99 protein-coding genes and 3 tRNA genes (1 of these 102 running past the window's edge) are annotated in these 115,343 nt (G+C 60.0%); 80 read left to right on the top strand and 22 right to left on the bottom strand.

Features of this window, described 5'->3' with window-relative positions; genetic code table 11:
• Positions 1 to 613, bottom strand: partial view of a DUF134 domain-containing protein gene (locus tag GPK39_RS01970; RefSeq protein ID WP_215673571.1) — the 5' portion only. Its footprint begins 152 nt before the window's first position; the window shows 613 of its 765 coding nt (coding positions 1–613); it begins with the start codon at positions 611 to 613; the stop codon falls past the left edge of the window.
• Between the two features lie 166 nt (positions 614 to 779).
• Between GPK39_RS01970 and thyA the strand changes: the two genes are divergently transcribed.
• From thyA to GPK39_RS01950, 4 genes are all read left to right on the top strand, one after another.
• On the top strand, positions 780 to 1,628 hold the full coding sequence (gene thyA, locus GPK39_RS01965; protein ID WP_215673570.1) for a thymidylate synthase: 849 nt from the start codon (positions 780 to 782) through the stop codon (positions 1,626 to 1,628).
• Between the two features lie 9 nt (positions 1,629 to 1,637).
• The gene (locus tag GPK39_RS01960) at positions 1,638 to 2,156 is read left to right on the top strand and encodes a dihydrofolate reductase (protein ID WP_215673569.1); all 519 of its coding nucleotides are present in this window, start codon (positions 1,638 to 1,640) and stop codon (positions 2,154 to 2,156) included.
• Positions 2,157 to 2,265: 109 nt separating this feature from the next.
• Complete coding sequence (locus tag GPK39_RS01955) at positions 2,266 to 3,180, top strand: TrmH family RNA methyltransferase (RefSeq protein ID WP_215673568.1); 915 nt, start codon at positions 2,266 to 2,268, stop codon at positions 3,178 to 3,180.
• Positions 3,181 to 3,305: 125 nt separating this feature from the next.
• Positions 3,306 to 4,655 carry an MATE family efflux transporter gene (locus GPK39_RS01950; RefSeq protein ID WP_215673567.1) on the top strand — a complete coding sequence of 450 codons (1,350 nt, stop codon included), beginning with the start codon at positions 3,306 to 3,308 and terminating at the stop codon, positions 4,653 to 4,655.
• A gap of 85 nt (positions 4,656 to 4,740) precedes the next feature.
• Here GPK39_RS01950 and GPK39_RS01945 read toward each other — a convergent pair whose 3' ends face one another.
• Positions 4,741 to 5,226 (bottom strand): cob(I)yrinic acid a,c-diamide adenosyltransferase, encoded by a 486-nt coding sequence (locus tag GPK39_RS01945; protein ID WP_215673566.1) that lies wholly within the window; start codon positions 5,224 to 5,226, stop codon positions 4,741 to 4,743.
• Between the two features lie 92 nt (positions 5,227 to 5,318).
• Here GPK39_RS01945 and ftsH point away from each other — a divergent pair, with 92 nt between their 5' ends.
• Both ftsH and GPK39_RS01935 read left to right on the top strand, forming a co-directional pair.
• On the top strand, positions 5,319 to 7,211 hold the full coding sequence (gene ftsH, locus GPK39_RS01940; RefSeq protein WP_215673565.1) for an ATP-dependent zinc metalloprotease FtsH: 1,893 nt from the start codon (positions 5,319 to 5,321) through the stop codon (positions 7,209 to 7,211).
• 76 nt (positions 7,212 to 7,287) lie between these two features.
• Positions 7,288 to 7,743 carry a 2-thiouracil desulfurase family protein gene (locus GPK39_RS01935; protein WP_215673564.1) on the top strand — a complete coding sequence of 152 codons (456 nt, stop codon included), beginning with the start codon at positions 7,288 to 7,290 and terminating at the stop codon, positions 7,741 to 7,743.
• Between the two features lie 46 nt (positions 7,744 to 7,789).
• On the opposite strand, the gene GPK39_RS01930 is transcribed toward GPK39_RS01935, so the two are convergent.
• Positions 7,790 to 8,878, bottom strand: a complete 1,089-nt coding sequence (locus GPK39_RS01930; RefSeq protein ID WP_215673563.1) for an iron-containing alcohol dehydrogenase family protein — start codon at positions 8,876 to 8,878, stop codon at positions 7,790 to 7,792.
• Positions 8,879 to 9,388: 510 nt separating this feature from the next.
• Here GPK39_RS01930 and ileS point away from each other — a divergent pair.
• The 25 genes from ileS (at position 9,389) to GPK39_RS01805 (ending at position 35,620) form a co-directional block, all read left to right on the top strand.
• Positions 9,389 to 12,166 carry an isoleucine--tRNA ligase gene (gene ileS / locus GPK39_RS01925; RefSeq protein WP_215673601.1) on the top strand — a complete coding sequence of 926 codons (2,778 nt, stop codon included), beginning with the start codon at positions 9,389 to 9,391 and terminating at the stop codon, positions 12,164 to 12,166.
• A 446-nt stretch (positions 12,167 to 12,612) separates the two neighbouring features.
• Positions 12,613 to 13,140, top strand: a complete 528-nt coding sequence (gene lspA / locus GPK39_RS01920; protein WP_338404320.1) for a signal peptidase II — start codon at positions 12,613 to 12,615, stop codon at positions 13,138 to 13,140.
• On the top strand, positions 13,140 to 14,153 hold the full coding sequence (locus GPK39_RS01915; protein ID WP_215673562.1) for an RluA family pseudouridine synthase: 1,014 nt from the start codon (positions 13,140 to 13,142) through the stop codon (positions 14,151 to 14,153). The genes lspA and GPK39_RS01915 overlap by 1 nt, the downstream gene beginning before the upstream one ends.
• Before the next feature lie 82 nt (positions 14,154 to 14,235).
• Positions 14,236 to 15,531, top strand: a complete 1,296-nt coding sequence (locus GPK39_RS01910) for a glycosyltransferase family 2 protein (RefSeq protein WP_215673561.1) — start codon at positions 14,236 to 14,238, stop codon at positions 15,529 to 15,531.
• Positions 15,532 to 15,611: 80 nt separating this feature from the next.
• Positions 15,612 to 16,034: a prepilin peptidase gene (locus GPK39_RS01905; RefSeq protein ID WP_161160181.1), complete on the top strand. Its 423-nt coding sequence runs from the start codon at positions 15,612 to 15,614 to the stop codon at positions 16,032 to 16,034.
• Between the two features lie 31 nt (positions 16,035 to 16,065).
• The gene (locus GPK39_RS01900) at positions 16,066 to 17,313 is read left to right on the top strand and encodes a deoxyguanosinetriphosphate triphosphohydrolase family protein (RefSeq protein WP_215673560.1); all 1,248 of its coding nucleotides are present in this window, start codon (positions 16,066 to 16,068) and stop codon (positions 17,311 to 17,313) included.
• 60 nt (positions 17,314 to 17,373) lie between these two features.
• Positions 17,374 to 18,723, top strand: coding sequence for a replication-associated recombination protein A (locus GPK39_RS01895; RefSeq protein ID WP_215673559.1), 1,350 nt, complete (start codon positions 17,374 to 17,376; stop codon positions 18,721 to 18,723).
• Between the two features lie 100 nt (positions 18,724 to 18,823).
• The gene (locus GPK39_RS01890) at positions 18,824 to 19,411 is read left to right on the top strand and encodes a hypothetical protein (RefSeq protein ID WP_215673558.1); all 588 of its coding nucleotides are present in this window, start codon (positions 18,824 to 18,826) and stop codon (positions 19,409 to 19,411) included.
• Entirely contained in the window at positions 19,404 to 19,781 is a 378-nt protein-coding gene (locus GPK39_RS01885; protein ID WP_006233993.1) for an ATP-binding protein, read from the top strand. The genes GPK39_RS01890 and GPK39_RS01885 overlap by 8 nt, the downstream gene beginning before the upstream one ends.
• 1 nt (position 19,782) lies before the next feature.
• The gene (locus GPK39_RS01880; protein ID WP_022094589.1) at positions 19,783 to 20,574 is read left to right on the top strand and encodes an RNA polymerase sigma factor SigF; all 792 of its coding nucleotides are present in this window, start codon (positions 19,783 to 19,785) and stop codon (positions 20,572 to 20,574) included.
• Complete coding sequence (locus GPK39_RS01875; RefSeq protein ID WP_215673557.1) at positions 20,571 to 21,983, top strand: AI-2E family transporter; 1,413 nt, start codon at positions 20,571 to 20,573, stop codon at positions 21,981 to 21,983. The genes GPK39_RS01880 and GPK39_RS01875 overlap by 4 nt, the downstream gene beginning before the upstream one ends.
• 440 nt (positions 21,984 to 22,423) lie before the next feature.
• Positions 22,424 to 25,081: an alanine--tRNA ligase gene (gene alaS / locus GPK39_RS01870; protein WP_215673556.1), complete on the top strand. Its 2,658-nt coding sequence runs from the start codon at positions 22,424 to 22,426 to the stop codon at positions 25,079 to 25,081.
• Positions 25,082 to 25,098: 17 nt separating this feature from the next.
• Positions 25,099 to 25,527, top strand: coding sequence for a Holliday junction resolvase RuvX (gene ruvX, locus GPK39_RS01865; RefSeq protein ID WP_035138185.1), 429 nt, complete (start codon positions 25,099 to 25,101; stop codon positions 25,525 to 25,527).
• On the top strand, positions 25,520 to 26,953 hold the full coding sequence (mltG, locus tag GPK39_RS01860) for an endolytic transglycosylase MltG (RefSeq protein ID WP_252204511.1): 1,434 nt from the start codon (positions 25,520 to 25,522) through the stop codon (positions 26,951 to 26,953). Before ruvX ends, mltG begins: the two co-directional genes overlap by 8 nt.
• A gap of 1 nt (position 26,954) precedes the next feature.
• Positions 26,955 to 27,452, top strand: coding sequence for a YqeG family HAD IIIA-type phosphatase (locus GPK39_RS01855; RefSeq protein ID WP_215673555.1), 498 nt, complete (start codon positions 26,955 to 26,957; stop codon positions 27,450 to 27,452).
• An 8-nt stretch (positions 27,453 to 27,460) separates the two neighbouring features.
• Complete coding sequence (locus GPK39_RS01850) at positions 27,461 to 27,994, top strand: shikimate kinase (RefSeq protein ID WP_035138190.1); 534 nt, start codon at positions 27,461 to 27,463, stop codon at positions 27,992 to 27,994.
• Entirely contained in the window at positions 27,991 to 29,100 is a 1,110-nt protein-coding gene (locus GPK39_RS01845; protein ID WP_215673554.1) for a hypothetical protein, read from the top strand. Before GPK39_RS01850 ends, GPK39_RS01845 begins: the two co-directional genes overlap by 4 nt.
• A 132-nt stretch (positions 29,101 to 29,232) precedes the next feature.
• A complete protein-coding gene (locus tag GPK39_RS01840; RefSeq protein WP_215673553.1) occupies positions 29,233 to 30,363 on the top strand; it encodes a M24 family metallopeptidase in 1,131 nt (376 codons plus the stop codon).
• 159 nt (positions 30,364 to 30,522) lie between these two features.
• A complete protein-coding gene (efp, locus tag GPK39_RS01835) occupies positions 30,523 to 31,086 on the top strand; it encodes an elongation factor P (protein WP_006233983.1) in 564 nt (187 codons plus the stop codon).
• A 24-nt stretch (positions 31,087 to 31,110) separates the two neighbouring features.
• Positions 31,111 to 31,473: an Asp23/Gls24 family envelope stress response protein gene (locus GPK39_RS01830; RefSeq protein ID WP_006233982.1), complete on the top strand. Its 363-nt coding sequence runs from the start codon at positions 31,111 to 31,113 to the stop codon at positions 31,471 to 31,473.
• 3 nt (positions 31,474 to 31,476) lie between these two features.
• Entirely contained in the window at positions 31,477 to 32,064 is a 588-nt protein-coding gene (gene nusB, locus GPK39_RS01825; protein WP_195503162.1) for a transcription antitermination factor NusB, read from the top strand.
• A gap of 2 nt (positions 32,065 to 32,066) precedes the next feature.
• Positions 32,067 to 32,306 carry an exodeoxyribonuclease VII small subunit gene (locus GPK39_RS01820; protein ID WP_215673552.1) on the top strand — a complete coding sequence of 80 codons (240 nt, stop codon included), beginning with the start codon at positions 32,067 to 32,069 and terminating at the stop codon, positions 32,304 to 32,306.
• A 35-nt stretch (positions 32,307 to 32,341) separates the two neighbouring features.
• A complete protein-coding gene (locus tag GPK39_RS01815; RefSeq protein WP_215673598.1) occupies positions 32,342 to 33,145 on the top strand; it encodes a TlyA family RNA methyltransferase in 804 nt (267 codons plus the stop codon).
• Entirely contained in the window at positions 33,142 to 34,002 is an 861-nt protein-coding gene (locus GPK39_RS01810; RefSeq protein ID WP_035138200.1) for an NAD(+)/NADH kinase, read from the top strand. The genes GPK39_RS01815 and GPK39_RS01810 overlap by 4 nt, the downstream gene beginning before the upstream one ends.
• Entirely contained in the window at positions 33,992 to 35,620 is a 1,629-nt protein-coding gene (locus GPK39_RS01805; protein ID WP_215673551.1) for a DNA repair protein RecN, read from the top strand. The genes GPK39_RS01810 and GPK39_RS01805 overlap by 11 nt, the downstream gene beginning before the upstream one ends.
• Before the next feature lie 59 nt (positions 35,621 to 35,679).
• On the opposite strand, the gene GPK39_RS01800 is transcribed toward GPK39_RS01805, so the two are convergent.
• On the bottom strand, positions 35,680 to 36,537 hold the full coding sequence (locus GPK39_RS01800) for a MurR/RpiR family transcriptional regulator (protein WP_252204507.1): 858 nt from the start codon (positions 36,535 to 36,537) through the stop codon (positions 35,680 to 35,682).
• Positions 36,538 to 36,809: 272 nt separating this feature from the next.
• On the opposite strand from GPK39_RS01800, the gene GPK39_RS01795 reads away from it, so the two are divergent.
• The 10 genes from GPK39_RS01795 to GPK39_RS01750 all read left to right on the top strand — a co-directional run bounded on the left by GPK39_RS01795 (position 36,810) and on the right by GPK39_RS01750 (position 47,649).
• A complete protein-coding gene (locus GPK39_RS01795) occupies positions 36,810 to 38,813 on the top strand; it encodes a fructose-specific PTS transporter subunit EIIC (protein ID WP_215673549.1) in 2,004 nt (667 codons plus the stop codon).
• Positions 38,814 to 39,340: 527 nt separating this feature from the next.
• A complete protein-coding gene (locus GPK39_RS01790) occupies positions 39,341 to 39,604 on the top strand; it encodes an HPr family phosphocarrier protein (protein ID WP_022094575.1) in 264 nt (87 codons plus the stop codon).
• Between the two features lie 133 nt (positions 39,605 to 39,737).
• Positions 39,738 to 41,441, top strand: coding sequence for a phosphoenolpyruvate--protein phosphotransferase (gene ptsP, locus GPK39_RS01785; protein ID WP_117800215.1), 1,704 nt, complete (start codon positions 39,738 to 39,740; stop codon positions 41,439 to 41,441).
• A 74-nt stretch (positions 41,442 to 41,515) separates the two neighbouring features.
• Positions 41,516 to 42,448, top strand: a complete 933-nt coding sequence (locus GPK39_RS01780) for a 1-phosphofructokinase family hexose kinase (RefSeq protein ID WP_006233969.1) — start codon at positions 41,516 to 41,518, stop codon at positions 42,446 to 42,448.
• Positions 42,449 to 42,637: 189 nt separating this feature from the next.
• A complete protein-coding gene (locus GPK39_RS01775) occupies positions 42,638 to 43,570 on the top strand; it encodes a 1-phosphofructokinase family hexose kinase (protein WP_215673548.1) in 933 nt (310 codons plus the stop codon).
• Positions 43,571 to 43,765: 195 nt separating this feature from the next.
• On the top strand, positions 43,766 to 45,160 hold the full coding sequence (locus GPK39_RS01770) for a CCA tRNA nucleotidyltransferase (RefSeq protein ID WP_215673547.1): 1,395 nt from the start codon (positions 43,766 to 43,768) through the stop codon (positions 45,158 to 45,160).
• A 127-nt stretch (positions 45,161 to 45,287) separates the two neighbouring features.
• Positions 45,288 to 45,364: transfer RNA gene (locus tag GPK39_RS01765), tRNA-Glu, on the top strand.
• 22 nt (positions 45,365 to 45,386) lie between these two features.
• A tRNA-Glu gene (locus GPK39_RS01760) sits at positions 45,387 to 45,463 on the top strand.
• A 150-nt stretch (positions 45,464 to 45,613) separates the two neighbouring features.
• Positions 45,614 to 46,921 (top strand): lysylphosphatidylglycerol synthase transmembrane domain-containing protein, encoded by a 1,308-nt coding sequence (locus tag GPK39_RS01755; protein WP_215673546.1) that lies wholly within the window; start codon positions 45,614 to 45,616, stop codon positions 46,919 to 46,921.
• A 116-nt stretch (positions 46,922 to 47,037) separates the two neighbouring features.
• Positions 47,038 to 47,649, top strand: coding sequence for a TetR/AcrR family transcriptional regulator (locus GPK39_RS01750; protein WP_157757975.1), 612 nt, complete (start codon positions 47,038 to 47,040; stop codon positions 47,647 to 47,649).
• Between the two features lie 112 nt (positions 47,650 to 47,761).
• Here GPK39_RS01750 and GPK39_RS01745 read toward each other — a convergent pair whose 3' ends face one another.
• The 5 genes from GPK39_RS01745 to GPK39_RS01725 all read right to left on the bottom strand — a co-directional run bounded on the left by GPK39_RS01745 (position 47,762) and on the right by GPK39_RS01725 (position 53,305).
• Entirely contained in the window at positions 47,762 to 49,078 is a 1,317-nt protein-coding gene (locus tag GPK39_RS01745; RefSeq protein WP_215673545.1) for an ABC transporter ATP-binding protein, read from the bottom strand.
• Entirely contained in the window at positions 49,079 to 50,101 is a 1,023-nt protein-coding gene (locus GPK39_RS01740) for a FecCD family ABC transporter permease (protein WP_215673544.1), read from the bottom strand. It lies immediately after the preceding gene.
• Positions 50,102 to 50,123: 22 nt separating this feature from the next.
• Positions 50,124 to 51,695: an ABC transporter substrate-binding protein gene (locus GPK39_RS01735; protein WP_215673543.1), complete on the bottom strand. Its 1,572-nt coding sequence runs from the start codon at positions 51,693 to 51,695 to the stop codon at positions 50,124 to 50,126.
• Between the two features lie 4 nt (positions 51,696 to 51,699).
• Positions 51,700 to 52,233 carry a hypothetical protein gene (locus tag GPK39_RS01730; protein ID WP_215673542.1) on the bottom strand — a complete coding sequence of 178 codons (534 nt, stop codon included), beginning with the start codon at positions 52,231 to 52,233 and terminating at the stop codon, positions 51,700 to 51,702.
• 145 nt (positions 52,234 to 52,378) lie between these two features.
• Positions 52,379 to 53,305 carry a sirohydrochlorin cobaltochelatase gene (locus GPK39_RS01725; RefSeq protein ID WP_215673541.1) on the bottom strand — a complete coding sequence of 309 codons (927 nt, stop codon included), beginning with the start codon at positions 53,303 to 53,305 and terminating at the stop codon, positions 52,379 to 52,381.
• 458 nt (positions 53,306 to 53,763) lie between these two features.
• Between GPK39_RS01725 and cobM the strand changes: the two genes are divergently transcribed.
• From cobM to cobK, 17 genes are read left to right on the top strand one after another with little or no spacing between them, the layout of a single operon-like run.
• Positions 53,764 to 54,555 carry a precorrin-4 C(11)-methyltransferase gene (gene cobM / locus GPK39_RS01720; RefSeq protein ID WP_215673540.1) on the top strand — a complete coding sequence of 264 codons (792 nt, stop codon included), beginning with the start codon at positions 53,764 to 53,766 and terminating at the stop codon, positions 54,553 to 54,555.
• A gap of 1 nt (position 54,556) precedes the next feature.
• On the top strand, positions 54,557 to 55,741 hold the full coding sequence (gene cbiD / locus GPK39_RS01715; RefSeq protein ID WP_215673539.1) for a cobalt-precorrin-5B (C(1))-methyltransferase CbiD: 1,185 nt from the start codon (positions 54,557 to 54,559) through the stop codon (positions 55,739 to 55,741).
• Complete coding sequence (locus GPK39_RS01710; protein WP_215673538.1) at positions 55,734 to 55,967, top strand: SAM-dependent methyltransferase; 234 nt, start codon at positions 55,734 to 55,736, stop codon at positions 55,965 to 55,967. Before cbiD ends, GPK39_RS01710 begins: the two co-directional genes overlap by 8 nt.
• 42 nt (positions 55,968 to 56,009) lie before the next feature.
• Complete coding sequence (locus tag GPK39_RS01705; RefSeq protein ID WP_252204501.1) at positions 56,010 to 57,101, top strand: cobalt-precorrin 5A hydrolase; 1,092 nt, start codon at positions 56,010 to 56,012, stop codon at positions 57,099 to 57,101.
• Positions 57,101 to 57,844: a precorrin-3B C(17)-methyltransferase gene (cobJ, locus tag GPK39_RS01700; protein WP_215673536.1), complete on the top strand. Its 744-nt coding sequence runs from the start codon at positions 57,101 to 57,103 to the stop codon at positions 57,842 to 57,844. The genes GPK39_RS01705 and cobJ overlap by 1 nt, the downstream gene beginning before the upstream one ends.
• Positions 57,832 to 59,181 (top strand): precorrin-6y C5,15-methyltransferase (decarboxylating) subunit CbiE, encoded by a 1,350-nt coding sequence (cbiE, locus tag GPK39_RS01695; protein WP_215673535.1) that lies wholly within the window; start codon positions 57,832 to 57,834, stop codon positions 59,179 to 59,181. Before cobJ ends, cbiE begins: the two co-directional genes overlap by 13 nt.
• On the top strand, positions 59,178 to 60,560 hold the full coding sequence (locus tag GPK39_RS01690) for a cobyrinic acid a,c-diamide synthase CobB (protein ID WP_338404374.1): 1,383 nt from the start codon (positions 59,178 to 59,180) through the stop codon (positions 60,558 to 60,560). Before cbiE ends, GPK39_RS01690 begins: the two co-directional genes overlap by 4 nt.
• A complete protein-coding gene (locus GPK39_RS01685) occupies positions 60,553 to 61,695 on the top strand; it encodes a nicotinate-nucleotide--dimethylbenzimidazole phosphoribosyltransferase (RefSeq protein ID WP_215673534.1) in 1,143 nt (380 codons plus the stop codon). Before GPK39_RS01690 ends, GPK39_RS01685 begins: the two co-directional genes overlap by 8 nt.
• Positions 61,692 to 62,240 carry a bifunctional adenosylcobinamide kinase/adenosylcobinamide-phosphate guanylyltransferase gene (locus GPK39_RS01680; protein WP_215673533.1) on the top strand — a complete coding sequence of 183 codons (549 nt, stop codon included), beginning with the start codon at positions 61,692 to 61,694 and terminating at the stop codon, positions 62,238 to 62,240. The genes GPK39_RS01685 and GPK39_RS01680 overlap by 4 nt, the downstream gene beginning before the upstream one ends.
• Positions 62,237 to 63,004 (top strand): adenosylcobinamide-GDP ribazoletransferase, encoded by a 768-nt coding sequence (locus GPK39_RS01675; RefSeq protein ID WP_215673532.1) that lies wholly within the window; start codon positions 62,237 to 62,239, stop codon positions 63,002 to 63,004. The genes GPK39_RS01680 and GPK39_RS01675 overlap by 4 nt, the downstream gene beginning before the upstream one ends.
• On the top strand, positions 63,001 to 64,002 hold the full coding sequence (locus GPK39_RS01670; protein WP_215673531.1) for a histidine phosphatase family protein: 1,002 nt from the start codon (positions 63,001 to 63,003) through the stop codon (positions 64,000 to 64,002). Before GPK39_RS01675 ends, GPK39_RS01670 begins: the two co-directional genes overlap by 4 nt.
• Positions 64,002 to 64,976: an adenosylcobinamide-phosphate synthase CbiB gene (gene cbiB / locus GPK39_RS01665; RefSeq protein WP_215673530.1), complete on the top strand. Its 975-nt coding sequence runs from the start codon at positions 64,002 to 64,004 to the stop codon at positions 64,974 to 64,976. Before GPK39_RS01670 ends, cbiB begins: the two co-directional genes overlap by 1 nt.
• Complete coding sequence (locus GPK39_RS01660; RefSeq protein WP_215673529.1) at positions 64,973 to 66,196, top strand: pyridoxal phosphate-dependent aminotransferase; 1,224 nt, start codon at positions 64,973 to 64,975, stop codon at positions 66,194 to 66,196. Before cbiB ends, GPK39_RS01660 begins: the two co-directional genes overlap by 4 nt.
• Positions 66,189 to 67,688 (top strand): cobyric acid synthase, encoded by a 1,500-nt coding sequence (locus GPK39_RS01655; protein WP_338404373.1) that lies wholly within the window; start codon positions 66,189 to 66,191, stop codon positions 67,686 to 67,688. The genes GPK39_RS01660 and GPK39_RS01655 overlap by 8 nt, the downstream gene beginning before the upstream one ends.
• Complete coding sequence (locus GPK39_RS01650; RefSeq protein WP_215673527.1) at positions 67,685 to 68,200, top strand: cob(I)yrinic acid a,c-diamide adenosyltransferase; 516 nt, start codon at positions 67,685 to 67,687, stop codon at positions 68,198 to 68,200. Before GPK39_RS01655 ends, GPK39_RS01650 begins: the two co-directional genes overlap by 4 nt.
• On the top strand, positions 68,201 to 68,842 hold the full coding sequence (locus GPK39_RS01645; RefSeq protein WP_215673526.1) for a precorrin-8X methylmutase: 642 nt from the start codon (positions 68,201 to 68,203) through the stop codon (positions 68,840 to 68,842).
• On the top strand, positions 68,839 to 69,612 hold the full coding sequence (cobK, locus tag GPK39_RS01640; RefSeq protein WP_055286487.1) for a precorrin-6A reductase: 774 nt from the start codon (positions 68,839 to 68,841) through the stop codon (positions 69,610 to 69,612). The genes GPK39_RS01645 and cobK overlap by 4 nt, the downstream gene beginning before the upstream one ends.
• A gap of 211 nt (positions 69,613 to 69,823) precedes the next feature.
• On the opposite strand, the gene GPK39_RS01635 is transcribed toward cobK, so the two are convergent.
• The 6 genes from GPK39_RS01635 to metK all read right to left on the bottom strand — a co-directional run bounded on the left by GPK39_RS01635 (position 69,824) and on the right by metK (position 78,491).
• Complete coding sequence (locus GPK39_RS01635) at positions 69,824 to 71,038, bottom strand: ABC transporter permease (protein WP_215673525.1); 1,215 nt, start codon at positions 71,036 to 71,038, stop codon at positions 69,824 to 69,826.
• The gene (locus GPK39_RS01630; protein ID WP_215673524.1) at positions 71,035 to 71,808 is read right to left on the bottom strand and encodes an ABC transporter ATP-binding protein; all 774 of its coding nucleotides are present in this window, start codon (positions 71,806 to 71,808) and stop codon (positions 71,035 to 71,037) included. The genes GPK39_RS01635 and GPK39_RS01630 overlap by 4 nt, the downstream gene beginning before the upstream one ends.
• The gene (locus tag GPK39_RS01625; RefSeq protein ID WP_215673523.1) at positions 71,808 to 73,244 is read right to left on the bottom strand and encodes an efflux RND transporter periplasmic adaptor subunit; all 1,437 of its coding nucleotides are present in this window, start codon (positions 73,242 to 73,244) and stop codon (positions 71,808 to 71,810) included. The genes GPK39_RS01630 and GPK39_RS01625 overlap by 1 nt, the downstream gene beginning before the upstream one ends.
• Before the next feature lie 132 nt (positions 73,245 to 73,376).
• Positions 73,377 to 75,119 carry a L,D-transpeptidase gene (locus GPK39_RS01620; RefSeq protein ID WP_215673522.1) on the bottom strand — a complete coding sequence of 581 codons (1,743 nt, stop codon included), beginning with the start codon at positions 75,117 to 75,119 and terminating at the stop codon, positions 73,377 to 73,379.
• A 140-nt stretch (positions 75,120 to 75,259) separates the two neighbouring features.
• Positions 75,260 to 76,867 carry an L-serine ammonia-lyase, iron-sulfur-dependent, subunit alpha gene (sdaAA, locus tag GPK39_RS01615; RefSeq protein ID WP_215673521.1) on the bottom strand — a complete coding sequence of 536 codons (1,608 nt, stop codon included), beginning with the start codon at positions 76,865 to 76,867 and terminating at the stop codon, positions 75,260 to 75,262.
• Between the two features lie 343 nt (positions 76,868 to 77,210).
• Positions 77,211 to 78,491, bottom strand: coding sequence for a methionine adenosyltransferase (metK, locus tag GPK39_RS01610; RefSeq protein ID WP_215673520.1), 1,281 nt, complete (start codon positions 78,489 to 78,491; stop codon positions 77,211 to 77,213).
• Positions 78,492 to 78,838: 347 nt separating this feature from the next.
• Between metK and gltX the strand changes: the two genes are divergently transcribed.
• From gltX to GPK39_RS01585, 5 genes are all read left to right on the top strand, one after another.
• Complete coding sequence (gene gltX, locus GPK39_RS01605; RefSeq protein ID WP_215673519.1) at positions 78,839 to 80,314, top strand: glutamate--tRNA ligase; 1,476 nt, start codon at positions 78,839 to 78,841, stop codon at positions 80,312 to 80,314.
• 89 nt (positions 80,315 to 80,403) lie between these two features.
• A complete protein-coding gene (gene priA / locus GPK39_RS01600) occupies positions 80,404 to 82,857 on the top strand; it encodes a replication restart helicase PriA (RefSeq protein WP_252204496.1) in 2,454 nt (817 codons plus the stop codon).
• A gap of 18 nt (positions 82,858 to 82,875) precedes the next feature.
• Complete coding sequence (def, locus tag GPK39_RS01595; protein WP_118384748.1) at positions 82,876 to 83,412, top strand: peptide deformylase; 537 nt, start codon at positions 82,876 to 82,878, stop codon at positions 83,410 to 83,412.
• A gap of 328 nt (positions 83,413 to 83,740) precedes the next feature.
• Positions 83,741 to 84,661 (top strand): methionyl-tRNA formyltransferase, encoded by a 921-nt coding sequence (gene fmt / locus GPK39_RS01590; protein WP_215673518.1) that lies wholly within the window; start codon positions 83,741 to 83,743, stop codon positions 84,659 to 84,661.
• Positions 84,658 to 86,061: an RsmB/NOP family class I SAM-dependent RNA methyltransferase gene (locus tag GPK39_RS01585; protein ID WP_215673517.1), complete on the top strand. Its 1,404-nt coding sequence runs from the start codon at positions 84,658 to 84,660 to the stop codon at positions 86,059 to 86,061. Before fmt ends, GPK39_RS01585 begins: the two co-directional genes overlap by 4 nt.
• A 388-nt stretch (positions 86,062 to 86,449) precedes the next feature.
• Here GPK39_RS01585 and GPK39_RS01580 read toward each other — a convergent pair whose 3' ends face one another.
• The 7 genes from GPK39_RS01580 to glgB form a co-directional block, all read right to left on the bottom strand.
• Complete coding sequence (locus GPK39_RS01580; protein ID WP_055310612.1) at positions 86,450 to 86,686, bottom strand: FmdB family zinc ribbon protein; 237 nt, start codon at positions 86,684 to 86,686, stop codon at positions 86,450 to 86,452.
• Between the two features lie 88 nt (positions 86,687 to 86,774).
• Complete coding sequence (locus tag GPK39_RS01575) at positions 86,775 to 90,071, bottom strand: 4-alpha-glucanotransferase (protein ID WP_215673516.1); 3,297 nt, start codon at positions 90,069 to 90,071, stop codon at positions 86,775 to 86,777.
• Positions 90,072 to 90,289: 218 nt separating this feature from the next.
• The gene (glgA, locus tag GPK39_RS01570) at positions 90,290 to 92,554 is read right to left on the bottom strand and encodes a glycogen synthase GlgA (RefSeq protein ID WP_215673515.1); all 2,265 of its coding nucleotides are present in this window, start codon (positions 92,552 to 92,554) and stop codon (positions 90,290 to 90,292) included.
• A gap of 90 nt (positions 92,555 to 92,644) precedes the next feature.
• Positions 92,645 to 93,772 carry a glucose-1-phosphate adenylyltransferase subunit GlgD gene (gene glgD, locus GPK39_RS01565; RefSeq protein ID WP_215673514.1) on the bottom strand — a complete coding sequence of 376 codons (1,128 nt, stop codon included), beginning with the start codon at positions 93,770 to 93,772 and terminating at the stop codon, positions 92,645 to 92,647.
• A 4-nt stretch (positions 93,773 to 93,776) separates the two neighbouring features.
• A complete protein-coding gene (locus GPK39_RS01560) occupies positions 93,777 to 94,925 on the bottom strand; it encodes a glucose-1-phosphate adenylyltransferase (protein WP_215673513.1) in 1,149 nt (382 codons plus the stop codon).
• 104 nt (positions 94,926 to 95,029) lie between these two features.
• Positions 95,030 to 97,456: a glycogen/starch/alpha-glucan phosphorylase gene (locus tag GPK39_RS01555; protein ID WP_215673512.1), complete on the bottom strand. Its 2,427-nt coding sequence runs from the start codon at positions 97,454 to 97,456 to the stop codon at positions 95,030 to 95,032.
• 94 nt (positions 97,457 to 97,550) lie between these two features.
• Positions 97,551 to 99,812 carry a 1,4-alpha-glucan branching protein GlgB gene (glgB, locus tag GPK39_RS01550; RefSeq protein WP_215673595.1) on the bottom strand — a complete coding sequence of 754 codons (2,262 nt, stop codon included), beginning with the start codon at positions 99,810 to 99,812 and terminating at the stop codon, positions 97,551 to 97,553.
• Positions 99,813 to 100,143: 331 nt separating this feature from the next.
• Here glgB and GPK39_RS01545 point away from each other — a divergent pair, with 331 nt between their 5' ends.
• From GPK39_RS01545 to GPK39_RS01465, 17 genes are all read left to right on the top strand, one after another.
• Positions 100,144 to 100,833: an HAD family hydrolase gene (locus tag GPK39_RS01545; RefSeq protein ID WP_215673511.1), complete on the top strand. Its 690-nt coding sequence runs from the start codon at positions 100,144 to 100,146 to the stop codon at positions 100,831 to 100,833.
• A 9-nt stretch (positions 100,834 to 100,842) separates the two neighbouring features.
• Entirely contained in the window at positions 100,843 to 101,523 is a 681-nt protein-coding gene (locus tag GPK39_RS01540) for a thiamine diphosphokinase (protein WP_215673510.1), read from the top strand.
• Positions 101,524 to 101,629: 106 nt separating this feature from the next.
• Positions 101,630 to 101,705, top strand: a tRNA-Ala gene (locus tag GPK39_RS01535).
• Between the two features lie 765 nt (positions 101,706 to 102,470).
• Complete coding sequence (locus tag GPK39_RS01530) at positions 102,471 to 103,022, top strand: transcription termination/antitermination NusG family protein (protein WP_338404372.1); 552 nt, start codon at positions 102,471 to 102,473, stop codon at positions 103,020 to 103,022.
• Between the two features lie 67 nt (positions 103,023 to 103,089).
• Complete coding sequence (locus GPK39_RS01525) at positions 103,090 to 103,791, top strand: sugar transferase (RefSeq protein WP_215673508.1); 702 nt, start codon at positions 103,090 to 103,092, stop codon at positions 103,789 to 103,791.
• A complete protein-coding gene (locus GPK39_RS01520; protein ID WP_215673507.1) occupies positions 103,788 to 105,008 on the top strand; it encodes a glycosyltransferase family 4 protein in 1,221 nt (406 codons plus the stop codon). Before GPK39_RS01525 ends, GPK39_RS01520 begins: the two co-directional genes overlap by 4 nt.
• 12 nt (positions 105,009 to 105,020) lie before the next feature.
• Entirely contained in the window at positions 105,021 to 106,238 is a 1,218-nt protein-coding gene (locus tag GPK39_RS01515; protein WP_215673506.1) for a nucleotide sugar dehydrogenase, read from the top strand.
• Positions 106,239 to 106,268: 30 nt separating this feature from the next.
• On the top strand, positions 106,269 to 107,363 hold the full coding sequence (wecB, locus tag GPK39_RS01510; RefSeq protein WP_215673505.1) for a non-hydrolyzing UDP-N-acetylglucosamine 2-epimerase: 1,095 nt from the start codon (positions 106,269 to 106,271) through the stop codon (positions 107,361 to 107,363).
• Positions 107,364 to 108,078: 715 nt separating this feature from the next.
• Positions 108,079 to 108,291 carry a hypothetical protein gene (locus tag GPK39_RS01505; protein ID WP_215673504.1) on the top strand — a complete coding sequence of 71 codons (213 nt, stop codon included), beginning with the start codon at positions 108,079 to 108,081 and terminating at the stop codon, positions 108,289 to 108,291.
• Positions 108,288 to 108,722, top strand: a complete 435-nt coding sequence (locus GPK39_RS01500) for a hypothetical protein (protein WP_215673503.1) — start codon at positions 108,288 to 108,290, stop codon at positions 108,720 to 108,722. Before GPK39_RS01505 ends, GPK39_RS01500 begins: the two co-directional genes overlap by 4 nt.
• A gap of 170 nt (positions 108,723 to 108,892) precedes the next feature.
• Positions 108,893 to 109,378 carry a hypothetical protein gene (locus GPK39_RS01495; protein ID WP_215673502.1) on the top strand — a complete coding sequence of 162 codons (486 nt, stop codon included), beginning with the start codon at positions 108,893 to 108,895 and terminating at the stop codon, positions 109,376 to 109,378.
• A 17-nt stretch (positions 109,379 to 109,395) separates the two neighbouring features.
• A complete protein-coding gene (locus tag GPK39_RS01490) occupies positions 109,396 to 109,947 on the top strand; it encodes a hypothetical protein (protein ID WP_215673501.1) in 552 nt (183 codons plus the stop codon).
• Positions 109,948 to 110,198: 251 nt separating this feature from the next.
• On the top strand, positions 110,199 to 110,951 hold the full coding sequence (locus GPK39_RS01485) for a hypothetical protein (protein ID WP_215673500.1): 753 nt from the start codon (positions 110,199 to 110,201) through the stop codon (positions 110,949 to 110,951).
• Positions 110,952 to 111,096: 145 nt separating this feature from the next.
• Positions 111,097 to 112,122 (top strand): bacteriophage abortive infection AbiH family protein, encoded by a 1,026-nt coding sequence (locus tag GPK39_RS01480; protein WP_215673499.1) that lies wholly within the window; start codon positions 111,097 to 111,099, stop codon positions 112,120 to 112,122.
• Positions 112,123 to 112,308: 186 nt separating this feature from the next.
• Positions 112,309 to 112,923: a dsDNA nuclease domain-containing protein gene (locus GPK39_RS01475; RefSeq protein ID WP_215673498.1), complete on the top strand. Its 615-nt coding sequence runs from the start codon at positions 112,309 to 112,311 to the stop codon at positions 112,921 to 112,923.
• On the top strand, positions 112,901 to 113,341 hold the full coding sequence (locus GPK39_RS01470) for a hypothetical protein (RefSeq protein WP_215673497.1): 441 nt from the start codon (positions 112,901 to 112,903) through the stop codon (positions 113,339 to 113,341). The genes GPK39_RS01475 and GPK39_RS01470 overlap by 23 nt, the downstream gene beginning before the upstream one ends.
• A 6-nt stretch (positions 113,342 to 113,347) precedes the next feature.
• On the top strand, positions 113,348 to 115,030 hold the full coding sequence (locus tag GPK39_RS01465; protein ID WP_215673496.1) for a coiled-coil domain-containing protein: 1,683 nt from the start codon (positions 113,348 to 113,350) through the stop codon (positions 115,028 to 115,030).
• Positions 115,031 to 115,343: the final 313 nt, after the last annotated feature.

Below are 115,343 nucleotides of genomic sequence, written 5' to 3'. Positions count from 1 at the left end.
CGACGCACGCATCGCAGCTGCCCTGGGCGCCTGCGTATACCGTGATGCCGGCTTGAGCAAGCGCGTTGATAGCGCCACCGCCGATGCCGCCGCAGATGAGCGTGTCAACGCCACCGTTGGCAAGCAGGCCCGCCAAGGCGCCGTGGCCGGTGCCACCGGTGCCTACGACCTGCTCGTTGAGCACCTTGTCATCCTGGATGTCATAGATCTTGAACTGTTCGCTGCGGCCAAAGTGCATAAAGATGTTGCCGTTGTCGTACGTCGTTGCCACCCTCATGGTGTCAGCCTCCTTTGCTGGCCATGCGGCCGTTGTCGTGGTGATGGGGGAGTACGCGATGTTTCCGCCTTCGATGACGATCGCCCGTCCATTGACCAGCGCGTTTGCCACCTTGCGATGCGCGCGGCTGCAGATTGCCGCCACCGTGGCGCGGGCAATGCCCATGCACTGGGCGACTTCCTCCTGATTGAAGCCTTCCAGGTCGCATAGGCGCAAGACCTCGAGCTCGTCGACTGTCATATCGATAGCGTCTCCGCTCGCCAGGCCATCGGGGGTAAAACCGCGATATTCGGGGATGATCCCGACGCGGCGCAATTTTTCGCGTCTTCCTGCCATGCACTCTCCAAATCTGACATATGTCAACAATAGAATATCGAACGTGCGGATTTGCGCAAGGAATTTCCGTCATATGTCAGAAAATGAGGGCTTATGTTTGGGCTGTGGGGCCGCGTGCGCCTGGGCTACAATGAATCTCGCTTGTAGGCGACTGACAGGAGGGTCAATGAGCAAAGCTGATCAACAGTTTGTAACCATGTGCCGCGATATCTTGGACCATGGCACCACGACCGAGGGCCAAAAGGTCCGCCCGGTGTGGGAGGACGGCACCCCTGCCTATACCATTAAAAACTTTGGCGTCACGGCGCGCTACGACCTGCGCGAAGAGTTCCCTGCGCTTACGCTGCGCCGCACGGCTCTTAAGTCTGCGATGGACGAGATCCTGTGGATCTATCAAAAGAAGTCTAATAACGTCCACGATCTTAATAGCCATATTTGGGACGAGTGGACCGACGAGACTGGCTCCATCGGCAAGGCCTACGGGTACCAAATTGGCCAGAAAAGCCATTATGCCGAGGGCGATTTCGACCAGATGGACCGCGTGCTGTACGACCTCAAGAACACGCCGTATAGCCGTCGCATTATGACGAATACCTATGTGTTCAGCGACTTGTCCGAGATGCACCTGTATCCGTGCGCGTACAGCGTGACGTATAACGTGACGCAGCGTCCGCAGGACGACAAGCCAACGCTCAATATGATTCTCAACCAGCGCAGCCAGGACATTTTGGCCGCGAACAACTGGAATGTGTGCCAGTACGCCATCTTGCTGATGATGGTCGCACAGTCGGTCGATATGATTCCGGGTGAGCTGCTGCATGTGATTGCCGATGCCCACATTTACGACCGCCACGTCGATATCGTCCGTGAGCTTATCGAGCGCCCGCAGTTTGCGGCGCCCAAGGTAACGCTGAACCCCGACGTGCACGATTTCTATGCGTTTACGACCGATGACCTGATCGTGGAGGGCTACGAGCACGGTCCGCAGGTCAAGAACATCCCCATTGCGGTGTAGGTGGCACTCATGACGTGTAAGCTTTCTGCCATTGTCGCCGTGTGTGACGACTGGGGCATTGGGTGCGAGGGCGACATGGTAGTGTCCAATCGCGCCGACATGCGCCATTTTGTTGCGTGCACCAAAGGTTGCCCGGTTATTATGGGGCGTAAGACCCTGCTGAGTTTTCCCGGCGGGCGTCCTCTCAAGAACCGCCGCAATATCGTGCTTACGCGCGACGAGGATTTTGCGCCCGAGGGTGTCGACGTGGTGCACAGCATCGACGAGGCGCTCGCCGCGGTTGCCGATGAGCCCGTTGCCTGGGTGATCGGTGGCGGCGATGTCTATCGGCAGTTTTTGCCGTATTGCGTCGAGGCCGAGGTCACGCATAACCACTGCGTCCATGTTGTGGATACGTACTTTCCCGATTTGGAAGCCGATCCTGCGTGGAAGATTGCGCAGCGTAGCGGGGTCGCGACGATTGCCGCCGGTGAGGGTGACGAGGGCATCGATTATGAGTTCGTGACGTATCGTCGCGTTGAGGCGTAAATCGTCTGGTGTGAACGGTATCATCGGGTTGATTGAATGCATGGGGCGGCGCTTAGCGTCGCCTCGTTTGGTATAGATGTGCTGTAAAGAAAGGTGCGGGCTGGCTGCTATGACTGATGCCGTTGAGGTTCTGCGAATCGATTCGCTCGAGGACGACCGGCTCGATGCCTACGTGCGCCTGACCGAGCGCGAGCTGCGCTGCGTGTTGGAGCCGCAAAAGGGCATCTTTATCGCCGAGAGCGCCAAGGTCATCGAGCGTGCGGTTCGCGCCGGATACGAGCCGGTGAGCTTTCTTTTGGGCGAGCGCTGGCTTGACCAGATGATGCCGCTGTTCGAGCGCCTGGCGGTTCGCGAAGGTGCGGGTCCGGTTCCCGTGTTCGTGGCCTCGATGGAGCTTATGGAGCAGTTGACGGGCTTTAACGTGACGCGCGGCGCGCTGGCGGCGTTCCGTCGCCCGCGCCAGATTCCGGTTGATGAGTTCTTGGGCGGCGTCGTCGAGGCGGCGGGGGATCGTCCGGTGCGCGTGTGCGTGCTTGAGGGTATTGTCGATCACACCAATGTTGGCGCGATTTTCCGCTCTGCTGCCGCATTGAACGTTGATGGTATTTTGGTCAGCCCGACGTGCTGCGACCCGCTGTACCGTCGCTCGGCCCGCGTGAGCATGGGCACCGTGTTTCAGGTGCCGTGGACGCGCATTGGCAGCGAGGCTCGTGTGTGGCCGCATGATGGCCTGAGCGCGCTGCACGATGCTGGCTTTTCGTGTGCCGCTATGGCGTTGACGGACGATTCAGTGTCGCTGGACGATCCTGTGCTGCAGAAGATTGATCGCTTGGCGATTTTTATGGGCACCGAGGGTGCCGGCTTGGGCGCCAAGACCATTGCCGGCTGTGACCACGCGGTGCGTATTCCGATGGCGCACGGGGTCGATTCGCTCAACGTGGCCGCGGCGAGCGCCGTCGCCTTTTGGCAGCTATGCCCGCACGTGAGCAATGAGTATCACTACCAGCCGGGTTTGTATCACTAGGCTGTTATTCCGCACTGTGCTCTAATTCGGGGTGTTTCGGTCGCCGCCAGTCGGTGCTAAGCTGGATTTGGCTTTGGTTTTTAATTGCTGTTTTACTGTTTGACGTATGCGTGTGGGGAGGGCGTGTGGCTAAGAAATCTACGGCTATCGATGTAACGCAAGGTGTCATTTGGCAGCAATTACTGTCGCTGTGCGTTCCCATCTTTTTTAGTTCGTTTTTTCAGCAGGCCTACACGCTTATCGGTACGTATATCGTCGGTCAGTTTGGCGGCAAGCTCGCGCTGGGTGGCATTCAAGCCACGATGGTGCTCACCGAGCTCTGCATTGGCTTTTGCGTTGGCGTCGGCGCCGGCTGCGCGGTCATTACCGGTCAGTATTTTGGCCAGCACGATGATGAGCGACTGAGTCGTTCGGTCCATACGGCCATGACGCTCGCGCTAGTGGGCGGTATCGTTTTCTCGATTCTTGGCATAGTGTTCGTTGAACCCATGCTAGTGCTTATGAACACGCCGCACGAGCTACTTGCCGAGGGCGTTGCCTATGCTCGCTGTTATTTTGCCGCGATGGTTGCGGCGCTGCTGCTTAATATGGGAACCGCACTGCTGCGTGCCGTGGGCGACACGCGCGGGCCTGCTGTGATTATCGCTTCCGGCTGCCTTGTTAATGCGGTGCTGGATGTCATCTTCGTTGCTGTGCTTCATATGGAGGCGCTGGGCTGCGGCATCGCAGTGGCGCTGACCATTTGCTCCAATGCAACGATGATCGTGTTGCGCATGATGCGCGCTCCGGGTGCATGGCGTCTTTCGCTGTCTAAGCTCGGCATCGATCGCGATATTTGCAAGAGTATGATCTCGTGTGGTCTGCCACTCGGTTTTCAATCGGCTGCCTATTCGATCTCGAACGTGCTGATCCAGGTGTCGGTTAATTCGTTTGGCGCCGATGTCACAACTGCTTGGGGTCTATCTGGGCGCCTGGATGGCATTATCTGGATGGTGACCGAGGCGCTCGGCGTATCGATCACCACGTTCTCGGCGCAGAACTTTGGCGCGCGCAATTACGAGCGCATGCGCAAGGGATATCACACGTCGCTCGTGCTGTCGTTTATGCTCATTGGTGGCCTGTCTGCCGTGCTCCTGGTGTTCTCGGGTCCTCTGTCGCGTTTGTTTGTCGACGATGCTTCGATTTCGGCGTACACCACGACGATTCTTCATTTCATCGCGCCGTTCTACGCGATCTTCTCGATTATCGAGAACGCGTCGGGCTCCATTCGCGGTGCCGGCGTGAGCTTGCAGCCCATGCTGCTCACGATTTTTGGCACTGTCGTGCTCAGGGTGATCTGGGTGTTTGCGATTATGCCGTTCGATCCGTCTCTTGAGCACCTGCTGTTGGTTTACCCCGTAACCTGGCTCATCACGGCCACGATGTTCACCATCTACCACCACAGCGGCAACTGGCTCGGCCGCCCTACTGCCTAATGATCCGTATGAGACGGAGGAAAACGGATCATTGCTCTTCGTCATGATGTCGATGATCCGTTATTCTCCGTCCCCTTCGGACCAATTAGTATTCGATGCCTTGGCGGGCTAGGAGGCCTTCATCGAAGTAGTGCTTGACGGGGTGCATTTCGGTTACCAGGTCAGCAAGGTCGGCGAGTGGCAGCAGCCCGCGTCCGGTGAGCACGAGCTCCGTGGTGGCGGGCTTCAGCGCAATCAGCCTCTCCACATCCTCTCGCGCCACAAATCCTCGGCGCATGGCTTCTCCTAGCTCATCCAGGATTAGCACGTCAACTTGCGAAATCTGCTCGTGTGCGAGCTCCATGACCTGTGCGGCGCAGGCCTCGGGCGTGTCGCGGTCGGCTTGTACGATGCGCAGACCCAAACGGGGCGCCGCATCATGCCCGGCGCAGTGCAGCTTCTTGGCAAACTGAAGCATGAGCACGTTAAGTCCATAGCCCGTGGCGCGCAGCGCGAGCCCCAGCGCAGCCGTCGTCTTGCCCTTGCCGTCTCCCGTATAGATTTGAACCTTGCCGACTTCCAGTGATGCCATCTCTGTCCTTTCGTGCCCAGCGTAGGTTTATCGTCGCTCGGGTTGGGTATTCTAGAAACCATTATCAACCCCAGTAGATGGAGTTCAAGCAGATGGAGATGGATGACAACAAGCGTAGACGGAATATGATCCTCTACGTGCTCATCGCCTTCGTCGTCTACCTCGTGCTCTCGACCGTTCTGTTCCCCAACATCGGTCACACGCAGCAGATTACGAAGACCGATTACTCGACGTTTGTCAAAGCGCTCGATAAGAAGAGTGTCGACAAGGTCGAGTACAACACGGACGATTACTCGATTTATTACACCAAGAAGGGCGAGGACGAGAACATCGCCTATAAGACGACCGGTGTGCCGAACGATACGGGCTTTACCGATCGCGTGCTTGAGTCTGGCGCTTCGCTGGAATCGGTCGTTCCCGATAAAAACTCGGGTTTGATGACCTACTACCTGCTTACGCTCATCCTTCCCATGGCGATTTTCTTCCTGATCGGCTGGTGGCTCAACCGCCGCATGAAGAAGGCCATGGGTGATGACGGTCCTTCGATGAACTTTGGCGGCGGTGGCTTTGGCGGCGGCGGACTGGGCAAGTCCGGCGCGCGCGTGATTGCCTCCAAGGACGTGGGCGTGACCTTTAAGGACGTCGCTGGCCAGGAAGAGGCCAAGGAGTCTCTCAAGGAGGTCGTCGACTTTCTGGAGAAGCCGCAGCGCTACGAGGAGATCGGCGCCAAGCTGCCGCGCGGTGCTCTCCTTGTTGGCCCTCCGGGTACCGGTAAGACCCTGCTTGCCAAGGCTGTTGCCGGCGAGGCCGGTGTTCCGTTCTTTAGCATTTCGGGCTCTGAGTTCGTTGAGATGTTTGTTGGTCGCGGCGCTGCAAAGGTTCGTGACCTGTTTAAGCAGGCCAAGGAAAAGGCCCCGTGTATCGTCTTTATCGATGAGATCGATACCATCGGTAAGAAGCGCGATGGCGGCGGCTTTAGCGGCAACGACGAGCGCGAGCAGACGCTCAATCAGTTGCTGACCGAGATGGATGGCTTCGATAACCACAAGGGTATCGTTGTCCTTGCCGCAACCAACCGCCCCGACAGTCTCGATCCCGCTCTACTGCGCCCCGGTCGTTTTGACCGCCGCATCCCCGTCGAGTTGCCCGATCTGACCGGCCGTAAGAACATCCTCGAGCTCCACGCCAAGAGTGTGAAGACCGAGCCGCCGATCGATCTGACCGCGATTGCCCGCGCCACGCCCGGTGCCTCGGGCGCCGACCTGGCCAATATCATCAACGAGGGCGCCCTGCGTGCCGTTCGCGAGGGTCGCAAGCGTGCAACCCAGGACGACTTCGAGGAGTCGGTGGAGGTCGTCATTGCCGGCCAACAGCGTAAGTCCACGGTGCTGTCCGACCACGAGAAGCAGGTCGTTTCTTATCACGAGATCGGCCATGCCATCGTTGCCGCTCGCCAGAAGGGCTCTGCGCCGGTCACGAAGATCACCATCGTGCCGCGCACGAGCGGTGCTCTTGGTTATACCATGCAGGTCGAGGAGGACGAGCGCTTCCTGACGACGCGCCAGGAGGTCTTGGACAAGCTCGCTGTCTATTGCGGTGGCCGCGCAGCCGAGGAGCTCATCTTTGGAGAGATGACGACCGGCGCCGCCAACGACATCGAGCAGGCTACCAAGCTCGCCCGTAATATGGTGACGCGCTTTGGTATGTCCGACGAGTTTGGCATGATGGCGCTCGGTACCGTTCAGAATGCGTACCTCAACCAGGACACGTCGCTCACCTGCGCCCCCGGTACGGCCGAGCGCGTGGACGCGATTGTCGCCAAGCTGATCGAGGATGCGCACGACCGCGCTCTGCAGATCCTGAAGGAGAACAAGTTCAAGCTCCACGAGCTGGCTCGTTATCTGTACAAGAAGGAGACGATCACGGGCGAGGAGTTTATGAATCTCCTCACGCGCGAGAATCCGCTGATGCCGAAGCAGCAGTAATACTAGTTGCGCAGTGTCAATCGCCCCATTTGAGTGTCCATCTCAAATGGGGCGTTTTGCGTGGGGAGTGTTGTATATGAAGATCGTGGTGAGCGCCTGTTTAATGGGCGAGAGCTGCAAGTATAACGGGCTCGACAACTATCATCGAGAGCTGATCGAGGCTTGCGAGCGCACGGGGACCGAGGTCCTCTTGGTGTGCCCTGAGGTCTTTGGCGGCCTGCCCACGCCGCGCAAGCCGTCCGAGATTGTGAACGGAGAAGTTCGTACCTGCGAGGGTATCTCGGTCGATCGCGAATTTCGTCTGGGCGCTCAACGTGCGCTCGATATGTGCGAGCAAGCGGGCGGCCCGTCCGAGATCGTTGCGTGCATTTTGCAGGATCGCAGTCCGTCGTGCGGCGTGGGCCATATCTACGACGGATTCTTCAGCGGCACGCTCACAACAGGTAACGGTGTCTTCGTTGACCTGCTCCTGCGCCACGGCTACCGCGTTATCCCGGCTAGCGAGTTCGACTCGAGCATGTTACGGCAATAAAAAACCGCCACAAAGGTATTGTCCCCTTTGTGGCGGTTTTGGTCGGTTAGGCCAGGATAGAATGGCCGTAGGCGTTGGCGGCCTTGATGGCGGCGGCAAACTTCTCGTCGGTGAAGGGCTCCGGGTTACCCTGCTTCCACTCGTTGGTGGCGTGGGCATACTCATACAGCGCCGGGATGTCGGCCTCGGTAAGGCCGACCTGCTCCAGCGTCACGGGCAGCCCCATCTGCTTGTTAAAGGCGGCGTAGCGCTCAAGGTTCTCGGTATCGCCCGTATAGGCAAACAGCACGAGCACGCCCAGGCTCACGACCTCGCCGTGCAGATAGGTTCCCTCGCGCGCAATGCTGCACGTCGCATTGTAGAACGCGTGCGCCACACTCGAGTTGTAGTAGTAATCGTTTTGGTTGGTCAGGTTCGAGACATAGCCCGTGTTGACCACGATGTCGAGCGCGATCTGCTTTACGGCCTCGGTCGACAGGTCCTGGCGCACGTCCTCAAGACCCTGGACGCCATAGGTAAACAGCGGCTCGGAGCAGGTGTGGGCGAGTGCCAGGCCAAGACCGGCGGTGTGCTCCAAATTACCGGCGCTCGTGGCGTACTCGACCTCGGGCTGCTTAGACAGGGCATCGCCCACGCCGGCCCAGAAGTACTCTGCCGGTGCCTCGGCGATGATCTTGGGGTTGATGAAGATGTGCGCCGGTCGGTTGGGGTACGAATAGCCCTCGAGCGAGCCATCGTCATTGTAGACAACGGCAATGGCGGTCGCGGCCGAGCAGTTGGAGCAAATCGTCGGTACGGTAAAGACGATCTTCTTGAGCTCGATGGCCGCGGTCTTCACGGTGTCGAGTGCCTTGCCGCCGCCACATGCGATGAGCACGTCGGCTTCCTGGCAGGCAGGGGAGTTCACGACCTTGGCGATATTGGCACGCGTACTGTTGGTGCCATAGACGCGCGTCTCCAGGACCTCGACATCGGTACCTTCAAGTGCCGCCTCGATTCCCGGCAGCGCCGCAGCCAGGGCTCGCTTGCCGCCAATGATGGCGACCTTGGTCGCTCCGTACTCGGCCAGTGCGGCGGGCAGCTCGGTAAAGCAATCCTCGCCAACGGTATAATCACTCATTCCAATCGTGCGCATGGCAACCTTCTTTCTTTCGATAAAGTGCTTTCAGGTATTTTGCTCCTAGAGAAGGTCCACAGCCGCGAGAAATTTCGAACGTATAAAACCAGTGTTGAGGGTTTTTCGCCGGCGCGGAACGTGCTAGCATACTCCGCATAAGCGTTGATGGGGACGAGTAGTCGGCCGTCCGCATGTTACAGAGAGCGGGGAGCGCTGAGAACCCGTGCATGCGACCGATGAAAATCACCCCGGAGCTGCGGTCCCAACGGACGCGTCGCACAGGCTCGTCTTAGTAGATATCGCCGAGATGGTCGTCGATACAGGCCAGCCGAGTAACGGATGCGAGCGCGCGAATACGCGGGCGAGGGCATCTAAGCTGGGTGGTTAAACGAAGAGCTTTTGCGGGCGTACAGTCCGTTTTGTGGCGCTTCGTCCCAGCTTGTAGGGACGGGCGCTTTTTTGGTGCCCAACGGGCGTGCGCGCCCACGACATGAAAGGGGTACCGTGGCAAACGAGTACAAGCAGACGATGAATCTGCCCAAGACCGGTTTTCCCATGCGTGCCGGTCTTTCCAAGTCCGAGCCCAAGCGACTCAAGGACTGGCAGGACAACAAGGTCTACGAGCAGGTTCTGAAGAAGAACGAGGGTCACAAGAAGTTCGTGCTGCACGACGGCCCTCCGTACGCCAACGGCCCGATCCACATCGGCCACGCCATGAACAAGATCTCGAAGGACATGATCAACCGTTACTGGATGATGCAGGGCTATGAGGTTCCCTATGTCCCCGGTTGGGACTGCCATGGCCAGCCGATCGAGCATAAGGTCGAGGAGAAGCTCGGCACCGAGAAGTTCAACCAGACCTCCACGGCTAATATCCGCGAGCTTTGCAACAAGTTCGCTGTCGAGAACATCGAGCTGCAGAAGGCCGGCTTCCGTCGCCTGGGCGTGCTCGGCGATTGGGACAACCCCTATCTGACGCTCTATCACCAGCATGACGCCGCCGACATCGAGGTTTTCAAGGCCATGTTCGACAAGGGCATGATCTATCGCGGTCACAAGCCCGTCCACTGGTGCAAGCACTGCCATACCGCACTTGCTGAGGCCGAGATTGAGTACTCCGACGAGACGAGCCTGTCCATCTTCGTGCGCTTTGAGATGACCTCCAAGCCCGCCGGCCTCGAGAACTTCGACGGCCCGGTTGACTTTATCATCTGGACGACCACGCCGTGGACCATCCCCTCCGACCAGGCAGTTTCTCTCAAGCCCGGTGCCGCCTACGTCGCCGTTGAGCACGACGGCCGCGCCGAGGTCATGCTCGAGGACCTGGCTCCCAAGTGCTGCGAGGAGTTTGGCTGGGAGTACACCCCGGTTGTGGTCGACGGCAAGCCCTATGTGGTTCCCGCCGAGACCTTCCATCACATTCACTATAAGCAGCCGATCTTTGACGGTGTCGAGGGCGTTGCGCTGTTGGCCGATTACGTCGGTGTCGATGACGGTACCGGTATCGTTCACAACTCGCCCGGTCACGGCGTCGACGACTACTTCGCCTGCCTCAAGGAGGGCATCACCGACATTTGCATGCCGGTCGATGACGACGGCAAGTTCTACACCGGCGAGGAGTTTGGCACCGGCGGCCCCTTCAGCGGCATGGATACCGACGAGGCCAACCCGCACATCATCGAGTTCCTGCGCGAGCGCGGCACCCTGGTCCTCGAGAAGAAGATCACGCACAGCTATCCGCACTGCTGGCGCTGTAAGCACCCGGTGCTCTTCCGTGCTACCGACCAGTGGTTCGTCTCGATGGACAAGACCGGTCTGCGCGAGCAGGCTGGCAAAGAGGTCCGCGAGAACGTCAAGTGGTATCCGGCTCACGCCGCCAACCGCATCGGCGCCATGGTCGAGCAGCGTCCCGACTGGTGCATCAGCCGTCAGCGCAACTGGGGCGTGCCTATCCCCAGCTACACTTGCGCCGACTGCGGCGAGAAGGTCATGAACGACGCCACGCTCGACGCCGTCATCAAGCTCTTCCACGAGAAGGGCTCCGACGCCTGGTTCACCGACGCTCCCGAGAGTTACCTGGGCGAGGCTTGCGTTTGCCCCAAGTGTGGCGGCCATCACCTCAAGGCCGATAAGGACATCCTCGACGTGTGGTGGGATTCCGGCGTGTCTTGGAAGGCCGTCTGCGAGTACCGTCCCGAGCTTGAGTACCCGGCGGACGTGTATCTCGAGGGCTCCGACCAGCACCGTGGTTGGTTCCAGAGCTCGCTGCTCACCTCGGTGGGTGCCAACGGCCATGCTCCGTACAAGGCGGTCGTCTCGCAGGGCTTCACACTCGATGGCCAGGGCCGCAAGATGTCCAAGTCGCTCGGCAATGTCATCGACCCCAATAAGGTCTGTGACGAGATGGGCGCCGACATCATCCGCCTGTGGGTTGCCTCCGTTGACACCAGCTCCGACGTGTCCATCGACCACGAGATTCTTGCCCGTACGTCCGATGCCTACCGTCGTTTCCGCAACACGCTGCGCTTCCTGCTTTCCGAGCTCGAGGGCCAGTTTGAGCCTGAGACCGACGGTGTCGCCTTTGCCGACCTGCTGCCGCTCGACAAGCTCATGGTTGCCCGTCTGACCCAGGTTCAGGCCGAGGTCGACGACGCTTACTCTTGCTACGAGTTCCCGCGCGCTTACCGTGCGCTTTATGACTTCGTGGTTACCGAGCTTTCCAACGTGTACCTCGACGCCCTGAAGGATCGCCTGTACTGCGACAAGCCCGGCTCGCTCGAGCGCCGCAGTGCCCAGACCGTGCTGGCCGAGCTCTTCTCGATGCTCATGCGCGATCTGCAGCCGATCCTGTCCTACACGGTCGATGAGGCCATGGCATATGCGCCCGCCGGCTGCGTCGACCACCAGAAGTACGCCGCGCTGCTCGATTGGTACAAGTCGCCCATCACGGTCGACGAGGCCAATGAGTTTGAGGGTGTGCTCGAGGCTTCGCTCGAACTCCGTAGCGCCGTGACCAAGTCCCTTGAGGATGCCCGCTCTGCCGGCACCTTCACCAAGAGCCAGCAGGTTCGCGTCAAGGCGGTCGTTCCCGCCGAGATGTACGCGCTGCTGACCGGCGACAAGGCTGTCGACCTGGCCGAGTTCTACATCGTCTCCGATGTTGAGCTGACCCAGGGCGAGGAGCTCTCCGTTGCTATCGAGGCTGCCGAGGGCGAGTGCTGCGACCGTTGCTGGAACTACCGCACCACCGTCGGCAAGTACAACGGCCACGCACATATCTGTAAGCGCTGCGCTGACGCGCTGTAGGTTACGGCGTTCGTAGAACGCCGTAACCTACCGACGCTGCAAACGCCCCTAAGCGGCAATCTGACGTTCAATCGTCGGTCGCGTACCAAAGTACGCTTCCCTCCTCTTTCACGTCACCTTGCTCGCTTAGGGACGTTTTCGCAGTTGGTGACGGCAACGCGGCTTTTCCATTGTTGGAACTAGAGCCTTCTCTTTCGACCTGTGCTCTTAGTCGAAAGCTATTTAGCGACATTCCGTTATTCGGAATGTCGCTTTTGTTTTGTGCTGGTTATTTCGCTTGCGTTGGTGGATATGTCGTGCGCTCTGCGTATGGCAATATAAGATGGTTAATTGCGTTCAACGGAATTCGATTGTTCTGAGGGTAGGGGATTGATTTGGGTCGTACTGGGGATATGACGCCGCCTTTGCGTTGGCGGTTAGGCGTTACTGGTGGGGTGGCGCTCGTTGTGTTGCTCGTTGACCAACTGACCAAGCTTGCGGTTCGTGCCGTGGGCGACGCTTTACATGCGACCGTCATTCCCGGTGTCATCGACTTTATGTTTGTCCGCAATATCGGTGCTGCCTTTAGCATGGGCGAGGGGCATGGCATCGCGTTTGCCGTGCTGGCGTTGGCGGTCATTATCGCTATTGCCGCGTACTTGCTTCGCGCGCCCCAGCTTGCTCGCTTGGAGGTGGTGGGCATGGCTATGGTCGCGGGCGGCGCCATTGGCAACGCTATCGATCGTTTGGCCTTTGGCTTCGTGACCGATTTTATTGCCACCACCTTCATCGACTTTCCCGTCTTCAATGTGGCCGATATCGGCATTACCGTGGGCGTTGTACTCGCCCTCTTCGGCTACATGTTCTTGAGTCCCGCGGCCCGCGAGGTTGATGCGACTGCCGAGCTCAATGCCCGTGATGAGGCACGCGCCAAGCGCAAAGCCAAGCAGCGTGGGGAGCGTGCCCGCAAGATTCGCGAAAGGAATGAGCGCTAATGGCCGACATCCATATCCTTGTTGCTGACGATTGCGCTGGCCAGCGTCTCGATGCCTATCTGGGTGCCAATGACGGCTGCCCTACGCGCTCTGCCTGTGCACATCTGATCGAAGGCGGCGCCGTTGCCGTCAACGGCGAGACCTGCCTGTCAAAAAAGTATGCCGTGCGCGCCGGCGACCGCATCTCGGTTGACTTGCCCGAGCCGCACGATCCGACCGACGTGATTCCTGAGGCCATCCCGCTCGACATTCGCTATGAGGACGACTATTTCATCGTGCTCTCTAAGCAGCGTGGCCTGGTGTGCCATCCTGCGCATGGTCATGAGAGCGGTACGCTTGCGAATGCCCTGGTCTATCACTGCGGTATCGACCATCTGGGCACCGTTCAGGGCGAGGACCGCCCCGGCATCGTGCATCGTCTGGATCGCGATACCACGGGCCTTATGCTCGCGGCTAAAGACGACGATACCCAGCGCGCGCTCCAAAATCTTATCCGTACGCGCACGCTCGACCGCCGCTACATTACGCTTGTTCACGGTCACATTGCCATGGACGAGGGCACTATCAATACCGGTATCGCCCGTTCTACGCGGGACCGCGTGAAGATGGCGGTTTCCGATGATCCCTTTGCACGCCAGGCCATCACGACCTTTAAGGTCCTCGAGCGCTTCGATTCCACGCGTTTTGACGACGGCTATACCCTCGTCGAGTGCCACCTATTTACGGGCCGCACACATCAGATTCGCGTGCATATGCGCCATATCAACCACGCCTGCGTGGGCGATCCGCTTTACGGCAAGTGCGATGCGCGCGCTGACCAGGGCCTGACCAGGCAGTTCCTGCATTCCTGGCGCGTGGCATTCGATCATCCCGTGACGGGGGAGCGCATTGAGTGCCGTGATGAGCTACCGTGGGATCTTGCGGCGGTTCTGGATGATCTGGCCCCGCGTTCGCTCGGCCGTACTGCCGCTGGCGACGAAATCGTCCCGCAGCTCGGTCTGCTCGAAGCCTAGCCAGTATTAGGTGGTTTCTTGAACTCGGTAAGCCTGCGGTAAGATATACGGTTGTTTACGTAACGCGTTGCTGGGAGCCTGCATGCTCGCCTTTTTACAAACCAACACACCCATCGTGATCTTCAACCAGATTGTTGTCACGCTGCTCACGGTCTGCTTTCTGTACCAGGTGGTCTTCTTTGTCATTGGCGCTCTTCGTGGCGAGGTCGCGCCTCCCAAGGCAAAAAAACTCCATCGCTATGCTTTCTTTATTGCGGCACATAACGAGGAGGCCGTGATTGCCAACCTCGTTCGCTCCATCAAGGACCAGGATTATCCGTCCGAGCTTATCGAGGTCTTCGTGGTCGCCGATGCCTGCACCGACAACACCGCGCAGCTCGCGCGCGAGGCCGGTGCCATTGTTTACGAGCGTAATGACCTCGCTCGCAAGGGCAAGAGCTGGGTCATGGACTTTGGTTTCGATCGCATTCTCAACGAGTATCCCGACACGTTTGAGGGCTACTTCATCTTCGATGCCGACAACGTCATCTCCCGCGATTACGTGTCTAAGATGAACGACGCCTTTGACCAGGGATTCCATGTGGTCACGAGCTATCGCAACTCCAAGAACTTCGGCAGCTCGTGGATCTCGGCAGCTAATGCTACCTGGTATCTGCGCGAGGCGCGCTTTCTCAACAACGCGCGCAATATCTGCAGGACTTCCTGCGCTGTCTCGGGATCGGGCTACCTTATCTCCGCCAGCGTTATCGAGGGCATGCACGGCTGGCAGTTCCACACGCTGACCGAGGATATCCAGTTCACTACGTTCTGCGCCATTCACGGCATTCGCATTGGCTATGCGCCGGCGGAGTTTTTTGACGAGCAACCCGTGACGTTCAAGGCATCCTGGAAGCAGCGTATGCGCTGGACCAAGGGCTTTTACCAGGTGTTCTTTACCTACGGCAAGCATCTTGTCAAGTCGATGTTCCGCTATCGCCGCTTTGCCGCCTACGACATGTTCATGACGATCGCCCCGGGCATGCTGCTGTCTTTGATCTCGATGCTCGCCAATGCCACGTTCCTCATTGTGGGCGGCCTTTCGCACGGCTTCTTGGCTACCGAAGTTGAGATGCAGGCGTGTGCCGCTTCGCTCATTATGACCTTTGCGATGATGTACCAGACCTTCTTTATCCTGGCGCTGCTCACGACCATCTTTGAGTACAAGCATATTCACTGCGCACAAAAGTGGCGCCTGGTGACCAACCTGTTTACCTTCCCGATCTTTATGTTCAGCTATATCCCCATCACGGTTGCCGCACTGTTCCTGAAGGTCGACTGGGTTCCTACCCAGCATGCCGTAAACGTCACCCTCGACGAGGTCATGCAAGGCGCCAAATAACCACCACCAAAACCACCACAAAGGGGACAGGCACCTTTGTGGTGGTTTTTGTATTTGATCGCTCAGTTGAGGGAGTTTCGATGTTCTATATCCCGTTTTGGATTTGCATCTTTGCCGGCGCGGCGATTGATGCCCGTCAGCGACGTTTTCCCAATGAGCTTGCCGGTGCGTGTGCGGTGACGGCGTTAGTGGGCGTTTGGCTCGACAAAGGCGTTAACACGGCGCTTGACCACGCAGGTCTTGCCGTCATCGTGTATCTTGCTCTCGTGCTGACTGAGTCCTTCTGGCGTCGTCTTCGCCAAACCCCGGGCATCGGCATGGGAGATGCTAAGGCACTTTTCGCGCTTTGCACGCTCGACCCTATGGGTGGCATCGTGGCATTTGCCGTCGCGCTCCTGGCCCTGGCCCTCTCCTGCCTCATCACGAAATCGCGCTCCCTGCCATTGCTCCCGTTTTTGGTGCCGATTTTTGCCATAATCGAGGTTGTGGGCTGCACTTTGTAACCGATTGCGCATCCTTCTTAAGGAGCATGCCATGGCAACTAATCAAGAAACGGCCGTCATTAAGGCGCGCATGGACCGTATTCCCTCGGCGTTGTCGCCCGAGCTTGTCGAGCGCATTGCCGCCGATCGTGCTTCGGGCTATGTCAACCCGTATCGTTGCAACGACGATCAGGTCATTCGTCGTATTGATCGCGCCGCCGACAAAGGTACGCTTATGCGTCCGGCGTTTATGCGCGATACCGAAAAGATACTTCATCTTCCGGCGTACACCCGTTATGCAGGCAAAACGCAGGTCTTTAGCTTCCGTAGCAATGACGATCTGTCACGCCGCGGTTTGCACGTGCAGCTCGTCTCCCGCATTGCGCGCGATATCGGTCGCGCCCTGGGGCTCAATTGCGATCTGATCGAGGCGATTGGCCTGGGTCACGACTTGGGACACACGCCTTTCGGCCATGCCGGCGAGCGTTTCCTCAACGATATCTATCATGAGCGTACGGGGCGTTATTTTTTCCATAACGTGCAGTCGGTCCGCGTGCTCGACACACTGTACGGCCGCAACGTGTCGCTCCAGACGCTCGACGGCGTGCTATGCCATAACGGCGAGTACGAGCAGCGTGTGTTTGAGCTCTCGGACATGAGCTCCTTTGACCAGTTTGACCAGACGGTTGAGGATTGCATTGCCACGGGCTATAGCGCAATTGGGCATCTGCGTCCCATGACGCTCGAGGGCTGCGTCGTTCGCATCTCGGATATTCTTGCCTACGTCGGTCGTGACCGTCAGGATGCGATCGCGGCGGGCCTGCTGTCACCCGACGCTTTTGATGATGGCCGGGGCGGTGCCTACAACAGTTGGATCCTCACGCATGCCTCCATCGATATCGTTGAGCACAGCTATGGTAAGCCGCGCATCGAGATGAGCGAGGACCTGTTTGAGGAAATCCGCCGAGCCAAGCGCGAGAACTACGAGAAGATCTATAGCAAGGGCGGTATCGAAGGCGATTCCGAGGTGGAGCTGCGCGAGGCGTTCGAAAAGCTCTACGACCGTTGCCTGCGGGATCTAAACAGTGGTGACGAGTCCTCGTACATCTTTAAGCACCATATTTCGCGCATTGAGCAGCAGCTTTCCTACTACGATCGCACCTATGCCTGGCAGGACGACAAGGATCAAGCCGTGGTGGATTATATCGCGAGCATGACGGACGGTTATTTCTGCGAACTGACGAGCAAGCTGTTCCCCGGTCTGGAGTTTCCGCACCGTACCTATATTAACGAACGGTAGTTCGTATATATTCGGTATACTGTTAGTGGAAAACGTTTTTGATTGATACACGGGATGGCTATGGACGACCTTTTTTCTGCTTCGACGCGCGAGCGTTCCTTTCAGAATGCGCCGCTTGCGGTGCGTATGCGCCCCAATTCGCTCGACGAGTATGTGGGCCAGCAAAAGGCCGTCGGTAAGGGCTCATGGTTGCGTGCCGCGATCGAACACGACGTGCTTTCCAGTGTGATTTTGTATGGGCCGGCCGGTACGGGTAAGACGACGCTGGCCCATATTATCGCCAACCATACTAAGAGCGAGTTTGTCGAGGTCAGCGCTGTGACGGGCACCGTGAAGGACTTGCGCCGCGTGATTGATGAGGCCAAGACGCGCCTGAATACCTACGACCGCCGCACCATTCTATTCATCGATGAAATTCACCGCTTCTCTAAGTCGCAGCAGGATGCCCTGCTGCATGCAGTTGAGAACCGTACCGTCATTATGATTGGCGCCACGACGGAGAATCCGTACTTCGAGGTCAACTCGGCACTGTTGTCGCGTGGGCGTGTGGTGGAGCTTGAGCATCTGAAGGATGAGGATATCGCCACGCTTATTGAAAGTGCGCTTGAGGCACCGCAGGGCTTGAACGGTAAGTTCTCGGCCGATGAGTATACGGTCAAGACCATTTGCACGCTGGCAGCGGGTGACGCTCGCTCGGCGCTCACGACGCTCGAGCTTGCGAGCGAGATTGCCGTCACGCGTCCCGATACGGAGGGAACGCCAGCGCCTGCGGCGGGGGAGCGCTATCCCATCACTGTGGATGACGTGAAGATTGCCAACCCGCGTCGCGGCTTTACGTATGACAAAAACGGCGACATGCACTACGACATCATCAGTGCGTTCATCAAGTCCATGCGCGGTAGTGACCCCGATGCCACGATCTATTGGCTCGCGCGCATGATCGATGCTGGGGAGGATCCTAAGTTTATCGCTCGCCGCATTATGATTCACGCTTCTGAGGATGTTGGCAACGCCGACCCGCAGGCGCTTTTGGTGGCGCATGCCGCGTTTAAGTCTGCCGAGGTCATTGGCTATCCCGAGTGCCGCATTAACCTGGCTCAGGCTGCACTCTATGTGTGCTTGGCGCCAAAATCCAACGCGTGTGAGGCTTCGATCGATGCGGCGCTGGCCGATATCCATTCTAGTGGGCTTCGCGAGGTGCCGAGTTATCTGCGCGATCGCCATCGCCCGGGCAGCGATGAATACGGTGTGTATAAGTATCCACATGATTATCCCGAAGGCTGGGTCGATCAGCGCTATTTGCCCGAAGGCTTGGAACGCGGTGCATTTTGGCAGCCTGCCGGGCGCGGCTGGGAAGAGTGGCGCGTAGAGCAAAGCGAACGAGACCGCAGCGGGAATGCACCGAGGTAGCTGCTGATAATTTTGTCCCACGTTGCTGCTCTTGGCATGTTCGGTCCCCTTTGGGGTACCATGAAAAGCGTCTGTATTTCGATTCTTCCGGGAGGCTTGTATGAGTCCCATTCAAATCGCCCTGCTGCTGCTCGCCGTTGCCGGCGTGTGGGCCATCGCTGAGCTCGCGCTTACCCTGCGCAAGACCCGCAATGTTGTCGACTCGCTCGATAAGACCGTGAACGACCTCAACAACACCATCGCCGAGGCTCAGCCTGTGGTGGCAAAGCTCGATGGCGCTGTCGATGAGCTTACGCCGGCGCTTGCCCAGATGGAGCCGCTGCTTAAGTCGAGCAAGACGGCAGTTGATGCCCTTACCTCCAATCTCGTAGAGGTCGAAGCCGTGGTTCGCGACATTTCCGAGGTTACGGGCAGCATGGCCGAGGCCAGCAATGCTGTGTCGAGCGTGACCGACTCTGCCGCCGGTGCTGTGCAGAAGCTCTTCAATAAGGTGAAGGCTCCTGCAGCCGACGCCGATCGCAAGCTCGCCGCTGCCGCTGCGGAGGCCGAGCAGCCTACCGAGCGCATCCTAATTGGCGAGGACGAGGCCGCCGCGGGCGACGATGATGGTCGGAAGTCTGTATCCAAGCCGGCTCAGTATTACACCTATACGCCCGCCGAGACCGCTGAGGAGTCCTGCGATGAGTAGCGAAGCAACCTGCCCTATCACGCTGACCGTTGCCGGTGACCCGCGTCTCGCTCGCCTTGTGCGCATGACGGCAGCCAACGTTGGTGCCCTGTGCTCTATGTCTGTCGATCGCATCGAGGACATCCGCATGGCTGCTGAGGAGGCTTTCATCTTTGGTTGCACCGCGGTCGACTGCGATGACATCACCATCAAATTCGATGTCGATGAGACCCACGTTGGCATGACTATTACCTTTGGCGACCAGGCTACGGTCGATGAAGACGACCAGGCTGCGGTGTATGCCGAGCTCATCCTCGCGAGCGTGTGCGACTCCTACGAAAAGACTACGGCGCCCCTGACGCTTTCCCTCGACCTCAAGGCGGATATCTAATATGACCGAACGTTCCCGGAGCGGCAAGACCGCTTGGGACAAGGAGAAAACCCGCGAGCTGTTTCGTCGTTACAAGGAGACCGGTGATCCGGACGCCCGTGAGCAGCTCGTTATGTCCCATATGAACCTGGTAAGGTTTCTTGCCAACAAATTTAAGAATCGCGGCGAGCCGCTCGATGATCTGATGCAGGTTGGCTATTTGGGCCTGCTCAAGGCTATCGACCGCTTTGACCCCGAGCGCGGACTCGAGTTCACGACGTTTGCGACACCCACTATCCTGGGCGAGATTAAACGCCATTTCCGTGACAAGGGCTGGAGTGTGCGCGTGCCGCGCCGTCTGCAGGAGCTCTCGGCCAAGGTCAACCAGGCTACTGACAAACTTACCAACGAGCTGCAGCGTTCGCCCAAGGTTGAGGAGATCGCTGAGTATCTAGATGTGACTGTCGATGAGGTCCTCGAGGCTATGGAATCGTCTTCGGCCTATACCTCGGTGCCCATCGAGGCTCCTGGTGCGTCCGATTCCGACGATGCCCCTTCGATTCTCGACCGTTACGCCGACGACGACAACGAGCTCGACTTTACCGATGACCGCCTAGTGATCGAGGAAGCCATCCGTGATTTCTCGCCGCGCGAGCGCGAGGTGATCGAGCTGCGCTTTGTGAAGGGCATGACCCAGATCGAGATCGCCAAGAAGCTGGGTATTTCTCAGGTGCAGGTTTCGCGTCTGCTGCGCCGCACGCTTAAGAAGATTCAGGACAAGATCGACCCCGACGGAGTGATGATTCGTTCATGAGTGAACACCCCCAACAAACCGATCGCGTGCTGCGCGACACCCGCATTCTGACGCTTCGCATTTGGGCTGTTGTCGGCTGCATTGTCATCGCCGCTGTCATCTTTAACCTTATGGGCATCCTGGCGCCGGTTATCGAGTTTCTCGCTGTTGGTTCCATCATTGCCTTTGTGATGTCCCCGATCACCAACTGGCTCGAGCACCATGGCGTGAATCGCGGCATCGGTTCGCTTATCGCGCTTATTGTTGTTGTTGCCGTGCTCGTCGGTGTCGTTTGCATCTTGTCGCCGATTCTCTTTGGTCAGATCATGGAAGTCCTGAGCCGCCTGCCCGAGCAGCTTCGTGTTGCGGGTGGCGATCTCAATGAGATGATCTCGCATGCCAAGACGCTCAATAACACGCCGCTCAAGGAGTATTTGGACGATAATCTTTCGTCGCTGGTTACCGTGGCATCGAAGTATGTGTCTCAGATTGCTGCCGAGCTTGGCCGCGGTGTGTTCCCGCTCATCACCAATACGGCCTCGCAGTTGTTCGTGATCTTCCTTGGTCTGGTGCTTGCCTACTGGATGGCCTGCGACTACCCTCGCATGCATCACGAGATTTGCACCATCATCGGTCAGGAGAAGGAGACCTCGTACCGCTTTATGGTCGCCATCCTTTCTCGCTCTGTCGGCGGCTACATGCGCGGTATGGTCGTGACGTCCATCTGCGGTGGTTTCCTCGCCTTTATCGGCTTCCTGATTATCGGCCATCCGTATGCGGCGCTCATGGCTATCTTCACTGGCATCATGCACTTGGTTCCGGTCGTCGGTCCCTGGGTGAGCGCGGCAATCGCCACGGTACTCGGCTTTATGTTCAGCCCCATGTTGGCGTTATGGACGCTCATCGTGACGATGGTCGCGCAAAACGTCACCGACAATGTGATTTCGCCTAAGGTCATGCAGAGCTCAGTGCAGGTGCATCCCATTATGAGCCTTACGGCTCTCGTTATTGGTTCGGCACTCATGGGGCCCATCGGCATGATTATTGCCATCCCGCTTTGTGCGGCCCTCAAGGGCATCTTCGTGTACTACTTCGAGAATGAGACCGGCCGTCAGCTTGTGGCCTATGACGGAGCCGTGTTTAAGGGCACGCCGTACCGCGATGCCGATGGCAACCCGGTCGCCGCCTACGACGCGCTCGGCGACGACACCTTCATCTATGAGTCCGAGCTCATCGGTAACGAGACTGCGCCCGAGGCCAAGGCCATGCCCAAGCCCGAGCTCGATAATCCCTGGATTAAGCTCTCGGGCCTGCAACCCGATGCCACGGGCTTCTTCAAGAACCCCTTCGCCAAAGACGATGATTCCAACTCGGACGACGATACCAATACCGGCATCGACGGCTCCATGGACGATTCGGTTTCTAAATAGGTTCTATTAACGTTTCTTGAAGTTGTAAATGACAAGAAACGCGACCAAAGCGATTGATAAGGGGCCGGCTACATAGAAAAAGAGAACGTCAATTGCGCGTAGAGTGTAATAAGCCTTATCGCCGGACATTACTGTATACAATACGTATCCAAATGATGGTTGCTTTGCGTACCAGCATGAGAAGGCTAAGAGCGCTAAAAGTGCTACAACCAGAAGTGCATTCAGGACAAATCGTTTGCTTTTCATCGATCGCTCCTTCCGGGTGAATCTTATATGCAATTATACAGCAGTCCTTTTTCAAAGGATCGCGCAGTACTAAATAACGTGCACTTTCGCTGGAGGGTCGCTGTTTGGCGACCCTCTTTTTTGCACAGGCGCGGCGGGATGGTAATATCGTTACGTTTGAACTGTTTCGATGTGAAACCGAGGAGATTCCCTCTATGAGTGCTGACTACCCGTCAATGACTACGGCCGAGATCCGCTCCAAGTTCCTCAACTTCTTTGAGGAGCGCGGTCTTAAGCTCTATCCTTCTTCGTCCCTCGTCCCCGACGATCCTTCGCTGCTGCTTGCCAACGCCGGCATGAACCAGTTTAAGGAGTACTACCAGGGCAAGAAGACCATGAAGGAGATCGGCGCTATCTCCTGCCAGAAGTGCGTCCGCACCAACGACATCGATTGCATCGGCGAGGACGGCCGTCACCTGTCCTTCTTCGAGATGCTCGGTGACTTCTCCTTTGGCGGCGTCTCCAAGCAGCAGGCCTGCGCTTGGGCCTTTGAGCTCATTACCAAGGAGTTCAAGCTGCCGCTCGACCGCCTGTACTTCACCGTCTTTACCGAGGACGACGAGACCCACGATGTGTGGCGCTCCCTGGGCGTTGCCGAGGATCACATTTCTCGCCTGGGCGAGGACGACAACTTCTGGGCCGCTGGCCCCACCGGCCCCTGCGGTCCGTGCTCCGAGATTTACTTTGATATGGGCGAGGAGGTCGGCTGCGGCGGCCCCGACTGCAAGCCTGGCTGCGACTGCGACCGCTTCCTGGAGTTCTGGAACCTCGTCTTTACCCAGTACGACCGCCAGGAGGACGGCTCCATGCCGGAGCTGCCGCACCGCAACCTCGATACGGGTATGGGCCTGGAGCGCATGGCCGCCATTATGCAGCACAAGACCGCCAATTACGACGGCGATCTGATGCAGCATCTCATCAAGCTGGGTGAGAAGATCAGCGGCAAGACCTATGACGCCGACGATTACTCCGGCGCCAGCCGCTCCCTGCGTATCATCGCCGACCACTCCCGTGCCGTCGACTTTATGATCTCGGACGGCATCCTTCCCGGTAACGAGGGTCGCGAGTACGTCCTTCGCCGCCTGCTCCGTCGTGCCGTGTTCCACGGTCGCCTGCTGGGCATCGAGGGCGCCTTCCTGACCAAGTTCATTGACGAGGTTAACGCTCAGATGGGCGAGGCCTATCCCGAGCTGCTCAAGAATGTTACGCTCGTCAAGGGTATCGTCGCCTCCGAGGAGGAGCGCTTCTCCACGACGCTCGACAACGGCCGTGTTTACCTGGACGAGGCCCTGGCAGCGCTTGTCGAGGGCACCGTGCTTCCGGGTGACGTTGCCTTTAAGCTGCACGACACCTTTGGTTTCCCCATTGACCTGACTGTCGAGATCGCCGGCGCTGCTGGCCACGACGTCGACATGGACGGCTTCACCGCCTGCATGGAGGACCAGAAGGCCCGCGCTCGTGCCAACGCCAAGGGCGATGCCTGGGGCAGCTTTAACGACGTGTGGGTCGAGCTTTCCGACAAGGTCGCCGCGACTGAGTTCGACGGTTATGACAACGATGTGATCGAGGGCGCCAAGGTTGTCGCCATCGTGCGCAACGGTGAGTCCGTCGAGTCCGCCGCCGCGGGCGAGGACGTCGAGGTCGTGCTCGACCGCACCCCGTTCTATTCCGAGATGGGTGGTCAGCAGGGTGATGCCGGCAAGCTTTCCGCCGAGGGCGTTGTTCTGACCGTTGCCGACACCAAGAACCACAACGGCCTGTATGCCCACGTCGCGCACGTTGCCGATGGCACGCTGACTGTCGGTGCCGCTGTTACCGCCGCGCTCGACGCCGAGCGCCGTGGCTTCCTGCGCCGCAACCACACCGCCACGCACCTGCTCGACGCCGCCCTTAAGCAGGTCCTGGGCGAGCACGTCTCCCAGGCCGGCTCGCTGGTGACGCCCGAGCACCTTCGCTTTGACTTTACGCACTTCGAGGCCCTGTCCTCCGAGCAGCTCAAGGCTGTCGAGGACCTGGTCAACCAGCAGATCTTCGCTTCCAAGCCGGTCGTGACCCGTGTCATGGGCATCGACGAGGCTAAGGCTGCCGGCGCTGTCGCTCTGTTTGGAGAGAAGTACGGCGATGTCGTCCGCGTCGTCTCCGTGGGCGCCGAGGACCAGCCGTTCTCCCGCGAGCTCTGTGGTGGCACCCATGCCGCCAATACCGCAGAGATTGGTCTGTTCAAGATCATTTCCGAGTCCTCCACGGGCTCCAATGTCCGCCGTATCGAGGCCGTGACCTCTAAGGGTGCCCTCGACTACATGGCCGACCGCCTGGCGCTCGTTGACGCCGCCGCCGCTGCGCTCAAGTGCCGCGTCGACGAGGTTCCCGCCCGCGTGGAGAACCTGCAGGCTGAGCTGCGCGAGACGTCCAACAAGCTCAAGAAGGCTCTGACCGGTGGCTCCTCCGACGCCATCTCCAGCGCCATCGAGGGCGCCGTCGAGCTCGACGGCTATAAGCTCGTTGTCGCTGAGCTCCAGGGCCTTGAGGCTGCCGACCTGCGCAACGTATGGGATACCGTGCATCAGAAGGTCGCCGGCCCTGTCGCTTGTGTCGTCGCCAGCGTGACTGAGAAGGGCACTCCGGCCCTGCTCGCTGCCGGCTCCGATGACGCCGTCAAGGCCGGTTTCCACGCCGGTAACGTGATCAAGCAGATCGCGGGTCTGGTCGACGGTCGCGGTGGCGGTCGTCCCAACATGGCCCAGGCTGGTGGCAAGAATGCTGCCGGCATCGCCGATGCCCTCGCGGCCGCTAAGACCGCGCTCGGCGCCTAAGAATCTAAGAAGTCGCTGTGGTTGCGCTCGCGCTGGACATAGGGGAGACCAGGATTGGCATCGCCGTCTCGAGCCGTGATGGCAAGATGGCGATGCCTGTCAAGGTGCTTCCGGCTGCCGAGGTCACCGGTATGGCCAAGACGTTCCGCTACCTGGTCGAGGACTATGAGCCCGACATCCTGGTAAGCGGACGTCCCTTGACCATGGCCGGTGAGCCCGGCCCCCAGGCCGAGCGCGTTGCCGCCGTAGCGCAAAAGATTGCCGACGAGCTCGATCTTCCGCTGGAGTTTGAGGACGAACGTCTGTCCTCGCAAGAGGCCAAGCGTATCCTGCGCGAGCAGGGCCTCAACGAAAAGCAGATGAGGGGCAAGATCGACATGATTGCCGCCAGCCTGTTTTTGCAGACGTGGCTCGATCGTAAAAACGAGGAGGTTTCGCATGCCTAGCGCTTCCGATCCGCGCCAGCAGAATCGTACACGGCAGCCGGCGTCGCGCCCTGCCCAGCCTGGCCAGCGTCCGGCACAGCCGACGCAGCGCGCAGCTCAGCCTGCCGCGCGCCCGGTGCAGTCCTTCTCTCATTCGGCCCAACCTGTTCAACGGACGGGTCAGCAGCCTTCTGCTCGTTCGGTTCAGCATTCGGCTTCTCATGCGGCTCAGCAGCCCACTGCTCGTACGGCCCAGCCTGCAGGCGGTACCCGCTTTAAGCAGCAGGCATCTACCCAGCGAGTGCAGGCCCCCCAGTCGCATTCGCATCACGCTCTCGGTTCCCACGGCGTTGCTCCGGCTACGCGCTCGAGCTATAACACGCACGTCCGCCGTGGTACACAAAAGAAAAGCTCCCCGGTGCCTATGATTATCGGTGGCGTCGTCGCCGTGCTTGCGCTTGTCGCGATCGTTTTCTTTGTCGTGCCAGCCGTCAAGGGCTTCTTTGGCGGTGAGGATGCGAAAGCCGCTGCTGGCCAGCAAGTTACTATCACGATTCCCGACGGTGCCTCGGGCGATACTATCGCCTCGATTCTCTCCGAGAACCATATCGTCGAAAATCCCAAGGATTATTATGCGGCGGTGAAAAAGCTCAACGCCGATATGTCGCTCAAGCCTGGTACTTATTCGTTCACCACACTCATGGATGCGACCAAGGTTGTTCAGCAGCTCATGGAAGGCCCCAACGCGGGCTCCAATGCGCTGACTATCCCTGAGGGCCTAACGGTCGATCAAGTCGCCGACCGTGTGGCCCAGGCTTACGACAGCATCTCTAAGGAAGACTTCCTCAACCAGGCCAAGGCCTCCAACTACGTGGACGACTATAGCTTCCTTAAGGGCGCCGCCAACGACTCGCTCGAGGGCTTCTTGTTCCCCAAGACTTATTCGTTGGGTGATTCGCCGACGGCTGATGACGTGGTTCGCGCTATGCTCGATCAGTTTAAGACCGAGTACAAGTCGCTTGACTTTGCGAGCTGCGAAGCCAAGATCAAGGAGCGCTACGGTGTGGAGATGTCCGACTACGACATCGTCAACCTTGCCTCCATCGTCGAGCGCGAGGGTCTCAATGCCGATCAGCGCGCGCATGTGGCATCGGTGTTCTACAACCGCTTGGCCGGCAAGCTCGATGGTCTGCGTTACCTCAACAGCGATGCGACCATGATGTATGTCACCGGTGGCGAGGTTACCGCCGACGACCTGCAGAGCGATAGTCCCTATAACACCTACAAGCACGAGGGCCTTCCGCCCACGCCCATCTGCTCTCCGTCGCTCGAGGCACTCAAGGCCACGCTTGAGCCGACCGACTCCGATGACCTGTATTTCTACATTACACAGGACGAGGAGTACTTCTCGCAAACCTACGAAGAGCATCAACAGTCTTGGAATTAGCATGAGGATTTTTAGCCCCAAACGTTACGTTGCCTCGGTCGATCGCATCGACCTTGATACCCTGTGGGCCGACGGCAAACGCGCCATTCTGCTCGATCGCGATAACACCCTGGTGCCGCGCGACACCGAGCAGGTTCCTGCCGCGGTTTCCGCCTGGCTCGATGCCGCCCGCGCCAAAGGCTTTAAGCTGTGCATGGTGTCCAACAACTGGCATCGCGACCAGGTCATGAGCTCTGCACGCGAGCTGGGACTCGAGGCCATCAGCCACGCCATGAAGCCGGCGCCGTTTGCCCTCAAGGCGGGTCTTAAGCGCCTCGGCGCCACGGCCGACGAGGCGGTGCTGATCGGTGATCAGCTCTACACGGACGTGTGGAGTGGCAACTTCGCCGGCGTCGATACTATCCTGGTTAAGCCGCAGGGAACCCAGGACCTGTGGTACACGCAGATCTTCCGTATCTTTGAGCGCCGGGCCCTGCGCGACCTTCCCTGCGAGGAATAGGTTTCGCCATGTCTCAGCACATCAAACACGGCTGCGACCATATCTTCTTTATCGGCTTTTTGGGCGCGGGCAAATCGACGCTCGCGCGCAACGTCGGCACTATGTTCAAGCGGCGTTTTATCGATACCGACCGACTGGTCGTGCGCCGTTGCGGTAAGTCGGTAACCGAGATTTTTGAGACCGAGGGCGAGGATCGTTTTCGTGAGCTCGAGACCTCGGCGCTCCGTTCGCTCCAAAGTGAGCGCAGCCTGTTGGTTTCGTGCGGGGGCGGCATTGTCGAGACGCCGGTGAATATTGAGCTGATGCACGAAATGGGTACGTGCGTGTACCTCGAGGGCGACTTCGAGGATTCGATTCGCCAGATTCGTCGGTCCGACACGCGCCCCGATTTCCGTTCGCCCGAGCATGCTGCGCGCCTGTTTGAGCATCGCCGTCCGCTGTATCGCCAGGCCGCCGACCTTACCCTTGATATTCGCAACAAGTCCTTCGAGGACGTTTCCTACCTTTGTGCCGAGATGCTTTTGGAGCGTGGACTGCTATGATTCGCCGTCAACTGATCAATTTCCAAAACCGCAGTGTCGATGTCCGCGTCGGATTGGGCGCGTTCGATGAGCTGTCGCGCATGTTTGCCTCGGCTGTGGGCAAGCCTAAGCGCGCGATGGTCGTTTGGGGCACTGCCACGTCAGAGCGTTTTGGCGAGGTCGTCGAGCATGCGCTGGTCGACGCCGGTTTTGCCGTGTCGCTGCTAGTCCTTGAGGTTTCGCCTGCTGGTGCCACGCTGGCCGATGCTGATGCTATCTTTGGCGCCCTGTCTGCCAACGACGTTACCTGCGACGATCTGGTTGTCGCCGTTGGCGATGCCGCAACCTGCTCGGTTGTTAGCTGGTGCGCCAACCAGTGGTGCGGCCGAACCGAGTGCGCGCTGTTGCCGACGACCTTTGACGCCATGCTCACGGTCGCGACGACCATGAAGCCGCTCGTCGCCTCGTCGGCCAATGCGCTACCCGCTATCGCGTTCCGTCCCGAACCGGGCTTGGTCGTGTGTGACCTCGACCTTGTTCGCGAGGCGGACCCCGAGGACCTTAAGCTCGGCTATGTGGTACTTGTTGGCACCATGCTTTCGAGCAGCAAGTCCCGCTGGAATCAGTTTACTGAGACCGTCCCCGAGATTCTCGCGGGCGAGGAGGTCGCGCTCGTTAATGCCGTTCAATGGTCTCAGACTGCCCGTAAGGACGTACTGATGGCCACGAACCCGAGCGCCCGCCATGCGCTCGATTTTGGCAAGACGGGGGAGCGCACCCTGCGCGCCTGCTTGGGCGATGCCGCTTCGCAGGTCCCTGCCTACCAGCTGTTGTCCGAGGGCATGCGCTTTGAGGCGCGCCTAGCACATGACGCCTGCGACTTCGATATCGATTACGTCTTTGAGGTCGATGACTGCCTGGAGGACTTTGGTATCGAGGAACTTGCCTTCGATCTGGAGCCTGCCGCATATATCGAGGAGTTCCGCAAGCAGCAGTTTGCCCGCTCGAACCGCAGTATGTTGCCGCTGCCCGCAGCACTTGGCGCCATTCGCCTAACGAGCGTTGAGGATGAGGTTCTTGAGCGCCATGCTCACGCCTACTTGGCTTCTCGCAAAGAACTTCTCTAAGATTTATTGACATCCATCGTCTTTCGTATCATGTTGAGGGACGGGTTTCCAATCGGTTGCGGTTTGCATGCGATTCCGACGTTCGGTTGAGACCCGTCCCGCACTTTTTGAGACAACAAGAAAGGAATCTGCATGTCTGAGTTTGCTGCCGGTCCTGCCGGTCGTATCGAGCGTGTCCGTGCCCTGATGGCCGAGCGTGGCTACGACGCCATCCTGGTGCGCGACGAGGCCAACCTTCGTTGGCTTACGGGCGTGAAGGGCGTTTTCGATTACACCTTTGAATTCCCGCACGCGGCGTTTATTACGGCCGACCAGTGCCTGTTCCATACCGACTCGCGCTACCTCAACAGCTTTGAGGAGAACACGCCCGCCGGCAGCCCCTGGGTTTACGACATGGACGAGGGTACCATCCCCGGCTGGGTCGCCGGCAAGATTGCGGCTAACAAGTGCCGTGTCTGTGCTGTCGAGGACGATATGCAGATTAACTTCTACCAGGGTATTCAGCGTGGTCTGGAGGATCGTTCCGTCGCCTGCATGCTGCCGCTGATGCATGCCGACATTCGCAAGATGCGCGCCATCAAGGACGCCGAGGAGATCGAGCTCATGCGCCATGCGCAGTCGATCACCGACGCCGCCTTCCAGCACATGCTCGGCTTTATTAAGCCTGGTATGACCGAGAAGCAGGTTCGCAACGAGCTCGAGAACTTTATGTTCGCCAACGGCGCCGATAGCCTTGCCTTCGGCTCCATCGTGGCGAGCGGTCCCAACACCGCCAACCCGCATGCCGTGCCGAGCGACCGCGTGATCGAGAAGGGCGATTTCGTTCTTATGGATTACGGCGCAGGCTACTGCGATTACCGCTCCGACATGACACGCACCGTCGTGATGGGCGAGCCCACGCAGGAGCAGCTCGACCTGTACGCGCTCGTGCGCCGTACGCACGAGGAGTGCGTCGCCGCCATCCATCCGGGCGTCGAGGGCAACGACATTTTCAAGCTTTCCAAGAAGATCATCGGCGATGCCGGCTATGGCGATTACTACAACCATGGTCTGGGTCACGGCGTCGGTATCGACATCCACGAGCTGCCCAACTTTAACCGCAGCAAGAACACCATCGCGATCGGCTCAGTTATCACCATGGAGCCCGGCGTGTACCTGCCCGGTGTGGGCGGCGTGCGCCTGGAGGACTACGGCGTCGTCACCGAGAACGGATATGAGCCCTTCACCAAGACCCCGCACGACCTGCACGTCATCGATTGCTAGCCCATTTCGATAGATTTTTGGGGCGGGGCGTCCGAAATGATTCGGGCGCCCCGCGTTCTCTTTTTATGCGCTCGCTGCAGGCGCCGTCTGCAAGTGTATAATTTCGGTCGTATGTAATTTGGACGCTTGTGCGTTCTGCCCATAACAAGAAAGGTCGCTATGCCTACCATTTCTACCGCCGACTTCAAGAACGGCCTCGGTCTCCGCATTAAGGACAAGGTCTACACCATCGTCGAGTTCCAGCATGTCAAGCCGGGCAAGGGCGGCGCGTTTGTGCGCTACAAGACCCGCGACATCAAGAGCGGCCGCGTCGTCGAGAACACCTGCAACGCCGGCACCAAGTTCGAGAGCGTCATGCTCACCACCCGTGAGTTCCAGTACCTCTACAACGATGGTACCGACTACATCTTCATGGACAATGAGTCCTATGAGCAGGTTCCCGTTCCCGAGGACATGGTGGGCGAGAACTCCAAGTGGCTGCGCGAGAATGACATTTGCCAGCTGCTCTTCGCCGACGATGAACTCATGGGCGTGACCCCGCCGATGTTCATCGAGACCACCATCGTCCAGACCGACCCGGGCTTTAAGGGCGATACCGTCCAGGGTTCCACCAAGCCGGCCACGATCGACACCGGCGCTGTCATCCAGGTCCCCATGTACCTCAACGAGGGCGAGGTCATCAAGGTTGACACCCGCGACGGCAAGTTCGTCTCCCGCGTTTAGCAACCAACTCTTCTAGGAGGACTCATGCCCCAAGAAATCAAGATTGACGGCATCGGCATTTCGCCCGATGTTCTGACCGCCATCGTCTCGCGCGCCGTGTCCGATGTCGAGGGCATCGCCTCCGTTGGCGTCAAGGACCTTGCCACTAATCTTGTCTCCATGATGCTCTCGTCCAAGGCCCCGGCTTCCGAGCCGGCTGTCGAGGCCGAGGTCGTTGGCGACAAGCTCGCACTCACCGTGCGTGTCGTGGTGTTCTTTGGCTATCCGTTCAAGAAACTCGCCGAGGCCGTTCGCGCTGCCGTGGTCGCTGCCATCGATGCCCAGGTTGGCGTTGAGGTTGAGCGTGTTGACGTTTGCATCGACGGCCTCGTTTTCCCCAAGGAGTAACCTTTGAGCCTTAAGGTTTATCGCGGGCGTACGCTTGCCCGCAGTCAGGCGCTGCAGCTGCTGTTCCAGGCCGAGGCCACGGACAGCCCGCTCGAGCGCGTCCTCGAGGGTGATTTCCTGATCTCGAAGGGTCCCCTCGACCCCTATGCGCTGGAGCTGTGCCGCGGTGCCTACGAGCATATCGACCGCATCGACTGCGCTCTGCGCTCCGTTGCCAAGAACTGGGATCTTATGCGCATGCCCGGTGCCGACCGCAATCTGCTGCGTATCGCCGTTTACGAGATGCGTTTCCTCACCGACGAGGAGGTCTCGGACGCCATCGTGATCAACGAGGCCGTCGAGCTTGCCAAGGCCTATGGCACCGACCAGTCCGCGTCGTTCGTCAACGGCGTGCTGGGCAAGATCGCTCGCAGCGAGGAGCTGCCGGGCGAGGACCTATACCAGGAGCTGCTGGCCGAGGATCGCGCTCGCGAGGAGGCACAGGCTGCCGAGGCTGCCGCTAAGGTTGCGGTTGCCCAGGCCGAGGCTGGTGTGTTGGCCGAGGATGCGGACGCTGCTGAGGCCGTCGAGGCCGACTCCGTCGAGGAGTAGCCATGCCAGAGGGTTCTGTCCGTAACTTTGATGAGATTTCGGACCGTCTGGATCAGATCATCGCTACCGTTCGCTCCAAGGATACCTCCTTGGAGCGTTCGCTCGATTTGATTGACGAGGCGATTGAGCTGGGCTCCCGCGCGGTCGACATGGTCGACAAGTTTGAGCTGACGCCGCGTGAGGCCGACAAGCTCGAGCAGGAATACGATGAGGATGCGGCAAACGAATCCCAGGATAGCTAGGCCGCATCTCCGGATACGAATGGTTGATGGCATTCATGAAACGCGTGCGTCTTGATGACGAACTGATTTCACAGGGCATCTGCGCCGATCGCGCGGATGCCCTTCGCACTCTTATGGCCGGCTTGGTCTCGAGTGGCGGCGAGCGCTTGACTTCGCCGGGCCTTAAGGTAACCCCGGGCCTGCCGCTGCACGTGAAGGGGCGCATTCCATATGTTGGCCGCGGCGGTCTTAAGCTCGAAGGCGCGCTTGATGCGTTTGGTATCAATCCTACGGGCCTTGCCTGTCTGGATGTGGGCTGCTCTACCGGCGGCTTTACCGATTGCCTGCTCAAGCGCGGAGCTGCGACCGTTGTCTCGGTGGACGTGGGTCGCGCCCAGTTCGATTGGTCGTTGCGTCAGGACGATCGCGTGACGCTGCATGAGCGCACAAACGTGACGCAGCTGCCTGAGCTTGGCTATGCCGGCGCCATCGACCTGGCAGTGTGTGATGTCTCGTTTACCAGCATCGCGAACATTATCGATGCGGTGCTGGCGTGCCTGGCGCCTACGGGTGCATTCTGCACGCTCGTAAAGCCGCAGTTTGAGGCTCCGGCGGCGCTGGTGGGCGAGGGCGGCATTGTGACCGATCCCGCCGTGCGCTGCGATACACTCGTGGCGGCGGTTGAACTCTTTGCTGCTAAGGGCCTCTTCCCGGTCGATGTGTGCGTGTCACCCATTCATGGTGCCAAGGGCAACGTTGAGTTTTTCCTGTACGGCACGAGATTTGACCCCGGCGACCGCTCGCAAGACGAGCTGCAATCCCAGGTATCGGTTATGAGCGAGAAAGCTGCAATGCTATGAAGGTCTTTCTGGTTCCCAATTATTACAAGCAAGAGGCGGTCGAGAGCGGCTTGATGCTCGAGCTTTGGCTGACGCGCCAGGGCTATGAAGTCGCATGGGCTGCCGACCAGCGATCGAAGATTCAAAGCACGCCTGATATTGACGGCTCCGATCTGGTCATTACGCTCGGCGGGGACGGTACGTTGCTGCGCGCTGCCCGCATCCTCAACCATCGCGAGATTCCTATCCTCGGTCTTTCCTATGGTCACCTGGGCTTTTTAACTGCTGCGAGTCCCGAGGAGCGCGACATTCTGCAGGTCGTAAGCGACGCCCTGTCCGGCGAGCTGCATGTGAGCCGTCGCGCCACCATCGCCGCGGATATCGTGTCCGTGCGGGAAGACGGTACGAAGGATGTCGTGCGCACGTTCGCCCTCAACGACATGGCGCTCACGCGCGGCCCCCTGTCCGATATGGTCGAGTTTGACATCACGGTGTCCGGCCACCATATCGATCGCCTGCGTGGCGACGGCGTGGTCGTGTCCACGGCGACCGGCTCCACTGGCTATGCACTATCCGCAGGCGGCCCCATCGTGAGCCCCGACTATACGGGCATGGTCTGCGTACCCATTGCGCCGCACACCATTCAGGCCCGCGCCTTCTTGACTTCGCCGAGCGATGTCGTCGAGATCTTTATGTCCGATGATCGCCCGAGCGTTCCGGCGATCGCCATCGATGGACAATTTATTACCTGTGATGGCACGGTCGAGAGCGTGGCTGTGCGTCGTGGTCCCGGCGATGTGCTGCTGCTGGATTACGGTCCCGAGAGCTTCTATAACTCGGTGAGCCGCGTGTTCTACGGAGTCCGTCATGATCGATGAGCTGCAGGTTTATAACATTGCACTCATTCGCGAGGCGACGCTGGTGCCGAGTGCCGGCCTGACTGTCCTGACTGGCGAGACTGGCGCCGGCAAGACCGCGCTGCTCTCGGCCCTCAAGCTTATTTTGGGCGAGCGTGCGGATTCGTCGACGGTGCGCGAGGGCGAGGCGCTCGCGAGCGTCGAGGCACGCCTGTTTGACGGCCCGCACGACACGGAGGGCTTCACCGTGCAGCGCAGCCTTTCTGCCGAGGGCCGCAGCCGCGTGAAGATTGACGGCCGAATCGCCAGTGTGCGCGAGCTTTCGGAGCGCGTTGGCGTGATGATGGATCTGTGCGGCCAACACGAGCACCAGCGCTTGCTCGATCCGGCGCATCATGTTGCGATGGTCGATGCCTGGGCAGGGCGCCCTGCACTCGAGGCGCTCGAGCACTACCGCGCCTGCTTTAAGGCTTCGCGCGCTGCCGCTAAGGAGGTTCGACGTGTCGAAGAGGCCTCGCGTGCGCAGGGGAGCCTCGTCGAGGAGGCGCGCTTTGCGCTCGAGCGCATCGGCGAGGTCGACCCCAAACCGGGCGAGTATGAGGAACTCGAGGAACTGCTGCCGCGCTCCGAACATGCCGAGGTACTGGTTGCCACGGCTAACGATGCCCATGGATCGCTTGCCGCCGAAGGGGGAGCGCTCGATGCCGTGAACAGCGCCGTGGCAGAGCTTTCCCGCATGGCTACCGTCGATCGCAAACTGGGCGATATTGCCGATGCGCTTTCGGATGCCTGTATTTCCCTTGAGGATTGCGCGAACGAGCTTCGTGCCTATCGCGATGGGGTCGCCTTCGATCCTCGCGAGCTCGCTCGCATGCGCGAGCGGTATTCCGACCTCAAGGGCCTGCTGCGTCAGTGGGGTCCGACCATGGACGATGTCTTTGCCATGCGCGACCGCTCACAAGAGCTGCTGTCGCTGGTCGATGATGGCGATGAACAGATCAAAAAGGCGCGTGAGGCACTCGGGAGCGCCGAGCGCGAGCTGTTCGCTGCTGCCAGGGCACTTAAGCGCGCTCGCAATACGGCGGCCCCGCGCTTCTGCCACGAGGTCGGCCGCCAGATGGCTCGCTTGGAGATGGGCGGTGCCGAGCTCGTCTGGGAGTCGCGCGATCTTCCCCGTGCTGAGTGGACGCCCGTTGGTCCTTCGAGCTACGAGCTGCTATACCGCAGCGGTGCCGGCTTGACGCCACGTCCCCTGCGCCGCATTGCGTCGGGCGGCGAGCTCAGCCGCGTCATGCTGGCAAGCAAGGTCGTCCTCGGTAACGCGGACGGTGTTGATACGCTGGTGTTTGACGAGGTCGATGCCGGTGTCGGTGGCTCCACGGCGCGTGCGCTCGCGGGCGTGCTGGCAGATCTCGCCGCTACGCATCAGGTGATTGTCGTAACCCACTTGGCGCAGGTCGCCGTCATGGCTGACAAGCATTATGTCGTCAGCAAGGAACCGGGCGATGTTCCCCAGACGCATTTGGACGAGGTAACCGGCGAAACGCGTACCGCCGAGATCGCCCGCATGTTGAGCGGCGATCAATCGGAGGCGAGCTTGGCGCATGCCAAGCAGATGCTTGAAGAAGCTCGAGGTTAGGTCGTATCAGCGGTGTTGGTGGGACAAAATAGACTGAATTTTTTGTCCCACTTCGCGTTTTACTCCACGACCTTATCCGGTTGGATGAGCTCTTCGTAGTAGCTGATATGCTCTCGGGCGTCCTCGATTTCGGGCAGCAGGAAGTTGTAGATGACCTCTATGATCATCGTGGCGCTCATCTTGGAGAATGCGAAGTCACCCGTTGTCAGCAGCGCTTCGTGATTGACGGTATTAAAGGTGTAGTCGGCGAGGCGCGCAAGTGGAGACTTGCTATCGCTGCTGATGACGACTACGGTTGCGCCGCAGTTGCGAGCCGCTTTTGCCATGCGATTCAGTCGGCGCGATTTGCCGGAGTTTGAGATTAGCACGATGACGTCACCCGGGCGCAACGTGAGCGCAAAGCCGATTGATGTCTCGCTAATGGTACTCGTCATGCAGCGCAGGCCCAGCTGCGAAAACTTAAATGTCGCGTCGAGCGCGACCGCGTTTGTATTGCCCACGGCGGCGAACTCAATAACGCCGGCATTCTTAAGCGCGTGTACAACTGCGGCCAACGTGTCGTGATCAATGCCGTCGATGGTCGCATTAAGCTCACTCACCTTGGCGGCGAGGATATTTTTAAGGCTCTGCTCCATGTTGTCGAGTGAGACCTCGTCGGTCAGGCCCTCGTTGCGCTGACTCTCTAAGTCGCGCGCCAACGAAAACTGAAAGCTGCGGAAGCTGCCAAAGCCCAGCTTGCGGCAGAAACGCGAAACGGTCGCCTCGGACGTGGCGGCAGCGCGCGAGAGCTGAGCGGCCGTGAGGCGTGGCGCCTCGGACTGGTGCTCCAATATATAGTCGACAATGCGCTGCTCGGACTCGCTGTATCCCTGATGGGTACTAATGAGGGAAAGTGCGCTCTTGCTACTATCGGTCATGGATGGCTCCTGGTTGGCATGAAAATCTAGCTTGATTTGCAATGCCATAGTATACGGGCATTTTCAATTACAAGATACACCTTGCCGTTTCAAGTGTTGATGGTAAACTTTCACTTGCCGTTTACGGTTATGAAAGAACCTTTCACCGGAGAATTGCGCCTTGTCTCTTCTCACGCGGACGGTAGGTTGGTATCTTTCAAGTGTGGAAAAACGCGCATCGAAGCGCGTGTAGGGGAGCGCCCGCGGGCGCTGTACTCAAGAAGGAGGGACACATGGCTAAGTTTGACATCATCGCCGCGACCGGTTGCCCGACCGGCATTGCGCACACCTTCATGGCGAAGGAGGCGCTGGAGAAGGCTGCTGCCGAGCGAGGTCTGACCATTAAGGTCGAGACTCATGGCCAGGTCGGCGTCGAGAACGAGCTCACCAAGAGCGAGATCGCCGGTGCCAAGGCCGTCGTTGTCGCAGCCGATAAGGATGTCCAGGCTGAGCGTTTCGCCGGTAAGCCCATGGTTTCCGTTGGTGTTTCCAAGGCCCTGTCTGTCGAGGCTGCTGGTAAGCTGATCGACCGCGCGCTCGCCGCCAAGGGCGACGACACGGTTGCCGCCGCCGCCGATGTCGAGGACGAGGTCGAGGAGAAGGAGTCCATCGGCCACGTCATCTACAAGCACCTCATGAACGGCGTCAGCCACATGCTGGTCTTCGTCGTTGCCGGTGGTGTTCTGACCGCCATTTCGTTCCTGTGGGGCATCACGTCCTTTGATTCGACGGCTGCCGACTACAACAGCTTTGCTGCGATGCTCAAGATCATCGGCGGCATCGCCATGAACCTTATGGTTCCGGTGCTTTCCGCCTACATCGCCGAATCCATCGGCAAGCGCCCGGCGCTCGTCCCCGGTTTCGTTGCCGGTATGATTGCCATCCAGGGCCTGCCTGTTAACGCCGAGACCGGCATGATCGACGCCGGTGGCGCCGGCGTGGGCTTCGGCTTCCTGGGCGGCATCGTCGGCGGCTTCCTCGCCGGCTATGTCATCCTGCTGCTCGAGAAGGTCTTTGCCGGTCTGCCCAAGAACCTGGACGGCCTCAAGGCTATCTTCCTGTACCCGCTGTTCTCGACGGCTATCGTCGGCCTGGTCATGCTCGGCATTTCCGGCCCCATGGCTGCCATCAACACCGCCATGATGGACTTCCTCAAGGGCCTGTCCGCCTCTGGAGCCGTTGTCCTGGGTCTTGCCATCGGCTGCATGTGCGCCTTTGACATGGGCGGCCCGGTCAACAAGGCTGCTTACGTTACCGGTACCGCTATGCTCACCGAGGCACTGGCCGCCGGTGTTGGCACCGATACCTACAACTTCGGCACCAACTTCATGGCTGCCGTTTCCGCCGCCTGCATCGTTCCGCCGCTGATCACCACCTTCGCCGTCGTTGTCGGCAAGAAGTACTTCAGCCAGGAGGACCATGACGCCGGTGTCGTCAACCTCATCCTTGGTTGCACCCACATCACCGAGGGCGCCATTCCGTTCATGACCAAGAACATCTGGCCCGTCATGCCCATCATGATGCTCGGTTCTTCTATCGCTTCGATCCTGACCATTATGTTCAACGTTCACGATCCGGCGCCTCACGGTGGCTTCCTGGTCCTGCCCGTTGTCGAGAACGGTCCGCTGTGGGTTCTCGCGATCCTCATCGGCGCTGTGGTCGGTGGCATCCTGTTCGTGGCCTTTAAGAAGTACGACTTCGAGAAGAACCAGAAGCCCGCTCCTGCAGCCAAGCCGGTTGAGGCTCCCAAGGCCGCTGCCGTCGAGGCCCCCAAGGCCGAGGCTGCCGACTTCGTTAAGGTCGAGAATGTCTTTGTTGCCGAGGACTTCGCTTCTCGTGACGAGGCTCTGAGCTTCGTTTCCAACCAGGCTGTCAAGGCCGGTATCGCCAGCGACGCCGACGCCGTGTTGAACGCCTTCCTGGCCCGCGAGGCCGAGGGCACCACGGGCATGATGGAGGGCTTCGCCATCCCGCATGCCAAGTCCGACGCCATTACCGAGGCTGCTGTTATCGTCGTCAAGGACGAGTCCGGCGTGACCGGTTGGGACACCATGGACGGCGCTCCCGTCAACGTGGCTATCGCCCTGCTCATCCCCGGTGCCCAGGCCGGCACTACGCACCTCAAGATCCTGTCTAAGGTCGCCGAGGCGCTCATGGACGAGGACTTCCGTGCCACTGTCAAGGGTTCAACCGACGCCGCCGAGATCGCCAAGACGATCAACGCCCGCCTGGTCTAATCCAGCAGTTAGCGAATAACATCGCCCCCTGTATATAAGGCGGAGTCCCTCTCCAGGGCCTCCGCCTTTTTTTCTATCCCTCCCATAAGTTGCGGTGAAATAGGGACTGTTTAAACGATTCAACCCCAAATTCAGTCCCTATTTCACCGCAATTTACAAAAGGGCATAGAGGGGGCTACCTCTCGAGTCTTTGTCGCGAACAGATCATCAGCCAGATTTCCGTTTGCACGATATTGCTCTGGACCGACCGAGTTTCCGCAGCTCGCCCGCCGGGCGGGGCGATTAAGTTTGTCGCGAGTTCCGCACGCAAAGGAAAGCACTTAAAGTGCTTTCCATCTTGCGCAGGACTGTAGAGCAGCAAACTTAATCGCCCCGCCCGGCGGGCGAGCGCAGGGATACGACATCTGTCCAACAATTCGTGTGAAACACAATGAAAAACCGTTTGATGTGAGTTAATATAAACAACGTCGTGAATCTGACTCCTGCCACATACATGACAGGGGTTAAACACAAAAAAGGAGTCAACTATGGTTTCTGAGAAGGCTACCCTCGTTAATCCTCAGGGTCTGCACATGCGTCCGGCTGGTCTGTTCGCCTCCACCATGGGCAAGTACGCCTGTGACGTGACGGTCGTCACCCCCGAGAAGGAGGTCAACGGCAAGTCCCCGATGGCCCTCATGGCTGCTGGTATCCCCTGCGGTACCGAGGTCGAGGTCAAGTGCGACGGCGCCGACGAGGCCGAGGCTCTGGCTGCTGCCATCGAGCTCATCAAGAGCGGTCTTGGCGAGTAGAACTCAAACGGGTCGCATGTTGAACAACTAAGTTCATATTTGGGGGCGCAGTGACCTGTTGTAAGGTAACTGCGCTCTTTTGTCATGGATATGGCAAAACGCTTTATCACATGACACGGAGAGAGGAATGGGAATGTATCAGGGAGTCAACGCTTCCGAGGGCATCGGTATCGGCACCGTCATGGTCGCCGTCGATCCCGACTTGACGTTTGAGCCGCACGAGGTTGCTGATTCGGCAGCAGAGAAGGAGCGCTATCAGTCCGCTCTTTCGGTCTTCTGCGAGAAGACCCAGGCTCAGGCCGACCACATGAAGGAGACGGTGGGCGAGGCCGAGGCCGAGATCATGAGCGGACACATTGTTCTGGCTCAGGATCCGGGTATGACCGACGCCATCAACGCCGCCATTGACGGCGGTACCTGCGCCGAGCAGGCGCTCATGGACACCTCGACCATGTTCGAGAACATGTTCCTGTCCATGGACGACGAGATGTTCCGTCTTCGCGCGGCTGACATCGCCGACATCCGCACCGGTATTCTGGCCGAGCTGCTGGGCAAGGAGGTCGTCGACCTCTCCGTCCTGCCCGAGAACACTGTCGTTGTCGTGCACGACCTCACGCCGTCCATGACCGCCACGATCGATAAGGCCCACGTTGCCGGTATCGTCACCGAGACCGGTGGCCGCACGTCGCACTCCGCGATCATTGCGCGAGCCCTCGAGATCCCGGCTGTCCTTTCGGTCTCCAACAGCTGCACCGCACTGCGCAACGGCATGACCGTTGTCGTCGACGGCGGCAAGGGTATCGTCGAGGCCGATCCCGACGAGGAGACGCTCGCTGCCTACACCGCCAAGGCCGAGGCCTTCGCTGCCGAGAAGGCAGCCCTCGAGGCCTTCCGTGGCAAGCCGTCCGTGACTGCTGATGGCATCAAGAAGATCATCGCCTGCAACATCGGTAACCCCGATGACGTGCCCAACGCGCTCGATCACGACGCCGAGGCTATCGGTCTGTTCCGCTCCGAGTTCCTGTTCATGGACTCTGCTGAGCTTCCTTCCGAGGAGGAGCAGTTCAACGCCTACCGTAAGGTCGCCAGCGCGCTCAAGGGTGCTCCGGTCATCATCCGCACGCTCGATGTGGGTGGCGACAAGGAGATTCCGTATCTGCATATGGTCAAGGAAGAAAACCCCTTCATGGGCTTCCGCGCCGTGCGTTACTGCTTGGCCAATCCCGACCAGTACAAGGTCCAGCTCCGCGCTCTGCTGCGCGCTAGCGCCTTCGGTGACGTCAAGATCATGATCCCGCTCGTCACCTGCGTCGAGGAGGTCTTGGCTGTCAAGGAGCTCGTCGAGCAGTGCAAGGCCGAGCTGACCGAAGAGGGGCGCAAGTTCAACGAGAACATCGAGGTCGGCATCATGGTCGAGACGCCCGCCGCTTCGCTGCTCGCAGACCGTCTTGCCGAGGTCGCCGACTTCTTCTCCATCGGCACCAACGACCTGATCGGCTACACCATGTGCGCCGACCGTGGCAACGACACCATCTCCAACCTGTACCAGGTTTACTATCCCGCCGTGCTCCGCTCGCTCAAGAACATCATCGAGAGCGGCGTGAAGGCCGGCATCATGGTCGGTATGTGCGGCGAGGCCGCTGCCGATCCGCTGCTCGAGCCGCTGCTGATCAGCTGGGGCCTGGAGGAGTTCTCGATGAGTGCTCCGTCGATCCTGCGCGCCCGTAAGACCATCAGTCAGTGGACCAAGGCCGAGTGCGACGAGCTCGCCGAGAAGGCGCTCGCCTGCAACACCGCCGCCGAGGTCAAGGCACTGCTCGAGTCCGCAGCTCGCTAATTTGGTATCAGAGGTAACCGCGTGGTTGGAATGGGCCGGCCACGCGGCCCTCACATATACAGGGGGTACTGTAAATGTTCTACACGCTAACCGCTAACCCGGCTGTCGACATGACGGTTTCGAGCTCTCCGCTCGAGCCCGACGAGAACGTCCGCACCGGTTCGGCCAGCTACACGGCTAACGGCAAGGGCCTCGACGTGTCCTTCGCCTTTAAGAAGATGGGCGTCGACACCGTCGCGCTCGGCTTCTTCGCTGGCTTCACGGGCAAGTTCATCGTCGAGGAGGTCATGAACCTGGGTTGCCTCTGCCGCCCGGTCTGGACCGACGGTATCACGCGCATTAACACCTACGTCAACGATGGCCAGCACGAGTACGGCATCCTGAACCCCGGCGCCCCGATCACGCCGCAGCACCAGGAGGAGCTCTACAACATCCTGGACACCGCGGGCGATCTCGAGTGCCTGATCGTCTCCGGCTCCGTGCCTCCCAAAGCTACGCCCGACTTCCTGGCTCAGGTCATGGAGCACGCTCAGGCTCGTGGCGCTGACGTCGTCCTGGACCTGTCCTCCGACAAGCTCAAGGAGCTCGCTCACAAGAAGCCGCTGCTCATCAAGCCGAACCATCACGAGATGAAGGCCATCTTCGGCGTGCCGGTCGACACCGACGACGAGGTTCGTGTCGCCATGAAGATGGCTCACGACGCTGGCGTTCAGAACGTGCTGCTCACCCGTGGTAGCCGCGGCGACGCTTACTTCTCCAACGGCGAGGACATCTGGTACGCCAAGCGTGAGTTCAACATCAAGCTGGTCTCTTCCGTCTGCGCCGGCGACTGCACCCTCGCTGCGTTCCTGCACAAGTGGTACAGGGATCGCGACAACGTCGAGGAGGCCATGAAGCTCGCTATGGCCACCGGCGCCAACGTTGCCGAGTCCGTCGGCATTGGTGACTTCGGTCACGTCGACGAGTACAGCAAGCGCGTTGCTGTCCGCAAGCTCGATCGTCAGTAATCGAAACGCGACATATTCGTGCGCATGCGGCGCCCCGGTTTCGGCCGGGGCGCCTTTTTTGTTCCGCCATGGGGGAGAGGTGTCCTGCCGTACTTCATCGCTTCCACACCGTTCACCGAGTTGTCCTAGCCTTTTACCGATGCGTGTAATATACTTTCATTAACACGTTGCTTCGTGAAAGGAACATTCATGATTTACACGCTCACTGCAAATCCCGCCATTGATTACAACATCGCCTGCGACGGCCTTACTGCCAATACCGTCACGCGTACCCGCAATGCCGTCTACACGCCCAACGGCAAAGGCCTCAACGTCTCGTTTACGCTTGACCACTATGGTGTCGACACCACGATCCTGGGTTTCTTCGCCGGCTTCTCGGGTGAGTTTATCGTTAAGGGCGCCGAGGCCCTGGGCGTGCCCGTCAAGCCCGTGTGGACCGACGGTATTACGCGCGTCAATGTGTTCCTCAACGCCGGTCCCGACACCGAGTACAACATGGTCAATGCCGGTGCCGCCATCAATGAGGCCAACGAGCAGGAGATGTTTGAACTTATCGATTCGCTCGATGACATGACCTGCCTGGTCATCAGCGGCTCGCTGCCTCCCAACACTTCCGAGGGCTTCTTGGCCGAGGTCCTGCGCCGTGTCAAGGCCAAGGGGGCCGAGTTCGTCCTCGACATCTCGAGCCATCAGCTGGCAGACCTCATTGCTCTGGAGCCACTGCTGATCAAGCCCAATGACGACGAGCTGCTTGACATCTTTGGCATCAAGGTGAGCGGTGGCGACGACGAGTCCCTCAAGGGCGCTATGGCCGAGCTGCACGCCAAGGGCGCCAAGAACGTGCTGCTGACCCTTGGTGGCGCCGGTGCGTACTTCTCCAACGGCGAGCATATCTGGTTTGCCAACCGCACCTTCGACGTCAAGCTGCTGTCGACGGTGTGCGCCGGCGATTCCTCGCTCGCTGCCTTCCTGTCCGTGTGGCACGACGCCCCCGAGCGCGTCGAGGACGCCCTGCGCCTTTCGATGGCCACTGGCGCCAACGTGGTCGAGTGCCCCGGTCTGGGTGATTTTGCCAAGGTGGACGAATATAAGAAGCATATCGAGGTTCGCCAGGTCTGCTAGCAGCATCGATACGTCGTTGCCGAACACCCGCTTTGGATTACCAAGGCGGGTGTTTTTTGCGCGCTGAACGTATGTGGCGTCTGCTGTCTCGCTTTATCGAATCGACGACGCGATTGCGTGTGCGCGCTTTCTCGTTTCTTGTTAGACTTCTTGAGAACCATCGATTAACGCTCACAAGTGCAGGAGGCCATAGGCATGTGCAATGTTTCGCTCAACGGTACTCAACCGTCCGATGCGTCCCTGCGCGTCCTGCGCGCGCTTGAGGCGGCTGGTCTTGAGGCTTGGTACGTGGGCGGTTGGGTGCGTGACGCCCTGATGGGGTGCCCCAGCCACGATGTTGATATGTGCTGTAGCGGCCTGTGGCAGGATTCCAAAACGGCGCTCGAGGCCGCTGGTTTCGCGGTCGTGGAGTCGGGCATTAAATTTGGCGGAATCACGGCTATTTCCGATGGCGAGCGTATCGAGGTCACCACGTACCGTCTGGATGGCTTCTATACCGATGGGCGTCATCCTCAGAGTGTCGAGCGTGCCGCCTCGCTCGAGGACGATTTGGCGCGCCGCGACTTTACCGTCAACGCCATGGCCTGGCATCCCGAGCGCGGGCTTGTCGACCGCTACGACGGCCAGGGTGACTTGGAGCGCAAGCTGATTCGCGCTGTCGGCGATCCCAAGCGTCGCTTTAACGAGGACGCCCTGCGCATGCTGCGTGCGGTGCGCTTTGCCTGCCGTCTGGACTTTATGATTGAGCCCGAGACCAAACGTGCGCTTGCCGAGTGCGCGCCGCTGCTCGATGCCGTGGCGCGTGAGCGTGTGGGTATTGAGCTCGAGGGCATTCTTTCGACCGGTCATGGGGGAGACGCGATGCTCCGCTATCCCGAGCTCATCTGCGCCGCCGTGCCCGAGTTGGCAGCGGGTCGCGGGTTTGATCAGCGCAGTGTCTATCATGCGTTTAACGTCTACGTGCATATCGCCCGTGTGCTGACGGTGGCGGGGGAACTCGCGCTGTGTGACGGCGTCGCGCCCTCGTCGAGCCTTATGTGGGCGGCGTTTTTGCACGATGTGTCCAAGCCCGAGTGCTTCACGGTCGACCATGCCGGTAGCGGACACTTCTACGGTCATCCCGAGCTCGGCGCCAAGAAGGCGCGCGTCATTATGGATCGCCTGGCGCTCTCGCACGACTTGGTGCGCGACGTGTGCCTGCTCATCAAATACCATGACAAGCCGCTGCGCCCCGAGCGCTCCTGTCTGCTCAATATGATGCGCGCGCTTTCGGGTGAGGGCGTCGACACGGCCCGCCTGATTGACGAGCTCATGGACCTTAAGCGTGCCGACACACTTGGCAAGGCCCCGTCGTGCTTCTATTACGTTGAGACGATTGAGGAGATGCGCGCGATGGCGCACGAGCTGCTGAGGGCGGGGGAGCCCTATACGCTTAAGATGCTCGCCATCAACGGCGGCGACCTGATCCGTGCTGGAGTCAAGCCCGGGCCGGAACTGGGGCAGCTTCTCAACTCCGCCCTCGACGCCGTGATCGAAGACAACATTCCCAACGATCGCGAAGCTCTTTTGGTCCATCTCAACTTGAATTAGCTACCTAGTTTACCTGCGTGTTCCATAACCTGCCGACAATTTTTCGGCAATTTGGAATTTCTTCTTGCGCTGACGTTTTTTGTCCCGTAATATATTTCCTCGCAGCACGGCAGTGCAGATGTCATGTGGCCCGTTCGTCTAGCGGTTTAGGACGCCGCCCTCTCAAGGCGGAGATCACCAGTTCGAATCTGGTACGGGCTACCACTTCTTTTCTGCTGAGGCTTATGGCCCGTTCGTCTAGCGGTTTAGGACGCCGCCCTCTCAAGGCGGAGATCACCAGTTCGAATCTGGTACGGGCTACCACGCATCTGATACCCGGACTTCCTATGGAAGGCCGGGTTTTTTATTTTCAAACAACCGTCTGCAATTCCCGTTTGAACCAGAGCTTTGCGTTCTGCCTATGGCCCTTACGGGTACAATATCCAAGATATTTTGACTGTTAGAAGGAGTCTCATGACGGAGTCCTCTCAGCATACGTCTAAGCCCCAGGTCGAGGTTGAGGCCTCGGGCGGAGATGACAATAAGAGCGCACGCCGCGGCGCCATCTTTATCGGCGCCGTACTGGTGGGTTATATCGTCTATCTGGTGGTAACCGGGCAGATGGGGCAGTTCTGGGCCGCTATGTCGAGCGTCCAAGCGCCGTGGCTTGCTGCTGCATGCTTTTGCATGTTCCTGTACCTGTTCTTTGGCATTGTGGCCTATGCGATCGCCGTCTGGCTCGACCCCAATTCACCCGTTGGCATTCGCGACCTGATCTCGGTCGAGGCGAGTGGCATCTTCTTTGGCAACCTCACACCTATGATGATGGGCTCGACTCCCGCCCAAATCTACCGCCTGACCAAGGCGGGCCAAAATGTCGGCGAGGCCGGAGCCACGCAGTTCACGCGCTTTATCGTGTATCAGTTTGGCCTCGTTGCCTGGGGCGCTATCCTACTGCTTGCTCGCATGCCGTTTTTTGCCGAGCGCTATGGCGACATGACGCTGCTGTGCGTCTTTAGCTTTGGTGGGCACTGCTGCATCTTGCTTGGCATCTTCGCCGTCGCTCTCATGCCTAAGACCGTCACGCGCGTCGCCCATTGCATCATCAATTGGCTCGAGCGCATTGGTGTCTCGGCTACTAAGATCGAGGGTTGGCGCACGTTTGTCGATGGCGAGATCTACTCCTTCTCCGAGAAGTTCAAGCTTTCGGCCGGACATTTTTCTTCCATGCTGCTCACCGTGTTTATCACCATGCTGCAGCTCGCGTTTTTCTATCTGGTGCCGTATTTCCTGATGCTTGCCTTTGGCCACCACGAGGTCGACTTTTTCTCGGTCATGGCCGCGAGCGCCTTTGTCCAGCTGCTGAGCTCTGCGGTTCCCTTGCCCGGTGGAACTGGTGGTGCTGAGGGCGGCTTTGCATTGTTCTTGGGTCATTTCTTTGGGTCGGCTTCGACCGCTGGCTATCTGCTGTGGCGCCTCATTACGTTTATTGCGCCGACCATTTTGGCTGCGCCCCTGCTGGGACTTAAGAGCGCCCACAACGAGAGCATCCATGCGCGTTGGGATCGTGTGATGCGCAAGCTCGGCCGCACGCCTCAGACGCCCTCTGCGCCCACTAAGCCGCACCCCACGAATGCTGTTACCGTTGATCCCAAGAAGCGCGCTCAGAAGGCTTCTGGGACCGCTAAGCCGGCTCATAAAGCCTATGTGCGCCAGACAGGCGATGGTATTCGCGTATCTCCGTCGGCACTCAATAAGAAGAAGCATCCCAAGTCGCAGTAGGGCAGTCGTGCGTTCTTCATGATGCGGGGCATATTTGTGCTGTATGGGGGATAATCCTCTTACGTAGATTATCTCTCATCTGTTGATGAATGCTCGCATATCGAAGGGACACGCCCATGGCAACCAGCAAACCGCGTCTTGACCGCCGCATCGTTCGCAGCCGTAATGCCATCCTTTCGGCTTTCGAGCGCCTGCTCATGGAAAAGCCGCTGGCAGACATTACGGTGAGTGCCATCGCGCGCGAGGCCAATGTCGACCGCAAAACCTTCTACGTGCACTTTGGCACGGTTGACGGCCTGCTCGATGCCATTGCCGTCGATGTGGTGGAGATGATTGTCGACTCGGTCGAGAAAACGCTTGCTTCCATGGACGGCGACACCAACGAGCGCGCCTTGGGCGCGGCGGCGACCTTCTTTAAAACCGTTAACGAGGCACTGTGCAACAACTTGGTGCTCAATCGTCAGCTGATCGAGAACATTCCGCTCGATGATTTTATGGCTCGTCTTCGTGCGCCGCTCGAGCACGAGATTGCCGAGCGCGATCTGCTGCCTCAAGGTCTCAAGGACGAGATGTTCGACTACTATCTGGCGTTTTTGCTGTCGGGCATTATCGGTATCTATCGCACGTGGGCGCTGTCTGACGGTTCGGTTCCCATCGAGCGCGTCTCTGAGGTCGCCAACGATCTGACTCTCAATGGTCTGTCGAGTCTGGAATCTCGCTTGGATTAGGCTTAGTTGGGCTCGTCGGCGTGGAAATTCCTGTTCACGAGGTTCTCCGGTGCCTTGTAGACCTCGCCGGCGTAGGAGCTGTAGCCTGAGGATCCTTAAAAGAAAGTCCAGTTTATTCTTCCCACTCCAAATGGGAATCCTCCGATGCGCCTTCGCACGCTCGCATGACCTCGATACCATGCGAGCGTGCAAACTCGACGAGCTCTGCGTTGCGGGCGTTTATGGTGCCGAAGGCGGCGGGGCACACGATAAGGCACGCGCAGTGGACGAGGAGCTCTTTGGCGCGGGCTATGGTTTTATCCCCGATCGGCTCGAAGGCGCGCTCGGCCACGCATTCCGTCGCCAGGTCGCGCGCGAGCTCGCAGTCGATGTCCCCTTCGTGCAGAACGCCCGCGTAGAACGCCTTGCCCTGCCGGATGAGCTGGCGAAACACAGCCGACCCCGTACCTGCGCCGGCGATGACGAACGTGTGCGCATCGCCGTGCGGGCGCCCAATTTCCACGCTGCCGAAGCGCTCGTTGAAGGTGCCATGTTGAAGGCCGTAGAGCTCGCCAATCATCTCGCGCGTGAATATGTCCTCGGGTGCGCCGGCGCGGAAGACCCGGCCGTCCTTCACGCAAATCACCTTGTCGGCGCTTTTCTGCGCGAGCTCGAGTTCGTGGATGGACATGATGACAGCCACATTCCGCGATTTCGCAAGGTGGCGAAGTATTCGCAGCAGGTCGATCTGGTAGCGGATATCGAGATACGACGTGGGCTCGTCGAGCACGAGCACACGCGGATCCTGCGCGATGGCGCGTGCGAGCATGACGCGCTGGCGTTGCCCGTCGCTTATCTGCATGAAGTCGCGCTCGGCGAGCTCTTCCACATGTGCGGTTTTCATGGCCTCGTCGACCCGACTATGGTCGTCGGGCGAGAGTGTACCCATTCGCCCGGTGTAGGGATGCCTTCCCGCCCCTACGATATCGCGGCAGGTGAGGAGCTCGGTCCGGGGGCGATCTGTCAGCATAACGGCAAGGTTCCTTGCGAACTCCGCCGTCTTCCATCTGGAAATCTCCCGCCCGTCGAGCTCGACCGCGCCGGCAAGCGGTGCCAGATGGCGTGTGATGGTTTTCAAGATGGTCGACTTGCCCGAGCCGTTCGGCCCGATGAGTGCCACGACGTCGCCCGCGCGAACCTCCAGATCGACGCCTTCGACTACGACCTTCTTGTCGTAGCCCGCCGACAGGTCGCTTATGCGGAAAAGCGGCGCTCCGTCAGCCTGCGTTGCGACCTGGGTTTCGAGGTTCGACTCCGCTCGGAGGAGGCGTCCCGCGCGCAGTTCCGCACGAGCCGAAAGCGCCTTCTGGCGCTTTCGTGCGAGCTTAGGACTGTTTAAGCATGGAATGTCCCCTCCGAGCGTTTTGGGCTGCGGCACGAATTTCCCCATCTACCTCACCCGCTTCTTCAACATGAGTGCGATAACCACCGGCGCGCCGAAGATGGCGGTGACGGCGCTGATGGAAAGCTCGACGGGGGAGAACAGCGTGCGCGCGATCAAATCGCAGCCCGCGCAGAAGATGGCGCCTCCCAAGAAGCACGCAGGAATCACGCGGATGGGCTTCGACGACTTCAGCGCCGACTTCACGAGATGCGGAACCGCGATGCCTACGAACGACACCGGACCAGCGAATGCGGTCACGCAGGCGGAGAGCATGCTCGCTAGAAGGACGAGCACCACGCGGAAGCGTGCGACGTTCACTCCGACGCTTTTTGCGTAGGCTTCTCCCAGCTGGAAGGCGGAAAGGGGCTTCGATATCGCGAATACGCATGCGCTCACGGTGATCACCACGACCGCGATGACCGCGATGTCGTCCCAGCTCGAACCGGAGAAGCTACCCAAAGACCAGTTGTGCAGGTTCACGATGGACTGGTCGTCGGCGAAGGCGATAAGGAAGTTCGTCGCCGCCGAGCAGATGTATCCCACCATGACGCCCGCCACGATGAGCATGGCCATGGAACTTATGCGCCGTGCGATGAGGAGCACGAAGCCGATGGTGATAAGCGAGCCCAGAAACGCTGCGGCCACCATGGCCGGCGAGGACATGGCCTGGTTTGCGCCCAGAAGTACGATCATCGTAAGCGCGACGACGAACTTTGCGCCCGAGGAGACGCCCAAGATGAACGGGTCGGCGATGGGATTGTTGAAAAACGTCTGCAGCAGGAACCCGGAGAGGGAAAGCGCCCCGCCGAGAAGCACGGCTGAAAGCACACGCGGCAGGCGAATCTCCCAGATGACTTGGCTTTCCATGGAATTGGCCGCGCCGCCCGAAAGGATGCCGGGGACGTGGTCTGCGGGCACGAGCACGCTCCCGACGCACAGGTTGGCCCCGACGAGCACGATGAGTGCAACAGCGAGCAGCGCCGTCACGACGCGACACCGCGCGGCGCGCCCCGATTCGTCGTATGTCATGGAAAGCCGGCTTCTCATGACGCTAGCCAAGCTTCCTCAGATAATGGAAGTCGCTCGCGTCATCGCCAGTGAACGCCCCGTGCAGCTCGTCGATAATGTCGGCGGTAGAAGTCATCTGCTGGTACATGTCGGCGCATGTGACCCAGACGTTGCCGTTCTTCACGGCTTTGAACTGCGACAATAGCGCGTTTTTGCTTACGAAGTCGTTCAAGGTGGCAACCGATTCGTCGATGGTGCCGTTGTAGACGATGATGTCGGCATCCTTCGCCGTCGCGTAGAAGCGCTCCATTTCGAGCGTTACTGACGAACCTGACGTCGACGCCGTCTGCGCGTCATCGAGCGCGTAGTTGCCGCCTGCAAGCTCGATCATCTGCGCCACGTAGTCGCCCGCCCGTCGCGTGACGGCGGCCCCGTTCGAGTTTATGTAGAAATACGCCACGGTTTTACCTGACGACGCGAGCCCCGACGTTTGCTCGACGCGGGCCTTCTGCTCGTTGAACAGGTGCGCGGCCTCGTCTTCCTTGTCAAATAGGACGCCGAAAAGCTTTATCCACTCGACGCGCCCGAGTGCTTCGGACTCGCTCGACGACTGTTCGGTGAGCACGACGAGCCCGAGCTTCTGCAGCTTTTCCTTCACATCGGGCGTGTGGTTGATCATGGTGTTCTCGATGGCGAGCGTGCAGCCCGAGGCCGATATTCGCTCGTAGTCGGGCGCGCTGTACTTGCCGCCGTAGGCGATCGCCCCACTTTCGAGTGCGCTTTTGAAGCCCGCGACCGAGCAATCGTCGGCCTTCGTGCCCGACATGATGATATTGTCGTTCGCATCGAGCGCGTCGACCAGGCACATCGTCGCCGACGACACGAGGTACACCTTGTCGGCGGGGCGCCTTATGACCACGATGTCGGAGCTCAACCCATCAGGTACCTTTGCATCTTGCGGCACCACGAGGAAGCGCTCCCCGTTCGAAATGCAGATAAGCCGCAGGCCGCCTTCGTACTCGTCGACAGTGAAGTGCTCGGCGTATTCAAGCTGAAGCGCCCCCGTCGGCTCCCAGCCGCAGCCCAAATCTGCGTTGTGGAAGTCGGCCGCGGCGCTTGAAGCCGTTCCCGCAGGGGAGCCGCCGCTTGCATCGTCGCCCGTTTTCTCCTTCATGGTGGATGAGTCGAAGTGGAGCGTGTAGTCGATGGTGTGCGGCGTCGACATGGCGACGGTCTCGGCCGACACGGCGATGTCCTCGTCGAGCGTGACGGGTATTTCGAACGTGGAGTTGCCGCCGTCGTTTACGGGCGCGTAGTCCACGCCGTCTACGGTCATCTTGTCGTAGTTCGAACTCGACCAGGTGATGGTCGCGGTGTAGGTGTCGCCATCCTTCACAATTGTGGTGGGTGAGGCGATGCTTGCGCGCCCTGACCCACCGGAAAGCGAGACGCTCACAGTGTATTCCTGAGAGCCCGCCGTGCCACCGGTCACGTTCGGGCTCGCACTGCACCCCGCGAAGGGAAGCGCGAGCAATGCGACGAGAACGCAGGCGATCGCGCGCGTCGCGATGCTGCGGCGCTTCCTGCTTTCCCCCTTGGGAAGAATCGACCGCATGGCGTTACTTCAGTGCGTCGGCGCGCAGATCGACGCCGGCGGATTCGAACACGAGCGTGCGGTCGTACCACTGCTCTTTTCTAATACTCCACGCGGCGCAGGCGGTGTCCTCGTCGAGCGCTTCAACGGGCACGTCGTAGGTGTACTTGCCTTCCGCGTTTTCCACATAGGGGATGAAGCCGGCCTCGCTCGCGGCGGCAGCCTCGTCGCCCGTGCCCATGAAGAGCTTGCCGTAGCCCGTGCCGGAAAGCGTCATCACGCAGTGCATGGAGCCGTTTTCCACGATGAGCTGGGCGTCCACAATCCTGAACATGTTCGAGCTGGAATCTACGGTGATCGGATAGGTGCCGTCGGCCACCTTGTCGGCGGTGATGGGGGCAGCGCTTGCGCCCTCGGGCGCATCGGCCGCCTGTTCGGTCTTTTCCTGGGAATCGACATCGCTTGCCTTTGCGCTGTCGATTGAATTTCCGCCGCAGCCGGCGAGCGAGAACGCGAAAAGCGCCGCTGACAGGGCGAAGGCGAGGGTTTTCTTCAACATGGAGGGGGTTCCTTTCAATCGCTTCGACCGCCCGCGCCGTGCGGTGGGCGGGCGGGATGCGAATGCAACGGGCATGCGCCGTCAGTCGGGGAAGGCGCATGCCCGTTGCACGGGGACGCGACCGGCGCCCCCGTGCGCGGGGAGTTTACAGCTTGGCGATGGCGTCGTCCACGTGCGCGACGTAGATGTCGTCGACCGCGACGTTCTGTCCCAGACCCTGGAGCAGGCACGTCACTTCGAAGCCGGCGGCCACGAACTTCGCAGCCCAGCTGTCGGGGTCGGTCTCGTCTGCCATGTCGTTGTTCGCGTGGTCGCCCGCGACCACCATGAACGGCGCGAGCACGGCCTTCTTGTAGCCTGCGGCGCTCGCGGCGGCGATAACATCCTCGCAGGTCGGTTCAGCCTCGACGGTGCCGACGAAGAACTGCGTCAAGCCCTCGTTCTTAAACACTTCCTGCATCTTGGCATAGTCGGCGTTGGAATCGGCTTCGGTGCCGTGGCCCATGAGGCACAGCGCCGTCTTGCCGTCGTCGAAGGACGCCATGTTCTCCTTAATGGCTGCGGCCACCTTCTTGTAGTCGTCGTCGGAGGTGAGCAGCGGGTCGCCGAGCGAGATTTTGTCGAACTTGTCGGCGTACTTGTCGAGCTCGTCTTTCACGTCGGTGTATTCCAGGCCACCCATGAGATGCGTCGGCTGCACGACGATTTCCTTCACGCCGTCTTCCACGCAGCGGTCGAGCGCCTCGGTCATGTTGTCGATCGTGATGCCGTCGCGCTTCTTCAGCTTGTCGATGATGATCTGCGCGGTGAAGGCGCGGCGGATGTCGTAGTCCTGCCAGTACTTCTCGCGGATAGCGTCTTCGATGGCGCCGATGGTGATGTGGCGCGAGTCGTTGTAGCTCGTGCCGAAGCTCGTGACGAGGATGACCGGCTTCACGGCCTTCTCCTTTTCGCTCGATTTCTCGGAACTCGCGGAGGTGCTGGAGCAGCCCGCGAGCGCGGCTCCGGCGAGCGCGAAGGCTCCGGTTGCTGCGGCGCCCATGAAGCCGCGGCGTGACATCTGGTCGGACATGGTTTTTCCTTTCCTCGGTTTGCCGGTCCCCCGGCGACAGTTGCTTGTCGGCACAAGCGAAAGAAAAGCGCACCCCTCGGGGTTCACAAGGAGCTAACGCCACGGCGATGCCGTGAGGAAAAGGCGAAGCAGTCTGGCTTGGGGCGCGAGGCGGTTCGCCCGCGCGTCCTATACAGTAATGTCCCTTGCCCAGGATTCCCACCTGGTTCCCTCCGCAAGCCAGCGCGGGCTGTGCGGGCGCCGCGCCGGTCATTTCCTTTTATCCGATTGTCATATGCTCGTTGCCGAAACTTTTACTATGATAGTGGGCACTTGTGAACGTGTCAAAGCCAGGGCGGGCGGCATTGCGCCTCCTGCCTGCGTATTTGCGCCGATTGCCGCTGCGGGCGCCGTGTTTTGCCCGCTGCGCGAATGGCGGCGTAAACGGTTGCGATGAGAAACGGGAAGGGAAGGCTCGGATGATTCATATCGTTGGCGCAGGCTCGGGCGCCGCCGACCTTATCACGCTGCGCGGGGCGCGCCTTCTGCGCGCGGCCGACGTGGTCGTTTGGGCGGGAAGCCTTGTGAACCCCGAGCTGCTCGCTGAGTGCAAGGAATCCTGCATCGTCTACGACAGCGCGTACATGACCTTGGAGGAAGTGCTCGACGTGATGTGCGCGGCAGATGCGCGGGGCGAGGAAGTGGTGCGCCTGCACACGGGCGACCCGTGCCTGTACGGCGCCATCCAGGAGCAGATGGACGCGCTCGACGCGCGCGGCGTGGACTACGAGGTGGTGCCCGGCGTGTCGAGCTTTTGCGGTGCCGCGGCGGCGCTTCGTCAGGAATATACGCTGCCGGGAATCAGCCAGTCGGTCGTGATTACGCGGCTTTCCGGGCGCACCCCCATGCCCGCGGGCGAGGGCATGCGCACCATGGCGGAAAGCGGCTCGACTATGGTCATCTTCCTGAGCTCGGGTATGCTCGCCGAGCTTTCCGCCGAGCTTTTGGCCGCGGGCCGCAGCTCCGATGAGCCGGCGGCGCTCGTGTACAAGGCGACCTGGCCTGAGGAGCGCGTGGTGCGATGCACAGTGGGCACGCTCGCCGATGCGGGCGCGCGAGAGGGCATCGACCGCACGGCGCTCGTGGTGGTGGGCCGCGTGCTCGGAGCTCGCGGCGGGTTTTCGCACAACGGCGCGCAAGCAGAGTCGTACGAGCGCAGCAAGCTTTACGACCCTTCGTTTGCCACGGGGTATCGGAAGGCGAGCAGCTAGCGTGGCCTTCGAGCACTACATATATACCGGGACGACCCGCCTGCGCTGCGGCTACACCACGGGGAGCTGCGCCGCGCTCGCGGCGAAGGCGGCCTGCGAGATGCTTTTGTCACGAAAGCCCGTCGGCCGCGTGTCGATCGTCACCCCCGGCGGGCTGCCCGTCGAGGCGAACGTGGTCGACGCATGCATCGGCGAGGGGTGCGCCCAGTGCGCCGTGCGAAAGGACGCAGGCGACGATGCCGATGTGACTGACGGCGTACTCGTGTACGCGCACGTGGAACATGCGGGGTCGGGCACGGGTGCTGCGGGCAGCAAGGACGTGCCCGCGCGCGAATCGGAAGTTTCCGTCGATGGCGGCGTGGGCGTGGGGCGCGTGACATTGCCCGGGCTCGAGCAGCCGGTGGGGGCGGCCGCCATCAACGCGACGCCGCGCGCGATGATCACTTCGGCGGTGCGCGAGGTGTGCGCCGCGCACGGCTTTTCTGGAAATATTGCTGTGACGATTTCGGTACCCGAGGGTGTTGCCCTTGCCAAAAAGACCTTCAACCCGCACCTGGGGATAAAGGACGGCATCTCCATCCTGGGCACGACGGGCATCGTCGAGCCGCGCAGCCTCGCTGCCTTGCGCGACAGTATCGAGCTCGAGATCCGGCAGCATGCGGCTATGGGGCGGTGCGGAGTCGTGCTCACGCCCGGCAACTACGGCGCGCAGTTCATCTCAGGGCATTTCCACCTAAACGGTGCGCCGGTGGTCTTCATCTCCAACTTCGTGGGCGATGCGATTGATTGCTGCATTCGCGAGGGATTTACCAATGTCCTTCTTGTGGGACACATCGGCAAGTTGGTGAAGGTCGCGGGCGGCATCATGGACACCCATTCGCGTACCGCCGACTGCCGCGCGGAGATTCTGGCCGCCCACGCGGCCATGGCCGGCGCGGGCGCGAAGACCGTGCGCGAGATCATGACGTCCGTCACGACCACGGCGGCACTCGAGGTAATCGAGGCCGCCGGCGTGGGGGACGCTGCGTGCGCCTCGCTCGCTGCGGCAATCGAGGACAGGTTGCGCCGCCGCGCGGCGGGCGCATGCGACATCGCCGCGGTCGTGTTCGACGCCGAGCGCCGCGAGCTTTTCCGCACGTCGGGCGCCGATGCAGTTATCGGGGTATTGGGGGCGACGTATGAGTAAAGGCGTGCTGTACGAGGTGGGCCGCGCAATCGGCTGGCCGGGGACGAAGGTGGTTATGAAGGCGCGCCGCTCGCTTGCGGACACGAAGCGCATTCTTTGCGAGGAGGGCGCCTTTGACGGTGCCGAGCTCGTAGAGGACTGTGGACTTCCGGGCGAGCGCGTGTACCGCTCGCTTGACGATGTGCCCGATCGGGGCAGCTACTTCTCGACGATGGTGGTGCGCTAGATGAGGATTTCCTGCATAGCGTTCACTGAGAGGGGGTATGCGTTGGCGGAGCGCACCGCACGCGCGCTTTCCGATTGCGCGCAGACAGGTGAAGATGACCCTGGCTGGGACGTTTCCGTTTCGCGCGGGTTCGGCGAGGGGAAGGCCGACCTGCGCGCATGGACGGCGCTTGCGTGGGAAGCGTCGGACGCGCTTCTGTTCGTGGGCGCGGCGGGCATCGCCGTGCGGGCGATCGCGCCGCATGTCGCTTCGAAGGCAACCGATTCCGCGGTTGTGGTGATTGACGAGGCGGGGCGCTTTGCCGTCCCGCTTTTGTCGGGGCATTTGGGCGGTGCGAACGAGCTTGCGCAAACTGTGGCACGCGCGGTAGGGGCCATCCCCGTCATCACCACGGCGACCGACGTCCGCGGCGTGTGGGCGGTGGATACGTGGGCGCGCTGTGCGGGGCTCGCCGTTTCGAATCCCGAGGCCATCAAGCGAGTGTCGTCGCGGCTGCTTTCGGGCGGGCGCGTGGCGCTCTATTCCGACATGCCGATTTCGGGACAGCCGCCTGAGGGGGTAGACATTGCGTCCGACCGCGCTCGGGCCGATATCGTCGTGTCGCCGTTCGCTGGCGCGAATGCAGGTGCGTTCGTTCGCGCGGCAGAGACAACGGACGAGGTCGTGCCCGCCGGTGAGACGGGGATGCCGGCGGGCATGCGGGTGCAGGCGCCTGCGCCCGAGCCGCTTCGCCTTGTCGTGCCCTGTATCGTTGCGGGCATAGGGTGCCGTCGCGGTGCGTGCGCCGAAGCGATCGGGGAGGCGTTTCTTCTCGCGTGCGGGCAGGCGGGCATCTCGCCTTTGGCCGTGCGCGAGGCGGCGACGATCGACGTGAAGGCGCACGAGGAGGGTCTGCTCGCCTTCTGCCGCGCGCGCAATATCCCGCTTGCGACGTATTCCGCAGAGGAGTTGTCGCAGGTCGAAGGCAGCGTTTCGCCATCTGATTTCGTGCGCGCGACGGTGGGGGTCGACAACGTGTGTGAGCGCGCGGCGCTCGCGGACGGGGGCAAACTTATCTTCCCGAAGCTCGCTCACGGCGGCGTGACCGTCGCGTTTTCCAAGGTAACTATCGAACTTTCGTTTAAGGAGCGGTAATGGGAAAGCTCTTCGTGGTGGGGATCGGCCCGGGCGGCCCCGACGGCATGACGATTGCGGCCCGGCGCGCGCTCGAGGCGGCCGACATCGTTGTGGGGTACACGAAATACGTGGAGCTCGCGCTCGCCGCCGTGCCCGACGCGGCGCATCTCGCGACGCCGATGATGCACGAGGTCGAACGGTGCCGCCTGGCGCTTTCGCGCGCGCAGAGCGGAGAAGCCGTGGCGCTCGTGTGCAGCGGTGACGCGGGCGTGTACGGCATGGCGAGCCCCGTGCTGGAGCTTGCGGAGGACTACCCCGATGTAGACGTGGAAGTTATCGCCGGGGCCACCGCGGCTCAGAGCGGGTCGGCGGTGCTCGGCGCTCCGCTTGCCCACGACTTCGCGGTCGTGTCGCTCTCCGACCTGCTCACGCCGTGGGAGGTCATCGAGCGCAGGCTCGCCGCCGTGGCGAGCGCCGACTTCTGCATCTGTTTGTACAACCCGCGCAGCAGAAAGCGCGCCGACAGGCTCTTACGCGCGGCGAAGATTATGCTCGAATGGAAGGCCCCCGACACGTTCTGCGGCTGGGTACGCAACATCGGGCGCGAGGGGCAGCAGTCGGGCATGTGCAGGCTCTCTGAGCTGGGGGAGATCGACGCCGATATGTTCACCACCGTGTTCGTCGGCAACGCGGACACGAAGCGCGTGGGCGGCCGCATGGTCACGCCGCGCGGGTATCGGGAGATTCCATGCGAAAGGTAACGATCATCGGGGCGGGGCCCGGAAACCCCGACTTGCTCTCGCGCGCGGCGCTCGACGCGATCGATATCGCCGACGTGGTCATCGGCGCTCATCGCGCGCTTGCCGGCATCGACGTGCCGCCCGACGTGGTGAGATGCGAGCTCGTGAAGACGGCGGACATCGTCGCCGCGCTCACCGATGCGGCGTCGTGGCAGCGCGCCGTGGTCGTGATGACGGGCGATGTGGGGCTGTTCAGCGGCGCGCGCCGCCTGGTGGAGGCGCTCTCCGGCGACGCGCAGGTGGACGTGCACGTCATTCCCGGCATAAGCTCAGCGTCGTATCTCGCTGCGCGCCTCGCGCGTCCATGGCAGGATTGGCGCTTCGCGAGCGCTCACGGCGTGGCGTGCGACATCGTGGCCGAGGCCGAGCGCGCAGGTGAGCTCTTCCTCGCCACGTCGGGCGGGGAAGACCCCTCGCGGCTTTCGGGCGAGCTTGTGCAGGCGGGCTTCGGGGACGCGCGCGTGACGGTGGCCGAGCGCCTGTCGTACCCCGACGAGCGCATCACCTGCGCGACCGCAAGTGAAATCGCAGGTCAGACGTTCGACGACTTGAACGTGATGCTTATCGAGCCCGCAGGCGGCGCCGGGTCGCCTGCGGGCTCTAGCGCAGCCTCCGAGGCGCCGGCCGGCGCGTCTGCGCCCGCGGCGGCTTCTTCCGCGGCGGACTCTGCGGGCGCATCCCGCGCCGCGAGCTCCCGCTGGCCGTACGCTTCCTCGGGCATTCCCGACGAGCTCTTCATCCGTGGCGACGTTCCCATGACCAAGCAGGAGGTGCGCGCCGTCGCGCTCGCGAAACTGCGCCTTACCGCGACCGACACCGTGTGGGACGTCGGCGCCGGCACGGGGAGCGTGTCGATCGAGGCGGCGCTCGTCGCGCGAGCGGGGTCGGTATGGGCGGTCGAGCGCAACGCGGCCGGCGTGCGGCTCATCCGAGAGAACGCGGATGCATTTGGGTGCGGCAACGTGCATGCGGTCCCCGGTGTCGCCCCCGAAGCGCTCGCGAAACTGCCCGTCCCCGACGCCGTGTTCGTCGGCGGGAGCGCGGGCGAGCTTCCCTCCATCGTGGAGGCGGCGCTCGAGAAGAACTCGCAGGTTCGTCTGTGCGTGCCATGCGTCACCGTTGAGACGCTCACCGAGGCGTGCGCGCTCCTCTCGGGTTCGCGCTTTAAGGGGTTCGAGGCGTGCCAGGTGTCGGCCGCCCGCGCCGAGGCTGTAGGCTCGCACCATCTTATGAAGGCGCAAAACCCCGTGTTCCTCGTCAGCGCGCGTGGTGCAGGTGGGGAAGGCGGCGCCCGGTGAGCACGTCCATCCCGCGCTTCATGGTCGCTGCGCCCTCGAGCGGGAGCGGCAAGACGGTCGTAACGTGCGCGCTCCTGCGCGCGCTCGCGCGCCGCGGCCTTGCATGCGCGGCCTTCAAATGCGGCCCCGACTACATTGACCCGCTCTTTCATCGCCGCGTCGTGGGTGCGCGCTCGGGCAACTTAGACGGCTTCTTCACCGACGCCCCGACGCTGCGCGCCCTGCTCGCCCGCGGCGCCGCGGGCGCGGATGTTGCGGTGCTCGAGGGGGTCATGGGCTTCTACGACGGCATGGCGCCCGGCGTGGCCGACGCGAGCAGCTACCAGGTTGCGCGCGATACGGAAACGCCGGTCGTTTTAGTGGTGAACGGGCGCGGGGCGTCTTTATCGCTCGCCGCCGTAATCCGCGGCATCGCCGAGTTCCTGCCTTGTGCGAACGTGCGCGGCGTCATGCTGAACAAGACGAGCGCCGCTGCCTGCGCCTACGCGGCGCCTGCGATCGAGAAGCACACGGGCGTCGCGGTTTTGGGGAATATTCCCGCCGACGAGGCGTTCTCGCTCGATAGCCGGCATCTGGGGCTTGTGACCGCCGACGAGGTCGAGCAGCTCTCCGCGCGCATCGACAAGATGGCCGAGCTGGTGGAAAAGAGCGTCGACGTCGACCGCTTGCTCGAAATAGCGGCGACGGCACCCGATATCCGCGAGGAACCTTACCGGTTGAAGCCGATCGCGGGAGCGCGGCCCATCGTCGCCGTCGCGCGTGACGAGGCGTTCTCGTTCTACTACGAGGAGAACCTGCACGCGCTCGAGGACCTGGGTTGCGAGCTGGCCTTTTTCAGCCCCCTGTGTGATGGCGAGTTGCCCCGGGGGACAAGCGCCCTCTATCTGGGGGGCGGCTACCCGGAGCTCCATGCGCGGCAGCTCTCCGAGAACGCGCCGATGCGCGAGGCGGTGCGGCGCGCGGTGGAATCCGGCATGCCGACGGTCGCCGAATGCGGTGGGTTTCTGTACCTGCAGCGCGAAATCGCCGATAGCGAGGGGCGGCGCTGGCCTGTTGCGGGCGCCCTTGAGGGCGCAAGCGAGAACGGGGGAAGGCTGTCCCATTTCGGGTACGTGGAGCTTACTTCCCAACGCGATGGGCTCTACGGGCCGCGCGGCACACGCATTCGCGCGCACGAGTTCCACTACTGGCAGTCCACCTGCCCGGGCGGCGACTTCTGGGCGCAGAAGCCCCGGCGCGACAAGGGCTGGCCGTGCATGACGACCACCCCGTCCCTGGTGGCGGGCTTTCCACATGTTTACTATCCTGCGAACCCCGACGTTGCGCGCGCGTTCGCGTCTGCCGCAGCGTCGTTCGAAGAGAGGAGACGGCATGGCTGAAGCAATCGAAACCGTGCTTGCCTGCATCCGCGAGGAAGTCGGGCGCGCGTTCTCGTCGGCGCCGGGCGCCGCGCTCGAAGCCGCGCTCTCCCGCATCGCGCCCGCAGACGAGTGCGCCCGCGCTGCCGCGTACGCCGCGTGGGATTCCATCGCGCACCCCTTGGGGGGATTGGGCGACTTTGAAGACGCCGTCGCGTGTATCGCCGCAGCTCAGGGGAGCGCCGAGGTGGCCGAGTTTCCCCGTGCGCTCGCGGTATTCTTCTCCGACAACGGGGTCGTTGCCGAAGGTGTGTCGCAAAGCGGGCAAGACGTGACGCGAGCCGTCGCGCGCAACATGTGCGAGAGGGCCACGAGCGCCTGCCGCATGGCGGCGTTCGCGGGTGCCGAGGTCGTGCCCGTCGACGTGGGTATGGCCCGGGGCATAGAAGACGCGCGCATGGTGCGCGCGAACGTGCGGCGGGGGAGCGGCAATATCGCGCACGGCTCCGCTATGTCTCGCGATGGGGCCGTGCGCGCGATCGAGGTCGGAATCGCCGTCGCGTGCGGACTTGTCCGCGCCGGTGTGCGCCTTCTCGCCGCGGGCGAGATGGGCATCGGCAACACGACCACCTCGGCGGCGGTGGCCGCAGTGCTCATCCGGGCGGACGCGCGAAGCCTCGTCGGGCGCGGCGCGGGGCTCTCGGACGCCTCACTCGCGCGCAAGCGCGACGTGGTCGAGCGCGCTATCGATGCGAACTCGCCCGATCCCGCCGACCCGATCGACGTGCTCTCGAAGGTGGGCGGCTTCGACATCGCGGCGATGTGCGGCTTCTACCTGGGGGCCGCGGCCTCGAAGGCGCCGGCGCTCCTCGACGGGGTCATATCCTGCACGGCGGCCCTGTGCGCGGCGCGCCTGTGTCCCAACGCCTTGGGCTACCTCGTGGGCACCCACGCATCAAGCGAACCCGCAAGCCAGGAGCTCCTTCGCGAGCTCGGCATAAAGGCACCCCTCGACGCAGGCATGCACTTGGGCGAGGGCGCGGGCGCCATGGCGTATCTGCCCCTTCTGGATTCGGCGCTGCGCGTGTACCGGGATGGGAAGACGTTCACGGCGACCGGCATGGCTGCTTACGAGCATTTCGAGGCCGGGAAATGACGGTGACGCTCGTTATCGGCGCCGCCGCGAGCGGCAAGAGTGCCTACGCCGAGTCCCTGTGCCTCGGGCACGACGGCCCCCGTGTGTACCTGGCAACGATGGAGCCCTTCGGGGAAGAGGGCGCCCGCCGCATCGCGCGCCATCGGGCGCTGCGCGAGGGCAAGGGGTTTTCCACCCTCGAGCGCACGCGTGACGTGGGCGCCGCAGTGCCCGGGCTTCCGCGCGGCTGCACGCTTCTTTTGGAGGACGTGGGCAACCTGGTTGCGAACGAGCTCTTCGCGGAAGGCGGCTTGTCCCCACGTGACCCCGACGCTGCGGCGCGCGAGGTGCTCGGGGGCATTGAACGGCTCGCTCAGGCCGCTGCGTATACGGTGGTGGTCTCCGTCGACGTGTTCGCCGATGGGATACGCTACGATGAGGGGACCGAGGCATGGAGGCGCGCGCTCGCGCGCGTGAACGCGGGCGTGGCGGCGCTGGCCGACCGCGCAGTCGAAGTGGTATGCGGGATTCCCGTGTGGATGAAAGGCGAAGGACCTACAAGGTGAAGATAGCAGAGGCAATCGGCGCGGCGTTCGGAACGTTCTCGCGCATCCCCGTCCCGAAATCGGCCTGGACCGATTTCGGATCAACCCATGCGCTTGCCGCGTTTCCCCTGGTGGGCCTTGCGGAAGGCTTCCTCATGACGGCGTGGGGGTACGTGGCGAACCTGCTCGGCGTGCCCGCAACCATCGTCGCGGCCGTGCTCGTGACGCTGCCTGTGGTGGTGACGGGAGGCATCCACCTAGACGGGCTCTGCGACACCTCCGATGCGCTTGCAAGTTGGGCCCCGCGCGAGCGAAAGCTCGAGATCATGCACGACCCGCGGGCGGGCGCCTTCGGGGTCATCGGTGTTGTTGTGTACCTTATTCTGCAGTTTTCCCTGTTCACCGCGCTGCCGCTTACGGCGGGGGCGTTCCTCGCGCTTCTGTGCTCGCTCGTGTTCTCCCGCGCGCTTTCGGGGCTCGCCGTAGAATGCTGGCCTGCCGCGCGGGCGGACGGCATGGCCGCGGGGCTCTCGCCTGCGAAGAAGCGCGCGGCGATCGTCGTGCCGCTTTGCGCTTTTGCTACGGCTTCGGCTGCAGGGATGGTCGCGTGCGCTCGGGCCGTCGGCGCCCTTATGGCGGTGGCGGGGCTTTTGGCGCTCGCTTGGTACCGCCATGTTGCCCTGTCCCGCTTCGGCGGGGTGACGGGTGATTTGGCCGGATGGTTTCTGCAATGGGCCGAGCTCGCGATGCTTGCCATGCTGGTGGCGGGGGGCATGCTCCTATGATTCTCGTGGTAGGTGGCGCGCATTCGGGGAAGAGGACCTTCGTGCGCGAAAAGCTCGGGTTCGCGGCGGACGATTTCGTCGACGCGGCGCAGCTTGCGGAGGGCGGCGTGCCCGCGGCTTTTGCCGGCCGTGTCGCGTACCGTGCTGAGGAACTCGTACGCGCGCTCGACGCTGACCGGGCGCTCGAGCGGCTGATCGGCTTCGACGCAGTGATTCTGCCCTTGGTCGGCTCGGGGGTCGTCCCCATGCGTGCGGAAGACGCCCAATGGCGCGAGCGCGCGGGGCGCCTAGGATGCGCGCTCGCTGCGCGCGCCGACGTCGTCGTACGCATGACGTGCGGGATTCCCCAGGTCATCAAAGGAAACCTTGCCGATGCGCCTCGAGGGACGCAGGGCGCGGGCGCGCCTTTGGAAGTCGTCTTCGTGCGCCATGGTGCCACGGCGGGCACGGAAGACCATCGCTACAGCGGGGCGGGCACCGACGAGCCCCTGTCGAGCGCGGGCGAGCGCGCTTTGCGCGACCTCGCGTGCGATCGTGACGTGTTCCGTGTTATCACGAGCGGCATGGCCCGCACCGACCAGACGGCGCGCATCCTCTTCCCGAACGCGGAGCTTATGGCGTGCCCCGGTCTGCGCGAGATGGATTTCGGTGACTTCGAGGGGCGAAGCGCCGCCGAGCTTAAAGAGGATGTGCGCTACCGCGCCTGGGTAGACTCCTGGTGCGATACGCGCTGCCCGCATGGCGAGGGCAAGAGCGATTTCACCCGCCGCGTCGTCGCGGCGTTTCGGGAGGCGTGCGAATCGGAGCGCGCCCAGGGGAGTGGGCGCGCCGTCTTCGTCGTTCACGCGGGTACCGTGAAAGCGCTGCTCTCCGAGCTAGCTGTCCCGAAAATGGGATATTTCGACGTGCATACCGAGCCGGGCGGCGCATGGGCCGCCACCTGGGATGGGCGCTGCCTTCGCGACGTTCGCCCCGCTTCGGGGGGCGATGCCCGGTGATGACGATTCTTGCCGTCGCCGCCGGGTTCGCGGCCGACCTTGCCTTCGGCGACCCGCGCTGGCTTCCTCATCCCGTCGTCGCCATGGGGCGCGCGATCACGTGGGCCGAAGGCCGCCTGCGGCGCGCATTCCCGCAAACGTCCGCGGGCACGCGCGCCGCAGGGCTTGTGCTCGCCGTGGCGCTTCCGCTTGCGTGTGGGCTTTTGACCTGGGGAATCCTGCATCTTTGCGGCATGGTTCACTCCGGCTTGCGCTTCGTGGCCGAGGCATGGGCGAGCTATCAGATTCTCGCGGCATGCGAGCTGCGCCGCCAGAGCCTGGCCGTGGCCCGCGCGTTCTCGAAGGGCGGCCTTGTCGCGGCGCGCGAAGCCGTCGGGCTCATCGTGGGACGCGACACGTCTGTTCTCGACGAGCAGGGCGTTGCGCGCGCCGCCGTGGAAACGGTGGCGGAGAACGCGAGCGACGGCGTCATCGCGCCGCTTTTTTATCTTATGATCGGGGGTGCGCCCTTGGGCATGGCGTACAAGGCAGTGAACACGCTCGACAGCATGGTGGGCTACATAAACGAGCGCTACATCGACTTCGGCTGCGCCTCGGCGCGCCTCGACGATGCGGTGAACTGGATTCCCTCGCGCTTATCGGCCCTGCTCATGATCGCCGTGTGCCCGATCGTCGGGCTTGACGCGCGCGGGGCGGCGCGCATCTGGCGCCGCGACAGGCGTCGCCATGCGAGCCCCAACTCTGCGCAGACCGAGTCAGCGTGCGCGGGCGCGCTCGGGCTGCGCCTGGCAGGACCTGCGGTGTATTTCGGCAAGCTCTTTGAGAAACCGACGATAGGCGACGCGTCCCGTGAAATCGAGTGGGGCGACATCGCCCGGGCGACAAGGCTCATGCTCGCCGCGTCCGTATGCGCGCTCGTCGTCTTCGGCGCCGCGCGCGCGGCGGTCGTGCTCGCCGTGGGGGCGATGGCATGAGGGAAGACCACGCCGCGTCCCGGGCTGCCGGGGGAATCCTGCGCGCCCGTGCGCATGGGGGCAGCTCGCAATCGCTCGGCATCGCTTGCGAAGGGGGCGCCTCCGACCTCATTGACTTCTCGGTGAACGTGAATCCGGCAGGCCCCTCGCCGCGCGCCGTCGCCGCAGCTTGCAAGGCGCTTTCTCGAATCGACGCCTACCCCGATAGGGAAAGCCGCGCCCTCGTTCGCGCCCTAGCGCGCGCCCAGGGCATTCCCGAAGATACTATCGTCTGCGGCGCGGGCGCGTCCGACATCATCTGGCGGCTCGCCGCGGCGGTGCGCCCGAAACGCATCGTCGTGTGCGCGCCGACGTTCTCTGAATATGCGGAGGCGGCATCGTACTACGGCGCATGCGTGCAGGAGCTCCCGCTCTCCGAAGCGGACGACTTCGACGTGCCCGCCTCCTTCGCCCGCGCGATCGAGGGGCCGGGAGACGTGGCGTACCTCTGCAATCCGAACAACCCGACGGGGCGCCTCGTCGACCCCCGCGTGATCGATGCCGCGGTTTGCCGCTGCGAGCAGGTGGGAGCGCTGCTCGTCGTGGACGAGTGCTTCCTCGGATTTGCGCCCGACGCCCGCGAAAGGAGCGTGGCCGCACGCGCCGCGTGTTCGCGCCATGTGGCCGTGCTCTCCGCGTTCACAAAGCTCTACGGAATGGCGGGGTTGCGGTTGGGATATCTGATCAGCGGAAACGCTAAACTCATCGAGGGGATTCGCCGGGCGGGGCAGGCGTGGCCCGTCTCCTCGGTCGCCGAGGCCGCGGGCATCGCCGCCCTGGAAGACGTCGAATACGTCTCGCGCACGCGCGATGTATTGGCGGGCGAGCGAGCGTGGCTTTCCCACGAGCTCTCCTCGCTCGGGCTTTCCGTCGTGCCGTCGGATGCGAACTTCCTTTTAGTCCGCACGCCGGCGAAAGACATCCCCGAGCGTCTGTATAATCAGGGGGTTTTGGTCCGCACGTGCGACTCGTTTTCGGTACTGTCCCGTTTCTGGTGCCGCGTCGCGGTGCGCACGCGCAAGGAGAACGCCCGGCTTGCGATGGCGTTCAGCCGCGCGCTTCGGGCGGAAGGCGCATCGGACGAAGGCGAACCCGACGAACGGGGCGGCGCTTCTTGTAGCGGCGCGATGGCGGGCGCGGATGGCCGAGGCTCGGCGAAGGGGGTCGATACCCGTGGGTAGGGCGAAGCCCATCATGATCCAGGGCACCATGTCGAACGCGGGGAAGAGCCTGCTTGCGACGGGGCTGTGCCGCGTGCTTGCGCAGGACGGCCTGCGCGTGGCTCCCTTCAAGAGCCAGAACATGGCGCTCAACAGCGGTGTCACGGCCGACGGGCTCGAGATGGGGCGCGCCCAGATCATGCAGGCCGAGGCGTGCGGCATCGCGCCCGACGTGCGCATGAACCCCATCCTGCTCAAGCCCGAAAGCGACCACCGAAGCCAGCTCATCGTGGCCGGCAAGGCGCAGGGAGCCTTCGCTGCGAGGGACTACTTCGCGCGAAAGAAGGCGCTCATGCCGCAGATTTTGGAGGCGTTCGATTCGCTCGTGGAGGAAAACGACGTCATCGTCATCGAGGGCGCCGGCAGCCCCGCCGAAATCAACCTTGCCGAAAACGACATCGTCAACATGGGGCTCGCGCGCGCCGTGTCCTCCCCCGTGCTGCTCGCGGGCGACATCGACCCAGGCGGGGTGTTTGCCCAGCTCTACGGCACGGTCGCGCTCCTTGCACCCGAGCACCGCGCGCTTTTGCGGGGGCTTGTGGTGAACAAGTTCCGCGGCGATATAAAAATCTTGCGCCCGGGTTTGGCTCCGCTCGAGAAGATGTGCGGGGTTCCCGTCGTGGGGGTCGTGCCGTATCTTGCGCTCGACCTGGACGACGAGGACTCGCTCGCGCCGCGCCTATCTGCCCGCGAGGCGCGCGGCGTCATCGACGTCGCCGTCGTGCGCCTTCCGCATCTGTCGAACTTCACCGACTTCGACCCGCTTTCGCGCGTGCCCGGCGTGGGCGTGCGCTACGTTTCCTCGACGACCGATCTGGGCCGACCCGACCTGGTGGTGCTTCCCGGCTCGAAGTCCACGCTCGACGACGCGCGCTGGCTTGCGGCTAGCGGCATCGGAGCCTGTGTACGCGCGCTTTCGGGCGCGGGCACGCCGGTGCTCGGCATATGCGGAGGCTACCAGCTTTTGGGAGACGAGCTTTCCGACCCGCACGGCAGGGAAGGCACTGGCACCGCGCGCGGGCTCGGGCTCATCCCGGCAAGTACGGTGTTCAAGGAGGAAAAGCGCCTCGCCCACTCGGAGCTGCGCATCACGGGCGCCCAAGGCGCGTTCTCGGTGTGGAACGGCATGACGGCGCGCGGGTACGAGATTCACGACGGCGAAACGACCGTCTCCTGCGCCTCTGTGGGCACGATTGGCGGCAAACCAGAAGGCGCGGCCTGCGGAAACTTGTTCGGAACCTATCTCCATGGCCTGTTCGACGAACCGGGGGTGGCGCTCGCCCTCGCGCGCTCGCTCGCGCGCATGCGCGGTCTGCCCGAGAGCGTCGTGGGTGCTGCGGGCGTGGCGTCCGCGGCCGATCACCGTGCGCGCGAGTTCGACCGCCTGGCCGACGCCGTGCGCGGGGCGCTCGACATGGAGTATCTCTACCGCATTATCGAGGAGGGCGTATGATCCACGTGTATCATGGCGACGGCAAAGGCAAGACCACGGCGGCGATGGGCCTCGCCCTTCGCATGCTCGCCGCAGGCCGCCGCGTCGTCGTCGTGCAGTTCCTGAAAGACGGCGAAAGCGGGGAGGCGCGCCTGCTCGCCGAGCATTTCGGCGTGCCCGTGTTCGCGGGGAAGGCGTCGGACAAGTTTACCTGGTCGATGACGTCGGAAGAACTTGCCGCGACGCGCGAGCTGCACGATGGGAACCTCGCTTTCGCGCTCGCCGAGCTCGAGGGCGTGCAGGAGGGGCTGCTCGTGCTCGACGAGGCGCTCGACGCGCTTTCGAAGGGGCTTGTCGACGAGGCGCTCGTGGATCGCGCGCTCGATATGTCCGCGCGCGGCGTCGAAGTAGCGCTTACCGGGCGCGCGCCTTCCCGCAAGATCGTGGAGAAGGCCGACTACATAACCGAGATGCGGTGCGAGAAACACCCCTACGCTCAGGGGATATGTGCAAGGGAAGGAGTGGAGTACTAGATGGATTCCAAGGAGATGGCGCCCGGCGACATCGAGCGGCGCAGCTTCGAGATCATCACCGAAGAGCTCGGCGGCCGCACGTTCCCGCCGCTCGAAGAGCCCGTCGTGAAGCGCGTCATCCACACCACTGCCGACTTCACGTACGCCGATTCCCTCGTGTTCACCCATGACGCCGCGCACTGTGCGCTCGACGCACTGCGCGCAGGGGCCACGGTGCTCACCGACACGAACATGGCGCTCGCAGGCATAAGCAAGCCCGCGCTCGCGAAGATCGGCTGCCAGGCCGTGTGCTACATGGCTGACCCGGATGTCGCCGCAACGGCGCGCGCCGCGGGCACGACTCGCGCCGTTGCGAGCATGGACAAAGCTTGCGGCATCGAGGGTCCGCTCATCGTGGCCGTCGGCAACGCTCCCACAGCACTTCTGCGCCTCGCCGAGCTCATGGACGCGGGGAAGATCTCGCCCGCGCTCGTCGTTGGGGTGCCGGTTGGGTTTGTGAACGTTGTCGAGGCGAAAGAGGAGCTACTCGCACGACGCGTGCCAGCCATCGTCGCGAGGGGTCGCAAGGGCGGCTCGACCGTGGCGGCCGCCATTATGAACGCGCTGCTCTACGAGATCACGCGCCCAGGCGGCCCGAAGTGACGGCGCCCGCATCCGCGCCGGCGCTGCGCATCTTCGCCGGCACCACCGAGGGCCGCCTTCTGTGCGAATGGGCGAGCGGGGCGGGCATCCCCGCTCGTGCCTACGCGGCAACCGAGTACGGAGGCGAGCTTTTGGGCGAGCTTCCGGGCATCGAGGTGCATGCGGGCAGGCTCGACGAGGCCGACATGGAGCGCGAGCTTTCCGGCGCGCGCATCGTCGTCGACGCCACGCATCCCTTCGCTACGCTCGCAAGCGGCAACATCCGGGCCGCTTCGCTCGCCGTGGGTGCACGATGCCTGCGCCTTACGCGCCCGGTCGAGGCGCTGCCCAAAGGCGTCGTGTCGGTCGCGTCGATCGCCTGTGCGGCGCGCTTTCTCTCCGAGAACCCAGGTCGCGCGCTTCTCACGACGGGGAGCAAGGAGCTTGCTCCCTACACGCGCGTCGCCGATTTCGCGGAGCGCTTCTTCGTGCGTGTTCTCCCGCTGCCCGGTGCTATAACGAAGTGCATCGACGCGGGGTTTTCGCCGTCGCACGTCATCGGCATGCAGGGGCCCTTCACCCGCGAGCTCAACGAGGCGATGCTTCGGCAGGTGGGCGCCCAGTGGCTTGTGACCAAGGACTCGGGAACCGTAGGCGGCACGGCCGAGAAGATCGCCTCCGCGCGCGACGTGGGAGCGCGCTGTATTGTGGTCGCCCGTCCCGCCGAGGGAGGCGGGGCCCTTTCGCTTCGGGAAGTGGAAGACGCGCTCTTACGGGAGTTCGCGCGCTAGGCGCTCGCCGCGCCTGCGCGCCCTCCCGCCCGCGAGGAGGAGCGCCCCGAGCAAGCTCGACCCGTACAAGCCCGTCATCCGCCAATAGCTCGAGGACGACGCCCGGAACTGGCGCAAGCAGCCCTTCAATAAGTTGCGGTGAAATAGTGTCTGTTTTTGCTGCTAGATAGCATAATCAGTCCCTAATTCACCGCAACTTGTTGGTGGTGGCTTACTGGTAGCGTAGGCACTCCACCGGGTCGAGCTTTGCTGCGCGGCGAGCGGGGTAGAAGCCAAATATTACTCCGATGCCGACGGAGACGGCAAACGCGATCAACACGGTCGTAATGGAGAAGCTTGGCGTGATCGTCCCGGTGGCTCCAAACTCGCTCATGATGCCCGAGCTTGCGGCAAAGAACGTGAGCCCCCAGGCCAGCAGATAGCCAATCACGACGCCCAGAATGCCGCCAGTGACGCACAGCGCCGAGGACTCGGCCAAAAACTGCGCGGTGATATCGCGACGACTGGCGCCCAGGGCACGGCGAATACCGATCTCGCGGATGCGTTCCGTTACGTTGGTGAGCATCATATTCATAATGCCGATACCGCCGACAAGCAGCGAGATGCTGGCGACAGCACCCATGATGAGCGAGAATGCGCCCATAAAGGAGTTGAGTGCATCGATAGCGCTTTTCATGGAGGTCGCCGATACGCTGTCGTACTCATCCTCCTCCCCGATGCCCTTCATCGCGCGCACCTTGGACTCGATGGTCTTACAAAGCTCATCCATGTCCGTGCCCTCGGCGGCAAGTGCCGTCACGCTGGGGAATGAAGGATTTTCATCGCCAAATAGTCCGGAGATAGTTTCGCGTGGCATATACAGCGTGAGCGAGCCCATGGAGTCGCTGCCGCCATCAATCACGCCTACAATCTGCACCTCGCCGTTGGACACCTTGATGGTTTTCCCCAGCGCATCCTGTTCGTTGCCGTAAAGCTGATCGGCGCCGCCGCGGCTGATGAGCGCCACGCGCGAGCCTGATTGGGACTCGGCCTGGGAATAGGTACGCCCCGCAACGAGCTTGCCGGCCCCCACCGCGTCGAGCATGTCGCTATCGACGCCCTGTGCCATGACGGTATAGCTTTTATCGCCGGTCTTGTACTCGGTGTACGCGCTGTCGACAATTCCGATCTGCTCTATCTGCGGCACTAGTTTTTGAAGCTTCTGAACGTCAGAATCGGTGAGTTCTTGGGACGAATAGATCTGAACCATACGAGCTGCGTTGAGGCCCAGGCTGTTGACCAAGCTGTTTTGGATGCCGCCGATGAGCGAAGTCATGGCAATAACCGAGGCGATGCCGATGACAATGCCCAGGATGGTGAGCAGGCTGCGCCCCTTGTTGGCCTCGAGCGAGTGAAGGGCTTCCTGGATGAGATCGCGGGCGCTCATGCCACCACTCCTTTCGGCGGGTTGGCGGAGGCGGAAATTATGGGCAGGCTATCTACGGCGCTGCGCAGGGTCCGCGGTGCATGTGGAATATACGCGCCGTCGTGAATGCGACCGTCGCGGATGGTCACGGCACGGTCGGCCTCGGCGGCGATGCCGGGGTCGTGTGTGATGAGCACGATGGTTTTGCCGCGCTTCTGGAGCTTATGGAAGGTTTCCATCACAAGCGCTCCGGTCGCGGAGTCCAGGTTTCCCGTCGGCTCATCGGCCAGGATGATGGGCGGGTCATTGACGAGGGCGCGTGCGATGGCGACACGCTGCATCTGGCCGCCCGAGAGCTCGGATATACGGTGGTCCCAGTGGTCGATCGGTAGTGTGACGGCCTGTAGCGCGTGCACGGCGCGCATTTCGCGCTGGCTACGGGGCACATTGGTATAGGCCAGCGGTAGCATGACGTTTTCGATAACCGACAGGCGCGGCAGCAGGTTGAAGCTCTGAAAGACAAAGCCAATGCTCAGGGCGCGAACTTCGGTGAGCTCGTCATCATCGAGCTCGGCCACGTTGAGCCCTTGCAGGTAATAGTCGCCCGCCGTCGGTTTGTCCAGACAGCCTAGGATGTTCATGAGCGTTGATTTGCCCGAGCCCGAGGGGCCGGTAATGGCGACGAACTCGCCGGGATTTACCGCAAGGCTCACGTTGTGCAAGATGTGGGCGCACCCCGCCTCGCTCTCAAAGATGCGATGCACGTTGCGAATGTCGATGACGGGGCGCATTACATGCCCTCATCGTCAGACATACTGCCCGAATCCGCGCTGTAGCCGCTGTCAGCCGTTGCGTCCGCTCCGGTGTCCATGACGAGGGCGTCGCCATCGTGCAGCTTGGTAACCGGCACGTTGGGGTTGATCTCGTTGCCCTGGTCGTCGCGCTTGACCTGCGTCTTGCCGACTACGGCTTCGTTGTCGTTTTGCGTTACGACGGTCACCTTCACGCGACGGGATTGCTTGCCCTCGTCGTCGGTTGCCACGTTGACGTAATAGTGTTCGCCGTCTTCGGTCATGAGCGCCATCGTCGGAACCATCACTACGTCGTCGAGCTGCTCGGTTACCACCGAGACCTCGGCCGTCATGCCCGGTTTGAGGCGCACGTCGGGCGCCTCGATGAGGATGTCGACGTTAAAGGTTACGCTGCCGCCGCCACCGTTGGCGGCGTCGGAGTTTGCCACCGAGGCGATGGCCGTGACCGTTCCCTGGCTCACGATATCGGGAAACGCGGGATACGTGACGTTGGCGCTCTGCCCAACGGCGATCTTGGCGATGTCCTTTTCGCCCACCTGCACGGTCACCTTCATCTTGGACAGGTCGGCGATCTGCATGCACTGCTTGCCGCCGCTCGTATCGCTTTCGCCCATGATCATGCCGCCTGTAACCGTGGCGCCCACTTTGGCGTTGAGTTCCACGATGCTGCCCGAGCTTGGGGCCGTGACCGTACGGCTGGCTGCCTTGGCGTTCGCCTGATCGAGGTTTGCCTGGGCCGATGCGAGGCTGCGCTGCGCGGCCGATACGGCGTTCGTGTCCGCTGATGCGTCGGAGACGCCAGCCGCTGCGGAAGCTCCATCGACGTCCGTCGTTGGGGTGGCCTGCGCGGCAGCTGCGGCTTTCTGCGCGTTGGCGAGGTCTTCCTGGGCAGCTGCAACTGCACGCTGCGCCTCGGCAACGCTGCGATCGAGCTCGTCGTTTTTAATGGTCATAAGCACGTCGCCCTCGTTGACGGATTGGCCTGCCTGCACGTTGATCGAATCGACCGTGCCGTCGACAGAAGGGGAGACCACTGAGGACGAAATGGGTTTGAGCTGGCCTTTCGCCTCGACCGTTGTGGTAAACGTGCCCTCAGTTACCATGTCGGTCACAGGCCCGCTAGCGCCCTGTGGCTGCGCATTGATAACAAGGGTTGCGACAATGGCAATGAGCGCGATGGCGCCCACGACGCCGGCGGCAATACCGCGTCGAATCAGCTTTTTGCGTCGACGTTCGGCATGTTTTGCCTTGAGCTTGGCATATGCCTCTTCATCGGAAATCTCGGCCGCATCGTTCGTGCGTCCGTTCTGCTTGTCGGCATGTACGTGTGTAATCAGAGGAATCGTTTCGGTGGCACCTTCGGGCGTGTTCTCGGTATCATCCGGGCCCGGTGTGATCGTGGGGACATTCGGCATAGCGTCTCCTTTATAGAAAGAACCTCGTTAAGTATATACGCCCACCGGTTGGGGCGGGCGCATGGGACGGTTTCTTTCGGAACTGTTAGATTGGTCGCAGCGGTTCCACGTTGTAGGAACGCGCGCGTTGCACTACGAGTGGACAACCACGCACAGACCGACTTTGATGCAGTCGTGAAGTGCCTTGGCGTCTGCCAGGCGCAGGTTGATGCAACCGTGGCTGCCGCACCACTTATAGGACTCGGCATTATCGAAGCTCTTGTCGTTTTGCCATGTAGCGTCGTGGAAGCCGATCATGTTGCCCTCAAACGGCATCCAGTAGCTCACCGGGCTCTCGTATTTGGGCTTACCGGTCTCGGGGTCCTTGGCTCCGATCAGGGTGCTGCCGCCGTCGTTGCTGTTGATTTGCCACACGCCCTCGGGGGTGGCGTCTTCGCCCGGTTTGCCGGAAATAAAGTTGGCCTCCCAAACGATATTACCGTTCTCGTCATAGTAGCGCGCGTGCTGCTCGGACAGGTCGACGTCGATATACGCCTTCCAGTCGGGCTCTCCCTTTGCAGTAAAGGTGTCGGCCTTCTGGGAGTACTTGATCTCGATCTCGCCGGTCTGCTTGTTGTTAATGGCGTCCTCGACCTGCTTGGCGAGCGAGCTGCTGTCGATGGACCAACCAAAGTCGCCGCCTTCGACGGCGCACTGCTTGCCATCGGCGCGCGTCCACCAGCGAGTGGAGCCCACGGTATTAAAGCCGTTGGCGAGCTCGGCTGCCCAGCTACTGATCTGCGACGTATCGAGCGTGGGGTTGGCCGGATCGGCAAAGCTGATCCACTGCAACACGGAGCTGCCATCAACCTTGCCGGCATCCTCGCCGTTGAGCTTGAGGGTCACGTTGACGCCCAGGAAGTTGTTGGCAGCATCGCATACGGCCTGAATCTGATCATCGGTCAGCGTTCCATTGAGCGGCTCATAGGCATCGTTGCCGAGCTTGGAAAGATCTACGGTCTCGGCCAGCGAGGCAAGCTCGAGCTCGGCGTACTTAATGACATGCTCGCGGTTGAGTTTTTCGTTGGAGCGCGCCTTCTCGACGGTAAACTTGCCGGCCTGCTCGTCATAGGAGCTATTGGCCTCGAACGTGCCCGAACGGCCCTCGTTAAACTCGTCGATGGCAGCACTCAGATCCTTCTCAAACTGCTTTTGGTCAAAGGTGTCGGAGAGCATGGACAGGTCGACGTCTTGATCAAGATCGACTTCGTTGGAGGTAGTGGTTGTTTTGGTCTTGTCGCTTAAGGATTCCACAAGGCGGACCGGCCACAGAAAGGCTTCGTTGTGGTTGATGATTTCTTTTGCGGCTGCTTCGCCGTCGACGATGGGTTCATCGGACTCGGGCTGATAGGTCCAGTTAAAGTCATCGCCTGTCACGGTGAGCTTATAGTGCTTCCATGCCGAATTGACCTTAGTGGCGGCAGACGAAGCGTTGGAGAACGAGACGTCTACGCCGGCAATGGTGGTGTTGGGGTATGCTACCTGCGAAAACGCTACGACGCCTACGATATAGACAATGACGATAAGACCCAGGACGACAAAGAGCGTCGTCTTTTTGCCCGACTTATTGTTCTTGGCGGGTTTGCGCGCGGGGCCGCGATCGCCTCGAGCGTGCGTGGGGGGCTGCTTGGGCGCATTGCCGTTTGCCTGGTGCTGCTGTCGTTGTTGACGCTGCTGTCGCTGTTGGTTCGGGCGTTGAGAAGCGTTTGCCGCACCACGCTGCTGACAGTGGCTCGGCGCGATAGGGCGCGGCGACTGAACGCCGCCGGCGTGCCTGCTCGGCTGCTGCGGATCGGGAATCAGTTGAGTTCGATCGTTTTGCGACATCGTATGCATATTCTTCGATTTTCGCCTTGCGGTTCATCGTGTTTTTACTGGGCTTGCATTATAGCGATTGCCCTGCTGTTTGTGGTACGGAAACGGTGGCATTCAAAAGAGGTGGGACATTTGTCCCACCTTTGAGTCGTTCGTTGCCGCTATCCGCACACACCGCATTTTGCACAGGCCGAAAGTGCGGCCGGAGCCTGTGCGATGCCGCCCTTTGCCGTCTCGCGCAGCGTGGCCGGCAACGCGTGGCCCACCGAGAGCATGACATGTGCCATCTGGTCAAATGGCACCAGGCTCTTAATGCCTGCGAGGGCGAGTTGTGCCGAGCTAAAGGCCGCTGCCACGCCGATGGCGTTGCGGTTTTGGCAGGGCACCTCCACGAGGCCACCTACGGGGTCACAAACGAGACCCAGCAGGTTACTCAGCGCGATGGAGCTGGCGTCGAGCGCCTGCTCGGGCGTGCCGCCGAGCATCTGCACCAGCGCGGCGGCTGCCATGGCGGCGGCGCTTCCCACCTCGGCCTGGCATCCGCCCTCGGCGCCGGCGACGCAGGCGCTCGTGGTGAGGTTGAGGCCGATGGCGGCTGCGCAGTAGAGCGCGTCCATGACCTGCTCGTCGTCGAGTTGCAGGCGATCGGCGAGCGCCAGCACGCAGCCGGGCACAACACCCGCGGATCCTGCCGTCGGAGCTGCGACGATTACGCCCATCGTGGCCGAGCGCTCGAGCACGGCCATGGCGCGGGCCACGGCGTCGGTCTGGACGGGGCCCATCAGGCTTTCACTCAAATCGTTGCGGCCGGTGGCTTCGACGAGCTTGGCCTCGCCGCCGATAAGCCCGCCAAGCGAACGCTGCGGATTGGCGATGGGGGCCGTGGTCTCCTCGCGCATAACCTCGAGCACGCGGCGCATGGCGGCGACGGCGTGGGCCTCGCCGGTCAGACGCGCCTCGCGGACGGCCATGACGGCGCCGATGCTGAGCCCCAGTTCCTCGCACGCATCGAGCAGCTGCTCGCCGTCGTCGAAGATTTCCTTGGCCGAGACGCCGGGGGAGAGCGACGAGGCAGAACCGGGGAGCTCGATAAAGGTCGCGTAATCGACATTGTCGAGCTTGCGCAGCATGGGGACGACGGTGTCGTCGGGCGCGCCGTCGGTCTCAAAGACGGAGTAGGCCTGGCCGCCCACTTCGGTGCGGTAGGTGCGGCAGAAAGCGATGTTCACGTGAGCGTAGGCGAGCAGGTTCGTGAGCGCGGCGAGTACGCCGGGAACGTCCTTGTGCGCCACGAAGAGCGTGGAATACATGCCCGAGATGTCGACGCCGACGCCGTTAATGCGGCTGATGCGCATCTTGCCGCCGCCCAGGCTCTCGCCGCGGACCTGTGCCGTGGCGCCCGTGTCGTCGACCATGTCGATGTCGACGGTGTTGGGGTGGATGGAGGCGTCGTCGCCCTTGATGTCAAAGTGATATTCGAGGCCCTGCTCGCTTGCAAGGTCGAAGGCCTGCTTGATGTTTTCGTCATCGGTGTCGAGGCCCAGTATGCCCGCGACGAGCGCGCGGTCGGTGCCGTGGCCGCGGTAGGTGTGGGCGAAGGAGTTCCACAGCCCAAAGGTGACTTTGGTGATGCGGCCTTCCAGCAGGCTGGCGGCAACTTGGGCGCAGCGCAGGGCGCCGGCGGTGTGCGATGAGCTGGGGCCGACCATGACGGGCCCCAAGATCTCGAATGCAGAGGTCGTAGCTAGTGTTTGCGGCTTGCCTGCCATATGCGCTCCTGTTCTATCCCGTCGTCCCGAGGGGCGGGGCATACTCTGTCCCGCCGTTCCGAGGGCTTTGGTATTTGGTCGCCTGCTCGGGCAGTCCTGCTCGCACGGAGAGCACATTAAGTGCTCTCCGGCTCGTGCGGAACTCGCGACCGACCAGATACCAAAGCCCTCGGAACTTAGGATACATGGTTGGAGTCGCTCTGCTGCGAAATTTATCGGCCTATGACCTATTCCATGTTCCAGGTCGGCTCATCTTCACCACCTTTAAATAAAAAAGAAGTACCGGTTGGAGCCGGTACTTCTTTTGGTGCGTTGTTTCTTGGCTGTAGCTTTTGCCGTTAGCTTACAGGCCGCAGGCTGCTTTGAGTTCTTCGACTCGGTCGGTTTTTTCCCAGGTGAAGTCGGCGTCTTCGCGGCCGAAGTGACCGTAGGCTGCCGTCTTTTCGTAGATGGGGCGACGCAGGTCTAGGTCGCGGATGATTGCACCCGGGCGCAGGTCGAAGGTCTTCTCTACGGCCTCGACGATCTTGTCCTCGGCAACATGCGCGGTATCAAAGGTGTCGACCATGATTGAAAGGGGCTTGGAAACGCCGATGGCGTAGGCGAGCTCGACTTCGCAGCGGTCAGCTAGGCCGGCGGCGACCACGTTCTTGGCAACCCAGCGCGCGGCATACGCGGCGGAGCGGTCGACCTTGGTGCAGTCCTTGCCGCTAAAGGCACCACCACCGTGACGGCCGTAGCCGCCGTAGGTGTCGACAATGATCTTGCGGCCGGTGAGGCCCGTGTCGCCCATGGGGCCGCCCACGACAAAGCGACCGGTGGGGTTCACGTAGATGTCCGCGTTGTCCCACGGCATGTTCTCGACGGCCATGACCGGGGTGATGACGTGCTCGATGAGGTCGGCCTTGATCTTGCCCATGTCCTCGATCTCGGCGGCGTGCTGCGTGGAGATGACGATGGTCGTGACCTCGACGGGCTTGCCGTCCTCGTAGCGCACGGTGACCTGGGTCTTGCCATCGGGACGCAGGTAGGGCAGGGTGCCGTCGTGGCGCACGGCCGCCAGGCGCTCAGCCAGACGGCTTGCCAGGTAGTGTGGCATGGGCATGAGGGTCTTGGTCTCGTTGGAGGCGTAACCGAACATCATGCCCTGGTCGCCGGCGCCGATCAGGTCGATCGGGTCTGTGGCAGCACCGGTCTGGGTCTCGAATGACTCGTCAACGCCCTGGGCGATATCGGGCGACTGCTCGTGGATGAGGCTCATAACGCCGCAGGTGTCGCAGTCAAAACCGAACTTTGCACGGTTGTAGCCAATGCGGCGGATAACGCCGCGGACAATCTCCTGTACGTCGACGTAGGCCTGGGTGCGGATCTCGCCGGCGACGATGACGGTGCCGGTGGTCACGAGGGTCTCGCAGGCGCAGCGGACGTTCTCCACGTTAGCAGGCACGCCGTTGGGGGCGATGTAGCCCTGCTCCTGGAGCTCTATTTCTTTGGCGAGGATTGCGTCGAGGACGGCGTCGCTGATCTGGTCAGCGATCTTATCGGGATGACCTTCGGTCACCGACTCCGACGTAAAAACAAAGGACCCGTGTTGTGGCGGGATGGAACGAAGTTCTTCTGACATGATTGTCCTTTCAAAACGTGTCCCGGCGACCGTTACCATTCCGCCGGGCTCTCTATGCAAGAGCACATCATAGCGCGTAAATCAAACATTCACACCCTTTCCGCACCTACTCATTGGGGACAGACTTAAATGACCAACCGGGTATTCATTGGGTATTCATTGGGGACAGACTTAAATGAACAGCCTTAGACTCTCTTGTGGCACCTGGGGACACTCCTTGTCAGTCAGCTCCGACTGGTCATTTAAGTCTGTCCCCAATGAGTAGGTCGGTGCCCTTTGTGCGGAGGTTGCTTTGATGCTTTATACTGGTGCGGTTAGACATCCATCCTGCAATCGAGGAGATTTCCATGGCATCAGACGTTCGCGTCCGCTTTGCACCCTCACCGACGGGCAAGCTGCACATCGGCGGTGCCCGCACCGCTATCTATAACTGGGCTTTCGCCCGTGCTAACGGTGGCACGTTCATCCTGCGCATTGACGACACCGACCCCACCCGCTCCACCGACGAGAACACGCAGATCATCCTGCGCGCCATGCGTTGGCTGGGCCTGGACTGGGACGAGGGTCCCGAGGTGGGCGGTGACTTTGGCCCCTATGCCCAGACCGAGCGCCTGGACCTGTACAAGCAGGCCGCCCAGCAGCTCTGGGATGAGGGCAAGGCCTATCCCTGCTTCTGCACCAAGGAGCAGCTCGAGGCCGACCGCAAGGCCGCGCAGGAGCGCAAGGATCCCTTCCAGGGCTATCAGCGCCGCTGCCGCGATCTCGATCCCGAGGAGGCACGCCGCCGCATCGAGGCCGGCGAGCCCTACGTCCTGCGCATCAAGGTGCCCGAGGACCGCGGTGACGTCGTCATCCACGACGCCGTCCACGGCGAGGTGACCTTCGACGCCAAGGAACTCGACGACTTTGTCATCTTCCGCTCCGACGGCACGCCCACGTATAACTTTGCGACCGTCGTCGACGACGCCATGATGAAGATCACCCATGTCATTCGCGGCGATGACCACCTGTCCAACACCCCGCGCCAGGTCATGGTCTACGAGGCCCTCGGTGCTCCCGTGCCCACGTTCGCCCACATCTCCATGATCCTGGGCGCCGACGGCAAGAAGCTCTCCAAGCGTCACGGCGCCACCTCGGTGGAGGAGTACCGCGACGCCGGCTACCTGTCCGACGCGTTCGTCAACTACCTGGCGCTGCTCGGCTGGTCGCTCGACGGCGAGACCACGATCATCCCGCGCGATGTCCTGGCCAGCAAGTTCTCACTCGACCGCATCTCCAAGAACCCGGCGACCTTCGATCCCAAAAAGCTCGATTGGGTTAATGCCGAGTACATCAACGGCATGTCTGACGCTCAGTTTGCCGACGAGATCATGGTCCCCGAGCTGCACGAGGCGGGTCTCATCGAGGGTAACGTCGAGTACGGCGAGGACTGGATCGACGCGCTTGCCGCCATCGTCAAGCCGCGCACCAAGATGCCGGCCGACGCCGTGGCCGTCGCCGCTCCCATCTTTGCCACGGCCGAGACGCTCGAGTATGACGAGAAGTCCGTCAATAAGGGCCTGGCCAAGGAGGGCATGGGTGCCATTCTGGACGCCGCCAAGGCCGTGCTTGAGGGCGTTACCGAGTGGACGGCCGCCAACATCGACGCTGCACTTGAGCCGCTGCCCGAGCAGATGGACCTCAAGAAGCGCGTGGTGTTCCAGGCCGTGCGCGTCGCCGTCTGCGGCAACATGGTGAGCCCTCCGCTGGGCGAGACCATGGCGCTCGTCGGCCGCGACGACTGCCTGGCGCGTATCGATCGCGCCCGCACGATGGCGCTGTAACAGTCGCGCAAACGCATGTATCCGAGCCCCGCTCACCACGAGTGGGGCTCTTGTTTCTGTAGACGTATGGGATAGGAGGTGCTGGTGCCATGGCCGAGCAACTTTCGCTGTTTGGTTCGCGGGAACCGGAGGAGACTCCGGCGGCGTCGGCATCCGCTGCCGCCTCGGCCAAGTCCGAGCCTACGCCAGAGCCCATTGCCGCCTATGCGAGCGTGGTCCTCGACATTCCCACCCGTGCGCTGTCCGAGCCGTTTGCCTACGGCATTCCACAGTCACTCGCCAACGATGCCCAGATCGGGTCCACGGTCCTGGTCCACTTTGGCAACCGTGCGGCCGCGGGCTATATCGTCGATATTGTGTCTGAGCTGGGCGAGCTGCAAGGCAACGACGCTCTCGATCCCGCGCGCATCAAGCCTATCGAGGCTATCCTCAGCAAACCGCTCTTTAGCGCCGAGGCTGCATGCATTGCGCGCTGGATGAGCCGCGAGTATGTCGCTACGCTTTCTGAGTGCCTGCGCCTGTTCTTGCCACCGGGTGGAAGCCCACGCGTGGTCAAGGGCGACGACGGCGTGTGGACCGTTGAGCGCCCCGCCGTCAAACCCATCCAAAACCGCTGGGTCATGCTCACCCCCGGGGGTTTCGACTACACGCCGCCCAAGACCGCGGTCCGTCAGCGCGAGCTTATCGAGGCCCTCCAGTGCGGCCCGGTCACGACGCGTGACCTCAACCTGCTCTACAACAGTATGTCGGCGACCATCAAGGCGCTCGAAAAACGCGGCGTCGTGGTGGTGGAGGAGCGCCGTGCCTGGCGCGGTTGTAGCGAGCAGACCACGCTGTCTTCGGCAAGCGGCAAGGCTCCGGTTGCGCTCACGAATGGTCAGCAGCAGGCGCTCTCGCAGATTGAGCGCGCCCGCCTTGACGCCCACGGCGACGTGGTTCTTGTCGACGGCGTCACCGGATCTGGTAAAACCGAGGTCTACCTCTCTGCCATCGAGCGCGTGCTCGCGGCCGGTCGCTCGGCCTGCGTGCTCGTGCCCGAGATTTCGCTGACGGCCCAGACCGTCGGTCGCTTCCGCTCGCGCTTTGGCGAGACGGTCGCCGTGTTCCATTCGCGCCTTTCGGCCGGTGAGCGCCTGGACCAGTGGGACATGGTTGCCAGCGGTGTCGCACGTGTTGTCGTGGGCGCCCGCTCGGCGCTTTTTTGCCCGCTCAGCGATCTGGGCCTCATCATCATCGACGAGGAGCACGAGACCAGCTACAAACAGGGCTCCAGTCCGCGCTATCATGCGCGCGAGGTGGCGGCCGAGATGGCGCGCCGCTATCGCTGCCCACTCGTGCTGGGCTCGGCCACGCCTTCTGCCGAGGCCCTCGACCGCTGCCGCCGCGGCACGTTCAACGGTGCCACCTGGACACGCGTCGAGATGCCCGAGCGCCCGGGACATGCCGTGCTGCCTACGGTCCGCATTGCCGACCTGCGCCGCGAGTTTTCGCACGGCAGCCGCTCCATGTTCTCAAAACCGCTGATGGAAGGCTTGGAACGCGTTGTCGAGCGCCGCGAGAAGGCCGTGCTGCTGCACAACCGTCGCGGTTTTGCGCCGTTTTTGATGTGCCGCGAGTGCGGCTGCGTCCCTACCTGCAATCACTGTTCCACTGCGCTTACGTATCACGAGCGCACGCACACGCTGCAGTGCCATACCTGTGGGTCGTCCTGGCGCGTGCAACCGTATCCCGCGCCCACGAGTCGTTGCCCCAAATGTGGCAGTCGCTACTTGGCAAAAATGGGCCTGGGCACGCAGCAGATTGAGGACGCACTGCACCAGATGCTGCCCGAGGACGTCGCCATTATTCGCATGGACGCCGATTCCACGCGTGGCAAAGATGCGCATAAAAAGTTGCTCGAGCAGTTCGATGCCGCCGATTGCGCGGTGCTGCTGGGCACCCAGATGATTGCCAAGGGCCTCGACTTTCCCGAGGTCACCCTTGTGGGCGTGGTCAATGCCGACTTTGCGTTAAAACTGCCCGATTTTAGAGCGGGGGAGCGCGCCTACGATTTGCTGGAGCAGGTCGCCGGCCGTGCTGGGCGCGGCGATCGCCCCGGCGAGGTCATCATCCAAACCTACCTACCCAAGGACCCGGTCATTCGCGCCGTCGCCGAGCACGACCGTTCGATCTTTACCGACTACGACCTGGATCAGCGTCGCGACGCACTGTATCCACCCTTCGTGCGCCTGGTCAACATTTTGGTGTGGTCCGCGAACGCGGACGACGCGCAAGACTACATCGGGCGCATTGCAAAGCTGCTCAAGCGCCGCTGGCATGCCGCCGCTCCCGATTTTTTGCGGGCGGGGAGCGCTGTGCCGCAGGTGCTGGGCCCGGCTTCGTGTGTAATCGAGAGAGCCAAGGATCGTTATCGCTATCACCTGCTTGTGAAGTCGCCCGTGGGGTACCATGTCTCTGATGATATCGACGCCTGCGTCAAAGAGGTGGGCTCTGTGCGCGGCGTGAGCGTGAGCGTTGACGTCGATGCCTATGATTTGATGTAACAACCCGAAAGGATGGCCATGGAAGCCAACGGAATCGTACTTTCGCCCGATCCTCGTCTGCGTCAGGAGTGCGCCGTCATCGAGGAGATCACCCCGGCGATCGAGGCACTCGCCGAGAAGATGAAGAAGATGATGTTCGAGAACGGCGGCTGCGGCCTGGCTGCTCCGCAGATCGGTGAGCTCATCCAACTCGTCACCATCGATTGCGATTACAGCGACAAGAACGACTACGACCCTTACGTGCTCATCAACCCTGTCATTGTTGAGCAGAGCGACCATCTGGTGCCGTTTAGCGAGGGCTGCCTGTCCATCCCCGGCATTAGCTGCGAGATCGAGCGTCCCGACCATGTCGTCGTCGAGGCGTATGACCTGGACGCCAACCTGATCCGCTATGAGGCCTCGGGTGACCTGTTCTGCGTGTGCTTGCAGCACGAGATCGATCACCTGCACGGCAACACCATGTTCGAGCGACTGAAGCCGATGCAGAGGCTCAAGGCCGTCAAGGAGTACCAGGACGCCCTGGCCCGCGGCGCTCGACCGGGCGAGACGGAGTAGGTTTGTCCGTCCCTGGGATGGGGCCCACATATATCATCCCGTGCTCAAACATTCTCGCTTTGCTGCGAAACTGCGCGCGGGACGATATGTGTGGGCCCCATCCCAGGGACTACGTTGTCGCGCTCCGTTTCGCCCGGGTGCCGTTGGGCCAGGGAGGGGCGTCTTCGCTGATAGGTGCTTTGCTGAAAGAGCTGCTTTTATTGCGGCTCTTTCTTTGGTTTTGGGTATATTTGTTCTTGTTGAAATGTTGTTGCGGATGGGCTGGTGACTTGGCTTTCCGCTGTTGATTTGTAGCCGTCTCGGCTTTGGTTGAGGGGAGACGTTCTTTATGCGTATTGTGTTTATGGGTACGCCTGATTTTGCTGTGCCTTCGCTGACTTCGCTTGTTGAGGCTGGGAATGAGATTGCGCTTGTTGTTACTCGTTCTGACGCTGTTCGTGGGCGTGGTAAGAAGCTGGAGCCGTCTTCTGTTAAGGCTAAGGCGCTTGAGCTGGGGTTGCCGGTTGTTGAGGCTAATCGTATGACGGCCGAGGTTGTTGAGTCGCTCCAAGCTGCCCAGGCTGATATCTTCTGTGTGGCTGCCTATGGCTGCATTTTGCCTGATGAGGTGCTGCATATGGCGCCGCTTGGTATTGTGAATGTTCATGCTTCGCTGCTGCCTCGTTGGCGTGGCGCTGCTCCCATTCAGCGTGCCATTCTTGCTGGTGATGAGGTTGCTGGCGTTTCCATTATGCGCATTGGGCATGGCGTGGATACGGGCGCGTATTGTGCCCAGGCGTCTACGTCGGTTGCCGGTAAGCATGCTGAGGCGCTCACGATGGAGCTTGGCGAGCTGGGCGGTAAGCTGCTTGCCGATACGCTTCCTTCGCTTGCCGATGGCACCGCCGTGTGGACTGAGCAAGATGAGTCGCTTGTTACCCATGCCGCCAAGATTTCTAAGCAGGAGATGCGTCTGGATCCTCAGATGGCGGCGCTCGATTGCGTGCGTCATGTGCTTGCCTCTTCTGACGCCGCTCCCGCTCGTTGCGTGATTGCCGGCAAGACCGTGCGCGTGCTCGATGCTGCGCCGGCTGATGTGTCACTTGGCGAGGGCGCCGTTGATGTTCAGGCCAAGCACGTCTACCTGGGCCTTTCCGATGGCTCGATTGAGTTGCTCGAGGTTAAGCCTGATGGCAAGCGTGCTATGGCCGCATCTGCCTGGGCCGCCGGCCTGCAGGGCGCCGATCTTACGTGGGGTGTTTTGTCATGAGCAAGCTGTCTCCCGCGCGCAAGCTTGCGCTCGATGTGCTGATGGAGGCCGATCGCCGCGGCATGTATGCGCGCGACGTGCTGTCCTCTCGCGCATCGGCTAAGGCTATTGACCAGCGCGATTCCGCTTTTGCCGCTCGCTTGGCGCTGGGTGTGGCCGCCACGCAGGGTATTTTGGACGAGCTGCTCGATCAGTTTCTCGATAAGCCTAAAAAGGTTGCGCCGCGCGTTCGCATGGCGCTTCGTATCTCGGCCTTCGAGATGCTCTATCTGTATACGCCTGGCCGCGTTGCCGTAAGTCAGGGTGTTGAGCTGGTGCGCAGCGGTGCTAAGTCCGCCGCTGGTTTGGCTAACGCCGTACTGCATAAGGTCGCGGACAATATTGAGGACTTTGCCACGGCGTCTGATGTGGATGAGTCTGAGCGACGCTTGGTTCGTCTGTCGCGCCTGATGGGTCTGCCGCGTTGGCTGTGCGCTCGCATTATGGCATCGTTCGACACGCCAGAGGGTGCGCTTAACTTTGCCGGCAATCTGGCCCCCGCGCCGCTGGCCCTGCATGAGAACGCCTTTGCGACCAAGCCCGATCCGTATGTCTCGCAGCTTGTGGCACCCGTGTTCCCGGGTTGTCATGCGCCGGTTGATGCCCAGGTTACCGTTGCTTCGGGTGTGTTTGAGCGTGCTGCCGCGGTGGCATCTGATCTCAACGCGCAGCTTATCGCCACGGCAGCCACGCGCCCTGGAAGCTGCCTTGAGATTGGTGCCGGTCGTGGCACCAAGACCTATGTGATGATGTGTCAGGCCAAGCGTGCGGGCTATGAGCGTCAGCATACGGCGCTCGATCTGCATGATCGCAAGTGCGATCTGAATCTCGCTCGTCTGCATAAGGCCGGTATTCAGGGCGTTCGTACGGTTTCGGGTGATGCCTGCGAGCTTGATGAGGTGCTCACATCTTTTGATGCCATACTTGGCGAGCCGGTTAAGTTCGACACGGTCTTTATCGATGCGCCGTGCTCGGGCACCGGCACCATGCGCCGTCATCCCGAGATCCCGTGGCGCCTGACCGAAAACGATGTGACGGTTGAGCTGCCCAAACTGCAGCTGATGATGCTCAAGGAAGCCGCCGCGCGCGTGGCCGCCGGCGGCGAGCTCATCTATGCGACGTGCTCGGTCTTCGACGAGGAGAACACGCAGGTGGTGGACGCGTTCCTCGCTTCTTCCGAGGGCGCCGGCTTTAGCGTGGCACCGCTTTCCGAGGCACTGATTCTGCAACTCCCCGAGTTCGATCAGGCCAAGAAGCTCGTCTCCGTACGTCAGAACGATCGAGGCCTCTTCCAAAGCGTCCCTGTAAACGCCGACTCCTACGACGGCCACTTCTGCGCCAGAATGGTCCGTAACTCATAGGGAGTCTTGGGTAGCTAATTTGGGACGGGGCTTTTTTAGCTACCCTGGCCGCCGGTCGGCCAAACATTTGCGCTATCATCCGGGGCAGCTAAAAAAGCCCCGTCCCAAATTAGCTACCCTACGTCTCAAGTCGACCTGTCCGCCACGAAATGGGCCTATCTACTACGTTTGGCCGGTTACCTTCAACCATGCCGTTTTTCACGAAATCAAAACCGCAGGTAGACGGCTCGTTGTTTTTGTAAAAACGCAGGTGTGCTTGGACTATACGGGTCAAACGTAGTAGATAGGCCGTTTTCGTGGCGCAACCCCAGACTAGTCGCCGGGGCGCGGGCCATACCTGAAAAAATTCGGCCCCGCGATCGGTGTCGGTCGCGGGGCTGATTGGTTTCTAGTGGCTATGCGGGCAGTTGGCGCAGCAGCCGCTCGTGGCGCTGGTGCTGGAGCCGCCGCTTCGCTGGTCGGTGTTGTAGAAACCGCTTCCCTCAAATTTAATGCCGCTGGCCGAGAACGTCTTGGCCGCCGGGGCACCGCAGCTCGGGCACACGACCTCGGGAGTCTCGGACATGGGATGCTCAACCTCAAACACGTTGCCGCAGCTCGAGCACTTGTAATCGTAGCGCGCCATAATACTTCCTTTTCAGCACAAAGCGGGCAGATCGCTCTGCCCGCATAAATTCAAACGTTTGTAACTGTACCCTATATCGGGGGTTTTATCACGCTTCGCCCCAGAATCTATGGTTGTTGCGCAGGAGCTGTGCGGTTTTGTCCTCGACGGCTGCAATGTCCGCCTCGTCAGCCTGCCAGGTCCAGTTGCCCGTGGCCACGCCCGGCACGTTCATGCGTGCGTCGTCGCCCAGTCCCAGCAGGTCCTGCAGCGGCATCATCACGAGGGGAGCATCACTTGCCAGCGCGTCGCTCATCAACTTGGCCGCTACCTCAACACCGCTCGGTTCATCGCCGCCCGCAAAGGAACGGGTGCACCAACCGGCCAGCGTCGACGTATCGTGCGTCGAGGTGTACAGAATCTTGCCGGGCGTGGGGTGCATGCCGCAACGGACGTCGTAATCGCTAAACTCCAGCACGTCCATGCCGGGGAAGCCGCAGGTCGAAGCCATGGCGCGAACACCGGGCGTCAAATAGCCTAGGTCTTCGGCGATAAAGTTGAGCGGACCCAGCTCGTCATAGGCGGTCTGGAACAGGTCCTTGCCCGGTCCCGCCAGCCAACGCCCGTCGGCGCATGCCTTGCCCGCGGGAATGCTGAAATAGCTGTGGAAGCCCAGGAAGTGATCCAGGCGCACGCGGTCGTAGAGCGAGAACGCGCGGCGCAGGCGATCCATCCACCAGCTATAGCGGTTCTGCTTCATGTGGTCCCAGCGGAACGTCGGGTTGCCCCACACCTGGCCCTCCGGTGCAAAGTTGTCGGGCGGCGCACCGGAAATCTCGATCGCCTTGCCGGTATCGGACAGCCAGAAGTTCTCGGGCTCGCTCCACGCATCCGCCGAATCGTCCGAGACATACATCGGGATATCGCCGATGACCTCGATGCCCTTCTTGTGCGCGTAGTTCATGAGCTCGCACCAAGCCAGGTCAAAGCGGTACTGCATGTACGCCTGCAGCTCGGCCTCGTCGTGGAAGCGCTTGTCGTCGATCAGATACTCGTTGTAGCGCGCGACATCTGCCGGCCAATCGTGGCGCGACTCGCCCTCAAAGTACTTCTTAACGGCCATGTAGACGCAGTACTTCTCGAGCCAATCGGCGTTGCGATGTTTAAACGCCGTGTACAGCGGGTCGGCATCCTCGCCGCCGCGGGCCTTCCAGGCCTCAAAGTCGGCGGCCAGCTCCTCGTGGCTTTCGGGAAGCAGGTCGATATTGCCTGCAAAGGCCGAAGGGCCGGCGTAAGGGGAGCGGAAGAAGTCCGTGGGGTTGACGGGGAGAACCTGCCAGTAGCGCATGCCCATGGCGGCCAGATGGTCGATAAAGCGACGCGTGGGTGCGCCGATCGTACCCGGCTTGCCGTCGTCGGACGGAACCGATGTGATATGGCACACAACGCCCGCGCCGTGATCGAGCGGTTCTTGCAGACGCTGCTTGGCGTGGTGATAGATAATCGAAGAGCCCAGCGGGTACAGGTCGAGGGTGACGGTACCGTTGTGGATCTCGCACTCGTGACCGCTGATCACATCGCTCGCACATTCGCCTAGCGCCGGAATGGTCACGCGATGCGAATTGCGCAGGCTGCGGTTGATGATGACGGTCGCGGATTCGCCGTCTTTACCGGTGCGCGTATAGGCGAGTACTTCGTCATTGAGCGCGAAGGCCTTGATTTCACCGTCGATCATAAACGGCAGCGCGCGGCGCACGGCGGATGCGTTCTTGACGATCGCGAACGTATCGAAGTCGTGCAGGTCTTCCTTGGTCGGCATGGTGCGGCGATTACCCGGATCGGTGAGACCCTCCAAGCCGTACTCGTCACCGTAATAGATTGAGGGAACGCCCGGGAACGTCATCTGCATGAGCGTCGCGAGCCAAAAACGGCTCTTGGCCAGGCCCATCGCGTTCTCGTCCAGGCGCCATTTGCTGCGCTCGCACTCGGGCAGCTGTGACTCGTCGGGGCCGCCGCCGAGCACCGAGATAATGCGCGGACGGTCGTGGCTCGAAAGCAGATTGAGTGCGCAAGACAGGGCCTCACGCGGATAGTTCTCGCGTAGGGTCTCGATATCCTCAGCTGCTTGGTAGGCGTTTTTGTAGCCCATCAAAAAGCCGATGACCATGTCGCGGAAGGGGTAATCCATGGCCGAGTCGAGCTCGGAGCCCTGCAGGTAACGACGCAGGTGGCCATAGCTGATCTTGTTGGAGGCGTCTTCCCAGACTTCGCCGAGCAACAGAGCATCGGGCTTTTCGGCGAGTACTGCCTTCTTGATTTCGGCCAGGAAGTCATCGGAAAGCTCGTCGGCCACATCCAGGCGCCAGCCGTGAGCGCCGGCGCGCAGCCATTTACGAATGACGCCGTCCTTGCCCAGGAGCCGCTCGCGCACCAGTTCGGAGCTCTCATTGATAGCGGGCATATTGCCCACGCCCCACCAACAATCGTATGAGCCGTCCTCGTGGAAATAAAACGCATCGCGCCACGGCGAATCCTCGCTCTGCCAGGCACCCACGCCGGGGTAGTTGCCGTAGCGGTTGAAATAGATCGAGTCGTCGCCCGTGTGATTGAAGACGCCGTCCAGGATAATGGAGATGCCCAGCTTCTCGGCTGCCTGACACAGCTCGGTGAAGTCCTGCTCGGTGCCCAGAATCGGGTCGATCTTGGTGTAGTCGGCCGTATCGTAGCGATGGTTGCTCGCGGCTTCAAAGATGGGGTTGAGGTAGATGGCCGTAAAGCCCAGTTCGGCGATGCGAGGCAGGTCTTCCTGGATACCCTTGAGCGATCCGCCGTAAAAGTCCCAGGTCTTGATGGAGCCGTCCTCGGCGCGCTCGTACACAGGCGGCTCGTTCCAGTCCTCGACCATGCGGCGCTGAATGCCCTTACGCGGTTTTTCGACCTCGGCCAGCGTGCGCTCACGCCAGCGCTCGTCGCGGGCATAGCGATCGGGGAAGATCTGGTAGACCATACCGCGCTCGTACCAGGTGGGACGGTTCTCACGGTGTTTGTAGACGGTGACCTGGAATGACGGCACCTCGGCGTAGTCGTAGGTTACGCCTTCGCCGCCGGTGCGGCCCTGTGGTGCGCCCAAGCGAACCTCGGGCTGGCCCTCGATATTGCAGATAAAGCTGTACCAGATAAGACAGGGTTCGGCGCACTCAAGCTCTACGGTAAATATGCCGTCGCCCTCGTGCGTCATGGGATACCGGGACTCACCAATCTCATCGACCCAGGTGCGCAGCGTAAGCGTTGCCTGCGCGGGATCGGCATCCTCCAGAATCACGGAGAGCGAAAGGGTAGTTCCTGTGGTCACAGCGCCAAACGGAGTGCGAAACTGCGGCAGACGGCTGTTGTGTATCAATCTCATAGTACGGTCCAGTTCAATAGAATCATGGCCTGCTGGCCATGGGCTTTACGCACAGGATGTAAGTATATCTGTTGTACACAGGCTGTATAAACAACATCCGTTTACCATCGGCGAACGGTTGTCCTAGAAAATCGTTTTACCAACTACCTACAGAGAAGGGGCGCCCGGTTGGAGCGCCCCTTACTTAGGGTTTGATTAGGTTTTAAATCGTCTGTGGGCTAGCGGCGCTTGCGGGTGGCCGTTGCCTTGCGGACGGACGTCTTCTTGGACGGGGCCTTTTTCTCTGCCGGAGCGGCGGGGGAGACCGGAGTCTCCTTGGTGGGTTCTGGCTTGGCCTCTGCCTTCGGTGCGGCCTTGACCTCAGCGGCCTTCGGCGCCGGCTCAGCCTTTACTGCGGGCTTTTCTTCGGCCTTAGCCTCTGCCTTGGGAGCAGCAGCCTTGGTCGTGGTCTTCTTGGCCGTCGTCGTGGCGCGCTTGCGCGTGGTGGTCTTGGCAGCGGACTTGGCCTCGACGGTTGCCTCCGCCTTGGACTCGGCAGGCGTCTCCTCGACCTTGACGGCTGGCTTTGCGGCTGCCTTCGTGGTCGTCGACTTCGTTGCCGTGGTCTTCTTGGCTGCCGTTGCCTTCTTGGCGGTCGTGGTCGTCTTCTTAGCAGCGGTATTTGCCGGAGCCTTGGCGGCCGGCTTAGTCTCAGCGACCTCTGCCTTTACCTCGGGAGCAGCCTCGGCTTCTGCGGCCTTCTTGGCAGCAGTCGTCTTTGCTGCGGCGGTCTTGGTGGCAGCAGCTTTGGTCGTCGTAGTCTTCTTAGCGGTCGTCTTGCGCGTCGTGGTCTTCTTAGCTTCGGGCTTTGCAGCGGGCTTGACCTCGGCCTCTGCCTCAGGAGCAACCTCAGCCTTCACCTCAGGCTCGGTCTTTGCGGGCTCAGCCTCAACCGGCTTCTCCTCGGCCTTGGGCTCCTCTGCGGCCACCGGCTCAGCCGCAGCCTCAGGCTCGTCGACAACAGCCGCTGGCCTCTCAATCTCAGGATGCATAAAGAAGTACAGGTCCAGATACTTGTCGGCCGAGCGCGTCCAGCTAAAGTCCTGGCTCATGGCCTGCGTGACCAGCTGGTTCCAGGCGTCGCGGTTATCCCAGAACAGGCGCGCCGCGCGGAACACCGCGTCGCCCATCTCGTCGCCGTTAAAGTTGCTAAACGAGAAGCCCGTGCCCTCGCCGGTAAACTCGTTGTAAGGCTGCACGGTGTCCTTGAGGCCGCCGGTCTCGCGCACGATGGGCAGGGTGCCGTAGCGCATGGCGATGATCTGGGACAGGCCGCAGGGCTCAAACTTCGAAGGCATAAGGAACATGTCGGCGGCGGCGTACATGCGCTGCGACAGCGCCGGGTCAAACTCAATGCGTGCGGCCATGGTGCCGGGGTACTTGTCCTGGAAGTAGCGCAGGCCGTCCTCGTAGTCGCGGTCGCCGGTGCCCAGCACGGCCACCTGAACGCCGCCGGCCAGGATGCGGTCGAGCGCGTACATGACCAGGTCCATGCCCTTCTGGCGCGTCAGGCGCGTGACCATCACCATGAGCGGACGGTCGTCGCGAACCTCGAGGCCCAGCTCCTCCTGGAGCTTGGCCTTGCACACGGCCTTGCCGGAACGGTCCTCCACGGAGTAGTTTGCGGCAATGCGCTTGTCGGTCGCCGGGTCAAAGCCCGCAACGTCAATGCCGTTCAAAATGCCCTGTAACGCGTAGGAACGCTCGCGCAGCACGCCGTCCAGACCCTCGCCAAATTCGGGTGTCTGGATCTCGTTGGCATAGGTGGGGCTCACCGTAGTGATGGCGTCGGCATAGCGCAGCGCGCCCAGCATGTAGTTGATGCTGCAGGCGTCGCAACGTAGCTGCGAGGCGGCCGCCGGAATATGCGCCACACCCAGGATGTCCTCCATCACGGTGTCGCTAAACTGGCCCTGGAACGCCACGTTGTGGATCGAAAACACGGTCTTTACGCGGTCATACAGCGGCAGGCCCTGGTAGAACTCGCGCAGGAACACGGGCGCCAGCGCCGTCTGCCAGTCGTTGCAGTGCAGGATGTCACACTCAAAGCCGGCCGGCAGGTGCTGCAGGCTCTCGGTAATGGCCTTGGAGAAGAACGCAAAGCGCTCGCCGTCGTCAAAGAAGCCGTACGGATAGTCGCGCGCAAAGTAGCGCTCGTTGTCGATGAACATATAGGTGACGCCGTCGTGCTCGAGCTTCTCGAGTCCGCAGTACTCATTGCGCCAGCCCAGGCTCACGTAAAAGTCGGAGAAGTGCTCCATCTGCGCCTTGTACTCGTCTTTGATGGTGGCGTACTTGGGCACCATCACGATGACCTCGGCCCCGGCGCGCACAAGCGCCGCAGGCAGCGAGCCCGCCACGTCGCCCAGGCCACCGGTCTTCACAAACGGTGCGCACTCGGCCGAGGCAAACACGATCTGCATCTTTTTGCTGGAATCAGCCATATTGTCTCCCATGTTGTTATTCGAGAATAGCCGCCAGGCGCGAACCGGGCGGCTATTCTACATGTTACGAGCGATGTTGCGGTGCCAACGTTAACGTACGATGGTGGTATCGGAAGTTAACGGAGCCTTGCCCAGCACCAGGATGTTCTCGGGCGTGCCGCGAAGCTCGGTGTTGGTGGGAACCACGTTGTTCTTGTCGAGGATGGCGTTCTCAACGCGGGCGCCGCTCTTGATGATGCAGCTCTGGTTGATGATCGAGTTGGTCACCGAGGCGCCTTCCTCGACCACTACGCCGCGCGACAGGATCGAGTTGCGCACGGTGCCCTTGATGATGCAGCCGGCCGAGATGATCGAGTTGCAGGCGTGGCTGCCGGTCGCGTAGCGCGAAGGCGGCACGTCATGGGCCTTGGTCAGGATCGGGCGCTCGGGGTCGAAGAGCTGGTCGGCCACGGTCTGGTCGAGCAGGTCCATGCTGCGGCGATACAGCGACTTCTCGCTAAACACGCCCACGACCTCGCCCTTGTACTCGTAGCTGCACACGTCGATGTTGCCAAAGTCGCCCTGGAGTGCCTCGAGCAGGTCCAGATAGTCGGCGGCTTGGTAGTGGTCGATGATCTCGAGCAGCGTCTCGCGGTTGACGATGCAGCAGTCCATAGAAGCGTTGTCACCGTACACGACGCCGGCGCTCACGCCCGTCAGGCGGCCGTTCTCGTTGATCTGCAGCTTGGTCTCGTCATCGACGTTGCGCGTGGCCTTGCAGTACACCACGGTCATCTGGGCACCGGAGTTCTCGTGCGCCTCGATGATGGTGTTGAGGTCCATGTTAAAGATGATGTTGGTGCCCATCATCACGACATAGGGCTTGTCCGAGCGCTGGAACAGCGTCTTGTTGGAGATGATGTCGCGCAGCAGGAAGCGCATGCCGCCCTTGGTGGTGCCATACGCGTTGCCGGGCACCATGAACAGGCCGCCCTTCTTGCGGTCCAGGCCCCAGTCCTTGCCTGAGCCCACGTGGTCGATCAGCGAGCGGTAGTTGCCCGGCATGACGACGCCGACGGTCTTAATGCCGGCATTCATCATGTTGGACAGCGGGAAGTCGATCAGGCGGTAGCGGCCCAAAAACGGAACGGACGCGATGGGGCGGTCCTTGAGCAGAACGCTGCCGTAGGTCGAAGAGTAGTTAGCGGTGATATAACCGATGGCCTTGCGATTGATCATCGGATCATTCCCCCTTCCCGATAACGACGTCATTTCCAACGACGGCCGTATCCTTGGTGGTATCGACAGAGCCGAGCTTCACGCCCTCTTCGACCGTGGAGTTCTCGCCCAAAATAGCGCGGCAGATGTGCGCGCCGCTCTTAACGTGCGCACCCGGCAGCAACACGGAGTCCTCGACCACGGCGCGCTCCTCGATGATGACATCGGTCGAAAGGATCGAGTGACGAGCGGTGCCGTAGATCTTGCAGCCGTTGGAGACCAGGCAGTCGTCCAAGCGACCGTCCGGGCCAATGTAGTGCGGCGGGCGCGTGGTGATGTTAGACATGATGGGGAAGTGCTTGTCGAACAGGTCGAACTCGGGGTTGTTGCCCAGCAGGTCCATCGAGGTCTCGTGGAAGCTGGCGATGGTGCCGACGTCCTTCCAAAAGCCGTGGAACTCGTAGCTGTACAGGCGCTTGTCCTCGCCGAGCAGCTTGGGGATGATGTCCTTGCCAAAGTCGTGGCTCGAGCGCTGGTCCAGAGCGTCCTCCTCGAGCGCCTCGATCAGCACGTCGGCCGAGAAGATGTAGATGCCCATGGACGCGAGGTTCGAATCGGGCTTATCGGGCTTCTCGGTGAACTTGGTGATGCGGCCGTCCTCGGGGTCGGTGGTCAGGATGCCAAAGCGGCTGGCCTCCTCCCACGGCACGGGCATAACGCTCACCGTGAGGTCGGCGTTGTTCTCAATGTGCGTCTTGAGCATCTTGCGGTAATCCATGCGATACAGGTGATCGCCAGACAGAATCAGGACGTACTTGGGGTCGTTGGCCTTGATGTAGTCCAGGTTCTGCGTGATGGCGTCGGCCGTGCCCGCATACCAGGCGCCGCCGGTCTGCGTCTCGTACGGAGGCAGGATCGACACGCCGCCGTCGCGGCTGTCCAAATCCCATGCTTCGCCGGAGCCCACGTAGGCATGCAGCAGGTAGGGACGATACTGCGTCAGAACGCCCACCGTGTCGATGCCCGAGTTGGAGCAGTTGGAGAGCGAAAAGTCGATAATGCGGAACTTGCCACCAAAGCTAACCGCCGGCTTGGCGATCTTTTGGGTGAGTGCCCCCAATCGGCTGCCCTGTCCTCCTGCGAGGAGCATCGCGATGCATTCTTTCTTACTCATCGATTTCTCCTTCTGTCATCGATGTTTCTAACCCATTAGCGACGGGCGCGGCGCTGGGTCGCGCCCGTCGAGTAATGCCGTGCTGGCAAAGGGAGCTCGCGCGCTTATGCGTGCCAGATCTCGTCGCGGTACTCGCGAATGGTGCGGTCGCTCGAGAACCAACCCGAGGAGGCGGTGTTGAGCAGGGCCTTGCGGTTCCAGGTTTCCTGGTCGCCGTAGCTGTTCGTGAGCGCCTCCCAGGCGTCGACGTAGCTGCGGAAATCGGCCATGACCAGGTCGGGGTCGTTGTTGTTCATGAGCTCGTTGTAGATGCTCTCGAAGTTGCCCGAAAGACCCGCAAAGGTGTTGTCCTTGAGCTCGTCCATCACGCGGCCCAGGCGCTCGCGGTCGCCGTTGAGGGTATCCCACGCAAAGTAGCTGTTGGATGCCCAGAGCTGCTCGACCTCGGGAGCGGTCAGGCCAAAGATGGCCTCGTTCTCGCGACCGGCCAGGTCTGCGATCTCGATGTTGGCGCCGTCGAGGGTGCCCAGCGTAATGGCGCCGTTCATCATGAGCTTCATGTTGGACGTGCCCGAGGCCTCCTTGCCGGCCGTGGAGATCTGCTCCGAGATTTCGGCGGCGGGATAGATGAGCTGGGCGTTGCTCACACGGAAGTTGGGGATAAAGCAGACCTTCATGACCTCGTTCACGCGGGCGTCGTTGTTGATGACGTCGGCCACGGAGTTAATGAGACGGATAGTCTCCTTGGCGAAGGTGTAGCTCGAGGCAGCCTTGCCGCTAAAGATGAAGGTCGTCGGCGTCACGTGGAAGTTGGGATCCGCGATGCGACGGTTGTAGATGTCCATCACCTTCATGATGTTCATGAGCTGGCGCTTGTAGGCATGGAAGCGCTTCACCTGAACGTCGAAGACGGTGTTGGGGTCGATGACCAGACCGGTCTCGGCCTTGACGTAGGCGGCCAGGCGCTCCTTGTTGGCGCGCTTGGAGGCACCCACGGCCTTCAGGAACTCGGTGTCGTCCTTAAACTCCTTGAGCTTCTCCAGCTCAAAGGCGTCCTTAAGCCAGCCATCGCCAATGGCCTCGGTCACGAGCTTGGCATAGGTGGGGTTGGCCTCGGCAAAGAAGCGACGGTGCGAGATGCCGTTGGTCTTGTTGTTGAACTTCTCGGGCGTCAGGGCATAGAAGTCCTTGAGCACGATGTTCTTGATGATGTCGGAGTGGATCTTGGCCACGCCGTTGACGCTGTGGCTGCAGATCACGGACAGGTTGGCCATGCGAATCTCGCCGTCCCACAGGATGGCGGTCTGGCGCAGACGCTCCTGCCAGCCCTCCTGAGTGGTGTCGAACGACTCGTGCCAACGACGGCTGATCTCGTCGATGATCTGGTACACGCGGGGGAGGAGCTTGGAGAACGTGCCGATGGGCCATTTCTCCAGAGCCTCGGGCAGGATGGTGTGGTTGGTGTAGCTCACAACCTGCGTCACGATGTTCCAGGCGTCGTCCCACTCGAGCTTCTTCTCGTCGATGAGGATACGCATGAGCTCGGGGCCGCACATGGCGGGGTGCGTGTCGTTAGTATGGATTGCCACAAACTGCGGAAGCAGCTCCCAGTTCTCGCCGTGCTCCTTCTCAAAGGTGTCGAGCAGGCTGTAGATGCCGGCCGAAACAAACAGGTACTCCTGCTTCAGGCGCAACAGACGGCCGTGCTCGCCGGCGTCGTTGGGGTAGAGGATGGCGCTGATGGCCTCGGCCTCGGCGCGCTCGGCATCGGCCTGGGCATAGTCGCCGCGGTTGAAGGCCTCAAGGTCAAAGTGCTCCTCGACCGGCTCGGCAGCCCAGACGCGCAGCTTGTTGACGGTCTCGCCGGCATAGCCCACCACGGGGATGTCGTAGGGGACAGCCAGGATATCCTGCGTGTCCACCGTGCGGTAGAACGTGCGGCCGTTCTCCTCAAAGCCCTCAACACGGCCACCAAACTTGATGGTCACGGCCTTGTCCTGACGACGGACCTCCCAGGGATAGCCGTGGGTGAGCCACTCGTCAGTGGCCTCGACCTGGCTGCCGTTGACGATCTCCTGCTTAAACAGGCCGTAGCGGTAGCGCATGCCGTTGCCGTAGCCGGCAATGCCCTCGGCTGCCATGGAATCCAGGAAGCATGCGGCCAGACGGCCCAGGCCACCGTTGCCCAGCGCCGGATCGGGCTCCTGGTTCTCGATGACGGACAGGTCAAAGCCCATGTCGTCGAGCGCCTCGGCGACCATGTCTCGCACGCCAAAGTTGAGCAGGTAGTTGTCGAGCAGGCGGCCGATCAAAAACTCAATCGAGAAGTAGTACACGCGCTTCTTGCCCTCGGCGGTGGCGTGGGCGTCGCTCTTGGTGGCAACGGTGCGGGCCTTCTCGGCCACGAGCTTGGCCAGGGCGTTAAAGCGGTCGAGGTCGCTGGCGGCTTCGACGCTCTTGCCGCTGATGCTCATGACGGCATCGCGATAGAGCTCGGTAAACTCCTGCTTGTTGTCGAAGATCTTATTCATACGTTCCTTTCCCCCGGGGATGTTTCTCCCGGAACGGTTATGACATGTATCCTACGCCCCGGCGGGGCGGGTAATTACAGTGGTAACGCCTTTGTTACGCTTTCTTGGCAGGAGCCTTAACAGCACCTGCCCTGGCCTTAGGAGCAGCCTTTTTAGTAGCTGCCTTCTTGGCCGTTGTGGACTTGGCAGAAGCCTTGGCAGTGGGCTTGGCAGCCTTCGCCTTAGCCGGAGCCTTCTTAGCAGCCGCGGGCTTGGGCTTTACCGTGGACGTACGCTTGCGCGTCGCCTTCTTGGGCTTCTCGACCACGGGCGGCTTATAGCTGCTGGGACCGCGGCGCTTAAGCACCACGCCTGCCAGGCCGGGCACCTTCATCTCAATGGAGTCCATCTGCCCGTTCCAGGGATAGGGCTCGCTCGAGCAGGTGTAGGGCTCCTCACCTGCGTATCCACTGCCACCAAACTCGGGACGGTCGGAGTCAAAGATGACCTCCCAGTCGCCCTCGCGCGGCACGCCCACGCGGAAGCTCTCGTAGCTCGCCGGATCAAAGTTGATTAAGATCACCAGGTCGTCATCGACGTCCTCGCCCTGGCGTACAAAACTCACGATGGACTGCTTGGAGTTGTCCGCGTCGATCCAGGTAAAGCCGTCGTCGGTGTAGCCGCGCTCGTACAGAGCGGGCTCGGCGGTGTACAGGTGGTTGAGCGCCTTGATAAACGCCTGATGATGACGGTGGGTCTCGTACTCCTCGGTCAGGAACCACTGAATAGACTCGTAGTAGCGCCACTCGATAAACTGGCCGATCTCGTTGCCCATAAAGTTGAGCTTGGCGCCGGGATGCGTCATCTGATAGAAGGCCAGCGTGCGTAGGCCGGCAAACTGGCGCCACCAGTCGCCCGGCATGCGGCCGATCAGCGAGCACTTGCCGTGCACTACCTCGTCGTGGCTCAGCGGGCAAATAAAGTTCTCGGTAAAGGCGTACATGATGGAGAACGTGAGCAGCCCGTGGTTGCCGGGGCGCCACGGAAAATCGGTCTGCATGTAGTGCAGGGTGTCGTTCATCCAGCCCATGTCCCACTTGTAGTGGAAGCCCAGGCCGCCGTCCTGCGGCGGGTAGGTCACGAGCGGCCACGCGGTGGACTCCTCGGCCATCATCATCACGTCGGGGTAGTGTGCCTCCACGGCGCAGTTGACCTGACGGATAAACGCGCTGGCGTCCAGGTCCTCCTCGGTACCGTACTTGTTGAACTTCTTTTGGCCGGGATCGTCGATGCCAAAGTTGAGGTACAGCATGCTGGACACGCCGTCCATGCGAATGCCGTCCACGTGGAAGTTCTCGAGCCAGTACAGCACGTTGGAGACCAGGAAGGAGCGGACCTCGCCACGGGCGAAGTCGAACTTATGCGTGCCCCAGTTGGGGTGAATCTCGTGCTCAAACAGCATGTGGCCGTTAAAGGTGGCAAGGCCGTGGGAGTCGGCGCAAAAACCGCCGGGCACCCAGTCCATGATCACGCCGATGCCCGCCTCGTGGCACGCATCGATAAAGTGCATGAGCTGCTGCGGGTTGCCGTAGCGCGACGTGGCGGCATAGTAGCCGGTCGTCTGGTAGCCCCAGGAGCCATCGAAGGGATGCTCCATAAGCGGCATGACCTCGATATGCGTGTAGCCCATGTCGCGCACGTAGTCCACGAGCTCCACCGACAGGTCGTCGTAGGTGTAGAACTCGCCGCGCTGCGCGGGGAAGGGATCCATGGGGCCGGGGTAGTTGCCGTACTCGTCCGGATCGCCCTGGGGCGCGTCGCCGTGGCGCTTCCACGAGCCAATATGCACCTCGTAGATGTTGAGTGGCTGCGACATGTGGTTGTGGCCGGCGCGGCGCTTGAGCCACGCGGCGTCGTTCCACTTGTAACCATCGAGGGTCCACAGCACACTGGCGGTACCCGGAGGGCACTCGGCCTTAAAGGCATACGGATCGGCCTTGTAGAGCTTCTCGCCCTCGTTGGTCTCGATGAGATATTTATAGAGCTGGCCCTGCTCGGCGCCAGGAATAAAGCCTTCCCAAATAGCGCTCGTATGCACGGGCACCAGCGGGTTGGCTTGCTCATCCCAGTCGTTAAATTCGCCAATGACATGGACACTCTTTACGTCGGGCGCCCAAACGCAAAAGCGCCAGCCGCGCGTGCGCTGCTGCGTGTCAGGATGCGCGCCCATCTTTTCCCAGCTGCGCTCCCACATTCCAATGCCAAACAGGTAGACATCTTCCTTGGAGAGCTCCGGTGCGTGCGGAGCCGGTTTACGGGTTGCGGGCTTTTTAGCCGTTGGCTTTAGCTTTGTATCGCTCACGTTTGATCCCATCATGACGCGGCAGCGTGTTGCCTTGGTGACTAGATGCGAAAGGTCCAAGGCTGCACGAATCGAAGGGACGGCGATAGTTCTATGATTCGTTCCACCTCGCGTGCTCGGTGGAACTTTCGGCAGAAACTACCATAACACCTGTACGTTACTTTTATGGACGAAAGTGGTTTTGGGGCGGCGTTTAATCGGTAAGCGCCATGTTTAGACCACTGACAGAATTGCCGTGGTAAAACTCTTGACACTTTTACCAATTAGGGTTTCAAAATTGTTAGTCAGACGTTTGGTAAAACGTTTTTAGCAGGTTGTTTACTATTTGACATCGAAAGGTTCGTATATGTCCCATACCGCCGCTCCCAAGGTTGCTTTTATTTTCGATTGCGACGGCACGCTGGTTAATAGCACCCCCGTTTGGGCCTATGCCCAACCCGAGTTATTGCACCGTCACGGTGTCGACGTGACGGTCGACGATTTTGCCCAGTTTGAACATTTGTCGCTGGAGGACGAGTGCCAGGCCTACCACGACACGTGGGGCATTGGCGCGAATGGCGAGGAGCTGTATCGCGAGCTGGGCGAGATTTTGATTGATGGGTACTCCAAGGTGCCGCCGCGCGAGGGCCTCCTGGCATTTTTGGAGCAGGCGCAGGAGGCCGGTATTGCCATGTGCGTTGCCACGTCCACGCCAGCCGAGCTGGTTAAGTCTGCGCTTGCGGGTGCCGGGCTCGATGCCTACATGGAGTTTGTGACCACCACGGGCGAGGCAGGTCGCTCCAAACAGTTCCCCGATGTATATGAGCTGGCGCTGCTTCGCCTAGAAGAGCGCCATGGGCACAAGTTTGAGCGCGCATGGGTGTTTGAGGATGCCGTGTTTGGCCTAAAGAGCTCTGGCACCGCCGGCTTTAAGCGTGTGGGTATTTATGACCCGCACGGCCGCATGAAGCGCGACGACGTGCGCGCCAACTGCGACATCTTTATCGATAGTTATGAGGACCTGGATCTGGCCCGCGTGCTTTCGTTTGAGGGCTAGGCGAGAGCTGTGGCTTGCAAGGTATTAGTGGTCTGCGGTTCGCCCGTGGTGGCGAGCGTGGATCTGTTGCGTAGACTAGCAGGGGAGTGCGACCACGTTGTCGCCGTGGATCGAGGACTCGACGCGCTGTTGGGTGCCGGCCTGGGCTGCGACGTTTATGTGGGGGATGCCGACACGGTGAGCGATGCGGGTCGTGCGTTGGTCGATGCCGCCACCGACTTTGAAGTTGAGCGCCACGACCCGTACAAGGACTATACCGATCTTGCGCTGGCGCTCGATTCCGTCCGCCGTCGCTGGCCGGGTGCCGAAGTGGTTGCGACCTGCGTCACCGGCGGTCGCCCGGACATGGCGCTATCCGTACTGGGCCTGCTCGTGGGCTACGAGGATGCCCCAGTCTGGATTGACGAGGACGAGACCACGGCCCGCATCCTGCACGGAGGCGAATCCTGGACCATCGAGGGCGCCGAGGGTAAGACGTTTTCCATCATCGCCATTGCCCCCAACACCGAGGTAAGCGAACACGGTTTAGAGTGGGAGTTAGATCACGCTTCGTTAGGCCTACTAGCCGACACGGGCATCAGCAACGTCGTCAGGGGTACGGCCAGGATCAAAGTCCACCAAGGCGTCGCAATCGGTTATTTGCTGCATCAGGGTTTTATCGGGACGGTGGATAAAAATAATCGCTCGTAGAGTGATTATTTTTGCCCCGTCCCAGGAAAACCCGTAAGTAAGAAGATCGGCCCAAAAAAACTTCTTGCATAACTAAGATTCTTCCCCTATAGTATCTCCTCGTCACGGGGGCGTAGCTCAGCTGGGAGAGCGCTTGACTGGCAGTCAAGAGGTCAGGGGTTCGATCCCCCTCGTCTCCACCATCGTGAATGCAAAGGCCTTCGGGATTCCGATGGCTTTTTTCATGCCAAAACACCTCGCGCATAAACCCCTTCCACATCAACAAAAAGTTGCACAATTTATTTCCCATCTCTGTACATAGTTTGTTAGCCAAACGCGATTATCAGTGTAGATCGCCGTTCCATATGGGCTCCAGGAACACGCCTAATCACCGTTGGCATCCCATTAACCTGCATCAACGTGAACAACATCCCAAAATAACCCCCTTAAGCACGCTAAATGAACGATATGTTGTCCAGTACTGCCCAAATCAGTTTCACTAACAGCTTGTGCTAGGATACATAACGGTACATGAGTTCAACTGTGCTCGCGGCTCCAGCAAGCCATAAAGCGCAGGGTCGATCAGCATCCGGCCGTAACGGCGGTGCCAGAAACACCACGAGCTCCAATAAAGAAGTCATGCGACGTTATTTATTTGCATTGATGTAATTCTAAGGTGCATTTAATAGCTTGCGTGTCAAAGCGTAGTAGTCCTACAGCTTGCTGCGTGCGGTCCAGTTTTGTACCCGCTTGACTGGCTCGCACGCAGCCAGCTGGAGACGCGGTCATTTTGCGATACACGTCTGCGTCTCTAGTAACTGCACTTATACATACCGTTCACGGTGGGACAGAGCCACGTGCTTGTCTGACTGGGCTCAGGGTTTGAATATGGAGCGCCTTCGCGCACAAGCGCCCTGGCGAAGCCATACCCAAACCCCATGAGCCACACGTAAGACAGCAAGGGGGTGGTGCTCGTGTGGTATGTGATCCAGGTTATCAACGGTCGCGAAGACATAATGCGCGAGCGCATCGAGCATATGGTGCCGGCTGGTGCCATGCAAGAGCTCTTTTATCCCCAATTTCAAACCGAGATCAAGGTGCACGGCGAATGGGTCAAAACGACCAAGCCGCTCTTTCCCGGTTATCTCATCTGCGATACGGCAGACCCCCGCACCGTGCAACAGTATCTGCTACGCATGGACGACTTTGCCCGGGTGCTTGCCCAGGACGGTCAGTTTGTGCCGCTGGCAAAAGAAGAGGTCCAGCTTATTGGCGGCTTTACGCATAGGGGAGACCGCGTAGTGCCCATGAGCGAGGCCCTTAAAGACGGTGATCAGGTCGTAGTGACGGCAGTGCCGCTGCTGGGCCACGAAGGCCTTATCAAAACCATTAATAGACGCAAGAGCACTGCTTATTTGGAGCTCGATCTGTGCGGCCGACGCGTTACTACGCGCGTTGGCCTTGCTGTGCTTTCGAACGAGCAGCGTGCAATGCGAAACCTTAAAAAGGCAATCGCCTAAATTCGGGCGACTGTTTAACGGGACAGGGAGGATCCCCGTGGGCGGGGACGTAGGTTTGAAGGAAATAGTGGGAGATAAAACTGAATATGCCGGTGTTGCAGTCGTGAAGGCAGACTCGGTTGCTTTAGAGATAAAGCCAAGCGGTACATTGGCTTATCGATTTTTAAAACGACTTTTCGATCTTGTATTCAGCCTTTGCGTGAGTTTGGTGCTGATTATTCCCATCATGATTGTGTGCGCACTCATTTGTCTTGAGTCTTCTGGAAGCCCTGTGTATGCACAGGAGCGTGTTGGCATGCACGGAAAGACTATCAAGATCCTTAAGCTCCGCAGCATGGTCGCCGATGCGGGTGACGTGCAGAAATATCTGAGCCCTGAGCAGCTTCATCAGTGGGAAGTCGAGCGCAAGGTCGACGATGACCCCCGCATTACCAAAGTCGGGAGCTTCATTCGCAAGTGTTCGATTGACGAGATGCCGCAGTTTCTCAACGTGCTGAACGGTGATCTTTCCGTCATTGGTCCGCGACCTATTACAAGAGATGAGCTGGAGCAGCACTTTTCCGACGAGGAGAAGGCCGTGTTGCTTTCTGTCCAGCCCGGCATTACGGGCCTGTGGCAGGCCACCGACCGTAACGCTGCAACGTTCGAGAGCGGCTTGCGCCAGAAGATTGAGCTTCATTACGTGCGGAACAGGTGTTTCAGCATTGACTGGAAATGCTTTACCGGCACTTTCGGTGCAATGTTTGGGAAGGGAGCTACAGGTAAATGAGGATTCTCTACTTCACTCAATTTTTTAGTCCAGAGAATATTGCTGCCGCCTTCAGAGCCAAGGATCACTCTGATATTTGGTCAGATTCTGGCCATGACGTTACTGTTTTTACGGGTTGGCCTAATTATCCCACAGGAAGACTCTATGACGGTTATGACATGGTTCCCCTGCGAGAAGAACGATTGGGGCGTATTCGCGTCTTTCGTTCAGCTTCAAAGATTCAGCCTAACACTAGCTTTAAGAAGCGAATCGAGTCTGGAATTAGCTTCATCCTGGGCGGGCTCAAAAACCTACGTACTGGATCTCCGGTTGGCACGGATTATGACGTGGTTCTTGTCACAAGCGGCACGGTATTCTCCGCTTGGCTTGGTGTGCATTATGCCAAGAAGCATCGCCTTCCTCTGGTCATCGAGTTTCGCGATCTGACCTACAAGCAGATGATGGCGACGGGGAACAAGGGCGCGAAGGCTGCTGCCATGAAGGCGCTTGAGCTTTCCTTCTGTAGAGTCGCCGATCACGTGGTTGTACTTACCGACGGCTTCAAGAAAGACCTTGCTGCAGAAGGCGTCTCTTCGGAAATGATATCGGTCGTGCCCAATGGCGCGGATGTTGTTCCTTGTGAGCATGAATGGCATCGCCCACTTCGCTTGGGTTACTTCGGAACCATGGGGCTGTCTCAAAACGTGCCGGAAACAGTCGAATATGTGAAGCGACTCGCGGAGAAGGGCTTTGTTTCGAGCTATGAGTTGATTGGCGAGGGTGCAGCCCGTGCTGAGATCGAGCGAATGATGGATGCTGGCAAGCTCGACTTTCTCGGCTTGGAGCACGGCATTCCCATGTCGGAGCTCGAGGCGCGGTATGCGAGAGTCGACATGACCGTAGTTTCTCTCCAAAAAAGTGATCAATTCGCGGGAACCATCCCGTCAAAGATATTCCAGTCATTCGCGCGCGGCGTCCCCGTGTTGTTCATCGGACCCGAAGGGGATGCGTCCGAACTCGTGCGCAGAAGCGGTGCGGGCGTAGTCCTGTGCGGCTCGGCGGAGGAAGACATTCGCCATTTGGTGGGTTTCGCCTCGAAAGAAGACCTTGTTGACGAACTTAACCGAATGAGCAAATCCGCCGTCGAATTCATGGCACGTGAGTTCTCACGAAAGATCATGGCTGAAAAGATGACCCGCATCCTGTCCGATGCCGTCAAACAAGGTTCAAGAAACTGAAAGGAAAACACTATGGTTAACGTTATCGGTCTCGGCTACATTGGCCTCCCCACAGCCCTCATGATGGCTTCCCACGACGTGGAGGTCGTGGGCACCGACTACAACGAGGAACTTGTTGCCACCCTCAACGCCGGCAAGACCACCTTCAAGGAGGAGGGTCTGGACGAGCTGTTTGCCGACGCCCTGAAGGCCGGCATCAAGTTCTCCACCGACTACCAGGTCTGCGACACCTACATCGTCTCGGTTCCCACGCCCTACGATAAGCTCGACAAGAAAATCGACCCGTGCTACGTCGTGGCCGCCTGCAAGACCGTCCTCGAGGTCGCTCCCGAGGGTGCCGTGCTCGTCGTCGAGTCCACCGTGTCGCCCAACACCATCGACCGCTTCGTGCGCCCGTTGCTGGTCGAGGCCGGCCGCGACGACGTCAGGCTCGTCCACGCCCCCGAGCGCATCATCCCAGGCAACATGGTCTACGAGCTGTTGCACAACAACCGCACCATCGGCGCTGACGACCCCGAGGTGGGCAAGGCCGTTGCTAAGGTCTACGCCAGCTTCTGCCAGGGTGAGATTTCCGTCACCGACATTCGCACCGCCGAGATGACCAAGGTCGTCGAGAACACCTTTCGCGCGGTGAACATCGCATTCTCCAACGAGCTCGCCAAGATCTGCCGCATCGGTGGCATGGACGTCGCCGAGGTCATTCGCATCGCGAACAAGCACCCGCGCGTGAACATCCTCAACCCCGGCCCGGGCGTCGGCGGTCACTGCATCCCGGTCGACCCGTGGTTCCTTGTCGGTGACTACCCCGAGACGGCCAACTTTATCCGCCTCGCCCTGCAGACCAATGCCTCTATGCCCGAATACGTCATGCACCGAGCCCATGAGGTCATGGCCGAGCGCGGCATCACCGACGCCTCCAAGGTCGGCATTTACGGCCTCACCTACAAGGAGAACGTCGACGACGTCCGCGAGTCCCCGACGCTGCAGATGCTCGAGTCCATGTCCGAGCACCTCTGCGCGGGCTCCGTCAAGGTCTACGACCCGTGGGTCGAGCGCGACGAGGTTCCCGGCCAGGTCCATTCCATGGAGGAGTTCCTGGATGGCCTGGAGATGGTGATTGTGATGGTCGGCCACTCCCAGGTCAAGGACAATCCTGGCATCTTCGGCGACCGCGTCATCATCGACCCGCGCAACGTCTGCGGCGACGGCGAGAACGTCTACAAGCTGTAGGACCAACCGAATTTTCAGGGAGAATTCGTTTTGAAAAAGGTAATGCTCGTCTTCGGCACCCGTCCGGAGGCAATCAAGATGTGCCCGCTCGCCAACGAGCTGAAGGCGCGCACGGATGAGTTCGAGACCGTCGTGACCGTGACCGGCCAGCACCGCGAGATGCTCGACCAGGTGCTGCGCGCCTTCGGCGTCACGCCCGACCACGACCTGGCGATCATGAAGCCCGGCCAGACGCTGTTCGACGTGACGTGCGACGTGCTGCTCAAGCTCAAGGCGGTCCTCGAGGACGAGAGGCCCGACGTCGTCCTTGTCCATGGCGACACCACGACCAGCTTCGCCGCCGCGCTCGCATGCTTCTACCTGCAGATCCCCGTGGGCCACGTCGAGGCGGGCCTGCGCACGCACGACATCTACAGCCCCTGGCCCGAGGAGTTCAACCGCCAGGCGGTAGACATCGTGAGCGAGTACTACTTCGCCCCCACGGAGGCCAGCAAGAAGAACCTCCTCGCCGAGGGCAAGCCCGAGTCCAAGATCTGGGTTACCGGCAACACCGGCATAGACGCCTTGCGCACCACCGTGCGCGAGGGCTACTCCCACCCCGAGCTCGAGTGGGCGGAGGGCTCGCGCCTCACCCTCATCACGGTGCACCGCCGCGAGAACCTGGGCGAGCCCATGCACCGCATGTTCCGCGCCATCCGCCGCGTGATGGAGGAGCACCCCGACACCAAGGCGATCTACCCCATCCACATGAACCCGCTCGTCCGCAAGGCGGCGCACGAGGAGCTCGACGGCTTCGACCGCCTGCACATCATCGACCCGCTCGAGGTTCTCGACTTCCACAACTTCATGGCCGTGAGTCACCTCATCCTCACCGACTCCGGCGGTATCCAGGAGGAGGCCCCGAGCCTGGGCAAGCCGGTGCTCGTCATGCGAGACACAACCGAGCGCCCCGAGGGAGTCGCCGCCGGCACGCTGAAGCTCGTCGGCACCGAGGAGGACGTGATCTACCGCGAGTTCAGCCGCCTGCTCAGCGATCAGGCCGAGTACGAGGCCATGAGCCATGCTTCGAACCCCTACGGTGACGGGCATGCGAGCGAGCGTATCGCGGACGTGCTGGCACAGTAGATTTCTCTGAACCGTTTAATGTAGCTGCTCTTTTCATAGTTATGAATGCACACCTTGAACTCACGTGTATGCGGAATCAAGAGGTCGCTATCGCCGCAATTGCCTCGTTTTGCACTATTGTATTTTCATGCGACAAGTTAGAAGGCGCTGGTTATAGACCTTTTGATCCACGTGATTGTGGCAAGAGCAAGACATTTAGCAGATGAGATTTATAGCTTACTGGCTGCGTCGAGCATCTTCGTTCACCGTACGACCGATGAATGCGTTGATCCTAGCTTTGATGTAGATGTTCGCGTCGAGTTGAATTACTGAATTCTGGTGACTTCTCTGATTGAATAAGTTGATTTGCGATATCGTAAATTTTGCTAAAGGTTTACGACAACGCCATCAGTTTCTTGTTGAATTCAGCATTGCCTTCATCTGGAATCTGCTGGGCATTCTTCTTCCGACAATTGCCTGTGGCATATTGCTTCAAATCTCTGGGCTCCAGTCTTTTTGTGACTATTTATTGAGCGATCTGAGCAAGGCGGCTTTTAGCTTTTCTTCTGCTTCGCTTCTATGTGTTGATCTAATTCATGGCAATTGTTCATAAATCCATTCGGGTATTAAATGGGGCGTTGGAATACTCTTATTAATGCTATCGCTTTTGTTGTCTTGTGGGCTGGCAGTCAACCAGATACTGTTTGAGTCGTCTTATCTTAAAGAGCAGGCGAGCATGTCTCCTTTCATTAACTCGCTGGTCGCACTATCCGTCTCAGCATATTTGGCAGCTATGTCTTGTGCCGGCAGCGACATGAGCTATGAGCCAGATGAATTTGTGGAAGATGAAGCGAGCGATGACGGGTACATTATTAGTGCCGATGATTTGGAAGCATTGATTCGAGATGTATGGAGCCTCGGTCGCAGCGAGAATGGCGATAAAGATTGAACGCACTAGAGTTTTTAATTTCATTATTGACGGGCCTATGTACGCTTTTGTCAGTGCTTGCGGCCTATAGGGCTGTACATTCAGCACCCAAATTCAAAATGAGCGCAAAAGCTCTTCCGCAGTTAAATGACTGCTATCAATCCAATGACGGCTCTCGTATCTTTTCCGATCCAGATGTAATCAAAACGATTGGGATTATCCGCAATTCTGTTTCACGTCTGAATTCGGAGCTTGCTGAATCAAGCAAAAAGAACGAATGGTATTCGTCATTGATGGATTCCGAGTTCAAATCCGCTCTGCTAAGTACGGTTTCCAAGTGTCTGCGAATTCCCACTAACGAGTTATCAAAACAGATAATCGAAACCCTATTTGTAAGTACTTCCAGCTTTTTACGCGCGGCAAAACTTCTTGATCTTAATAAAGATGTGTAGAGCGCCATCGCCGAATATGTTGAGATTTGCTCCATTGCTAAATGTAGGGTCGATTTTTGCAACGCTTATGTAGAGACCGATTCAGCAGTTAATAATGAAAGCACATATAACCGCGACAGCAACTTTGCTAATAGGCAAATTTCCGACAGAAACATTTTAGTGGGGTAAAAATGAATGATAATTCTATCCAGGACCTACCGTTAATGGATTTGTTGATGCAAAATATGGAATCTAACGATGTGAAGAAATTTATCAACTCTTTGGATGTGACCAAAGATGATGACTCTGCCATACAGGAACTGAAGAAGTCCTACGAGGCGTATATTTCGAATGAATCGTTATCTACGGTGGACGTTGTCTCTTGGAAACCTGGTATGCGCAATCGTACGCTGCCAAACTACAGACAGCCTGCCATTGTGATTGAAAAGTTGCAGTACCCGATTTTTGATGAATCGCAAAACGCTGGAAGCCAGTACTTCCATGAGCCCCTTGATTTACGAGTGGGCTTTTTGGATGACAATAATCGGTTCGTTATCTATTTTTATGATTCTCGTCGATTTGAAAAATACCGCGGCTCTCTTTCTGACCTCGAGCGTTATCTAGCATTGCTGAAAAACAAGGAAGCACACGAAGAACAAGAGAAGTCTGGCGACTAAACCCTGTATCAGCTGTCATGAATTATTATCTTGCGACCGATTTCCTTAGTGACTTGTTGGTCAAATCCTTTGGGATGAGAACCTTGTCCGGCGAGGTATTAGACATTGCTAAAAGGCATCATATCCCGCGCGGATATCTGAACGACAGGTGTTCTCATAAGCCGCCCATCAACAAACTTACCGCAGATCGATTAATTATATTGTTCGGCGCTGTTTTCTCCGAAGCATCAAGTTCTACTAAGGCCCAGGCTGTTACTGGGCTGTGCGCAGTTCTAGCCAATTGTTTTGCTTTCTCTGAGGAGCAAATTAGTGAGGTTGTCGACACCCTAGACGAGGATTCCGGCAATGAGTTTCTTATTGATCTTCTTCAGACTGCTTTAGAAAAGTTTATGGCTAAGCATAGCGTATGGCCCCCGCTTGCCATCTCCACAGGGATTCAAACAATTCGTTATTACAATTTGCCTGTTACCGTTCCCATCCCTACTGATTACTCTGGAAATGCGTTAATTCTAATAACCGACATTCCAGAGAGTGGCAGGGTCTCCATGCTCAGCCTTCATCAAGCGTAAAACCGTCCACGACCGTCTGGGTGCCATCCGCCGTTGCGTACGGCTCACCGCCAATCGACTCCCTTATGATGGCCCCATCCAAATAGATGGAGGAATCGAAAGGGGAGCGCAATGAGCATTCGAGGTCCATAGCAGAGTTTAGCAAAGAGGATCGATTTAGCAACAATTTAATAGAGCATACTCGGATGCACGTACATCTTGTTGGGGGACCACAAGGCGGGTATGACTGCTTATATTCTAAGGTGGTTAAGATGGATGCGTCATGGGTTATTGAATTCGTAAGCTTCGTCAGAGAGAACTGGCAGTGGTGTGTCGCTGCCATAGTAATGTTACTCTGCTTGCATCATTTGATGGGAAACTCTGGTAGCGAGCAGGGAGATAACAATGAGTCGAGCTCTCAATCTAATTCGACTGGTAATAGCTGTGTGACAACTGTCAGTCCGGTAATCAACGTCCCGTATTATAGCGTATCGGACAAAAAGCTCAGGTCCGAGCTCAATCCTTCCGACAGGCTCAACTTCGACAGAGTCGTTTCCAACAGCCGAAATTTTGTCGATTACGGCACTCATTATAGCTATGGTAATGAACGCTTCGCCAAGGAGCTAAAGACCAAAGCTTCTGCTTTGCAACAGTCCATTATGGTTAATGACCCTTCTTATTTGAAGGGAATGAGCTTTGAACAATGTTTGGCCGCTTACCGTTTGTCCGTTATAACCGGCAATGCCCTGCATGAGGCACGAGTCAATTTGCAGCAAACGTGCGCATCGGTTTCGAAGGATAATCGGTCGCAGCCCAGCTATAAAAAGCTCGTAGACCTTGAGAAGGATCTCTTTAAACGTGAACAGGCTCAGAATCACGTGAGTGGGATCATTCGCGACTATGCCGGGGCATCATTTGGCGCCCGCGGTAAGCGCTGGTACGCTGAAAATCGTAAGCGTGTAATCAACAAAAGGCTAGAGCGGAGTAGACCTCTGCGTTTGCTTAGCACTATTGCTAGAAGATAATGGAACAGTTTGGAATTGGTTTGATTGTGCCGAGCCATATTGGGCTCGGCACAATCAGTGTATTTAAGGGCCTAGTCAAAAAACAGCACCTTTCACCTCAAATCTGGACGCTATAAAGCAGCTTTATTTTAGGTTGGAATTCGACTTGATCACTAACATGGATCGCGAGCATCTTTTTGAGGCGACTACTGGCGCCGATAGTTGTCTAATTATTATTGGAAACGGATTCGATCTTTATCATGGTCTTGCAACTAAATATTTAGATTATCGTAACTGGTTGAAAAACCATGATGCACGAGTGGCAACTGACTTCGAATCATTTGTCTATGCGATGGATTGTTCCGGTCGTGTGAGTAACTCTAACTGCGAGCTCAGCTCCATCGATGGTATCGATCCCCGCTGGAGCTCTCTTGAAGAATCACTCGGCATTGAATGGGACGACCTTTGTTATGAAACGCTCGATCACACGTATCCAGATGTAACCGAAGACAATCCAGGATGGGACGATTTCTGGATCGAGTTGCACATGCGTCTTGAATACCTGAAGAAGCTCACCAGGGATCACTTTCGGGAATGGGTAGAGTCTATCGATGTGTCTAAAATTAAGCCTGTACTTGATTTGCCAGACACTGCTTCGTTCGTTACCTTTAATTACACTCCAACGCTGGAGTATGTCTACGGTGTTCGTCCAGACAGGATCCTCCATATCCATGGTTGCGTCTTGGATAAAAACGAGCTTCTTCAATTTGGCTCTCCCGACAATAATCCTTTCGAGCTTCAGAAGATGCTTGAAGACAAATATGGAATGGATGATTTTTACGGTGCAACTATTCAGCAGGGTGTAACTGTCGCATGTGATCGCTGCGCAGATACATGGAAGAACATTGAGGGCAACTACGACGCCCTAAACCATTTCTTGGACACCCTTGCTAATGTTAATACAGTAATTATCATGGGCAATTCGTTCGACAAAGTCGATAAACCGTACTACCGCGACGTACTGGCTCCACGCTACCGCGATGCCGAATGGGTCTTTTGCGAGTACGAGTCCAACGAGGATAAGCAGTACGGTATTGACAAATTTTGCCACGAGCTTGCCATCTCAAACTATCGCATGACAAGTTACATGGAGTTTGACAAGGGGTATGACCAGTCGATAGATAGTATCTAGGGTGCTGAGAGCCGCTTCACGACTTACGTGAAATTGATAGGCAGCGTATCGTCTAAAAATGAAGGCCTGTCATGAATCTAAGATAATTGAGTCATAATCAAATTGTTTCCCAACGGTTTTCCAACTGACAGCCTTCGGTAAGTCTATACTTCAGTTATGTTAATTGGTTAAGTTAGGGAGTGCTGTATGCCCATTTGCCATGACGGATATATGGGCACTGCCCCCGACCTCTCTGGAAGCATTTCGAAGAATCGATTCAGAAACGAACTTTTTTGGGGTATCGATCGTTTGCTCACATGTTTGGATTCCGGAATTGATTCATTTGCTGTTGTCTTTGACTATCGTTGCGATATAGAACTACATTTAGACGATCGCTATGAGTTTTATCAGGTTAAAACCGGCGGAAAAGGAACATTTGGAGTCACTTGGGCTACACGGCTTCCAAAAAGGGGCATCTCAATTATCGCTAGACTTTATGAGCTTGACGATGCGTCTCAGGATTGCCCTATAAAACTTGTGATAGTTGGCAATAGGCCCTTCGTAAAAAAGGGCGGTTCATTCGATTCACCAGGAGAAGTTCTGTTTGCGACCCTTGAACCCGAGGATAAACAAAAGATCGAACAGGCTGTCACGCGCGACAACAAAGGGATGACTCCTGATTTAAATAAGGCGTCATATTTACTTGTCGCTATGAACCTTGATAAACCGCAGGATTCTGTTCGCGGACACCTTCTGTCTACTTATAATAAAGTCATGGGATGTGAGCCCAAAAAAACCTATGGCGCTATGCGAAGCGCTTGAGGGTTTAGTTTCAGATCGCGCATGCAATGAGAAACAACAGCCTGATTATGAATCTGTGATTAGTAATAAGGGTATTAGCGGTGAGGAAGTCAGGAGGCTCTTCTCTATTTATGAAGATAGGGAAGAAACTCCCCAAGGCCTCGTAAACGAATGGATAAAAGAGCAACCCCCTCTAATGCAGAATTCATTACGTATTGCATTGCAAGAGTACACTTCAACAGTCATGGAGCCACAAGCTGAGTCGATTCTAAATATTGCAAATTCGTTACTTAAAGAGGCCGATCCGTCGATGAGCCCTAATGAGATAGCTGAGACGGTTGGACCTCAGCTTATATCCAATGTAGGTCCTGAAATTAGCAAAGAGCTTGCAAAGATATATGTACTGATCGCTACGTTTAAGACTGCTCTAGAAGGGTAACGCGCCATGGCACGAATTAACTTCATGAAACTTATCATTGCGTCCCCTTCGGAAGAAACTGCAAAGATCATTTGCTTCGAATCAGACTTAAATGTCATAACGTCAAATAGAAAAAAGGGCAATGATCTTGGTAAATCGGTCATCACTAAAAGTCTATATCACTGCATGGGCGCAGACTGCAAATTTGATGACAAGTTCGACGTAAACAGTAAAGTATTTATTTTAAAGTTCTCTTATGGTTCTGAACTATATACGATTTTCCGAAGCCGTGGACAATTCAAGTTATTTGATGAGCGGCTCGAATTGCTTTGGACTGAGACTCATAGGCATTTACTTGCAGAAAAGTTATACGATCAATTTGGTTTCGCCATTTGGTTGACCTCGCGTGCTTCGGGGAAAACTGAAATTGCATCGCCCGCTTATTCCTATGCGCCGTATTTTGTAGACCAAAATCATTATGACGGTTCGCATTTCAACTCGTTTAATAACATGGGGGAGTACAGTTCGTATAAGTCCGATTTGATTTACGAGTTTGCAGGCGCCTATGATCACACATACCTTGATTTAACTGCTCAGAAAACGGATATTGAGCACCGCCTTACACAAATTGAAACAGATTTGAAAGCCAATCGTTTAATGCGAGAGCGTATTCAAAACGAGCTCGAGCAGCTTGGCTACAGCGCTGATATGCCCTCACTTAAAAGGGATTGTGACGAATTTGAAGATGAATATAAACGCTTGGCTACCGGTCTATCTAAAATCCGTAAAAATTTGTATCAACTAAAATCAGATAAGACAGAAACGGAGATGGCTTACGCCGGTTCCCAAAGAGTAGTTCGTAAGCTATGTTTGAATGCCAAATCGCTTCGGACGGGAAAATGTCCTCTTTGCGAGCAAGATATTTTTAACACCCTAATGGTTCGGGTTAATTCCTCGATTTCCCACGAAGACGCACTTCTTTTAAGCAATGATCTTGGGCGCGATATTAACGAATTGGACCGTAAGATTGCCACTGAAGAAGAGAGATATAAATCGAAATTATCCGAGCTTGCTGTGCTGAAAGCGAAAATGAACCTAGTGAAGCGCGATAACTTAACAGCAGTCCAAATCGAGGGTTTCGTTCAACTGAACAAGCGACTTCTTGAAGAATGTGCTGAATTCGTTACCGCACTTGAAGAAAGCCGTAACGATCTTGATAAGATTAAAAAACAACTCAATTCTTACAGCAGTAAGAAAAGCGAAATCGACAAACGTTTTGTTGAGTTAACACGTGAGCATATAACGGAACTCAATCTTAGATCAATTGATAAAGCAAAGATTAAAAATGTTAATTCAAAGATTGAGGCGGGCGGCAGCAATGCCCCCTTAGCCACCCTTGCGTGGTATTTGACGCTATTGGATTTGAAGAAAGAATTTAATGAACAACTGGTAGAACTTCCAGTTGTTCTAGATAGCCCGTTGAATATCGAAGCGGATGATGAAAAATACTATCGGCAATACAGCCTGATATTCAGCACTTTTATTTACCAGGGTCAGATGATCGTGTCAGGGCTTAATTTAGCCGACTCTGAGGTTGTCCCTCGGAACGCAAATATCATTATTCTCAATAATGAGAAATATCAACTCCTCAACAAAGAGGATTATTCTGAATGCAAGAGTGTAGTCTTTAAATGCTTGGAAAAGAATTAGCTTACGAGCCAGTCGGAAAAGAGTTCTTCCTTTCACCGATTGGCAAAACGATTTACACTTAATTATTGGCACTGTTCAGGGACATTTTCTTTGTTTATGCCTTGATCTCGCTAAACTAAAAACTGCTGCTACCAGGGCATTTTCTGGTGCACATTCTATTGGCTCCTGCGAAGATCGGAGCGGGTATGTTTGCTGCCAAGTCCCACACCAGCCGTCATCACATTGCGATTGTTGCCATGGCCTGCCTATGCGTTTTGCTGGGCGGGCCTTCTTATGCCGCGGGCGCGGAGAGCCTCATCATCGCGGGCGCGAC

It is taken from the genome of Collinsella aerofaciens (assembly GCF_018785245.1).
Taxonomy (GTDB): Bacteria; Actinomycetota; Coriobacteriia; order Coriobacteriales; family Coriobacteriaceae; genus Collinsella; species Collinsella aerofaciens_AD.
This window is presented reverse-complemented; position numbering and strand designations above follow the sequence as displayed.

Coding starts and splice junctions, on each gene's coding strand:
- thyA (WP_215673570.1), top strand. CDS start 780: ATGAGCAAAGCTGATCAACAGTTTGTAACCATGTGCCGCGATATCTTG.
- GPK39_RS01960 (WP_215673569.1), top strand. CDS start 1,638: ATGACGTGTAAGCTTTCTGCCATTGTCGCCGTGTGTGACGACTGGGGC.
- GPK39_RS01955 (WP_215673568.1), top strand. CDS start 2,266: ATGACTGATGCCGTTGAGGTTCTGCGAATCGATTCGCTCGAGGACGAC.
- GPK39_RS01945 (WP_215673566.1), bottom strand. CDS start 5,226: ATGGCATCACTGGAAGTCGGCAAGGTTCAAATCTATACGGGAGACGGC.
- ftsH (WP_215673565.1), top strand. CDS start 5,319: ATGGAGATGGATGACAACAAGCGTAGACGGAATATGATCCTCTACGTG.
- GPK39_RS01935 (WP_215673564.1), top strand. CDS start 7,288: ATGAAGATCGTGGTGAGCGCCTGTTTAATGGGCGAGAGCTGCAAGTAT.
- GPK39_RS01930 (WP_215673563.1), bottom strand. CDS start 8,878: ATGCGCACGATTGGAATGAGTGATTATACCGTTGGCGAGGATTGCTTT.
- ileS (WP_215673601.1), top strand. CDS start 9,389: ATGAATCTGCCCAAGACCGGTTTTCCCATGCGTGCCGGTCTTTCCAAG.
- GPK39_RS01915 (WP_215673562.1), top strand. CDS start 13,140: ATGGCCGACATCCATATCCTTGTTGCTGACGATTGCGCTGGCCAGCGT.
- GPK39_RS01910 (WP_215673561.1), top strand. CDS start 14,236: ATGCTCGCCTTTTTACAAACCAACACACCCATCGTGATCTTCAACCAG.
- GPK39_RS01905 (WP_161160181.1), top strand. CDS start 15,612: ATGTTCTATATCCCGTTTTGGATTTGCATCTTTGCCGGCGCGGCGATT.
- GPK39_RS01900 (WP_215673560.1), top strand. CDS start 16,066: ATGGCAACTAATCAAGAAACGGCCGTCATTAAGGCGCGCATGGACCGT.
- GPK39_RS01895 (WP_215673559.1), top strand. CDS start 17,374: ATGGACGACCTTTTTTCTGCTTCGACGCGCGAGCGTTCCTTTCAGAAT.
- GPK39_RS01890 (WP_215673558.1), top strand. CDS start 18,824: ATGAGTCCCATTCAAATCGCCCTGCTGCTGCTCGCCGTTGCCGGCGTG.
- GPK39_RS01885 (WP_006233993.1), top strand. CDS start 19,404: ATGAGTAGCGAAGCAACCTGCCCTATCACGCTGACCGTTGCCGGTGAC.
- GPK39_RS01880 (WP_022094589.1), top strand. CDS start 19,783: ATGACCGAACGTTCCCGGAGCGGCAAGACCGCTTGGGACAAGGAGAAA.
- GPK39_RS01875 (WP_215673557.1), top strand. CDS start 20,571: ATGAGTGAACACCCCCAACAAACCGATCGCGTGCTGCGCGACACCCGC.
- alaS (WP_215673556.1), top strand. CDS start 22,424: ATGAGTGCTGACTACCCGTCAATGACTACGGCCGAGATCCGCTCCAAG.
- mltG (WP_252204511.1), top strand. CDS start 25,520: ATGCCTAGCGCTTCCGATCCGCGCCAGCAGAATCGTACACGGCAGCCG.
- GPK39_RS01855 (WP_215673555.1), top strand. CDS start 26,955: ATGAGGATTTTTAGCCCCAAACGTTACGTTGCCTCGGTCGATCGCATC.
- GPK39_RS01850 (WP_035138190.1), top strand. CDS start 27,461: ATGTCTCAGCACATCAAACACGGCTGCGACCATATCTTCTTTATCGGC.
- GPK39_RS01845 (WP_215673554.1), top strand. CDS start 27,991: ATGATTCGCCGTCAACTGATCAATTTCCAAAACCGCAGTGTCGATGTC.
- GPK39_RS01840 (WP_215673553.1), top strand. CDS start 29,233: ATGTCTGAGTTTGCTGCCGGTCCTGCCGGTCGTATCGAGCGTGTCCGT.
- efp (WP_006233983.1), top strand. CDS start 30,523: ATGCCTACCATTTCTACCGCCGACTTCAAGAACGGCCTCGGTCTCCGC.
- GPK39_RS01830 (WP_006233982.1), top strand. CDS start 31,111: ATGCCCCAAGAAATCAAGATTGACGGCATCGGCATTTCGCCCGATGTT.
- GPK39_RS01820 (WP_215673552.1), top strand. CDS start 32,067: ATGCCAGAGGGTTCTGTCCGTAACTTTGATGAGATTTCGGACCGTCTG.
- GPK39_RS01815 (WP_215673598.1), top strand. CDS start 32,342: ATGAAACGCGTGCGTCTTGATGACGAACTGATTTCACAGGGCATCTGC.
- GPK39_RS01810 (WP_035138200.1), top strand. CDS start 33,142: ATGAAGGTCTTTCTGGTTCCCAATTATTACAAGCAAGAGGCGGTCGAG.
- GPK39_RS01805 (WP_215673551.1), top strand. CDS start 33,992: ATGATCGATGAGCTGCAGGTTTATAACATTGCACTCATTCGCGAGGCG.
- GPK39_RS01800 (WP_252204507.1), bottom strand. CDS start 36,537: ATGACCGATAGTAGCAAGAGCGCACTTTCCCTCATTAGTACCCATCAG.
- GPK39_RS01795 (WP_215673549.1), top strand. CDS start 36,810: ATGGCTAAGTTTGACATCATCGCCGCGACCGGTTGCCCGACCGGCATT.
- GPK39_RS01790 (WP_022094575.1), top strand. CDS start 39,341: ATGGTTTCTGAGAAGGCTACCCTCGTTAATCCTCAGGGTCTGCACATG.
- ptsP (WP_117800215.1), top strand. CDS start 39,738: ATGTATCAGGGAGTCAACGCTTCCGAGGGCATCGGTATCGGCACCGTC.
- GPK39_RS01780 (WP_006233969.1), top strand. CDS start 41,516: ATGTTCTACACGCTAACCGCTAACCCGGCTGTCGACATGACGGTTTCG.
- GPK39_RS01775 (WP_215673548.1), top strand. CDS start 42,638: ATGATTTACACGCTCACTGCAAATCCCGCCATTGATTACAACATCGCC.
- GPK39_RS01770 (WP_215673547.1), top strand. CDS start 43,766: ATGTGCAATGTTTCGCTCAACGGTACTCAACCGTCCGATGCGTCCCTG.
- GPK39_RS01755 (WP_215673546.1), top strand. CDS start 45,614: ATGACGGAGTCCTCTCAGCATACGTCTAAGCCCCAGGTCGAGGTTGAG.
- GPK39_RS01750 (WP_157757975.1), top strand. CDS start 47,038: ATGGCAACCAGCAAACCGCGTCTTGACCGCCGCATCGTTCGCAGCCGT.
- GPK39_RS01745 (WP_215673545.1), bottom strand. CDS start 49,078: ATGGGGAAATTCGTGCCGCAGCCCAAAACGCTCGGAGGGGACATTCCA.
- GPK39_RS01740 (WP_215673544.1), bottom strand. CDS start 50,101: ATGACATACGACGAATCGGGGCGCGCCGCGCGGTGTCGCGTCGTGACG.
- GPK39_RS01735 (WP_215673543.1), bottom strand. CDS start 51,695: ATGCGGTCGATTCTTCCCAAGGGGGAAAGCAGGAAGCGCCGCAGCATC.
- GPK39_RS01730 (WP_215673542.1), bottom strand. CDS start 52,233: ATGTTGAAGAAAACCCTCGCCTTCGCCCTGTCAGCGGCGCTTTTCGCG.
- GPK39_RS01725 (WP_215673541.1), bottom strand. CDS start 53,305: ATGTCCGACCAGATGTCACGCCGCGGCTTCATGGGCGCCGCAGCAACC.
- cobM (WP_215673540.1), top strand. CDS start 53,764: ATGATTCATATCGTTGGCGCAGGCTCGGGCGCCGCCGACCTTATCACG.
- GPK39_RS01710 (WP_215673538.1), top strand. CDS start 55,734: ATGAGTAAAGGCGTGCTGTACGAGGTGGGCCGCGCAATCGGCTGGCCG.
- cobJ (WP_215673536.1), top strand. CDS start 57,101: ATGGGAAAGCTCTTCGTGGTGGGGATCGGCCCGGGCGGCCCCGACGGC.
- cbiE (WP_215673535.1), top strand. CDS start 57,832: ATGCGAAAGGTAACGATCATCGGGGCGGGGCCCGGAAACCCCGACTTG.
- GPK39_RS01685 (WP_215673534.1), top strand. CDS start 60,553: ATGGCTGAAGCAATCGAAACCGTGCTTGCCTGCATCCGCGAGGAAGTC.
- GPK39_RS01680 (WP_215673533.1), top strand. CDS start 61,692: ATGACGGTGACGCTCGTTATCGGCGCCGCCGCGAGCGGCAAGAGTGCC.
- GPK39_RS01670 (WP_215673531.1), top strand. CDS start 63,001: ATGATTCTCGTGGTAGGTGGCGCGCATTCGGGGAAGAGGACCTTCGTG.
- cbiB (WP_215673530.1), top strand. CDS start 64,002: ATGACGATTCTTGCCGTCGCCGCCGGGTTCGCGGCCGACCTTGCCTTC.
- GPK39_RS01660 (WP_215673529.1), top strand. CDS start 64,973: ATGAGGGAAGACCACGCCGCGTCCCGGGCTGCCGGGGGAATCCTGCGC.
- GPK39_RS01650 (WP_215673527.1), top strand. CDS start 67,685: ATGATCCACGTGTATCATGGCGACGGCAAAGGCAAGACCACGGCGGCG.
- GPK39_RS01645 (WP_215673526.1), top strand. CDS start 68,201: ATGGATTCCAAGGAGATGGCGCCCGGCGACATCGAGCGGCGCAGCTTC.
- GPK39_RS01635 (WP_215673525.1), bottom strand. CDS start 71,038: ATGAGCGCCCGCGATCTCATCCAGGAAGCCCTTCACTCGCTCGAGGCC.
- GPK39_RS01630 (WP_215673524.1), bottom strand. CDS start 71,808: ATGCGCCCCGTCATCGACATTCGCAACGTGCATCGCATCTTTGAGAGC.
- GPK39_RS01625 (WP_215673523.1), bottom strand. CDS start 73,244: ATGCCGAATGTCCCCACGATCACACCGGGCCCGGATGATACCGAGAAC.
- GPK39_RS01620 (WP_215673522.1), bottom strand. CDS start 75,119: ATGCATACGATGTCGCAAAACGATCGAACTCAACTGATTCCCGATCCG.
- sdaAA (WP_215673521.1), bottom strand. CDS start 76,867: ATGGCAGGCAAGCCGCAAACACTAGCTACGACCTCTGCATTCGAGATC.
- metK (WP_215673520.1), bottom strand. CDS start 78,491: ATGTCAGAAGAACTTCGTTCCATCCCGCCACAACACGGGTCCTTTGTT.
- gltX (WP_215673519.1), top strand. CDS start 78,839: ATGGCATCAGACGTTCGCGTCCGCTTTGCACCCTCACCGACGGGCAAG.
- priA (WP_252204496.1), top strand. CDS start 80,404: ATGGCCGAGCAACTTTCGCTGTTTGGTTCGCGGGAACCGGAGGAGACT.
- def (WP_118384748.1), top strand. CDS start 82,876: ATGGAAGCCAACGGAATCGTACTTTCGCCCGATCCTCGTCTGCGTCAG.
- fmt (WP_215673518.1), top strand. CDS start 83,741: ATGCGTATTGTGTTTATGGGTACGCCTGATTTTGCTGTGCCTTCGCTG.
- GPK39_RS01585 (WP_215673517.1), top strand. CDS start 84,658: ATGAGCAAGCTGTCTCCCGCGCGCAAGCTTGCGCTCGATGTGCTGATG.
- GPK39_RS01580 (WP_055310612.1), bottom strand. CDS start 86,686: ATGGCGCGCTACGATTACAAGTGCTCGAGCTGCGGCAACGTGTTTGAG.
- GPK39_RS01575 (WP_215673516.1), bottom strand. CDS start 90,071: ATGAGATTGATACACAACAGCCGTCTGCCGCAGTTTCGCACTCCGTTT.
- glgA (WP_215673515.1), bottom strand. CDS start 92,554: ATGGCTGATTCCAGCAAAAAGATGCAGATCGTGTTTGCCTCGGCCGAG.
- glgD (WP_215673514.1), bottom strand. CDS start 93,772: ATGATCAATCGCAAGGCCATCGGTTATATCACCGCTAACTACTCTTCG.
- GPK39_RS01560 (WP_215673513.1), bottom strand. CDS start 94,925: ATGAGTAAGAAAGAATGCATCGCGATGCTCCTCGCAGGAGGACAGGGC.
- GPK39_RS01555 (WP_215673512.1), bottom strand. CDS start 97,456: ATGAATAAGATCTTCGACAACAAGCAGGAGTTTACCGAGCTCTATCGC.
- glgB (WP_215673595.1), bottom strand. CDS start 99,812: ATGATGGGATCAAACGTGAGCGATACAAAGCTAAAGCCAACGGCTAAA.
- GPK39_RS01545 (WP_215673511.1), top strand. CDS start 100,144: ATGTCCCATACCGCCGCTCCCAAGGTTGCTTTTATTTTCGATTGCGAC.
- GPK39_RS01520 (WP_215673507.1), top strand. CDS start 103,788: ATGAGGATTCTCTACTTCACTCAATTTTTTAGTCCAGAGAATATTGCT.
- GPK39_RS01515 (WP_215673506.1), top strand. CDS start 105,021: ATGGTTAACGTTATCGGTCTCGGCTACATTGGCCTCCCCACAGCCCTC.
- GPK39_RS01505 (WP_215673504.1), top strand. CDS start 108,079: ATGTCTCCTTTCATTAACTCGCTGGTCGCACTATCCGTCTCAGCATAT.
- GPK39_RS01495 (WP_215673502.1), top strand. CDS start 108,893: ATGAATGATAATTCTATCCAGGACCTACCGTTAATGGATTTGTTGATG.
- GPK39_RS01490 (WP_215673501.1), top strand. CDS start 109,396: ATGAATTATTATCTTGCGACCGATTTCCTTAGTGACTTGTTGGTCAAA.
- GPK39_RS01485 (WP_215673500.1), top strand. CDS start 110,199: ATGGATGCGTCATGGGTTATTGAATTCGTAAGCTTCGTCAGAGAGAAC.
- GPK39_RS01475 (WP_215673498.1), top strand. CDS start 112,309: ATGCCCATTTGCCATGACGGATATATGGGCACTGCCCCCGACCTCTCT.
- GPK39_RS01470 (WP_215673497.1), top strand. CDS start 112,901: ATGGCGCTATGCGAAGCGCTTGAGGGTTTAGTTTCAGATCGCGCATGC.
- GPK39_RS01465 (WP_215673496.1), top strand. CDS start 113,348: ATGGCACGAATTAACTTCATGAAACTTATCATTGCGTCCCCTTCGGAA.